Here is a 115,343-nt window from a genome sequence, read left to right on the forward strand (position 1 = left end):
GCTGCCCTTCAGATAGGCGAAGGCGTTCTGCTGGGCGTTGGCCTCCAGGAGGTTCTCGCCGTCAGCAAAATCCATCTCGCTCAGCAGCTTATGCTTCTTGAAGTCTACGGTATAAGTCTTGCTGCCGTTGCTTACCATCACGATGTTCTTGCCTGCAAAAGGGAAGAGAGCATTGTAGAGGGCTCTTACCTTGATGTCTTTGGTAGGAGCAATCCACTGGTTGATGTCATTGATGCCGAAGAGTCTGGTCTCCTTGCCTGTCGTCTTGTTGACGAGATAGCAGGCATCCACATCCTGGCGAACGAGTTCATTGCCCCACCAGGTGCACCAGCGGTTCTTAGCTACCATGTTACGATAGTTGTTGCCGCCGAAGTTCAGGTCTTCCAATGTAAAGGTTTTCTCGCCTTTCTGAGCAGGAACCACGCCCTGAGCCTGTAAGTCGGTTGCATTCATAGCCATCATGATCATAGCAGCAAAAGATAATTTATAAATTGAATTCTTCAGATTCATTATATTCTTTACTTTATCGGGTTTACCACCCATGCGTCGTGAAACACGACGTATGGGTAGTATGTCTTTTTAATCCTCGTCGTCGAAGTCAACGCTGAAGTTCTTCTTGCCTCCGCGCTTGCCTCCGAAATCACGGCTACCACGTTTGTCGCCTTTGAAGCCACCACGCTTGTCGCCTTTCTCGAAACGCTTTCCGTCGCGCTTGCCACCGAAGTCACGGCCACCCTTGCGGTCGCCCTTGAAGCTACGGCTGCCACGCTTGTCATCGTCGTCATCATTGCGTCGACCGCCACCGATACGTGAACGGCCGCCCTTATGGAACTCAGCACGCTTCTTCTCGAAGTCTTCCAGACGGTGAGTATGGAACTTGAAAGAACGGATATCGTCCTCCTCGTTTTCTGTCTCCTCGCTTACACGCTTCTTGAATTCACGCTCCTTCTTGAAACGGTGCTTCTGAGCCATCTCGCTCTTCTCGCGCTCAGTCTTCACAATACCGCCTTCAGAACGGAAGTCCTTCATCTTGCCGTCGAACATCACATACTTGCGGAATTCGCACTCCAAGCTTCCGTTGAATACAGGAATCTTGATAGATGGTTTCAGACCAATCTGCTCGAAGCACTCCTCGCGGTAGCTCAATACCCAAGCCTCGTTGCCGGCAAAAGCCTTCTTGAAGCGCTCACCTATCATCTTGTAGGTGTTCAGAAGGTTAGGGGTAGAGATGCGCTCGCCGTATGGAGGGTTCATCACGATGATGCTCTTCTCGGCAGGCTGGGTGAAGTCCTTGAAGTCCTGCTGGGCGATGGTGATATCCTTGCTCAGTCCGGCAGCACGCACGTTGAGGTTGGCTGTGTTCACCGCCTTCATATCTACATCATATCCGTAGATGTGGTGCTCGAACTCACGCTCTTGAGAGTCGTCGTTATAGATTATGTCGAAGAGATCCTGGTCGAAATCGTTCCATTTCTCGAAGGCAAACTCCTTGCGGAATACACCTGGAGAGATGTTGCGGGCGATGAGGGCAGCTTCGATGGCGATGGTACCTGAACCACACATCGGGTCGATGAAATCGCATTCGCCCTTCCAGCCAGTCATCAGAATCATACCTGCAGCGAGAACCTCGTTCAGAGGAGCCTCTACCTGCTCCTGGCGGTAGCCACGGCGGTGCAGACTCTCACCACTCGAATCGAGACTCAAGGTGGCATTGTCTTCTGCAATGTGGATGTTGAGACGGATATCCGGGTTAGATACGCTGATATTTGGACGTGTACCCTGCTTCTCGCGGAACCAGTCAACAATCGCATCCTTTACCTTGTAGGTTACGAAGCGTGAGTTGCGGAACTCCTCTGAGTAGACTACTGAGTCAACAGAGAAAGTCTTCTTCACGTCTAAGATGTCATCCCACTTGATCTTCTGGATCTGATCATATACCTCTTCAGCGCTTCTAGCCTTGAAGTGCTTGATAGGCTTTAAGATACGGATGGCTGTGTGCAACTGGAAGTTAGCACGATACATCATTTCCTTGTCGCCTGTGAAAGACACCATGCGGCGACCGATCTGTACATTATTGGCACCCAACTGGGTGAGCTCTTCAGCCAAGACAGGCTCGAGGCCCATGAAGGTCTTGGCAATGAGTTCAAATTCCTGTTCCATTATTGAATTCTATATCTAATAAACTTTGTTTTTCTTTTTTATATTTCTTTGTTTTCGGTTTCATATCCTTGGTAACCCATACGTTGGCTCCCACTACGCAGCCTTCTCCGATGGTGATGCGACCGAGGATGGTGGCATTGGCGTAGACGATGACATCATTTTCGAGGATAGGGTGGCGAGGGATTCCCTTGATAGGATTGCCGTCCTTATCGAGAGGGAAACTCTTGGCTCCGAGGGTTACACCCTGGTAGAGTTTCACATTGTCGCCGATGATGCAGGTAGCTCCAATCACCACACCCGTACCGTGGTCGATGGTGAAGTGCTTGCCGATGGTAGCCTCCGGGTTGATGTCAATACCGGTTTCCGAATGCGCCAGCTCAGTCATCATTCTCGGAATGAGCGGCACTCCCAGTTCGTGCAGCACGTGAGCGATGCGGTAGTTGGTAATCGCCTTGATGACCGGGTAGCAGGAGATGATTTCTCCGTGGCTCATGGCAGCCGGGTCGCCCTCGTAGGCAGCCTCTACATCGGTAGCCAGAATCTTGCGAAGTCTCGGGAATTCCATGATTGCCTTGGCTGCAATCACGCCTGCCTTGGCACGCTGGTGCTGCAGTTCAGCCTGGGTTTCCGTTTCGCAGTCGTTGGCGAAGCAGAGACCGGCGAGAATCTGCTCTGACAGCATCTCATAGAGTTTCTCTACTCTTACTCCAATATGATATTTGATGGTTGAGATATTTACCGAAGAATTGCCGAAATATCCCGGAAAGAGGATAGAACGGGACAAACTGATGATTTCTTCGAGCGCCTTGCCCGAAGGAAGTGGATTCCCGTCTCGATGCTGATGGAAGAGACCCTTCAAAGATTCGGCGCTCGAAAGCTCCTCGATGGTCTCTGTCAGCTGATGAGTTAATGTATCTTTACTCATTTTCTTAATGTCTCAATAAAATTTGAGTGCAAAGATACGATTATTTTCTTGAATGACAAAGAAATAGCTACGGTTTTTTGTATTTTTTAGAGTGATTTTTTGAGGGATGAAAGACGGAAAGACCCATGTACGGTGTTTTACCGTACATGGGCCTGGCTTGTCTTATTTTGCGATGCTGTCCAGGAAGAGGAGCAGTCGGTTGGTGACGTTTACCTCTGAAACACCGGAATCGAAGTCGAGCGATACAAGGTTGAGCATTGGGAAACGGTCGTGGAGACGTTTCTCGATGCCCTTGGAAATCACGTGGTTAGCAATGCAGCCGAAAGGCTGGAGCGAGATGATGTTGTTCACGCCATCACGGATGTAACCTACGATGTCGGCAGGCAGAAGCCAGCCTTCGCCAAACTGGGCTGCGAGCGAAACCAGTCCCTGTACGTCCTTCGCATCATCATAGATATTGGTGAACGGACGGAAGTAGCGGAACTTGCCGGCTGCCTTGTTTACCTGGCGCAATCTTCTGCCTATCAGCGCCTGATAAGCGCCCTTGATGATGAAATCGGGCACTTTGGTGCAACTCAGCCGCATGTGTTTCTGTATCTCCACATTCACAAATTCCTGCAGGAAGAAAGGGGCAAGCAGAGGCGGAACCACCTCTATGCCGCGCGAAATGATGTTCTGCTCCAGGAACTGGTGGGCGAAAGGATTGAACTTCAGGAAGATTTCGCCTACGATTCCTACCTTCGGCAACGTTCTGTCGAGGGTCATCTGGTTGAATTCTTCGGCTGCCTGTTCCAGGAGTCGGATGAGTCCTTTGGCTGAATTCTGGGCGATAGGTCCGTCTATCAACTGCATGTATTTATCGCGCAACTCTCTGGCAATGCCCGGTTTACGCTCTCTTACGATGCAGGCGTTGTACATTTCGTTGATTGCATCGCCATAGAAAATGGCGGTAACGATAATCTGACTGTATTTCAGCCAAGGCACATTGAAGCCATCCTGCTCGTTGTAGTCTTGCTTGTCGTCTGTTGAGCCTGATGCTTCGCCTGTTGAGGCTGTTACGCCGAGTGTGAGCAGCGGAATGTCCTGGAATCCATTGGAAATCATCGCACGCTTGATGAGACCGGCGTAGTTGGTTGCGCGACACTGGCCGCCCGTCTGACTCATCACTACTGCCGTATTATTCAGGTCGTATCTGCCTGATTTCAAGGCTTTGATGATGTCGCCGACGATAAGGGTTGCCGGATAACAGACTTCGTTGTTGGCAAACTTCAAGCCGAGTTCGGCGCTCACCTCATCGCTCATCGGAAGTACCTCTACATCATAGCCTATCAGTTTCAGGATAGGCGGAATGATAGGGGTGAGGTATTCGGTCATGAAAGGAGCGAGAATCTTGCGATGAATATCCTGCTTGGTGAATACCTTGGTCTGCTGTAAATGTTGAATGTTGAGTGTTGAATGTTGAATTTCTTCTGCTGTTGAATTTTTCACTCTTCGTTCTTCACTCTTCACTTCCTTTACTCCCTTCAGGCTTTCTATGAGCGAGCGGACACGGAGCTTCAGGGAGCCGATATTGCTCACATCATCTATCTTCAACAGCGTGAAAGGCTTGTTGTGGCGCTTCATGATGTCGCGAATCTCGTCCTGGATAAAACTGTCAGGACCGCAGCCGAAGCTGGTCATCTGGACGAAATGAACCTCATCGCCCTGTTCGGCTGCCCATTGTGCTGCCTTCAGAATGCGGTTCATATACGCCCATTGCTTCACGAGATAAGTCTCTGGCTGACAGTTGTATGCTTCGTTGTTGTCCTGGCTGGCTAATGCAGCCTCATTTCTTTCTGCCGCCAGGTTCTCCAGATTGAAGTCTTTGAAATCTGCAAAGAGATTACCCCGGGCGATGTCTTCGCTGATGACGTTGACTCCCAGATTGGCAATCATCTCGCTCAGCTTGTGCTGAATCAGCGGGTCGGTATGATAAGGACGGCCAGCCAGCAGAATCGTAAGTCCCTTGTTCGGCTTCAGAATCTTGTCTTCGTTCGTTTTCTGAGCCTCTGTTTCTTCATTTTTCAGAATCTTCCAGCCCTGTTTCTTAATCTCAGCTGCATATACTGCCTGAGCATAGAGGGCTTCTCTCAGCGCTTTACGGGCAGTCTTCTTGCTTACACCCAGTTGCTTGAGATAATCGGTAATCTGTTTTTCCAGCGCCTTAGGCTGGGCAAAGTTGATGACGGGCGTATCGATTGGTTTCTTCAGATTGATGACCGACTTGATGACATCGCTGTAGCCCGAAACGACCGGACAGTTGAAGCTGTTCAGCGTATTCTTCGGGTCGTCATTATGTTCATAAACCACGTATGGCATGAGGATGCGGTCAACCTTCGGGTTCTCGTTGAGTTCCTTCAGATGACTGTGAGCCAGTTTAGCCGGGAAGCAGATATTGTCGCTCATCACCGTATTCAAGGCTCCTTCATACTGGCTGAAAGTGGAATCGGAAGAGAGAATCACGCCCAATCCTGCTGCCCGGAGCAGCGCATTCCAGAACGGATATTCCTCGTACATGTTGAGGATGCGAGGAATGCCTACTTTGACGTTGTGTTTTACAACGTCAAGTGGGTTAACCGTCTCTCTGTCAAAGAGTAAACTATATTTGTATTCGTAAATATTTTTGCCTTTTCCTCCGTTTGCTCCCTTGTTGTTAAACACACGCTCGCACTTGTTTCCGGAGTAGAATCGGTTGCCGCCGGCAAAGGTGTAGCGGGAAACATAACAATGGTTTTCGCAGCCTTTGCATTGCAGTTGCTTGGTTTCATAATGAGCCAGATTCTGGAGATCATCGATGGATCTTGATGAGGCAGGGTGCTCGTCTTCTGCAGATGTGCGATGCTTGTAATCTGCCGCCGCATGAAGGGCACAGCCGTAGGCGCCCATCAGTTCAGGCATGTTGCTTCGTGCCACTTCGGTATGGGTGAGTAACTCGAATGCTCTTACCACCGCATCGTTTCTCATCGTACCACCCTGCACAACGATTTTGCCTCCAAGGTTCTCATTACCATGGAGTTTCAATACCTTATAAAGACAGTTCTTGATGACCGAATAAGAGATTCCGGCAGAAATATCAGCTACAGATGCGCCCTCTCTGAGCACCTGTTTCACCTTCGAGTTCATGAAGACGGTGCAGCGGGTTCCCAGGTCGCAGGGAGCCTTCGAGTGGCAGGCGAGTTGGGCAAAATCGCCTACAGAATAACCCATGTTGTTGGCAAAGGTCTGGATGAATGTTCCGCAGCCCGAACTGCAAGCCTCGTTGAGTTCCATGCGCACCACAGCCCCTTTCTCCACGAAGATAGCCTTCATGTCCTGTCCGCCGATGTCCAGGATAAAACTCACGTCAGGCATGAGTGAGGCAGCTGCTCTTTCGTGCGCCATTGTTTCGATAATGCCGCTGTCGAGGCCGAAAGCCGCCTTGATAAGTTCTTCGCCGTAACCTGTAGAGCAGGAGCCTACGATTTCCAGTTCAGCCCCTCGCAATGCAGCTTCCTGCTTCAGGGCGTTCAGTCCATCCGCTACTGCCTTGATCGGATTTCCCAGGTTCAGGCGGTAATTGGTAAAGACAATATCTTGCGTAGGCGTCTCCGCATTCACCCTTACCGCAACAATCTTCGTCGTAGTAGAGCCCGAGTCAATACCAATCACAACCTGCTGTTTCCCTTTATTCAGCGGTTGGGTTTCGGTAGCGAATTTCGCCTTTGATTTGAGCCATTCCTGGTGCTCTTTCTCGTTCTTGAACAGAGGCAGCAGACTGCTGGTCCATTCCGTTTGTATTTCTTTTTTCATCCGACTTCTGAGTACCGAAACTGAGGCTGCAGAATCTGCCGATTTAGCCCGATAAGCACAGCCCAGAGCTGGAATGAGATTGCTGTTTCCGGATACGATGAAGTCGTTTGGAGAGAGATGGAGATAGTCGCAGAAAGCCTTGCGGAGAGCCGGAAGAAAGGTCAGTGGACCGCCGCAGAGCAGGATAGGAGCCTCGAAACTGATGCCGTGAGAAAGCGTTACCACCGTCTGTACGGCGATGGAATGGAAGATGCTGGCTGCAATATCGGCTTCGGGCAGATTGCGCGCCATCAGGTTCTGGATGTCGGTCTTGGCGAATACGCCGCAGCGGGCAGCCATCGGATAAACGTGCTCTGCCTTCATCGCCAACTCGCTCATCTTCTGGTTCTCTACGCCCATCAGCACACTCATCTGGTCGATGAAAGCGCCCGTTCCGCCGGCACAGTTGCCGTTCATGCGCAGTTCCATATTTCCGTTTTTCTTGAAGAAGATAACCTTCGCGTCTTCGCCACCAATATCGATGAGCGCTTTCGCCTCAGGATGGGCAGTACGGGCATAGACCGATGCAGCCACCACCTCCTGTACAAACTCCGCCTGGAGCTGTTCGGCAGTAGCCATTCCTACGCTTCCCGTTACGCAGATTCTTGCCTCTGCATCGCCCACCAGGGCTGAAATCTCATCGAAATATTGCGACACAAGTTCGTTGACACGAGCGTTGTGGCGTTCGTATTTTGAGTAAATTACCCGGTTATCGCTGTCGATAACGGCTATTTTGGCTGTCGTAGAGCCAACGTCCAATCCTATGTAATAAGTTTTCTCCATTTCTCTTATCTCAAGTATTTTCTCTTATTCTAGTGTTTTTCCCCGAGTTCCATCTGCTCTCTTCTCATATCCCTGAAAGCGCTCCAGGCTATCGGAACCGCAACGGCAAATGAGCAGCAATCTGCCCACATCTGACACATCTCCACGCCCAGCAGTCCGAAGAAATAGGGGAGGATGAAGATGAGCGGAATGAAGAAAAGTCCGCTTCTTGCCGCCGCTACGATGTTGGCTCTCACCGGTTTACGGATGGTCTGCATCAGCATGTTGGTGAGCACGATGCTGGCTACGAGCGGAAAACTGAGCACCTGCCATCGCAAAGCTGCCGAACCTACGGCTACAACCGCTGCATCATCGCGGAAGATGCTGATGATGGAAGTTGAGAAGATGAAGCCGAGAAGGGCACAGACGCTGAGGAAAACCGTGCCGCATCTGATGCAGAAAAAGTAGGCTTCCTTTACGCGGTCGTAGAGTTTGGCTCCGTAGCAGAATCCGCAGAGCGGCTGGAATCCCTGTCCCAGACCGATGACCATCGCATAGGTGAAGAAGGAGATGCGGGTAACGATGCTCATGCCCGCAATGGCTGCATCGCCAAACGCACCTGCTGCCACATTGAGCATCAGCGTAGCGATACTTCCCAGTCCCTGTCTTGACAGCGAAGGGGTTCCGCCGAAGATAATCTCCTTGGCAAAGGCGCGGGTAGGGGTGAAATTGCTGAGACGGATGCGGATGTTCTCGCCTTTATGCGTCATCCAGAACAGCATGGCGCAGCCGAAACACTGGCTGATGAGGGTGGCTACGGCGGCTCCGGTAATGCCCAGCTGGAAGTAGAGAATGAGCAGAGGAGCCAGAATCAGATTGAGCAGCACACCCGACATGATGCCTTTCATCGCATACATCGCATTGCCCTGGAAGCGCATCAGGTTATTCAGCGTAAGCGAGGTGGTCATAAAGGGAGCACCCAGCAGAATAATGCCCAGATAACGCTCTGTATAAGGAAGAATGGTGGGCGTAGAACCCATCAGAAGGCAGAGCGGAGTGAGGAACACATGACCCAGAATGGCGATGAGGAGACCGGTAAGAAAACTCAGCACAAAGCCCGTGGCTGCCATCTTCTGTGCCTGTTCCGTATGTTTGGCGCCCAACTGTCGCGAAACATAATTGCCTGCACCATGGCCAAACAAGAAACCAATCGCCTGGATAACAGCCATTGCTGCAAAGGAAACGCCTACCGCTGCCACACTCTGCGTGTTGATGCTGCCCACGAAATAGGTGTCGGCGAGATTGTACAAACTCGTCGACAGCATACTGATAATCGTTGGTATGGCCATCGTGAAAATCACATGATGCACAGGGGCATGTGTGAGGAACGTATAGTTGTCTCTTTTCTCTTTCTTCATATTTTATGATGCTCTTTTTGGGCATTTCAACCTGCAAAGGTACATAAATATCCACAAAGTTGGACAATTATGAACCATCTTTTATAAATTTATAAGAAAAGAGTTGCATTATTCATAAAATTATCGTATTTTTGCACCGCAATTGAATATATATACAAAACAGATTACTAATGAATGATGAGATAAGAATCATACCGGTAACAACAAAAAAGGGGTTGAAAACCTTTATTCAGTTTCATTATGATCTCTACAGAGACCATAAGTTTGCCATTCCTTTTTTGCGTTTCGACGAGATGAATACGCTGGACCCAAAGAAGAATCCTGCCTTCGAATTCTGCGAGGCTCAATACTTTCTGGCGGTTGACAGCGAGGCTCGTATCGTAGGTAGAATTGCTGCCATTATCAACCATCGTGCCAATGCACAGTGGAACAAAAAGCAGGTTCGCTTCGGCTGGTTCGATTTCGTGGATAATGTTGCGGTTTCCTGTGCCTTGTTGCGCGCGGTAGAAAACTGGGGCAAGAGCAGGGGAATGAACGAATGCGTAGGGCCGCTCGGATTTACGGATATGGACCGTGAAGGCTTGCTCATCGAGGGCTTCGACCGGAAGTCTACGATGTATATCAATTACAATTATCCTTATTATAAGACGCATCTGGAGAGTTATCCGCTCTATGAGAAGGATAACGACTGGTTGGAGTACCGCATCAGAATTCCGGAAGTGACGCCGGCTAAGTTTGCCAAGACTGCCCAGATGATAGAGAGCCGATATAATCTGCATGTTCATAAGTTTACCCGCCGGGAACTGACCTCGGGAGGAATGGGCAGGAAGGTGTTCGAAATCGTGAACGAAACTTATAAGAATCTCTATGATTTCCAGCAGCTTACGGAGAAGCAGATAGATGAATATGTAAATACTTATATCAAGAAGGCTGACTTGAACCTGGTAACGGGTGTGGTGGATGGCAACGCTGGCAACAAGCTGGTAGCCTTTGGTGTTTCCTTCCCTTCGTTTACCGATGCGCTGCGCGAGATAGGCGATGGCAAGCTTTTCCCTACGGGTTGGCTGAAGGTGCTGAAGGTTCTGAAGTGGCACAAGACGGATACGGTGGATTTGCTCTTGATTGGTGTTCTTCCGGAATATCGCAAGAAGGGAGCCAATGCGCTTATTTTTGCCGATCTGATAGAGCAGTATCGCCGTTATGGTTTTAAATGGGCAGAGGCAATGCCGCAGATGGAGACCAATACCGGTGTTCAGAGTCAGTGGCAGTATCTGGAGAGCGAACAGCATCGCCGTCATCGCTGCTATAAGAAGAAGATTTAAAAGCCCCTGTTTTGAGCCGTTTAGGCGTAAAAAAGATAGAAAATGGGCTAAAAAGTTAAAAAAACTAACTCATAGTTTTGTGGTTCTCAACTCATAGCTTTCCGGTTCTCAACTCATAGCTTTCCGGTTGAGATAATTAAGAATGCATCGCGATAGGATGAAAAATGGCTGTAAAATGGCTGTTTTTTCCATCGCGATGCATTATTTTTTGCGTCGCGACGCACAATTATTTCCGTCGCGACGCACCAATTCTTCCGTCGCGACGCATTAATTGCCCCCTCGTGAGGCATCATTGAAGCCTCCTGCTGGTCATCATTTAAGTCTCTTATCGGTCTTAATATAAGGCACTCGTCAAGATAAAAAGATGCGCTCTGGAAAGAGAAAAATAAGATGGGGGTTAACAGGTTAACAGTTAACACCCCAAAAATGCATACTTCCATCCACACACTTATATAAAAATAAGTATATATATATTATTATATAATAAGGTACGCGAGGGGGACCATGCAAAAAACAGCTGTTAACTGTTAACCCTGTTAACCCCCCAATGAAAAGTTAATAGTTAAATATAATATTCTGCCGAGTCAACCAAACCGGCTCTCAGCGCATATTTCGTAGCCTCGTGAACGTTGTTTACGCCCAGCTTGCGGAAGATGTTCTTGCGGTGGGTATTGACTGTATGGAAGCTGGAAAAGCGCTTCTCGGCTATTTCTTTCGTCGTCATTCCCAGCGCAATGTCCTTCAGAATCTCAGTCTCAGTCTTGGTGAGGTTGATTTTCTCCTGCTCCTCCTGTTTCGGAGCCAGAAGAACCTCCATCATGCGCTGGCAGACAAAACGGTTGCTTGCCACACAAAAACGTATCGCCTCCTTGATTTCCATTAGCGAACACTCCTTCAGTAATACGCTGAACTGCGTACTGCTGGCGATGAGAATCTTAACAAAATCGGCACTCAGATCCTCACTGAACAGTAGCCAGCGCGTGTATGGGAAACGCTGGTTTAAAATAAGTAACTCGGCAGCATCATTGATGTCGAAAAGGGTGTAGTCGAGTATTACAACCGTATCCTCATTCTCCTTTAAGGCAAGCATCAGGTCTGCCTTGTCTTCGATGGTCCGGGTTTCCAAACCCTCTATCTTACTGATCACATAGCTCAATCCGGCTCTTGTGATGTCCTGTTTGTCTGCTAATAGAATCTTCATTGTGTTTACTCTCTTATATGTAGTTTATATATGTACGCAGATGCCTTGATGCAGTAAAAAACTGCATCAAGGCATCTTTTTTCTTATTAGAATGACATGAGGAAACCCATACGGATGCCCCATTTTGAAATGTTTGCATGGTCATAATAGTTGAGGCGGCGAACATAGTCGATTCCGAAGAACTTGAAGATGTTGTGCACGCCGGCTACAAACTCCCAGTATGGCGTCTTGCCAAAGGTATAGGAGTTGGTAGGGAACTTGAAGAGCTTCTCATCATTGAGGTTCTTGCTCGGGTCGTTCTTGCTGGTCAAATCGCCCCAAACACCCTTGATGGCTACATATTCACGCCACTTCAGCTTCTTGATGAGCGGAATGCGGTTGAGCAGCTTTCCGTTCATATCCCAGGCTACTGACCAGAACAACTGGCGGTCGCTCAGGAACTCCCAGTCCTTCATCATGCTGATGGTTGCCTCCTGCTCGAAGAGAGAGAGGTTGACCGGTGGCTGGATGAGCATGGTGAAAGGCACTTTGCTCCACTGCGCCTTGCCCACGATGTTGAAATCCATATAGCCGAAGCTTCCCAGCCACTGGCGCTTGTAAATGCCCAGCGTGGTGAGGTTGCTCTGATACTGGCCGCCCATGAATCCGTCTAAGCCCATGGTGTGGCGAAGCGAGATTTCAGGACTGTCGAGGTTGATTGGCAGGCGCTGCTGCTTGGTGTTGACATAGGTGACACCCGGGTTGTAATCTAAGCCTACACTCGCCTCTGTGGTGCGTATCTTGCGTATTTCCTCGCCGTCGCTCACCCTGTAGTAGTGGAGATTGCCCACGGTGCGGTTGCTCTGCCAGCGGAGGCTGGTGTCGAAGCGGAAGCCCCAGTCGGTTTCGTAGGTGAAGGTCACCTTCTGGCGGTGATACTGATACATCTGGTCCTGCGTAGTGGCACGGAGGGTCATGAAGAAGTTGTCCTTGTTGTGCAGCAGGTTATCATCGGATGGAGATGTAATATCATGCCCCAGCTCGAAGGTAAGCTTGCGCATAGGGAACTCGAACGGACTGTTCTTCTTCTTGTTGAACGAATAGGTGAGCACATGGCCGTAATACCACTTGTTGCTCTTCAGACCGTAGGCGCCGTAACCATCCCAGAAGAAGTGAGGGTTGAGGGCTGCCATCGTTCTGCCCGCCAGACGCAGGCGCACGCCGTCTACGTAGTTGTTGGAGAGGAACGTGTTGATAGGTCCCAGGTCGAAGAGGCTGCGGCGGTCGTTGATGATGCTGTCTCTTTCAACACCCAGACTGTCTTTCACTGTTATCTTCTTGCCCTTGGTATGAGCCACTTCCACATAGTTCTCCATCAGGGCTCTCACACCGAAGATGATGTATTTGAATCCCTTGGAGTTCTCCATGCGGTGGATAAAACTGTCCATCGACGATTCACTCTTCGTGAGGTCCACCTGTCGGTATTTGTTCCAGTAAGCCTCATCGCGGTTCATCGCATCCATATCGTGCCTGATCTTCGCCTTGCCCTTGAAGAGCTGCTTCGGCAAGGCATCGAAGGCATAATCGGTGATTCGCGTGTTTCGCACCACCAGCAGGTCCTGAAGGAGCTTGTTGACGTGCAGTTCGGCTATCATATCGTCTTTAGAGAGCACCCACTCGCCGTTGTCGAGCTTGGTGTACTCCTGTTCAATCTTCATGTCAGTAACCCAGTTTACATCGCTGTTGTGAGGCATGTAGAGGTTACATTTCTTCACGTGTAGGCTGCTGTCGGCAAGCACATAGAGTTCGCCTCGGAATCCGAAGTCCTGGCTGTTGGCTGGGATAAACTGCAGATGGTAGCACAGGTCTCTTTCCACATACACCGTATCTTCGATGTAATAATGGTAGAAGCTGATGGCAGTTCTGCCGATAGGAGATGGGAAGGGATACTGCAGCAGGCGCACGTAATCATCGTAGATGTCCACATCGGTGAACACCTCTTTCAGGGCGGTGTTGAGAATCTCTCCGGTCTGGATTACCTGTCCGATTCCATTGCTCTGCTGACCCTTGATGATGTCCTTTTCGGTCTTCGGATCTTTGCGGTAAATATGCTGTGAAACCGTCTCGTCGATGCTGACAGGCAGGGTGAGCTTTCCGTTGTATGGAGAGGTTTCTACCTGGTCGAGGAGATACTGGCGGCGCTGGAAGAACTTGCTTTCGAGCTGTTCTTTCTTCAGGTCGTTGAGCGCGAGCGTAATCTTCTGATACTTATCATATTGCACATAGTCGTGATTGCTCAGATCGCTCTTCTTCTTGGCAGCAATCACGCGCCGCATCAGTTCTACGGCAGGATTATCCTTACGTTTGTAGCGGCCTTTTTTCGATTTTACCACCACTTCGGTAAGTTTGTGAGTATCGTCTTTCAGTTTGATTTCCAGAAAGTTGGTCTTTTCGTCAACCTTCACCGATGTGCTCTTGTAGCTCAGTGCGCTTACGGTGAGCATGAGTCCCGGCTTCTTGTCAATGGTAAACTTACCTTCTCCGTTGCTTGAAACTGCGATTTTATGTCCTTTGTATTGCACGCTTGCATACGGTACGGCAAAACCGTCGTCATCGATGACACGGCCTGTTATCTTCTGCTGAGCCATCATCTGAAGTGTAGAAATCATCAGAAGGATGACTGTAAAATACAACTTTTTAATACCTTTCATTTTTTATACCTTATTATATATAGGGGCTCTCCGCCCATGATTTAATCTTTTCAGGATGCAAAGTTATAACATTATTCGTAAATAGACGCAAAAACCTATTCATTATTTCAGTTTTTTATGAGATTTTCAGAAAAAGGCTTCCATGCAGTTCCTTCTGCAGCCTGTTCTTGCTCTTCGCCGTGCGAGCCTGAGTGGTATAAATCCCCTTCATATTGCTCTATTTCACCTTTTTATCTGTCAATATCTGATGAAATTCAGAAAAATAACAGAAAACTATTTGGTTAATTTAATTTTTTAGCGTAATTTTGCACACTGAAATTTAAAGAAGAAACGCCCTTCTGCGGGCTTATTAAACATAAAGAGAATGAATAACAAGGGAAATCTTACCGACGAGCGGCCCCCTTTGCTGCCCGTCATCATAGGCACCGGTTTCGGCAGTGGCTTCTGGCCTTGGGGACCGGGAACGGCTGGCTCTGTATTGGCAACCCTCATCTGGGCAGCCCTGGCTTACGGACTCGGTATTACGGGCGAGAGTCTGCAGAGTATCACCTTCTTTCTCGTCATTGTTTCCACTATTCTGGGCACTTGGGCAACAGCGCAGTTGCAGCCTTACTGGGGTGAGGATCCCAGCCGTGTGGTCATCGACGAGATGGCTGGCGTGTGGATTCCCCTGTCGTTGCTGACCCCGCTTACTGCTCAGGGCGAAGTGAAAGATGCCTGGTGGTGGGCATTGGTGGCACTTGTTCTCTTTCGCTTCTTTGATATGGTGAAACCGCTGGGCATCAAGAAACTGGATAACAGGCAAGGCGCCTTCTACGTGATGGCTGATGATCTGCTGGGCGGCCTCTATGCAGCCGTTTCTTTAGTCATCATCAAAATCATACTGGTTTCGGCTGGAATCATCTAGTCTGACATTTCTTAAAGAAACAAATTCTTAAAGAAACAAATTCTTAAGCAGACATTTCTTAAACAGACATTTCTTAAACAGGCAATAAAAAATAGATTAAAATATGAATTATAGAGATTTCTTACAAAAAGTTATCTATGCCATCATCAATCCACTTATCAAGGCGATGATAGCAGTAGGTATTACTCCTAACATTGTCACCTTCGTAGGATTCCTGGGCAATATCGTGGCAGCCGGTTTCTTCCTCGATGCTGCATGGATGCTCGGAACTGAACAGGCTGATTATGCATCTTGCATGGTTACTGTAGGATGGGGTGGATTCATCATCCTCGCAGCCGGTCTTTTCGATATGATGGATGGCCGTCTGGCTCGTATGAGCGGCAAGAGCAGTCTCTTCGGTGCACTCTGGGATTCTACACTCGACCGCTACAGCGAACTGGTAAGTCTCTTTGGCATCTGCCTCATCTTCGTACGTATGCAGGGCGATATGATCTGGTTCTGGATGAGCGTAGTCACCTTTGCAGCGATGATCGGTTCTGTGATGGTAAGTTATGTCCGTGCCCGTGCCGAGGGTTTGGATATTGAGTGCAAGGTAGGTTTCATGCAGCGTCCTGAGCGCGTTGTCGTTACCGCTGCTACTGCGATGATTACCGGCTTTACAGGCAATATCTGGTGGCTGGCTGGCGGAATGATTCTGATTGCCGTTCTGGCAAACATCACCGCTTTCTGGCGCATCTGGCATTGTTATGTTGTGATGAACGCTCATAAATAATAAACTCAAGTTCTATCAATAAAAAGTAGAAAAAAGTGTTTAGTATCTATCTGATTATCCTCCTGGCGGTACTCGCAGCCTGGAAGAAGACACGCCGTTTTGCCTTCTATTTTCTGCCTTGGTTCCTCTTTGGAATCATCTACGATTCGATGCGCCTTTATCCTAACTATATGGTGAACGATATTGACGTGGCGAATCTCTATCATGCAGAAAAGTCGCTCTTCGGCATTGCTGCTTCATCCAGCGCAGAACTGCAGGCTGTAGCCGACCATAGCCAGCTGATGATTCCGGGCGAATACTTCAAGGTTCACCATTGCGGTTTTGCTGATTTCTGGGCAGGCATCTTCTATCTCTGCTGGGTTCCGGTGCCTATCGCCTTTGCCCTTTATCTGTATCTTACGAAACAGCTTAACTGGTTCAAGCGTTTCTCCTGGGCTTTCCTGCTGGTGAATGTCATCGGCTTCATCGGCTATTACATCTATCCGGCTGCTCCGCCCTGGTATGCGATGAACTATGGCTTCAAGGCTGTGCTCAATACACCGGGCAATGTGGCTGGTCTGGGCAGATGGGACGCAATGACCGGACTGCACGTGTTCCACGGACTCTATGGCAAGAATGCCAATGTCTTTGCTGCCGTGCCGAGTCTGCATGCTGCCTATATGTTCCTCACTACGATTTATGCTGTGATGAGCCGTAAACGCTGGTATACGGTGGTGCTCTTCGCCTGCATCTGTCTGGGAATCTGGTGGACGGCAGTCTATTCCGGTCATCATTATATCATCGATGTCATGTTGGGTATTCTTACTACGATAGTAGGCGTACTGCTTATGGAATCCAAGAGAATATGGGCAAGATTAAAGAAGAACTCGTAACCTTCGGCAAGGCAGAACTGACTGCCTCCTGCGCCTCTGTGATAGACTTCGGACTGGCATTCTTCCTCTCAGATATCATCGGCATTTATTACGGACTTGCCAATGCGCTGGGAGTGATAAGTGGCGGCATTACCAACTGCATACTGAATTACCGTTATGTGTTCGGCGATTCCAAGAGCAAGAAAAAGAGTGTCGCCTGGCGCTATTTTATCATCTGGGGCATCAGCTGGATGCTCAATTCGGGCGGCACTATCGCCCTGACCGAATTTCTGAATGCGCACGAACATATTCAGCTGCATTATATGATTCCGAAGAGTATTGTATCTCTGCTGGTAGCGATATTCGTCAACTATCCCGGACAGAAGAAATTTGTTTTTAAGCAGTAATAACCATATCAGATGGGGGCAGTATTCAGTATGTGCCCTCATCTTTTTTTGTATCCTGGCAGGTAATCTGTTGACATCGGGACATAAAAAAAGAGTTTGGATTGTCTCCCGACATTCCAAACCCACACTTGTTTCTAACTAACTTATTATCAACTATTCATTACTTTTCAGGTTGCAAAATTACGAGTTTTTTTCTTATAAAATAATTTTTTTCAGAAAAATAATAACGTAAACGTTTGCGTTTTCGAAAGAAATTGTTATCTTTGCAGAGAATTCACTAACTTTGCTGTCGGAAAGACAAAATATGCAGAATATGTGAATACAAAATGTATATCGATAATAAGCATAAACTGAATATGAAACAACGAAGAACATCTTTGAAAGACCTCGCCGACCGACTTGGCGTCAGCATAGCAACTGTATCTAGAGCCTTGCGAAACAGCCATGAAGTGGGTGAGGAGATGACTCAAAAGGTGAAAAGCCTTGCCAAGGAGCTCAATTATCGACCAAACCCCTTTGCACAGAGCCTCAGAAAAGAAGCACCTAGGGTGATTGGTGTAATTGTGCCAAACCTGGTGACTCATTATTATGCTGCCGTGCTGGATGGTATAGAAGATTATGCCGTAAGGAATGGTTATTCGGTGATCAGCGCCAATAGCCACGAGAATACAGAACACGAGAAGAGAGCGGTAGAAAACTTCCTGAATATGCATGTGGAAGGCATCATCGCCTGTCTGGCACAGGATACGGTCGACTATTCTCATTTCGAGCAGTTGCATAAGATGGGAGTTCCACTGGTGTTCTTTGCCCGTTGTTGCTTAGAAGATAAGTTCTCCCAGGTAGTAGGCAATGGTGATGTTGCAGCCCAGGAGGCTACCCAGCATATGATAGATACCGGTTCGCGCCGCATCGCCTTCATCGGCGGTCCAAACCATCTTGATATGGTGCGCCGCAGAAAACACGGTTATCTGGAGGCTCTGAGAGAGAACCGCATCCCTATCGACCGTGACCTCGTAGTCTGCGACAGAATCGATTTCGATGTGGCCCGAAACGCTACCCTCCGTCTCCTCGAAAAGGAGGACAGACCTGATGCCATCCTCGCCTTTAACGATATTATCACCTATGCCGCCTTCGATGCTATCAAGGAAAAAGGGCTTCGCATACCAGAGGATGTTGCTATTATCGGTTTTACCGATGGTGATACTGCTGCCTTCGTTACGCCGAAACTCTCGGCTATCATGGACAAGGCGCACGAACAGGGAACCACAGCCTGCGATCTTCTCATGAGAAGTATCAATGGTGATGAAAAAATCTACAAGAAAGTGGTACCGATGATACTGAAAATACGCGAAAGTTCTGAAAAAAACGACGTGAAATAATTCCTATTTTCATAGAACTGTAAATTAAACCTACGATTATGATGATTAAAAAACAAAACTACTTGAAACATGCCATCGTGCTATTTCTGCTCTTGCTGCTCATGCAGCCGGGTAGAGCATGTGCTGCCTATGAAAACGTAGAATTCAGCAGCCTCACCAATCATGATGGACTTACGAACAGTCAGGTGGGTGCTATCCTCAAGGACACCAGAGGCTACATCTGGTTCGGTACCCAGTCGGGACTGTGCCGCTTTGATGGCTTCCGTATGAAAACTTTCTATTATAGCAACACTGATGATAAGTCGCTGCCTAACAATTCGGTAGATGAACTTCAGCAAGACTATGATGGAAATATCTGGGTGCATACCTCTATGGGTTACAGCATCTATAAATATGATGAAGAGCAGTTTGACCGCAAATCGGAAGAATGGCTCAAAAACATCCACGTGCAGGGACCTCCTTATAAACTCCTGATAGATAAGGATAAGAACATGTGGATAGCTGTCTACGGACAGGGACTCTACTATCATAATGCCAAAATCAAGAATACTTATCTTTTTAAATTTACCAAAAAGGCTCAGCCGGGCTGTCTGAAAGAGGGAAATATCAGTAAAATAACCGAGGTTGACGGCGATGCACTCATTACCTATGCTGATGGTACAATCTGCCGTGTCAACGGACAGAAACAGAAGGTTCTCTGGTACAATTCCTTCCTTGCCACCCATAAAGTAGCCGGTGATAATGGTGCCTATACTTTCTATGATGGTATAGGAGGTTTCTGGGTTTCAGTAAGCAATGCCAATTATGTGTATCAGTCTAAGACCGGGAAATGGACCGATGCCCGTTCTTATCTTACAAACATGGGCATTGCTATTCCTTGCCCAACCCGTATTCTGATGCGTGATATTGCCCGCGATAAGGCAGGCAATCTCTGGGTGGCTTCCGACCATAACGGTCTCTTCTTCGTTGATTTCAAACGCAAAATCTGCCGTCAATATGTTCATTCCGAAGCAAAGGGAAGTATCGTTGACAATTCCCTGCAGAAGGTTTATGTGGATGATGAGGGAGCTATCTGGGTAGGTAGTTACAAGAACGGCGTGGCTTATTATTCGCCTGACGCTCAGAAATTCACAACTATTCCGCTTGGTGATGTGTGTACAATCACGCAGGATCTGAATGGTAATCTCTGGTGCGGAACCAATGATAGCGGTATTGTATGCTACAGTCCGCTTACAGGACAGAGTTGGCGATTCGGACAGGCTGAAACCGGTCTGGCTTCGGATATTATCGTCAGCAGCGTAACCATGAGTGATGGTACGATGTATTTCGGAACCTTCAATGGTGGACTTGCCCAATATAAAAACGGCAGATGGAAGAGTTTTCAGGCAGCTCCAGGCGGACTTGCCAATAACAGCGTCTGGTGTCTTGCTGAAGATCCGTATCATCGCCTGATTATCGGAACCTTGGGCTCAGGCTTCCAGATTTATAATCCTGAAAGTGGTAAGTTTACAACCTACAATATTCAGAACTCAGGCATATCCAGCGATTTTATCAACTCGCTCTTCCTGCCGAATAAAGATGAAATTCTGATAGGTCATTCGCAGAACTATTCTATCTTTAATTTCGGAACCCGAAAGGTAACCAATGTGAATACAACCAAGGACGGACAGCCTTTCCCTAGTCCTTCCCTGAATTACATGATGAAGGATAGCCGAGGCATCTTGTGGATGGCTTCGCCTGCGGGCGTCACCATGTATGATGAGGCTTCAGGACAGTTGGAGTCAATCAATGACCTCAATGGTACGCAGGGTACGGTAGGTTGTATGGTGCTCGAAGATAAGCAGCATAACATCTGGCTGGTTTCTGAATTTATCGTTACCCGTGTTACGCTGACCAAGAACAATCAGGGCAAATGGGACATTACGATGATTAGTTTCACTTCGCTCGATGGCTTGCAGAGCCGCCAGTTTAACCAGCGTTCTGCCTGTCTGATGAGAAATGGAGCCATCGCCATCGGCGGTCAGGATGGTATTAATATCATCAATCCTGCCAAGATCCTTCCTGCCCAGAAACATGCAAAAGTCTTGTTTAGCGGTTTAGTACTCTTCGATCATCCGCTGAAGGCAGGTGAGGAGTTTGAAGGAAGAGTGCCTCTGGCTAAATCGCTTGATACAAACCCAGAACTGGATCTCAGCTATAAGGATAAGGCGTTTACCATACAGCTGGCTTCCGACCAGGTAAGTATTCCGGCACGTTGCCGTTTCCTCTATCGCATGAAGGGACTTGATGACAAATGGATGCTGACACCTGAGGGACGTCCGGAGGCTACCTTTACCAATCTCTCTTCAGGCAGCTATGTTCTGGAGGCAAAGGTGGTGAATGCTGATGGTAGTGTGAGCGATGAGGTGAACACGCTGAAGATTCATATTCACCCGCCTTTCTATCTCTCTATATGGGCGTTCATCGTATATATTATATTAATAGGTGTAGCTTTCTATCTCTATCGTAAACGCATGCTCGAAAAGCAGCGTGTTAAATTCGAACTCCAGAGCAAGGAAGACAGTATCAAGAAGACCAAGGAGTTGAACGAACTCAAACTCAACTTCTTCACCAATGTGAGTCATGAACTCCGTACTCCGCTCACCCTGATTATCTCGCCGCTGGTTAGTATGATCAGAGAAGAAAGAGATGAAAGTAAACGCAGAAAGCTGGAGATGATTCATCGCAATGCTACCCGTTTGCTCAATCTGGTAAATCAGATTCTCGACTTCCGCAAGATAGACCAGAACAAGGAAAAACTTACCCTGTCGCATATCGACATTGTGAGCTTCGTTGACAATATCTGTACTTCGTTCCGTACTTTGGCAAACAGCAAAGTAACGCTTGCCTTCGATTCTACGGTGCCTAGTCTGCAGATGTCGTTTGATGCTGATAAGGTAGGAAAGATCGTGAACAACCTCCTGAGCAATGCCTATAAGTTTACGCCAGATGGAGGATTTATCACCGTTTCTCTGAGTGTTGCACTCCGCCAGCGTGTAGGAGATAAGGATTCGGATATGCTCCGCATCTCAGTATCAGATACTGGCAAGGGCATCAGCGATAAGGAGAAGGAACATGTATTCGAGCGTTTCTATCAGGTTAATGGCACTGAAATGCAGCCGCAGGGCGGTAGCGGAATAGGTTTGAACCTGGTAAAGAAGTTTGCCGAACTGCATGGCGGTAAGGTAGATGTTACAGATAATCCAAGCGGAGGAACCATCTTTATGGTAGACCTTCCGATAGAGAGCAGTACCACCTCCAATTCTACGGCACATCTCGGTTCCTTGCGAGCAGCACCTATCATAACCACGGTGCATCAGGCTACTGATGAGGATCCGGATGCAGGTAAGAACGTTCTCTACGGAATGAGTAAACATGCGCATCAGCCTGGAGAATCGATGATCAAGAAGCCGGTAGTGCTCCTCGTTGACGACAGTGAGGACTTCCGTGAGTTTATGAACGAAGTATTGACAGACTATACGGTTGTTGAGGCTGTCAATGGTCAGGATGCCTGGAACAAGATCATCGACCGTCGTCCTGACATCATCCTGAGCGATGTGATGATGCCTGTGATGGATGGTAACGAACTCTGCCGGATGTGTAAGGACAATGACGAAACAACAGCCATACCTTTCATCATGCTCTCAGCCCGTATGGGAGATGAGCAACGCAAGGAAAGTCTGAAGTGTGGTGCTGACGAGTATATTGCCAAACCATTCGATATTGATATGTTGAATCTCTGTATTCTGAACCTCTTGAAGAAACGCAAGAATGTGAGCACAGATTATGTAATAACAGAGGCTGACCGCAAATTTATTGATGAGGTGAATGCTTATATCCGCGACAATATGAGCAATCCTGAAACATCGGTAGAATCGCTCAGTACTCATCTTAGCATTTCACGCGTACAATTATATAAACGCATGATTTCGCTGACGGGTATTACACCTTCTGAGTATCTCAGAACCAAGCGTATCAAATTTGCAGAGCATCTGCTGCGCTCGGGCGACTTGAACATCAGTGAAATAGCCTATAAGGTGGGATTCAATAATCCGCGTTATTTCACTAAATACTTCCAAGACGCGTATGGCGTTACGCCGTCTCAATATCGTAAGAATCTGTCAGAATCAGAGTAGTTTACGCATCTGATTAACATTTTATACACATACAGATAACATTTGCGCACAAAGATACGGGAATTTTCTCGTATCTTTGCCGCAGATTTTTAAACTTTCCTTTAAACGTATAAAATGAGACTAACTAAAACATTATTGATTTCAGCAGTGCTGCTGATGAGTGCCACAGGCATGCAGGCAGCCGGTTTCAACCAGAATGGTAATTATCTCACTGTTCAGTTGAAGCAACACCAGAATTTTGGTCCTAGTCAGATTCGCCTCCAGGTGGTGAGCGATAAGATTATCCGTGTTCAGGCTACAGCCGAACAGAGTTTCCGTAATAAACAGAGTCTGATTATTGTGCCTCAAAACAGCAAGGCAAAGTATAAGGTGGAAGAGCAGGGAGACAATCTCATCATTACCACTGCAGCTATGCGTGCTGTCATGAATGAGGCTACGGGTCAGATTACCTTCTATGACCTGAAAGACAAAGTCCTTCTCAACGAGGTTGCACAGGGCGGAAAGACTTTCAAGCCGTTCACTGTGCCTGACCGTGAAATCGGTGTAGACATTGCCAAGGTTCCTGAAGCACAGAAGCACGGATGGTCATGGCGTGCGCTCTTCAACTCTCCTGATAACGAGGCGTTCTATGGTCTCGGTCAGCATCAGAGTGAGGAACTCAACATGAAGGGCAAGAACGAAGACCTCTTCCAGTATAATACTAAGGTGAGTGTGCCTTTCGTCATCTCTAATAAAAACTACGGCATTCTCTGGGATTCTTATTCTTATTGCCGTTGGGGTAATCCGGAAGATTATCTCCAGCTCAACCGTGCCTTCAAACTCTATGATAAGGATGGAAAGGAAGGTCAGCTGACAGGTACTTATGTAGACAAGAACGGTAAGAAGATTGTCCGAGGCGAAGATAGCATTTACTTTGAGTATGCAATGCCTGAGACTTCTGAGGTTTGCAACAAGACAGATAATGGCGGCATTCAGAACCTGCCAAAGGGTTTTGCGCTGAATGGTTCCAAGGTGGTGTACGAGGGTTATGTAGAGGCTCCAACCAACAGCTTCTATCAGTTTATCCTCTACTATGCCGGCTATATGAAGATTTATATCGATGGCAAACTGGTTGTGCCTGAGCGCTGGCGTACAGCATGGAATCCGAACTCTTATAAGTTTGAAACTCCTATCAAGAAGGGCGTAAAGACTCCTATCCGCATCGAGTGGCAGCCAGATGGTGATGTTTCTTACTGCGGTCTTCGCGTAGCAGCTCCTCGTTCTGAGGCAGAGAAGAACCAGTTGAGCATCTGGAGCGAAATGTCTCCTGACATGGATTACTACTTCATCGCCGGTCAGAATCTCGATGAGGTGATTTCCGGTTACCGTACGCTTACCGGCAAGGCTTCGCTTTATCCTAAGTGGACCCTCGGTTTCTGGCAGAGCCGTGAGCGCTATCAGAGCAGCAAGGACATTGAGGACAACCTGAAGAAGTTCCGCGACCTGCATATTCCTGTAGACAATATCGTTCAGGACTGGAACTATTGGAAGCTGGATTCATGGGGAAGTCATGAGTTTGAGGCTGCTCGCTATCCAAACCCACAGGCGATGCTCGACAGCGTACATGCGATGAACGGAAGATTCATGATTTCCGTATGGCCTAAGTTCTACGATACAGTCAAGAACTATAAGGAACTCGATAGCAAGGGCTGGATGTATCATCAGGCTATCAAGGATGATATTCACGACTGGCTCGGCTTCCGCGGTTCATTCTATGATGCCTATTCTGACGGTGCCCGCAAGATGTTCTGGCGCCAGATGGACGAGAATCTTTATACCAAGTATAAGTTCGGAATCGATGCATGGTGGATGGATGCATCAGAACCAAACGTTCGCGACTGTACCCCGATGTGGTACCGCAAGGCCCTTTCAGGTCCTACTGCCCTCGGTACATCAACCGAATATTTCAATGCTTACAGCATCGTGAATGCTGATGCTATCTATAACGGACAGCGCAGCGTGAACCCTAACCAGCGTGTCTTCCTCCTGACCCGTTCGGGCTTTGCAGGTGAGCAGCGCTACAGTACGGCTACCTGGTCTGGCGACATTGCTACCCGTTGGGAAGATATGCGCGCCCAGATGACAGCAGGTTTGAACTATTCTATGGCAGGTCTTCCTTTCTGGGGAATGGACCAGGGCGGTTTCTGTGTAGAAAACCGTTATGTGGCTGCCCAGCAGGAATTTGATAAGACTGGTAAGGAGAATGCTGACTTGAAGGAATGGCGCGAGTTGCAGGCGCGTTGGAACCAGTTCGGTTGCTTCGTACCTCTTTATCGTACTCATGGTCAGTGGCCTACCCGTGAGGTCTGGAACATTGCTCCGGCAGATCATCCGGCTTATAAGACCATCGTGGCTTACGATAAACTCCGTTACCGTCTGATGCCTTACCTCTACAGTATGGCGGGTATGGTTCACTTCAAGGACTATACGATGATGCGTGGATTGGTAATGGACTTCAACGGCGATGACAATGTTTACGACATCAAAGACCAGTGGATGTTCGGTCCTGCTCTCATGGCTTGTCCTGTAGGCGAGTATCAGAAGTACAGCCGCAATGTTTATCTTCCTAAGCAGAAGGGCTGGTATGATTTCTATACAGGTAAGCACTATGCCGGTGGACAGACAATCGTTGCCGATGCGCCTTTCGATAAGATTCCAGTCTTTGTTCCAGAGGGTTCTATTCTTCCTGTGGGTCCAGAGATGGAGTGGAGCGATCAGAAAAAGGCTGAGCTCATCGATCTCTATGTCTATGCAGGCAAGGACGGTTCTTATACACTCTATGAGGATGAGGGAACCAACTACAACTACGAGAAGGGTAAGTATGCTATGATAGACTTCAAGTATAATGATGCTCAGAAGACCGTTACTATCGCTGCCCGTAAGGGTGCTTTTGATGGTATGTTACAGAAGCGTCGCTTCAATATCGTACTTGTTTGTGATAAAAACCAGCAGGGTATCAGCCTCGCCAAGGCGCCTAAGGGCAAGATGGTGAAGTATGCTGGTAAGGCAGTTACTGTAAAACTGAAGTAATATGAAGAAGATATTTGCTTTAGCAATCTTTCTATTGGGCGCTCAATCGTTGAGCGCCCGTGATCGCCAGTCTTTTGATAAAGGCTGGCTTTTCACTTTAGCAGATAGTGCCGGAATGTCAAAGTCTGATTATTCAGACCGGCATTGGCGAAGTTTGAATCTTCCTCACGATTGGGCGATAGAGGGCGATTTCTCTCCTTCGAATCCTTCGGGAGCCAGTGGTGGTGCATTGCCGGGCGGCATAGGATGGTACCGTAAGCATTTCTCGGTGAATCCGAAGGAAAAGTATGACCGCTTTACCATCACCTTTGATGGAGTATATATGAATTCTACCGTGTATATCAATGGTCATAAACTCGGAACCCGTCCTTATGGATACAGTACATTCGAGTATGATCTTACATCTTATATTAATAAGAAGGGTGATAATGTCATTGCAGTGAAGGTAGACAACAGCGACCAGCCTAACAGCCGCTGGTATTCCGGTTGCGGTATTTACCGCCATGTCTGGCTCACCAAAACCATGAAATCTGCTTATATTCCCCAATGGGGACAGTATGTAGCAACTTCTCCACAGGGTGATGTCAGGGTTAAGGTGGATTTCGCTGCTTCCGGTAATAAGATGAAACTCTCTGTCCGTAACACCATCTATGATGCTGCAGGAAAGATTGTAGCCAAGAGTCAGGGTGTTCGGGAACAGAAACTCAAGGTGAAGAATCCGCATCTCTGGGACATCGGAAAGGGATATCTCTATACTGTCAAGAGTGAGCTGTTAGTAAATGGGAAGGTAGTGGATGTTGCTACGACAACTGCCGGTTTCCGTGATGTGAAGTTTGATGCAAGGAAGGGTTTCTTCCTCAATGGCAAGAATCTCAAGATAAATGGTGTCTGTGAGCATCATGATTTCGGTTGCCTGGGTGCTGCCGTTAATGAGGATGCGATGCACCGTAAGCTTACCATCCTTCGCGATATGGGCGTGAACGCTATCCGAAGCAGTCATAATCCTCCGGCACCAGAACTCCTGAACATGTGCGATTCGATGGGTTTCCTCGTTATGGACGAGAGTTTCGACATGTGGCGCCGCAAGAAATCGAATGGCGATTATGCCCGTTTCTTCGATGAATGGCATAAGAAAGATCTGTCTGATCTCATCAAGCGCGACCGTAATCATCCAAGTATCATTATGTGGAGTATCGGTAATGAGGTACTCGAACAATGGTCGGATGCGGCTGCTGATACGCTCAGTCTGGAGCAGGCTAACCTGGTTCTGAATGCCGGTCATGATGCTTCAACTTTGGCACATAGTGATGAACTGAGTGTCAATTCGCTTCTTACCCAGCATCTGGCAAAAATCGTGAAGGAGTATGATCCTTGGGGCTATCGCCCTGTTACTGCTGGCTGTAATGAGCCCGACCCGAAGAATCATCTCTTCAAGAGTGGGGCTATTGATGTTATAGGTTTCAATTATCACCATCAGTGGGTGAAGGATGTGCCAAAGAATTTCCCTGGCAAGCCTTTCATTCTGTCGGAGAGTGTTTCTGCCTTGCAGACTCGTGGCTACTATATGATGCCTAGCGACAGCATTTATACTGCGCCAAAGGAATGGTGGTTGCCTTATACCGATCCTTCGTTTATGTGTTCGGCTTATGATAATTTCCACGCATCATGGAGTAGTACCCACGAAGAAACCTGGGATGTGGTGAAGCACAACGACTTTGTGGGCGGACAGTTTATCTGGACCGGTTTCGATTATATCGGTGAACCTACTCCTTATGCTTATCCTGCCCGTAGCAGTTATTTTGGCATTATCGATTTGGCGGGTCTTCCAAAAGACAGCTATTATATGTATCAGAGTGAGTGGACTCAGAAAGATGTGCTGCATCTCTTCCCTCATTGGAACTGGCTGCCGGGACAGACCATCGACATGTGGTGTTATTATAATCATGCTGATGAGGTGGAACTTTTTATCAATGGCAAGAGTCAGGGTATCCGTAAGAAGACTGTCTATGGTGCTAAGAACGAAGGCGATGCTTTCAGAAAGAGTACTGAATATCATGTGATGTGGCGAGTAAACTTTGAACCGGGAGAAGTAAAGGTTGTAGCCAGAAAGAATGGTAAAGTTCTTAGAGAGCAGGTCATAAAGACAGCAGGAGCTCCTCATCATCTTGTGTTGAAGAAGACCTATCAGGGCTGTCAGGCTTTTGGCTCTTCTGATCCGACCACCTTTGTCGAGGTGAATGTAGTAGATAAAGATGGCAATCTCTGTCCGAACGCAGATAACCAGATCTTCTTCTCTGTTTCAGGAGAAAAGGAGGCAAATGGTCAGAATATCCCGAATACACCAAAGATTCTGGGAACAGATAATGGGTGTCAGACTTCTTTGGAGCGTTTTACCGATTCACATCGCAAGGCATTCTTCGGAAAATGTGTCGTTGTGATAAAAGGTAAGGGAATGCTCAAGGCACAGGCAGTAGACTTAAAGGATGCTTCTGTAGCTCTGTGATTATAGTAATATTCTGAAAATCAAAACATTAAAGATTTATATTGCGAAGAAGAGGATGTGTCATAAGTTTATGATTCACCCTCTTCTTGTCGTTGGTAAATATGGGTTATGTTGCTGGAAGAGATAGGATATGTTGCTGAAAGAGATAGGGTATGTTGTTGAAAGAGATAGAATAAGTTGTTGAAAGAGATAGGATATGTTGTTGAGACAGTCAGTATCTTCGGTCGCACAACAGCTGTTGTGCGCTTGCATAACAGCTGATATGCGCATGCACAACACCTGTTGTGCATGCGGTAGTCAACTGTTATACACCAACTATTATCCTGATTTATGACACACCCTCTTTTTTCGCTCTTAAAAACGAAAAAGGTTTTGAAGCATTGGGACCCAAGGGATTTGGGTATCTCTATTATGCTAGTAATAGAAATTTAGCTTCAAAACCTGCGGCAAAGATACATCTTTTTTTCGAATAAAAAAACTTTTTCGAATAAAAAATATAAAAAACTTGCTCTTATCAAAAAATATACGTAACTTTGTAAACGATAAGGCATCAAACCCAATCTGCAATCATGAAAAAAGTAATCTTTGTAGAATTTCCTCACGATGCTGGAGCATGAAAGAAATAACAATAATAAAGCAATAAAATAAAAATAGTATAATGAAAATTCAAATAGAACAGGCTACGCCTGACAAGGCTTCGCATATCGCATCGCTTATCATGGAGGCGATGAATGCGCAGTGTTGCCAAAATTTTGCTGGTCCTCAGCATACATTGGTTGATTTTCACCGTATGATGACTAAACTTGTAGAGATGGAGGACAGTCAGTATAGTTATAAGAACACATTAGTTGCTATGTCTACTGATGGCATTCTTGTTGGCATCTTGGTTGCATACGATGGTGCTGACGTCAAAAGATTACGTAAGCGCTTTATTGAGGCTGCAATCGTGGCTTTTGGAATAGACTATTCGGCTATGGAGCTTGAAACAGAGGAAGGTGAGTTCTATTTGGATAGTTTGGCTGTTTCTAACCAATACCGTGGAAAAGGTATTGCATCTAAACTGTTGGATGCTGCTATCTCTCGCGCAAGAGAATTAGGACTTCCTGCTGTAGGTTTGCTTTGTGATAAAGGCAATCCGAAAGCGGAGCGTCTCTATACGAAGGTTGGTTTCCAATATGTCAATGATACCACTTGGGGTGGTCATGCAATGAAACATCTTCAGTATAAATTGTAATCTGATAGGGCAAACTGTGCAAACGTTTGCCCAATAAAAAGTACCTTAATTCCGCAACACTATAATTTAACTTTATTTATAAGTTCCTGAGCAACAAAAAGTTGCCCAGGATTTTGCCATGTCAGAATTTTCACTTATCTTAGTGTTGCAAAAAGAAAACAAGCAAAACTCTAATATGACATGGCAAAAATACAAATTAAATCTGAGAAACTCACACCTTTTGGAGGAATTTTTTCAATCATGGAGAAATTTGACTCCATGCTTTCACCCGTTATCGACTCAACACTGGGTCAGAGATGCAGCAGTATCTTCGGATATCAGTTCAGCGAGATAGTCCGTTCGCTGATGAGCGTTTATTTCTGTGGCGGCTCATGCGTGGAAGATGTAACGTCACAACTGATGCGCCATCTCTCGTATCATCCTACCCTTCGTACATGCAGCTCTGATACCATCCTCAGAGCCATCAAGGAACTGACACAGGAAAACATCTCCTATACTTCCGACCAAGGCAAGACCTATGATTTCAATACTGCAGACAAACTCAACACATTGCTTATAAACGCTTTGGTTTCTACAGGCGAGTTGAAGGAAATTGAGGAATACGATGTTGACTTTGACCATCAGTTCCTTGAAACGGAGAAGTATGATGCAAAACCGACCTACAAAAAGTTCCTCGGCTACAGGCCTGGCGTATATGTTATCGGTGACAAGATAGTCTATATCGAGAACAGCGATGGTAACACGAATGTGCGTTTTCATCAGGCAGACACCCATAAGAGATTCTTCGCTCTTCTGGAATCCCAGAACATCCGTGTAAATCGCTTCAGGGCAGACTGCGGTTCCTGCTCGAAGGAAATCGTCAGTGAGATAGAGAAGCATTGCAAACATTTCTACATCCGTGCCAACCGATGCAGTTCGCTCTACAATGACATCTTTGCTCTGAGAGGATGGAAGACGGAGGAGATTAACGGCATCCAGTTCGAACTCAATTCCATTCTCGTTGAGAAATGGGAAGGCAAGTGCTATCGTCTTGTCATCCAGAGACAAAGACGCAACAGTGGCGACCTTGACCTGTGGGAAGGCGAATACACTTACCGTTGTATTCTGACCAACGATTACAAGTCATCGACAAGGGACATTGTTGAATTCTACAATCTGCGTGGCGGCAAGGAACGTATCTTTGACGACATGAACAACGGATTCGGTTGGAGCAGGCTCCCCAAGTCATTCATGGCGGAGAATACTGTCTTTCTTCTGCTTACTGCATTGATACACAATTTCTACAAGACCATCATGAGCAGGCTTGACACCAAGGCTTTTGGGCTCAAGAAAACGAGTCGCATAAAGGCTTTTGTCTTCAGATTCATCTCCGTACCTGCCAAGTGGATCATGACTGCAAGGCAATACGTGCTGAATATCTACACAGAGAACCGAGCTTATGCAAAACCCTTCAAAACAGAATTCGGATAAGAATCCTTTCTTTCCGGTTTGAATCTGCGTATTACCTCAAGTCGCATCGTGGGGTAAGGGGATGGTGGCTACATATTGATGTTGTGCTGTTGCTTTTTACTGAAAGCTGCTACTAACGACTCATAAATCTACCCTTAATCGTGTATTGGATGATAGTTGCGGATTTTAGGAAGTATAGAAATCAACAGAAAATGTGCTGTTTATTCCGCAAACGGTAGTATCTTTGCACCATAAGTTCATAACGAATAGGTTTTTTGGTTTTTAGAAAAGATATTTTATTAGTTTTTGTTGATTTAATAATAAAAGCTCGGTCTGCAGTGATGCAATGCCGAGCTTTTGTATTTTTACTCCCTTTCAGGGTATTTCCTTTCTGTGTCTTTTATTCTAATTCCTCTATTTCTTTTTCGTCCATGTCTTTATCTAACTGGTCTCTCCACAGATACTTTCTGGTTTCATGCACTATGATACCACTCAGGCAGAGCAAGGAGATAAGGTTTGGTATCGCCATTAAAGCATTCATGCAGTCGGCAATGTTCCAAACCAGTCCCAGGCTGATGACACTACCCAGGAAGATAGTAGCAATATAGACTATGCGGAAACAGAGCATCCACTTTTTGCCTTTCAGATATTCTACGCACCGTTCTCCATAATAACTCCATCCCAATGTCGTACTGAATGCAAATGTTGCCAGTCCGATGGTCAATATCGGAGCTCCGATATATGGAATCTTACTGAAGGCAGCCTTGGTGAGTGCTGCTCCGTTATGATAGTCGATGTCTGGGTATGCTATGATACTTGAGGTGATGACAAGACCTGTAAGGGCACAGATGATGACAGTATCCCAAAAGGTACCGGTAGATGAAACCAATGCCTGACGCACAGGGTTACGGGTTTGGGCTGCTGCAGCAACGATGGGTGCAGAACCCAGACCACTTTCGTTAGAGAACAATCCGCGGGCTATACCATAGCGGGCTGCAATCATCATGGTACTTCCTGCAAAACCGCCACCTGCTGCCTTAGTCGTGAATGCAGAGTCTAAGATTACGTGGATGGCAGGCAATAAATAAGCATGATTTACACAGAGAATGTAGATGCAGCCTAATACATAAAAGAGTGCCATGAAAGGTACCAGCATGCCGCAAACCTTGGCGATACTGTTCACGCCTCCAAGAATCACAGCTGCTCCTAAAGCCGTAACGATGGTTCCAGTAATGTATGGAGAAATGCCGTATTGGTTTTCTACCAGGGTAGAGATGGCATTTGCCTGTACCGTGCTACCGATTCCGAATGATGCCAATGCGGCAAAGAGGGCGAACAGAACTGCAAGCCATTTCCAGCCCAATCCTTTTTCCAGGGCATACATAGGACCACCCAACATCGTGCCTCGCTTGGTCTTTACGCGATATTTTACGGCGAGTAATCCTTCGGCATATTTGGTAGAAATACCAAAGACACCGGTTAACCAGCACCAGAGTACGGCTCCTGGTCCGCCAAGAGCGATAGCTGTAGCCACACCGATGATGTTACCGGTACCAATTGTAGCTGCCAGTGCTGTTGCCAGTGCTCCGAACTGTGAAACATCTCCTGTGGCATTCTTGTCTTTCTTTACAGACAGTTTGATTGCCTTGAAAATCTTGCGTTGTGGAAAGCGCAAGCGGATGGTCAGAAAGATGTGGGTTCCCAACAGCAGGATAATCATAGGCCATCCCCAGAGGAATGAACTAAATGCGGTGAAAAAATCGTTTATTGCATCCATCTCTTAAAAATTTTATGTTTATCTTATATCTATATTTTTTATACCTGATAACGCAGTTACTTATGTGTTATAACCTTGTTATTTCTCAAATTCTATCTTTACGTTTTTGAATCCCATTGCTTTCAGCATCTCTCTAAACTGAGTTTTGGCATTCGCCTGTGCAGTATAGATATTGGTGCGGTTTAAGCAACGTTTCTTCATGGCTTGATAAGCACGCTCATACATAGCCTGTCTGTCGCTGCCTGTCCATTTGCCTTCTTCAAAGAAACTCTTGGTCTTCGCTTCGTCAATGAAGTTATGGTCCAGCAGTTTGATAGGAGGTAAAGTGCAAACGATGCTGTCCTGGCTGGCTTGTAGCCATCCTTTTTTTACATCCTTCATATCGATACCCAAGCGCAACGTTCCGTAATAGATACGTACCAGTTGGTCATCGCCAAAAAAGCCACGGCGTATAGTATCTATCAGTTCTTCATCACTTACAGATAGAAATTCCCATTGACCGATATTCTCGATGCTTTCTACCTGAGTGGGTGAGAGGGTTGTCTTATCTTCCTGTACCACGCTGACCTCGTTGTCTTTGGTGAGCCAATAGAAGGCTCCACCCAGAATAAGGATCAGTGCTAATAGTACGATGATTTGTATTCTTTTCATATCATTGTTCTCCTCGCTTAGTGATTCTTTTCGATAGTTGTCTTATCCAGAAGAGTCTTCAGATCGTTGAAAGTGAATTTCTTCCTGAAACTGATTTTGATATTCTCTTCTGCGAATCCCATGTCCTGTAGCATCGGAATCAGGGTGTTTGCTGCACTTTGGCGTGCCTGCTCAAGAATATCTAGGTTCGGGATATCGCGAATAATACTTTCCCTGCCTTGTTGTTCGAATTGTGACAGTTCTGCATCACTGTAGTTCTTTCTGGTGAGTGAAACGAATTGTCTTACACCTTCATGATTGATTTTACTGCTGGTGAGCATCACTTTTGGGTCTGGCAAGATGATTTCTATCTTGTCACCTTGTCGGTTAACGTTCTTGGCAGAGAATCCTGAAAAGTCTACATAAGCTTTTAATGTCGCATCCATCGGAATGGCCACCTTGCGGTTGGAGCCGGGAACATGAATATTAAAGTCTTTCTTGAACAGTGAGCCCTTCAGATTGAGCTGGTCATCATGTGTTATAATCTTATGAACATGAGCTTCAGCTGTATATAAGCGATTGCATTTCTGTATCTGCATCACCATCACAGGTATTGTGTCGATGACTTGCTCCTTCTTTTCTGTTTGCTGATGCGAACATGAAATGAAGGCAAAAAATACAGAAATGATAAATATTAACCTATTTTTCATACTTAATGTCTTTATTATGCTGCAAAGGTACGGCAAATTGTTCGAAAAACAAAACAAAATCGTTTTTTTTGATGTTCTTTTGCTAAGAAATGAAAAAAAAAGCAGAAAAAGCACTTTTTTTTATATCTTGATTAAACCTTTTCATTTTCTTTACGTCAAAGTTACGATTAGAATTCATAAACTGAACTTTTATTATATCGTGTAAGATTCAATAGGAAATTTATTAGTTAGTATTTAGGTATGTAGGGCGCCTGCTTGTGAAAGTAGACGCCTTTTTTGCATCTGATTTTGTGTAAGAATGTAGATTTCGGTTCTTTTCTTTGGCTATTTCAAAAGAAAAATGTACTTTTGCAGTAATAAAAAATAACGGAATGAAACGAATTGATTATATATTAATAGGTCTTTTAGCTATTTCAAGCTTGACGGCTTGTACAGAAAAGAAGAAGAGTAATATCATTATTGCTCCTAAACCGGTGGCTAAGGTTGTGAATAAAGCTACTCAGAAAATGAGTGATTATGAGCAGACCAGGGAGGCTGACTGGGTTGGTTCCCATTATAAAGTGGTGGTGAAGCGTAGTTCTGACAAGGAACTTCCGGTTCTCCAGTTGGACGAAAACACCAAGTATTATGATAACAGAATTTCGGTTAAGGTATTGAGAAGCGATGGCACAGAATTCTTTAGCCGTACTTTCACAAAGAAAGATTTCACATCCTATATTGACAAACATACACAGGACATGGGTGCTTTGCTCGGTATTGTTTATGTGAAAGCAGAAGGTGATTATCTTTACTTCGCAGCAAGTGTAGGGTCGCCTGATGTTACTAGTGATGAATATGTACCTCTGGTACTTAAGATTTCCCGAATGGGTAGTATCTCTATATCAAAGGATGAGAAGTTGGATACCAACGCTTCTGCTGAAGAGGAAGAAGAGGAAGAAGATGGGGTATAAAGCGGTTCTTCCTTTGATTCATAATGAGAAATTTATGGCAATTAGAACTTTTTGGATTAAATTCCATGCTTGATAAGCAGATTTCTTAGAAAACATTTGGAGATTCCGACAAATATAGACTGAACTTTCGCATGTGGTTTAAGTACGGGCTGAAGGCCCAAAAGCTCCTAGCCCAGGGCATCGCCCTGGGTTATTACGGATGCAAACCTGTCGCCCTATAAGGGCAAAAGCTTTAAAAAACTCACAGATAATACATAAAGCTTTTGCCCTTACAGGGCGTCTTGCTGATTGCTATTATACCCAGGGCGATGCCCTGGGCTAGGAGCTTCTGCCCTTTCAGGGCGTGTGGGATGTGGCTTATGACACACCCTCTTTTTTCTTTTGTACAGAACTTTCGATAGTAGGCTACACACGCCTTGAACCAACGGACACCGGCTAAAGATTTACACAGATTCTGGGCTTGAATAGAGTCTGAAAACGTTAAAAAACACTAACAAGGTGTCGCATTGCTCACGAATGCGACACCAAAAACCAAAAATTCATACCTGAAAAAACAAATATTACCCCCCCCACTTTCATATAAAAGCCTTAACTTTGCACCAGGATTTTTACAATCTGTATCATGAATGATTTAAAATATTGTAAATTATAATTAAAACATAATAGATATGAAGAAAGTTTTAACTAAGAAAAAAGTATGTTGCTCTTTGGAAAAAGACAGTATATTTTCTATAAAAAAAAGATCAATATGAGAAATTACTTAACTGGAAAAGAACGATTGCTGGTCGCATTGCTTGCTTTTATTCTTCCATTTTCTTTCGCGAAAGCAGAAGCAAGAGAAGATGGAAAGACGGGGCAGCAAGGCTGGTATATAGGAGTAGAGGGTGGAATGCCTTTCGGCTTCTCTACCTTCTCAAGCTTCGGACATGACAAGACTCGTCTCGGTTGGGCTGCTGGCTTATATGGGGGCTATCGTTTTAACTCCATCTTCTCGGCTGAGTTATCTGCTAAATATGGAGAAATGAACTTGTCTGCACAAGACTGCTGCGTAGAACGTAACTATTGGTTGGGTAGCGACGGCATGCTTTACAAGGCAGGTGTCTTAGGCATGGACAGTTGGGAATATGCCAATCTGAAAAGCCATGTCAGAATGGGACAATATGGGGCAAGAGTGAATATCAATCTCCTTGGACTGTTCCCTCAAACAGCTAACAGCCGATGGGATTTGGCTGTTTCACCTCATATATATGCAGTAACGACCAAGGCTGATATTCAGACTATATCCGATGATGCCAAAGTGATAAAAGGTTCTACCAACTGGCATTTGGGTTATGGTGCAGACTTGCAGGTTGGCTACCAGCTGACCTCTTGCTTAAAACTTGGTATCTATTCCGGTTTGACTCGTCTTACTGGCGAACGTATGGATGGAATGCCGGAATATCTGCATAAGAACAACTTCTTGTGGGAAAGTGGCATAAGATTAGGAATCAACTTGCCTTTTACCAATCCTCATCCGTAACTCCTAAAACAAGATAGAGAATGAAAGCAAAAAGAAGATTTAATATTTGGTTATGGGTGCTGTTATGCGTCCCATGCCTGTTGGCAAGCTGCGACCATGATGTTCATGATGGTGAAGATGAGGGTGGCTTGTCTGTATCACTCACTTGGGCAGATGAAGCCGACCAAGGCACGGAAGTGAAGGATGTGAAGCTCTGGATATTCAATGCCGATGACGGTTCGCTTGTAGAGGAAAAACATTATGGCAGTGCGCAGGAGGTGGCAAGCCAACGCTTCGCTCTTCCTGAAGGGCATTATCAGATATTGGCTATTACCAATCTCATAGAGCCATTCTTCACCACTGACCAGACCAGGGCTTTGACTAATTGGAACAATATCCAGATAGGCTTGACCAATCCTAAGGATGTGAACCATAATGCTTATTTCGGAGTGACCGACGTGAGGATTGACAACAAGGAAGGCAACTATGTGGTACAGAATCCTGTTAAAAGCGTGCTTGCCGAACTGACCATCATCATAGAGAATGTACCTAAAGGTACAGAGATGAGTGGCAAGGCATTAGATGCAGCCTGGTGTCTGTTCCCTACACAGAAGAATAGTGATGGAGAATATGGATTGCCGAGCATAAAGCCAACGGAAGTGGAAATGCCTACTATCTTGGCTACTGAGTCAACTTTGCAATCAGAAGTCATCCGGCTGATGCCGACCATACAGGGAAGCCCCGCCTCTCATGTTTATCTCCGCCTCTTGCTGCCTAACGGGACCTTGCAGGAGTATGACATCACCGCCCCTGCGATGAAGGTTGGAGGAAAGTATGAGTTGCGGCTCAACTACAACCAAATGCAGCCAAAGATGTATCTGGAAGCTACCATCAACGGTTGGACGAACCTCAACAATGAAGTAGAAATCAAATAATAATAATAACATTTAAAATATTGATAAAATGAAAAAGATGACGAAGTTTTTCGCCCTTGCACTCTTGGCAGGTGCAATGGTTTCATGCAGTACAGAAGACACCGCACCTTCTACCCAGAACGATAAGGTAGCCGTGCAGTTTACTGGTGGTATCAGCGTAAACACCCGTGCTGCTGGTGTAGCTTGGGCTGATGGTGACAAGATTGGTATCTTCATGACAGAAGCTGGCAAGACACTCTCTGCGGATGCTATCCAAGAGGGTGTTGACAATGTTTGCTATCAGTCAAATGGAAGTATAGCCTTTTCACCTGTTTCTGGTGGTAAGACTGTTTTCTTCCCGATAGATGGAGATGTGGACTTCTATTCTTACTATCCACAGACCACTGTCAATGACTACAAGGTAGCACTTGATGTAACAGACCAAACGAAACAGGAAGCTATCGACTTCATGTATGCCAAGACAGAAGGCTGCAACAAAGCTACGCCACAGGTTGACTTGAAGTTCTTCCATAAGTTAAGCAATCTTATTTTGGATGTTCAACCAGGTAACGGTCTCACGCAAGAAGACCTTAAGAAAATGACTGTGACAGTGAAAGGTCAGAATACCAAAGCCACTTTCAATCTTGTGGATGGAACTATCTCTGGTGAAGAAACTCCTGCGGACATCACGATGAAAACTACCGAAGTTGGCAAGCTGTATGAGGCAATCCTGCTCCCTACAGAAGAAGCAAGCCGAGTGATAGAGTTTGACCTCAAGAATGGTTACGACGCTCCTTTCGTATGGACAATGCCTGTAAAACTTGAGGGTGGAAAAAGATACCACTATACAGTAGTAAAATTGAGTCGTTCTGCCGTTGATATTTCTGGAACCATTAAGCCTTGGACAGAGGCTGGAGACAATAATGAACATATAGCACAATAACAACACTTAAAATATAACGTTTATGAAGAAGTTTAAAATTTTATACATCGCTGCCGCAGCATTGCTGTTTGCAGCTTGCGCTAACGAAGAAGACGGTATCGGCAACAGTGGTCCTGTTGCTGCTACAGTACAGGCGGATATTGTTAAAAACATCACACGTGCCACCACTGACGATACATGGTCTAAGAATGATGCCATTGGCGTATATGCCACATCATCTGGCTATACAACAGGAGACAATAAAAAGTATGTAACAACAAATGGGGATGGTACTTTTGAAGCTGCTGACAATAACAACATCATCTATTTCAAGGACAACAAAGAGACAACATTTAGTGCATACTATCCTTATAACAAATTCTTAACTGATGGTAAAATGAATTGGAATATAGCTGAGGTAGAAGCAAACCAACCTTGTAAGGCTGATGTACTTTTTGCCTCAGGGGCTACTGCAAGTAAAGCATCTCCAACTGTGAATTTTACAGATGCAGAACATCGCTTTAAGCATTGTATGAGTTTGGTTGAATTCAAAATTAAGCCAGGGCAGGGTGTCAAATATAACAATTATAAATTCAATAGCTTGAATATGAAAGGAATATTTACAAGCGGTAAATTTGACACAAGAACAGGTTCGGTTGAAACTGCTGGTGACAGAGCTACTCTTACTCGTGTTTTTAATGATGTACCTTTTGAAAGCGAAGAAAGTTTGGCTCTTCGCAAATTTTGGTGCACATAGTGCTAAAGCTTAAGCGCAACCTTTTTCTCCAACAAGGTGATGGAGGCTCGTCCTGCCATAATTCGTTTTACTGTTTTTATCTTGCATACCGTTCCTTCAAGAATTCCATTGTTCCATTTGCTGGTAATGGAATTCTTGATGGCCTGGTAGTCGTCAAGCAAACCCATGGCAAACTTTTCTATTCCATCCACCCCACATCCAATGGCCATATTTATCCATTTGTATAGTCCCATTTTGTTCTCTCCACTCAATATCCCTTGAAATGTGGAGACAAAGTATTTCAAATCATACATGTTTTTTTGTTGCATGAAAATCTTGACAGATTCCGTCTTTGGTCTTGAATTAAAGTGTACAATTGCGTTCCAAAGATCATGCTCTTCCATTCGTATGCTTTCTTTTGATAGAAATTTCCTCATTCTTTCTTTGTACTCCCCATATTCATTTTTCCATTTCTCCCTCAGAATGGACAGCAACATTTTCATTGCATACTTTTTCCCCGAACCATGAACGCCCTTGACCACACCTGAGTATTCCAAAGTCTTTTTCTCTAAGATTCTATCTGATATGTACTTCACATTTTTATATACCCATAGTTGGCTAGGGTTGAGAAAACTCTCATAAGTTGCATCTAGCAGTTTCTTAATCTCGCAACTGCTATAGCCTGTTTTGTCATGGATATCCTTTATAGAGAGCTCTTGATTTACATGCATTTGAAGACACAACTTCCGCTTAGCCAATGTTTTAGCTTTTTCCACGTCTTTACTCATTGAGTCCAAAGATGCATAAATACCTTGTAGCACCCAGGATTGATCTAAGACTGGAGGTTTGGGACCAATTTCACTTTTGTCCAACAAACGTTTTCTTTCATGCAAGAAGCGGCTTTGGACTTGTGGGAAAAGTGCTTTCGTCAAATTTTCCATAATATGGAATTTGTCTGCGACAACAGTTGCTGCAGGAAGAGCCTTCTTTATAGCCTTGATGTAACACTTGCCCCTATCGCGAGTGATGGTGGACACATGATGATAGAGGCTCAGGACTTCAGCGACCTTTTCGGAGTCTCTAGAATCAATCAATTCCAACACTTGACCAGTGTCATGATTGACGATGGCACTACCATACGAATAGCCTTTCCTTTTAGCAAAATCGTCTATACCAATGTTGGTTGCCGTCCTATCTGAAGCTAGTTTTATATTCTTGAGATGATTGATACATGTGTTGGGGCAGCAATGTATTCCCATATCCGACAATATTCTGGAAGCTGAGACTGATGACATCTGTAAGTGCACTTGGTTCATTAGTCTTGTACAGTCAATGGAAAATCTAGCATACTTGTTGAGCCAATCGGGCTGTTGCTCTGTAAAGAAATGACCATCGGCCTTACAGTGAAATTTACGCATATACAAAATCAGTGTAAAACGTTTTCCACCGAGCGGAGGCATGGTTACTTTCCTTTTTTGCCAGCCACGGGTATGATGTGTCTCGATATGGCAACGATCACAGCAAGCGCAAGTAGACTTGCTTTTTAGCGTCAGTGCCACTTCATCCTCTGTGATGGTATAGTTGATTATAACGAAATTAGCAAAGTGGGGGATGAGGAAAGCAACGAGGTTTTCTCCCACTTCAAAAGCATTTAATTTTAAATCCGTTTGGTTGTTTCCTAAATTTTCTGTACCTTTGCAAATGTTAGCGATTGTCTCCATTGTAAGTCTTATTTTTTGAACACTAATAAACTTACATTTTTTGTCGGACAATCGCTAACATTTTATGTAAAACTTTCTTAAAGAATTCTGCAGTTGGGCATTATGTGCACCAAAATTTGCGAAGAGCCGAAAGTTTTGCTTATATCATGTTGCCGCAAAGCCTTGAAAGCAATAAAATGGATATAGAGATTTACTTGTTGTTGAATGATAGCGAAGTAAAATACACAACCCCTATAACACCATCCACCAATGGACAATTTGAAGGTGGCAAAAAATATACATACAACATAACTGTTAAAAATACGGGGATTACTATAGAAAAAGCTAATATAGTTCCTTGGGAAAATGGTGATTCAAGTGATTTAGACGCAGATATAGCTTTGTAATGATAAATAAGGTACTGAAAATAGGGAATACAGGGTTAGTGAGCTTGGCCGCTCACTAACTCACTAACAATAAAAAACTGAAGATTATGAAGACGATAAAACAAAGAATTTCCTATGCGGTAATGGGCCTTATGGCTATGGGCTTTACAGCATGTACGCAAAATGAAGATATGGCTCCAACGCTGAAAGGGCAGGAAATCAATGCCACTTTCTCTGTTGGAGGTATGCAGACTCGTGTCAATACTTTAGGACATGGTGACAATTGGGAGGATAAAGATAAACTGAAAGTAGGGACATTTACTGATTTCGTTGCTGGTAGTACGGCTGTTCTTTCTTTTAATAGTGCAACAAACGAATGGTCTCGCAGTGGAAGTTTTCGTTGGTTAGATGAAGTCGACAAACATTTTATATTAGCTGTATATCCATCATCGGATGATTATGATCCATTTCATTTGGTATATGAATTGCCAACAAATCAAAGCTCACCAAAAGATTTGAAGTCTGCCGATTTAATAAATGGTCATTGGTACGGTTCTCCTTATGGTTATGTAACGATTCCAATGAAGCATCGTATGTCTTTGGTTACAATCATGTATCATGTTGGTACTGCAGAATATCCTAATTTGGACATAAGTAGCCCAAAAATTTGCTCACCTTGCAGTGGAGCGTATTTTAAATTGCCAGACGATAAAAATGGATGGAAAATGGACACTTCCAATTATCAAGAGGCTAAGTTGGTGGATGCCTGTAAGACAGAAGATGGTGAAGTGAAAACTTTCTCTGCCATCATAGTGCCTGGAACGGTGGGAACAGACAAGGAATTCTTAAAATTCTCAATAGGTGAGAAAAACTTTGTGTCAAAGCTAAAATCACAAACGGACTTTCAAGAGGGCGAGCGCTACACCTACAAACTCGATGTAGGAAAAGACAAAGTGGAACTGACCAGAATCAGCATAGATAATATGACTGGTTGGACAAATGAAGAAGAACTCAAATAAACAATGGAGGATATAACTATGCGCAAGATATTTCAATACATCATGCTGGCAGTCGTTACCATAGTAATGGCGTCATGCACAAGTGATATAGAAGAAACAACCGCAACAACAGGCAAGAACAACGTACAGTTGGTTGTTGGTGAATTTCCTGCATTCGGAGATTCACAGACTCGTGCTATTGGTACACCTGATGAAGGCAAGACTTCATGGGCTGAAGGAGATGAGTTGCTTCTGGAGATAGACAATACCTCTTATGGAAGACATAATGCAACCTTTACATATAATGGCAAGAGTTGGGAATTGACAAGTGGTGAATTGGTTTATCGGGAAGGAGACCCTGCATACATACCTCATGTATATTATGCCCCTAATTACAAATGGGAAGCCGGCAAATTAGTTTTGAAAGAAGGTAAGGATCCTGGAACAGATGAATATATCGAGGGAAATGCTATAATCACTGGTAATGGTATAAATGTATCTTTTGCCGAGGCAACACGCAACTATTCACGACTCCGCATTGCAACTATGCCAAATAAGCAAATAACAGTTGATACCGAATATTTCACTCCTGCGGGCAGCAGCGATATGAAATGGGATCAAAATTATGCCCTTACATCTGATGAAAATGGCAATGCCTATTTATATGGTAATTTTGTAACAAATTCCAGAGTCGATGTGAAATATGGGGAAGTTCCTTTGGCAACTTATAAATTCACGCAAGAAACAAAAAATGCTAAGAGTTATGCACTGGATGCTACTGTTGTTTCGCTGACTGACGAAGGTATCACTTACGAACAAATTGTGGAAGATGTCAAGAAGGAATTGGATGCGGGCAAGACTTACATCAATCTCATGCTTGCTCCCGATGCGGATGAAGAAACATTGGATGCAATACATATCGGACTTCAAGATGCAGGGTATGGGAGTATAAACCTTACTTTGATAGGATGTAAGAAGATTCCTTCAAGAGGATTTATGTACTGTAAAATGCTGAAATCCATAGCCCTCCCAGATGTTACAGAAATCGAGGGAAATGCTTTTTTAGATTGTACAGGGCTTCAAAAAGTAGTTTTAGGCAATCTTACAAAAGTATATGGTAATGTCAGAAATAATGGTATCTTTGATGGTCTCGACACTAAATACATCGATTTGGTTTTGTCAGAAGACCAGAAAGTTATGAATGGTGGCGAAACCGAAGGTGGGTATTGTTGGACTGCTGATATTACTAAAGATTATAGTGGTAGCGACGAACATAATGGAAGAGTATTCCTCGATTATGACTTCAAGTCTATTACATGTGTCTATCCAGTTCCATAATAAATACAGATTGTTTAACTCCAAACTGGGCAGGAGTATAAGTTGCCCAGCAAACATATCCCCCCGCACTTTATGGGAAACGACAAGGGTCTATATGCCACGATGAACAGGAGGCGTATAGACCCTTCATTTGTGGTATGGGATGGCTATCCTTTATCTTATAAAATACGGGAATCCAAACTTTTCCCGAAACTTTTCTCCCGTTTTCTTTGCGTTTTCAAAATAAAGTCGTAACTTTGCAATCAAGATAGATTAAAAAAGGAGGTTGCGATGCCAAAGATATTTGAATACTTCGGATTTATCTTTCTGTTCTATTCAAATGAGCATGAACCAATACACGTTCATGTAATGAAGGATGGACATGAAGCTATTTTCGAGATAATATTAGAAAATGGTGAACTTGTTGAAATTCATAGAAGAACTTCTAGCAAGATACCACCTTTAAGTGAGAAGGATGCTGCTACAGCAGAAGCCTTTGTGAAGAAGTACTATAAGAATATAGTTGATAAATGGGTAAACTTCTTTATTTATAAGAAAAGAATACGTTCAACTAAAATAACGAAGAAATTATGAACTTAAGTATCGTTTCTGCAAAATATGTGGCGCCATTAAAAGTTGAATTACACTTTAATGATGACACCATTAAGACGATAGATGTAGGTGCTTTTATCAGAAATCACCCACATCCGCAATATAACTCTTACTTGAATGAAAACAAATTCAAAAAGTTCAAGATAGAGTTTGGTAATATCGTTTGGGGAAAGAATTGGGATTTGATATTTCCAATAGATAAGTTATATGCTGGCGTTTGCTGCTGAACAAGAAAAGAATATTGTATAAGTCCTTAATACAGTGATTTTTACAGTACCTCACGGGAAATGACAAGGGTCTATATACCACGATGAACAGGTGGCGTATAGACCCTTGATTATATGGTGATATTCGTAATCTACATCTCCGCTTTCAGCAGCTTTATCTCCTCTGCCGTCAGCCCCGTCATATCCATGATAGACGCTTCATCCATACCCTTTGCCAGCATCTTTCTGGCAATCTCAAGGCTTCGCAGGTTCATGCCTTCAGCTCTGCCTTCTTCTCTACCTTTCTCCATACCTTTTTCCATACCTTCCTTCATACCAATTTCCTTACCCTCAGCTATACCTTCACGCTTAGCAGTGTCTACGGAATTCTTGATGTCGCGATATGCCATCTTGCTGGTCTCGTACTCCCTCATTTCCTGCGGTGTAAACTTGGCTATTTCGGCTTCCTCGAAGAGGCGGTCGAAGACCTTGTCGCACAGCTCTTTAGGGCGCTGGGTAAGCTTATAGAGGTTCTTCAGTGCATAGAGCCACTTCTCGTAGAGCGTATCCAGTTCTTCCAGGGGTTTGTTGAACTTGGAAATCTCTACATAAATATATTCGAGCTTGTCGTAAAATACTTTGTGGGTAGCTGTGTCGCACAACTGCACATGATGGCGGATTTTCTCCTTGTCGAAGGCGTCCTCGTTCATGCTGAAGTTGAGCAGGGCAACGGTATATATATGATTGAGCTTGAAATCCCACTCATTCCCCTTGGGCGCCTGTTCTCGGATGGGGAAGGTGGAGTAGAAGAGGGCGCGATCCTTGAAATACGTCTGGTAGGCATTCTGCATTTCAACGATGAACTTCTCGCCGTTTTCGCCCTCACAATATACATCAAAGATGGCTCTGCGGTCGGTATATACATCTCCCACATGCTCTGGATTCAGATACGACACGTCCTTCACAACCTGTCTGCCATTAAACAAGCTGTTGAGGAAGCAAATGAGCAAATCCTTGTTCATTGCTGTTCCAAAAATTCGCTTGAAACCGAAGTCGGTCAGCAAGCTGATGTATCTTTCTTCTACCTGCTTCATAATCATCTGTATTAAATATCCATGCCGCAAAGTTACGACTTTATTTTCAAACCCGCAAGAGATTTCTGTGAAAAGTTTATGAAAAAGTTAGGAACCCACATATTTTATGTTATAAGGTAAATATCTGTGTAAATCTGTGACAAGGGTCTATATGCCACGATGAACAGGTGGCATATAGACCCTTGATTATATGGTGATATTCGTAATCTACCTGGCATCAAACCAAAGTAGTCATTTTCAGAAAATCTCGCAGATGAATGTGCTTAATGCCATCAATATTGGTTTGACTGTAAAGCCTATCCATAGAAATCACGTATTTGGGATGACTGTCTTTTATCAATTTCAAATTGCCGAATTCACGCTCTACCGTTTCCTCAGAAGCCAGCAGATAGGTAACTTGCACATACGCCACACTATCCGCTTTCTCGGCAACAAAATCAATCTCAGCCTTATACATCTGACCAACATATACTTTATACCCCATCCTGCACAAATGGATATATACAGCGTTTTCCATCACCTTTTCGATATCAAAACGCCTGTTGCCACCTATAATATGATTCCTGATTCCCAGGTCTTCGAAATAGAACTTGTCGCCTAACTCGAAAAGTCGCTTGCCATGAATGTCGTATCTGTTAACTCTATCGATAATAAAAGCATTGCTTAAATACTCCAAATACGTGAGAATCATCTTGGCAGACGTTTCGGTGTTCTGGCTTTTCAGAAATTTTACAATACTCGTTGCTGAGAATTGTTTACCGATATTATCGCTCACAAACTTCAGCAGCGTTCGCAACAATGGTATGTTTCTGATGTTTTCTCGCTCTATGATATCACGAAGTACTATCGTATTATACACATTGTCAAGATAATCTTCTACCAAATCGGTATTTTCCAATCCTAAACTGCGCAACTGAGGGAGCCCGCCATACTGCAGATACAGGTTCAAGGAAGCATCATCATCCTTCAGTTCATGGAACGTCAGGAACTCTTCATAGCAGAGTCCTCTAATGCGATAAGCAATATATCTGCCTCTCAGGCGAGTTGCCAGTTCGCCCGATAGCATCTTGGCGTTGCTGCCGGTAATCATAATCTGGCAGGTATCATCCGATTGGATACTGAGGAGTGCTTTCTCGAAATCAGAAATCTCCTGCACCTCATCAATAAACAGATAGTTTTCCTTACCCTCAACGATGTTGGCTGCTACATAAGCCTCCAGATCCTGATAGTTGGCTATCATATCAAATGAGGTTTTCTCCTTATCTATATAGATAACGTGATTTTCTTCATTCTCAGCGATGTGATTATAAATTCGCCGCATCACACAACTCTTGCCGACACGCCTCTGGCCCGTCAATGCAATCATCATTCCACGTCCAAACATGCGTTCGATACGATTGGAATACCCTAGTCTTTCTAATATTTTTTGTTTCATACGAGTAAAACTTTTCACAAAGATACTCTTTTTGTTTCACATAAGTAACAAAAACGATAGATTTTTTGTTTTTATTACTTATAATTAACAGGTTGGGTACACATTGCACCTCACGGGAAACGACAAGGGTCTATATGCTACGAAGAAAAGGTGTCGTATAGACCCTTGGTTATATGGTGATATTTGTAATCTACATCTCCGCTTTCTGTTTTTTATGAATTGCTCAGATTCTTAATGATTTCCAAAGACAGCTGGGTAGCTTTGGCAACCTGTTCGGCAGAAAGTCCCATTGCCAGCAATCGTTGTGCTGTTTCTGTGTTTGCCTCATGTTTGCCTTCTGCTCTACCTATTTCTATACCTTCACGCTTGGCAGTGTCTACGGAATTCTTGATGTCGCGATATGCCATCTTGCTGGCTTCAAAGCTGATGTATCTTTCTTCTACCTGCTTCATAATCATCTGTATTAAAAATCCATGCCGCAAAGTTACGGTTTTATTTTCATATCTGCAAGAGATTTCTGGGATTTTTAAAGGTAAAAAAGTAAAAAGGTAAAAAAGTAAAGATTTTGCTATCCCAATACTATCTGATAACTTTTTCTAAAACTTTTCCCAAAAATCTCTTGTGGGTTTGAAAATAAAGTCGTAACTTTGCGGGAAAGTTGACTTTTAAAGATAGATTAGGTGTTATGGCTGAAAAGAACAATATACCACAGTTTGTGAACAGCGACTCATTCATGGCAGACAAGAACTATGTGAAGTGGTTGTCTGACTTGAAAAAGCGCTTTCATGCGGCACAGCTTAAAGCTGCAGTCAAAGTGAATACAGAAATGCTCAAATTCTATTGGAGTTTGGGCGAGGACATTTGTGAGAAACAGAAACAGTATAAGTGGGGGGCAAAAGTTATTGGAAGACTTAGTCTTGACTTGCGTGCGGAATTTCCTCAGAGTGAGGGATTTTCCAGGACCAACTTGTATGATATCAAACGGTGGTTTGCGTTCTATTCAAGTCAAATAGAATTTGTCCACCAGGCTGGTGGACAATTACAGAAAGTGGATAATGCCAACACACCAATTCCGGAGATTCTGCTTGGTGTGCCTTGGAGACACCAAACGGTAATTGTTTCCAAATGCGATACGATAAACGAAGCCTTGTTCTATCTTAATAAGGTAGTTGAAAACAACATGAGCCGTACAGAATTGGAGTATGTTGTTAAGTCTCAATTGTATGAGCATACAGGCAAGGCGTTGAACAACTTTGATGTTACATTGTCGCAACCGCAAAACCTATTGGCTGCAGAGATTATAAAAGATCCATATAAGTTGGATTTCTTCTCTTTACCGAGCAAGTTCAGCGAAATGGATTTGGAGAATAAGTTGGCTACCAATATTACTCGTTTCCTCTTGGAACTGGGTAAGGGCTTTGCGTATGTAGGTCGGCAGATAGAACTTGATACGCCAAGCGGAAAGGCGTACTTCCCCGACATGATATTCTACCATACTCGGTTGAAATGCTATGTGGTAGTGGAGTTGAAAATCGTGGATTTTATGCCTGAGTTCATCGGCAAGCTGAATTTCTATGTTTCGGCAGCAGATGAGTTGCTTAAAGGAGAAGGAGACAATCCAAGCATTGGCATTCTCCTTTGCAAGGATAAAGACTCGTCCGTTGTTGAATGGTCTTTGCGTGGTATTACCACTCCGTTAGGTGTGGCAAGTTATCAGTTGCAGGAGGTGTATGAACGTACACTGCTTGAAATCAAGCAGGAATCGGCAGAGGAAGAAGACTAAGCAAAATTGAAATCGTAGACAGGGTTTACGATGTTTGCATGTTTGCATGCAAACATGTTTTGGTTTGACTAGCATGTGTGTTGTCTAATGGGGGTAAGTCCCTAATAAGCCCTAATAGCGGGGATTGTATAGCCAATAGCAAGGGTGTCCCTTTTGTCCGCTATGCCGATGACTCGATGATATTTTGTAAGTCCAAGCGTGCAGCCAAACTCAAGGAGTTGACTTCCCGAAGCAATGGTTGGGGATATGCCAAGAGGAAGCTAAAACTTGAAGAGTACATAAGGGGGTGGGTAGTACCTCAAAAGGTACCCAAAATAGGAACCGTATGTACGGTGGTGTGAGAGGTCGGAAAATTTATGATATGGCAGATGGCATGCAGGCGGTAACAATGCCGTTTACAACCCTTTGGGGATATGATACGGATGCTGACAGAGTCGGAATTTATGTGTTTTATGTTGTTTTCTTCACGAATAATTTGGTAGTTACAAATAAACAGTGTATCTTTGCAGCAGAAATGCTGCACTCGGTAATTTGAGAACAAATTTTCATTGTGCCTGTTTGCATTATCAATAAATCAAATAACAAAAATTCTGCTTATGGGAAAGATAGTAGATAAAACAGAGACTAAGATAGTTACGCTTGATGGAGTTGAGATTATCAAGCAGGTAACGAAGGTACTTATGCCTAATGGTAAGTACCGATATCCTACTGTGTATTTTACGGTTAACGATGATGTCAAGGCTCTGACAGCAGAACAATTAGACAAAATCCGCATCCCTGTCTACAAACAGTTAATTTGAAATTAATATGGAAGAAAGTGAAGGTTATCCCTTCGTCTTTCAAATGATAGACAGGGATAGTGCAGATCTCTCGTCATTAAAATATAATTACTGAAGTTTCGCATGTAAGCTCCACACGCCCTGAAAGGGCAGAAGCCCCTAGCCCAGGGCATCGCCCTGGGTGTTTATGGACGCAAACCTGTCGCCCTGTAAGGGCAAAAGCTTTCAAATACCTGGCAATATACTAAGCTTTTGCCCTTACAGGGCGCCTTGCAGATTGCTATTATACCCAGGGCGCTGCCCTGGGCTAGGAGCTTTTGGGCCTTCAGCCCGTACTTAAACCACATGCGAAACTTCAGTAATTAGGTTAACAGTATATATCTGATTACGGGAAACGACAAGGGTCTATATGCCACGATGAATAGATGGCGTATAGACCCTTGGTTATATTGGTGACTAAAGTTTCCGGAAATTGAGTGTTAGCGTTGTTTCATATCATTAAACCCTTTCCATTATTAATAAAGTTCTTTGTTTCAATTTCGGCACAAATATAAGAAAAAAATCCTAATCCCAAAATTTATACTGATTTTTGGGATTAGGGACCCAAAAAGCTTCAGAAGCAGCACGCCCTTTACCTTTGCTTTACTCTTCGGCCAGCGATTTTCAATTCCGCTACGCGGTCGGTGACCGAAGTAGCTTTCTTCATAATTCTTTTCTTTTGATTCTATTTCGCGAAGATACAAAAGAATCCGAATAATCGGATACCATTCCTTCTTTCTTGTTTTGTAAGCAGAACATGGTTTTACTGCTCGTTTTTATACTATTAAACATAAATATTCACTTTTGCGAGATTTTTCTTGCGGAAAATTTTGTGATTTCAATAATTATTCGTATCTTTGCAGCGTCAGTCCTCGCCAAGCCTCTTAACAATGCTCAAATCGTGCGAGGCGTTTTTTATTTATACACATTTGAATATGGCAAATCTTATACCTTTTACAAAACGATTTGAATCTTCAGAAAATCTCGTTAATTTGCTTGAATCACGAGGTTTACAGATTTATGATAGGAACAAAGCCATACAGTACCTTGACAATATTGGTTATTACAGATTGTCTGCTTATATGTATCCTTTGTTGAAGATGCCCAAGACAGCACATTTATACAAGGAAGGTTCATCCTTCAAGAAAGTGATGATGCTTTATCGTTTTGATAAGAAACTGAGACTACTCATGTTCAATGAGATAGAAAAGATTGAAATTGCTATCAGACGGGCAGTAATGCAAATAACAGCAGATATGACGGGCAATCCTTTTTGGCTTACTGACTCTTCTTATTTCTTGGATAGTTCCAGGTTTAATGAAACAATACGAGCTATATCCAAGGAATACAGCAAATCCAAGGAGGAGTTTGTTCTTCATTTCAAGCGAACCTATTCTGAGCCATATCCACCATCGTGGATTTTAGGCGAGCTGCTTACTATTGGAAATGTCAATGCTATTTATCGTAACATCAAACAAAATCGCATACGCAAACGCATAGCTAAACGTTTTGGTTTGCCTATCAATGTGTTTGAGTCATGGCTTACAGTTATTGCTGTTACTCGAAATGCCTGTGGTCATCATTCAAGAGTATGGAACAAACAGAATGCTATTCAGCCAGCGATTCCAAATAGTCCTGAAAGAGAATGGATAACGCTACCAACAGATTCCATGCGTGCTTACTTCGATCTGTGCATCATCAAGTACTTTCTTAATGTTATATCCCCCAATAATGATATGCAATCCAAAATAACATGGTTGTTCATTCGGTTTCCCGAAATTGACTTAAAAGCTCTCGGCTTTCCGCAGGGATGGCAAATGGAACCATTATGGAGGTAATTTCAAGTGAAACTGCTATTTTATACCAGTTTGTACCGGTTTATGTGGTTTGCATCATGAATTTTATGCCAAAGGAGCATGAGGTGACAAAGTTTAGGACAGACGTTGCTTTGAGGGAGAAGTCTAGTGACTCGATGTTTTCTGACAAGCTTCGTTTCATCTATCTTTCTCTTCCTTTCTTTGATAAGAGTGAGGAAGAATGCGAGACAGGTTTTGAAAAATGGATTTATGTTTTGAAGTATTGGAAAGATTGCCTTTTACGGCACAGAAAAAGATATTCGATCATCTTGCTAAATTGGCGGATGTTCGTTGCTTGAGTAGTGAGGAGCAGGAAAAATACGATGAAAGTATTAAGGCTGCCGATGATTACTACGGCGTCCTGATGAGTTATTACATGAATGGTATTGATGAAGGTGTTGCCAAAGGTGAAGCAAGGGGTAGCCATCATAAAAGTCTGGAAATTGCCAAAAAAATGATGGCAAAGCCGAAAATTCGCTTGAAACCGAAGTCGGTCAGCAAGCTGATATATCTTTCTTCTACCTGCTTCATAATCATCTGTATTAAAAATCCATGCCACAAAGTTACGACTTTATTTTCAAACCCGCAAGAGATTTCAGTGAAAAGTTTATGAAAAAGTAAGAGAGATTGCGTTTCTTATGTGATAGGACAAGGGTCTATATGCCACGATGACAAGTGGTGTATAGACCCTTGATTATATGGTGATATTTGTCATCAATATCTCCGCTTATGAATTGCTCAGATTCTTAATGATTTCCAAAGGTAGCTGGGTAGCTTTGGCAACCTGTTCGGCAGAAAGTCCCATTGCCAGCAATCGTTGTGCTGTTTCTGTGTTGGCCTCATGTTTGCCTTCTGCTCTACCTTTCTCCATACCTTTTTCCATACCTTTCTGATATCTGTCATCCAGAAGGGTTCTTTCAACACTTACCGAATCCCAAAACTTGTCATAGGCTCTGAGTTCGGCATCAGTAAAACCGGAAATCTCCAGTTCTTCTGTTGTCGGCAGATATTGTTGCTGTTGTATCAGTTCATCTTCGCTGAGTGGCAGGAGGGCGTTCAGAAGACTGATCAGTCTTTTAGGATGATTGCCGAATATCTTCTTGAACGTAAGGTCTGCCTTAGGGTCTAAGTACTTCATAACCATCTGTTTTAAAATTCACTACTGCAAAGTTACGGTTTTATTTTCAAACACGCAAGAGATTTTAGGGAAAAGTTTCGGAAAAAGTTAGAGATTGTTGAATGTTGAATGTGGAGTGTTGAATGGTCTATATGCCTCGATGAACAGGTGACGTATAATTAGTCTTTGTTGATAATTACTTCTTGAATAGAGTCTGGAAACGTTAAAAAATACCAACAAGGTGTCGCATTGCTCACGAATGAGACACCAAAAACCAAAAATTCATACCTGAAAAAACAAATATTACCCCCCCACTTTCATATAAAACCCTTAACTTTGCACCAGGATTTTTACAATCTGTATCATGAAGGATTTAAAATATTGTAAATTATAATCAAAACATAATAGATTAATATGAGAAATTACTTAACTGGAAAAGAACGGTTACTGGTCGCAGCACTTGCATTTATTCTTCCAAAAAGAAGATTTAATATTTGGTTATGGGTGCTGTTATGCGTCCCATGCCTGTTGGCAAGTTGCGACCATGATGTTCATGATGGTGAGGATGAGGGTGGTTTGTCGGTATCGCTCACTTGGGCAGATGAAGCTGATAAAGGCACGGAAGTGAAGGATGTGAAGCTCTGGATATTCAATGCCGATGACGGTTCCTTAGTTGAGGAAAAACATGATGGTAGTGCGCAGGAGGTGGCAAGCCAACGCTTCGCTCTTCCTGTAGGGCATTATCAGATTCTGGCTGCCACCAACCTTATAGAACTGTTTTTTATCGGTGAGGCTACAAGGGCAACCCTCAATATGAACCAACTCATGTTTGGATTGTCCAATCCAAGTGCCTCTCCCGACCATGCCTATTATGGTGTCACGGACATCGGTATTGACAAATCAAATGTCAACTACATAACCAAAAATGAAATGCGCCATATACTTGCAGAATTGACCATCTTCATTGAAGGAGTTCCTGACAATTTTGCAATGATAGGCAAGGTTCTAAATGTGGCAACCGGACTCCTTCCCCTGCAAAAGAATGAGGATGGAACATTTGGGACGGCAAGCTATACCAAGGAAGAGTGTGATATACCTTTGAGAATCGCAGTGCCTGGCGAAACTTTAAAAACGGAAACATTACGCTTGATGCCGACAGCCAACGGTTTACATACCACCAAGTTGTTTATCCAACTGATTTCTCCTGGGGGAGTAGTTAGTAACTACGACATAGAAGCACCCGTCATGAAGTCTGGAGGCAAGTATCAGATAAACTTGGAATTTGAGAAGATGAAACCTTACATGTATCTTACGAGCACGAAGATAGATGATTGGACTGAGGAATGGATTTATCGTGGTGAAATCCTGAATCCTGAAGATTAAGCGACCCTCTCATTTAGCAAGAATCATAACAAGAATATAAACATAAAATAGTAAAAGACAATGAAAAAGAAGACTTATCTCTTTGCCCTGATGGCAATGGTCTTGACATTGGGAAGTTGTTCTGACAACGAGAATGGTATCGGAGGCGAGACCTCCAAGTATATCACCGTTTCTACCAGTATCGGCAATATGACACGTGTTGCCACAGATGAGAAGGGTGGACAAACCTTTGAGGAGGGTGATGAAATCAGCGTGTATGCCTGGACTGGCGATGCAACTGTTGCTCCAGAGACACGCGAGCGTGTGGTGAATAACGCCATCAATAAGCTGACTAACGGTTCATGGGTATCCACTCCACAGATGCTTTGGAAGAACAACCGCGACAAGCATTATTTCATCGGTGTATACCCTATTTCAGCAATATCCGACCTTTCTGCCGGAGAATATACATTCGATGAGACAAAGCAAGTGGAAAACGACCTCTTGGTGGCAGTCAACAAAGATGGCTTATCCTATAATGTCGATGAACAGCAAACTGTTCCTCTCACCTTTACCCATGTAATGGCAAAACTTGTGGTGAACCTTACCTATAAGAATCAATGGGGAACAGAGGGACCTACCGTAGATAAGGTAGCTGTAGGCAATGCCGCAAAAAAAGCAACCATCAATTATCTGACCAAGGTTGTCACCCCGTCTGCTGTAGCAGAAGATAAAGCAGACTTCGACATGCCAGCATTAACCGCCAACAAGCAATATGCTTCCATCATCATCCCGCAGGATGGTGTTCAGAAGATAATCATCACCATTGGCGGCAAGGACTTCATCTACGACAACGGAACTCCTTTCAAGTTTGAGAGTGGCAAGATTACCACCGTCAACCTGGAGGTAGGACGTGACGTCATAAAACTTGGCGATGTTAACATCTCAGACTGGGGTTCTACAGGCGAACCTATCAAGGGTGAGGCTTACGATTAACTTTCTTAAAATTAAAACATAAAATTCGACAATATGAAAGCAATTAAAATATTAGCAATGGCAGCTTTGGCAACGGCAGTTTTTGCCAGCTGCTCCAGTGAGGATGAATTGGCACAGAGCAATTATCCAATGGATAATGTGGTCAGAATCATGACAAGCGTAGATGGCATGAATACCCGTGCCTCTTATGGAAACAGCACCGACAAGCTTAATTCGTTTGGCTTCTGCATCAAGAATGCTAATAGCGAAACATATACCTATGATAACGTCAAGGTAACAAAGGAAGGCAGCAATTGGATTCCTGCTACCCAGATGTTGTGGCAGAATTCAACTACCGCTGTTGACATTCTGGCTTATGCGCCATATCAGGAGACTACCGAAGATGCAAATGGCAAAGTTAAAGTCTATGGAAATAATGATTACGCTTTTGCTGTACAGGCAGACCAAAGCAATGCTAATGACTATACTTCAGACTTCATTGTTTATAGACAAAAGAACTTCACTCCTGGTACGGAATTGAATGCCAACCAAGCTGTTGACATTACATTCTCCCATATCCTTAGTCAGTTGAATCTGACTATCGAGCTAAGAGATGAGTTTAACCAAAACAAGGAAAAGCCTATTACGGCAGAATCAGTAACAGATGTAAAGATAAATGGAACTATCCTAAGTAGTAAGGTGGATTTTACAGCAGAATCAATAGTTGCAAAAGTTGATAACACCCAAGGTGCAACTGCTATTACTCCTGAGGTTGTTAAATTCAATGGAGCCGATGAAAAAACAGCCCATCCAACTTTCAACTATTCAGCTATTGTAATCCCACAGTCTGTCACATCTGGGAAATTTAGCATCGGTTTTAAAGTGAATGGCAATTCTTATGTTTGGACTGCTACAGAAAATGATGTTGTATTTTTGTCAGGGAAAAGCCATCAGTTGCATTTATTGGTAGGCAAGGATGTGGTACAGATAAGTTACATTGGGGTAAGTCCTTGGGGGGAAGAGCATACCGACAATTTAGAGACAGAATAAAAGTTTGTTTGACATTAATAGATACAAAATATGAAGATAACAAAATATATTGGCGCATTAGCATTTGTTGCAATGCTCGCTGCTTGCTCTAATGAGGAAGAGCAAGGTATAAATACTTTGAGCAATGTAGTTGAGGTTACAGCCAACGTTGGTAAAAATAGTATTTTTACACGTAGTAATCCAGTGGGCAAAACAGAAGAAGCTCTGTCTGTGTTTAATGATGGCGATTTAATCCGCATATTGACTAATGGTAAAACCGTAAATTACACTAAAAGTGGTGACAATTGGATACCAGAAAATGGTGACTATTTGTGTTGGACGGGTGGCTTACAGGAGTTCAAAGCAATATACCCTTATAGCGCAAGTGAAAACACTGTAAATACGATATATAGTGGATATGTGTCTGCTGACCAATCTACCCTTGACAAAATAGCCAAGTCTGATTATATGTGGACTAATCGAATTGAGGCTAAAGCTCCTCAAGATAGAATGTTGGAGTTATATTTTCAGCGTCAAACAGCTCGTGTTGTTGTCAGAGTAAGTTCTTTTGGCAATGAATTCGATGGACTGAAGCCTGTGCTTACCGATGTAAAAGTTTATTCAAAACTTCATGTTTCGGCAGAAGAGCAAGTAGGAGAAAATGAGAACATAGAAGAAATCACAGCTTATAAAGATCCAACTTCTGATGAGAATGGCAATAATGTCTTCTATGCATTGGTTGCACCTGGTGAAAAAAAAGATGGAGAGAATTTCCTCAAACTCACAGTGACATACAATGATGAAGATGGCAATCCAACATTGTCAAAAGACTTGTTTGTAAAGGGTATTCCTGCTCACGAAAAATCCCAAAGCTATACCTATAACGTAAAAATAGGTAAGGATAATGCTGCGGTAGGAAATGTAAATGTTACTAATTGGAGTACAGGCAGCGTTATCGAAGGGGGCGATGCTGTAACAACTACAGAAAAAGCCTTACTGGTGATAGAAAAGGCTTTGGCTGCGAGTAAAAAGGACATTGAAATCACTTTAGATGCAGATGCAGGTAGAGATGTGCTTAAGAAGATAAAAGATGCCCTAAGTAGTGCAGATGATGGCAGTATTGAATTAACTGTTAACGGAGTTGAGACATTATGTGCTGAAGCATTTCTGGAGTGTACTCAGCTAAAATCAATAAACTTGCCAAATGTTAAAAGCATTGGGCAATCAGCCTTTTATGATTGCTACAATATGGAAGCTGTTAATGCTCCAAATGCAACAAGCATAGGTGACATGGCTTTTGTGTCCTGCTTAAGGCTCGGAAAAGTGACATTGGGGAATATATCCAAGGCTGGTACGGAAATCTTTTATTTTATTGATACAGAGAACTCTATAGATTTGGTGTTGTCTGGCGACCAGAGAAAGATGTCTGATAAATATACAGAAACAGGATGGGAGCCTGATCCTGACGGGGAAAATTATAAAGACTCCCCGGAACATCTTAACTGTGATTTTCTTGGCTATAGATTTAAATCTATAAGTTGCGGAGACAAGAAATACAACTTATACTCCTAAGTTGGGCAGGAGTATTAGGTGCCCAGCAATTATAGTCACCCGCACCTCACGGGAAACGACAAGGGTCTATATGCCACGAAGAACAGGTGGCGTATAGACCCTTGATTATATGGTGATATTCGTAATCTACATCTCAGCTATTCTGTTTTTTATGATATGGCGGATGGCATGCAGGCGGTAACAATGCCGTTTACAACCCTTTGGGGATATGATACGGATGCTGACAGAGTCGGAATTTATGTGTTTTATGTTGTTTTCTTCACGAATAATTTGGTAGTTACAAATAAACTGTGTATCTTTGCAGCAGAAATGCTGCACTCGGCAATTTGAAAACAAGTTTTCTTTGTGCCTGTTTGCATTATCAATAAATCAAATAACAAAAATTCTGCTTATGGGAAAGATAGTAGATAAAACAGAGACTAAGATAGTTACGCTTGATGGAGTTGAGATTATCAAGCAGGTAACGAAGGTACTTATGCCTAATGGTAAGTACCGATATCCTACTGTATATTTTACGGTTAACGATGATGTCAAGGCTCTGACAGCAGAACAATTAGACAAAATCCGCATCCCTGTCTATAAACAGTTAATTTGAAATTAATATGGAAGAAAGTGAAGGTTATCCCTTCGTCTTTCAAATGATAGACAGGGATAGTGCTGATGAATGGCTGATTGAAACTTTGCAATATAGATTCAAGTCAGCTAAATCTCATCATTCTTATATTGTAAGAGTTGAGCGTTATCAGGAACATGCTTATTGCGTGAAGTTCTTTGATAAAGCCAATATGAATAGTAAATTGAAATTTAGTCTTCGGACTAACACATTTGAGCCAAGAATCATTTTCTATACATTGTTCCATATTATGCTTGATGTATTGAAAAGAGATAGCAAAGCCTCATTCTTTTTTGTTGGTGCAGAAGATGAAAATGATGAATTAGGAATGGCAACAAGACGATTTCGTGTATATAAGAAATTCACTACGTCTGTGGTATCTGAAAGATTATTCAAGCATTATGCAATAGAAAATGAGTCTTTGTATATACTAATCAATAAGAACAGTTGTTTTGACTGTGATGATTTAGCCAAAAGAATTACTGTTGCAGTAAAAAAACTATTCTCTCGTCATTAAAACAGAATTAGGTTTACAGTATATATCTGATTACGGGAAAACGACAAGGGTCTATATGTCACGATGAAAAGGTGGCGTATAGACCCTTGGTTATATGGTGACTAAAGTTTCGCAAGTTACTTGAATATACTGACAAGGAAAAGACTTTACAACCGAAGCTTTCTGAAAGACTCCGGAAAGAGAAGTGAAAGAAGCTGGAAGACTGGTGCGCCGGCGGGGGATACCATATTGAATCATGGTTATCCTGTCGCGCTCGCTGGATATTTCCAAGAACGAGTTGGCACGCTACTTCACTTCATTTCTAAACTCCACCTTCCGCCTCTGGCTTGCCGAGGTACGTTTTGTGGCTTCTCTGCCCGCACCTATCTGTACCGCATTTTCAAATTAAAAGAAGGCTGTACTCCTGCCGAATGGCGGGAGAAAATGGCTGAAAATGTAGCTTTTACCTTTTATTTATAGCACCCACTCCAACCAATTCTCTGGTGTTACGATGGCTTTTTCCTTCACATCGTATGCAGTAAGAAAGGTATTCGGAAATTGAGTGTTAGCGTTGTTTCATATCATTAAACCCTTTCCATTATTAATAAAGTTCTTTGTTCCAATTTCGGCACAAAGATAAGAAAAAAAATCCTAATCCCAAAATTTATACTGAATTTTGGGATTGTAATCCCAAAATTCTATATGATTTTTGGGATTAGGGACCCAAAAAGCTCCAGAAGCAGCACGCCCTTTACCTTTGCTTTACTCTTCGGCCAGCGATTTTCAATTCCGCTACGCGCCGGTGACCGAAGTAGCATACCACTTCTTCTTACCTGCGTTTTCACCAGTCTGAGGTGTGCGCTGTACTTTACGATATTTCAATGTTCCTTTCTGTTCCATAATCTTAAATTTTTAAAGGGTTAATAAATTGTTATTGCCTTTCTTCGAACGACAGTGCAAAGATATCCAGGGATTTCTGGGAAAAGTTACGGAAAAAGTGAGGAACCCACATATTTTATGTTATAAGGTAAATATATGTGTAAATCTGTGACAAGGGTCTATATGCCACGATGAAAAGGTGGCGTATAGACCCTTGATTATATGGTGATATTCGTAATCTACATCTCCGCTATTATATTTTTTATGAATTGCTCAGATTCTTAATGATTTCCAAAGGTAGCTGGGTTGCTTTGGCAACCTGTTCGGCAGAAAGTCCCATTGCCAGCAAACGTTGTGCTGTTTCTGTGTTGGCCTCATGTTTGCCTTCTGCTCTACCTTTTTTCATACCTTTTTCCATACCTTCCTTCATACCAATTTCCTTACCCTCAGCTATGCCTTCACGCTTGGCAGTGTCTACGGAATTCTTGATGTCGCGATATGCCATCTTGCTGGTCTCGTACTCCCTCATTTCCTGCGGAGTAAACTTGGCAATCTCGGCTTTGATGTATCTTTCTTCTACCTGCTTCATAATCATCTATATTAAAATGCTAGCGCAAAGTTACGACTTTATTTTCATATCTGCAAGAGTTTTCTGGGAAAAGTTACGGAAAAAGTTAGGAACCCACATATTTTATGTTATAAGGTAAATATCTGTGTAAATCTGTGACAAGGGTCTATATGCCACGATGAAAAGGTGGCATATAGACCCTTGATTATATGGTGATATTCGTAATCTACCTGGCATCAAACCAAAGTAGTCATTTTCAGAAAATCTCGCAGATGAATGTGCTTAATGCCATCAATATTGGTTTGACTGTAAAGCCTATCCATAGAAATCACGTATTTGGGATGACTGTCTTTTATCAGTTTCAAATTGCCGAATTCACGCTCTACCGTTTCCTCAGAAGCCAGCAGATAGGTAACTTGCACATACGCCACACTATCCGCTTTCTCGGCAACAAAATCAATCTCAGTCTTATACATCTGACCAACATATACTTTATACCCCATCCTGCACAAATGGATATATACAGCGTTTTCCATCACCTTTTCGATATCAAAACGCCTGTTGCCACCTATAATATGATTCCTGATTCCCAGGTCTTCGAAATAGAACTTGTCGCCTAACTCGAAAAGTCGCTTGCCATGAATGTCGTATCTGTTAACTCGATCGATAATAAAAGCATTGCTTAAATACTCCAAATACGTGAGAATCATCTTGGCAGACGTTTCGGTGTTCTGGCTTTTCAGAAATTTTACAATACTCGTTGCTGAGAATTGTTTACCGATATTATCGCTCACAAACTTCAGCAGCGTTCGCAACAATGGTATGTTTCTGATGTTTTCTCGCTCTATGATATCACGAAGTACTATCGTATTATACACATTGTCAAGATAATCTTCTACCAAATCCGTATTTTCCAATCCTAAACTGCGCAACTGAGGGAGCCCGCCATACTGCAGATACAGGTTCAAGGAAGCATCATCATTCCACGTCCAAACATGCGTTCGATACGATTGGAATACCCTAGTCTTTCTAATATTTTTTGTTTCATACGAGTAAAACTTTTCGCAAAGATACTCTTTTTGTTTCACATAAGTAACAAAAACGATAGATTTTTTGTTTTTATTACTTATAATTAACAGGTTGGGTACACATTGCGCCTCACGGGAAGCGACAAGGGTCTATATGCCACGATGAAAAGGTGGCGTATAGACCCTTGGTTATATGGTGATATTTGTCATCAATATCTCCGCTATTATATTTTTTATGAATTGCTCAGATTCTTAATGATTTCCAAAGGTAGCTGGGTAGCTTTGGAAACCTGTTCGGCAGAAAGTCCCATTGCCAGCAATCGTTGTGCTGTTTCTGTGTTGGCCTCATGCTTGCCTTCTGCTCTACCTTTCTCCATGCCTTCAGCAATTCCTTCTTCCTTACCTTTTTCCATACCTTTCTGATATCTGTCATCCAGAAGGGTTCTTTCAACACTTACCGAATCCCAGAATTTATCATAGGCACGGAGCTCGGCATCTGTAAAGCCGGAAACTTCAAGATCCTCTACGGCTTTTCCAATCTCTGGGTCATTGAGCAGGTCGGAAGGAATATCCTTCGTATTGGAATTTATTTCTGTGAGGAAACGGAGCCACAAGACCATCATGCGCTTGTCGGCAATGGAATGAGGAGTGAACTTAGGGAGTTCAATGAAGGTGAAATGCAAGCCTTCGATGACCTTATTGCTGTCCTTATCATGCACGATGCGGTAGTTGTGGATGAAATCTGGAGTATCATGCGCAAAGATATCATTTATCAGGTTGAGAGAATACACTGGTTGCAGTTCGCTGTATTTTCCGCCCTTTTTTGCCTGACTCACATAGAGCTTGGATGCATTGAACAGTACTCGCTGCTGGAATGCGTCAGACCATTCCATCTGCATTTCCACGCAGAACTTCCTGCCTCTGACGTCGGTGCAGAGTACATCAACTATGGTGTTCTTGCCCCCTTCGAGCTGGGGCACAAGTTCTGTAGGCAGATACTTTATCTCGTGTATCTGCTCTTCTTCGCTGAGTGGCAGGAGAGCGTTCAGAAGACTGATCAGTCTTTTAGGATGATTGCCGAATATCTTCTTGAACGTAAGGTCTGCCTTAGGATCTAAGTACTTCATAACCATCTGTTTTAAAATTCACTACTGCAAAGTTACGACTTTATTTTCAAACCCGCAAGAGATTTCAGTGAAAAGTTTATGAAAAAGTAAGAGATTGCGTTTCTTATGTGACAGGACAAGGGTCTATATGCCACGATGACAAGTGGTGTATAGACCCTTGATTATATGGTAACTAAAGTTTCGCAAGTTACTTGAATATACTGACAAGGAAAAGACTTTACACCCGATGCTTTCTGAAAGACTTCGGAAAGAGAAGTGAAAGAAGCAGAAGAAGACTGGTGCGCCGCACGTGGGGGTACCATATTGAATATGGTTACCCTGTCGCATTCGTTAGATATCCCTAAGGCGGAGCGGTCCCGAAACTTCTCGGAGACTGACATCATTTCAGCCGAGTACAGCTTCTCTGCCTGTCCCTATCTGTACCGCATTTTCAAGTTAAAGGAAGGCTGTACTCCTACCGAATGGCGGGAGAAAATGGCTGAAAATGTAGCCTCGGAGGATAAAAAGCAGGATTAACCATTTTTCGATAAATACCAGGAAAACGCATCGCGAAATGAAAAAATACGTTAAAAAGGGTGTCGCATTCATAGGAATGCGACACCTTTTTGATAGGAATGCGACACCTTTTTTTCTGAAAATTACGCTAAAATCTGCCGAATAGCTTAGAATGAGCGATTTATGAGTTTTTCACCTCAATGGAGGTAATGATTTAGCAACGGTTCTAATTTCTACAATTTGCATACGTTTGATTGTCAAACAACTCTTTGTCATCTTGGTGGCAAAAATACAATTTTAAATTTAGAATACTGCATTGTTGCATGTTTTTTAGAGTTTATTATCATCTCAAATATAATTAGGACTCTGAAAATATGCAAAAATGTGCGGTATTTTATGAAATTATCCGTAGAATCTTACCGTATTCTCGAAATTTATTGTATTTTTGCAGCTGTAATGACATTTAATAAGAGGTGAAATGAACAATATAGTTTGCAAAGTAGCAGCACTTGGTGGCACTATCTCCACTACTGATATATCTCATCTGTCAGAGTATAAACGACTGTTGAGAGCTAAGGAGCGTGGCGACTTGATAAAGTTGCGTCATGGCGTATATGCCGTTCCCGATGCTTTGCTTAATACAATGATTGATGTGGAACGGATTGTACCTAATGGTATTGTATGCCTGTACAATGCGTGGGCTTACCATCAGCTTTCGACAACTGTTCCACCTGCTTTTTGTATAGCCATCGCCAACAAGCGGAAGGTGGTGATACCAGATACGCTTCCGATAGAGCTGTATTATTGGAAGAAGGAGAACTTGGAGTTCGGCATTATGGATGCAGAAATTTCAGGGTATCATGTTCGTATTACCGATATGGAGCGAAGTGTTTGCGATGCTGTAAAATACAGGAATAAATTGGGGTTAGATATTTGTGCTGAAGTGATACGCACCTATCTGAAAAAGCCAAACCGCAATCTCACTCGTTTGCAGGATTACGCCCAACGCCTCAGAGTGTTTAATACATTGAAAAATTATCTTGAAATAGCTATAGAATAAGATGGGAAAGAAAAACTACGGTAAGTCTGTTAAGACCCGCTTGCTCAATCTGATGAATGAGACAGGCTATAAATATATGTATCTCTTGGCAAGATATTTCAACGAGAGGTTGCTTTACAGAGTATCTGTAAGCCAATATAAGGACAATTTTTTGCTGAAAGGTGGCTCTTTGCTTTATGCTATGAACGGACTTGAGGCACGTCCTACAGTAGATGTTGATTTCATGGCAGATAGAATTAGCCGTGATAGGGATTTCCTTGCGCACGTGTTCCAGGAAATTTTGGGCATTGTATGCGATGAGGATGGAGTATCGTTTGATGTTAATAGCATTAAGTTGGAGCCTATAACTGTTGAAAAGAAGTATCCTGGCACCCGATTCTATTTTACTGCCCACATGGATACCATTTCTTATAACATGTCTGTTGACATTGGCTTTGGTGATGTTGTAACTCCATATCCAACAACTATTGACTTCCCATTGCTTTTGCCTGACATTCCATCTGTGAACATACAGGCATATTCCTTGGAGACTGTTGTTGCCGAGAAATTCCATACGATGATAGACCGAGATGTGCTCAACAGTCGCATGAAAGATTTCTTCGACTGTTACCAACTCCTGACAAAGAGAGAATTGTCTGATGACACATTATATGATGCGATTAAGGCGACTTTCGATAATAGAGGGCTTACATACAATCCCGAATTGCAGTTGTTTACAGAAAGTTTTGCGACAGACGCAGCACGTATAGTTCGCTGGAAAGCATTTCTGAAAAAGATTCAATGGAAAGAAACTCTTGATTTCAAGACTGTTATGGAAGTAATAAAGGAAAGGTTACAGCCTATGGCTGAAAAATATTGGAAAAAGTAGTTTACCCTTTTATCATTCTTTCGTCTTTGAATATAAAGAACACTAAAAATAGAAGATTATGATAAAAAGTAAGATTTCTGTTGCTGTACTATTTCTGCTATGCCTTTGTTGGTTACCAACACTTTCATTGGCAAAAGGAAAGAGCCATTTTACGGTAGAAGATTCACAATATGGAACTCGCCTTGTGAAATGGGAAGGAAAAGACTCTGTTGTGGATTTTAATAACATCCAAGAGCTTAAGAATGTAAAAGTAATAGGAGAAATGGCTTTTGAAATGAATAAGTACATTAAGCAAGTCATCCTTCCCGACAATTTGCTGATTATAGAAAAACGAGCTTTCAATACTTGTGAGAATCTTCAAACCGTAAAGATGCCAAACACAGTGAGGTATATCGGCAATAGTGCATTCAATATGGACCATCAATTAGAGCTTAGCGTCTTGCCGGACAGTTTGCAAGAAATCGGTGAATGGACATTTTGGGATTGTAATAAGGTCTGCATATCCGTGATACCTGAGCATGTGAGCAAAATAGGAAGACAGGCTTTCACTTGTTGCGAAGGCATAAAGGCCCTTGTATTCAAGAATCAACTAGAAGTAATTAACGACCGTGCATTTTCTGGTTGCAAGAACTTGGAACGCATAGTCTTTCCGAACAATTTGAGAGAGATCTCCGATTTTGCCTTTGCCCGATGCATTAACCTTAAAGGCATCAATCTCCCTGCATCTTTGCAGAAAATCGGATATAGAGCATTTGGAAACTGCGAGTCACTTTTATTCGTGAAGTATAATTCTAATCCCAAAGTTGACTCTTCCGCATTTATGAATTGCCCAATAAGCCAAGAGAAATAACATTAGTATCAACAATAAAGACAAAGGATATGAAAAAGATTGTTTTATTGATAACCGCCATCTGCCTAACATCAGAGACATTCGGGCAGAAAACGAGTTCCTCTTCCGTAGATGAATACGAATGCATCTACGAGTACCAAATGAAGAATGACAAAGGCTCTTCTGATGTCACTTCTACCATTCTTCAAATTGGCAGAAACTCAGCTATGTTCTCTGATTACACTGCGTTTCAAGCAGACTCAGCCATTGCTTGCAAAGCGCCAGAATCAGAGATTCAAAAGTTCAAGACACGGGAAAAGAGAAATGATTTGCTTTTCGACCAATCAGTCTCTCAAAATGTGCCTAAGGGCAAACTGACCGTTTATAGCGTAATCACGCCAAACTACTACAGCTATACGGAAAGTGCCAATCCCATAAATTGGAATCTGAGCGAGGGCATTGACACTATCTGTGGTTACACCTGTCAGAAAGCTGTTGGAGAATATGGTGGAAGAACTTGGACTGTTTGGTATTCCACGGACATACCAGCATCCTTTGGACCATGGAAACTTTGTGGTTTGCCAGGCTTGGTATTGGCAGCAAAGGATTCAGAAGGCATACATAAGTTCAATGCTATAACTTTCCGTAAATCAAGCACCCCTATGAACTTCAAGCCTTACACCAATATCATCAAGACTTCGAGGGAACAGTTTGTCAAGGCGAAGAATAAGTTTGAGCAAAATCCTATGGGCAACATTCCTGCAGAATCCATCAGCGAGATGACTATTCAGAAATATGAGGATGGTGGGCATAGTGCCTTGGTCAATGGTGTGGTACTGAGAGTGCGCCCTAATGGATATGTTCCTCTCGAATTGAAGTAAACAAAGAGATTGATAAATATGAGAAGGTTTCTAATTTTGATGATGTTAGCTTGTCTCTGTAACTGCACTTTTGCCCAAAGTGTAGTTACAGGAATAGTGCGTGACACCATTGGCACGGCTTTGGAAGGTGTCATCGTAAGAGTAAATGCCGATAAGGCTACTCTTGGCTTTGCGAGAACATCAGAAAATGGAACTTATAAGATAACACTTAAGTCAGATGCCAAGCAGCTAATCGTCACTGCCGAAGCCATCGGATACGAGAAAACCAAAAGAGAAATCAAGAATGTCTCACAAGAGTGCAACTTCAATCTAAAGGAAAAGACCACAGACCTAAAAGAGGTTGTTGTAAAAGCTCCAGCCATCTACCAACGAGGGGATACTTTGTCATACAACTTAGCCTCGTATATCGGAAAGAATGACTATACGCTGAAAGATGCCATGAAGAAACTCCCTGGCATTGAAGTAGGCGACAAAGGTTCTATCAAATATCTGGGCAAGGAGATTTCTAACTTCTATATCAATGGCATGGATTTGTTGGGTGGACGATACAACATTGCCACTACCAATATACCCGCTTCTTTTGTCAACTCAGTCCAAGTGTTGAGTAACCACCAAGCCGTAAAAGCCAACAAAGATGTATTCTCAGACAACGTGGCTATCAATGTGAACATGAGCAACAAGGCAAAGTTTAAGCCTGTAGGCTCTTATGGAGTGTCATTAGGGGCAGGCAAACACACCTTATATGAAATCAATGGTGCCGGTATGCTCTTCAAATCCAACTTTCAAATGTTGGCTTCGCTAAAAGCAGGCAATATCAATCAGTTTGCATTGACTGATGGGACGAATCACTTTGACAACAAAGAGACATTATCTACGTTGTCTAATTTATTAGAGAACATTTCCGCTTCCACTCCTCCTATTGAAATTGACAGATATGCCTCACCAACAGATAGATTATTGTCATTCAACATATTGAGAAAGATAAGAAAGGATGTTACCCTAAAAGGTAATATCGGGTATAGCTATGCCAAAAGTCAGTACGACTATAGCTTGACGAGAAGTTATGCGGATGCGGATAACAATGTCATTATCGCCCAAGAGTATTCTCCCCTATCAACCATACATCGCCCAAGCATCCAGTTGGAATACAAAGACAACTCAGAAAAGACTTATCTTAGCAACACACTGTCGAGCACAGGTTCTTTTCTGACATCAGAATTGCCTACTAAAGAGAACGGTTCTCTCTTTAACCAGAAGCAGACCATGAGAGAGTTTTATGTGAACAACAAGTTCTCTACCTTGTGGCATCACAAGGATTTGTGTTGGGCGGTTACGTCTATCATGTCGTATCAAGGTTCTCCTATGGGAAAGATAACTCTTAACAAGGAAACTACCGATAATGTGGTACAAAATGCCAATGGAAGAAGTTTTCGTACAGAGAATACTCTCTCAATGTCTAAAAAGCATCTCTATTCTCGTATTTATTTACCAATATTGCTGAATTATTATATGGATAAGGTGCAAACAAGCCTGCACCCTACAGACGAGAGCAATGATGTGAATATGCAGAATTTCAGAATGGCTCTGGTACCACAATATGAGTACTCACATCCTCAATATAAATATGTCTTCCGATTGGAAATACCTATGCGCATAGACTATATAATCCATAAGGACAACTTGGAAAGCGCATCGTCTGGTTCTTGGTATTATTCTGTTTGTCCTAGCGTATATTGCAACTATAAGGTAACTTCTCGCTCGGTACTTCGCACCAACATATTCTATGCTCGCACCTTTGGGGACATTTTGGATTTCTTGAAAACACCCGTCAGATTCAATGACACCTCGCTGAAGGTTGGCTCTGGTATCTTGGCGGACAACAAGAGTTTGAACGCCTCATTGCATTACGACTATAAGATACCACTGAAAATGTGGTTCTTCAATGCAGACTTTCTATATAATCAGGAAAAGAGCAACTTACTGATGAGTCAAGATGCAAGTTCTACTCTCATCACGATGTCGAAGATATATGCCCCAAATACAGGTAGAAGTTTTATGGGGCAAGTTGGTGTCACTAAATTTATAGAACCCATCAAGACAAAGATTTCCTTGAATGGTGGCTACCAATGGAAGCGACAAACGACTTTGCAGAATGATTTTCAGCAGGAATACACTTGGAAGAGTTGGGCATTCTCCCCATATCTGACTTCACAACCTTGCAAGTATGTGGAGTTGGCTTATAACGGAATGTTTGCCAAAACTTATCTTTCCACGGAGTATCAGAACAACAGCTATCTGAGCCAACAACACAAAGTGTCATTGAAACTCATGCCATTCGATGGCTTTACATTCGACACTTCTGCTGACATTGTAAAGAATGAATTGACGAAAGATGTGTCAAAGACAATGAGTTTGCTCGATATGGGGTTGTCATATAGGAAGAAAGTCATGAAGATTTCTTTTGACATCAGGAACATTTTGAATCAACGCCAATATGCATACACTATCTATAATTCCGTCAATACCTTCACGTATAACTATCTACTGAGGGGAAGAGAGTGTGTCTGCACTGTAAAACTAACAATGTAAACCTAACAAAACAGGTGTTGTAAAATAAAGTTTTTATTATTTCTCAACTTTGGAGAGAAATACATCCATTTATGGCAAGGTCTTTGGGAGCAACCCAAAAGGTTTCGAGTAACTCGAAACATACCTTGCTGTGTCTTTATGGACACCATGTTTTGGCAAGAGTAAATCTAATACCATTGAAAACACTGCGGAGGTTCGCCCAGTGGCTGGAGGCGCAAAGCCTCCAAGGAACGGCTCATTTTCTTTATGCTAAAGGATGAAAACGGAAAAAATCCCGAAGAATGAGTTTTCCTTGAATGCCATTCCTCGGGATGAACAAAAATGTATTCCTGCATGTCATACGTTTTATATGTCATACGATAAAAATGTAAAACGTATGGCATCAATGCATATATGCTTACACACTTCTTTGCATGGATACTTCTTTATCAAATTGCAACTGCACTTCCATACGACAATGAATCAGTACGTCAATAAGTCAATACGACAGCGAATCATCGAAGCGTCAAAAAAGCGACCATTCTCAACTAAAGGAATTAGTCCATCCATAGAGTTGCAAGACAATGTTTGTTTTCTCTTTTGCTCCGTACAATCTCTTGATGATGGCATCACGAAGTTGTGCCGCACCATTAGAGTTTAGACGGAAGCAAATGGCAACAACCATAGGGAATCCATACAACGTTTGCCAAATACCCTTGGAAAGTTCTTCCCTTTGTTGGACCTCCAACATAGACAACATACCTTCTTTATATATAGCTCGTATCACAGCAGTGAGTTTCGGGGCAGTGATATAAAGCATATCAATCAACTCACTCTCACTCATCCACAAGTTCTCCAAGTTGGACGGAATGGAAAGCCTTCCATTGCCGCCCACGGTGATTATTGTCCTTTTCATGCCATTCCTCCCATTACAGGCAAATGCCCCTTGATTCGACTTTCAAAGACAGATATGTCATGGTCAAGCTTGGTGCTTGTCACCTTGGCATATATCTGTGTCGTGGTGATATTCGTGTGACCAAGAATCTTACTCACGCTCTCTATCGGCATTCCGTACTCCAAGGCTAAAACAGCCCAACTATGACGTGAGACATGAAACGAGACACGCTTCTTGATGCCACACATTGCAGCAACTTTCTTTATGCGCTTGTTGATGCTGTCAAGGTTGCCGATATTGAACAAGTGACTTCCTTTTCTGAAAGCCTTGTATCTCCCAATAATCTGCATGGGAATGTCCATCAACTTGATTTGGAACGGAACGCCTGTCTTCTGACGCTTGGAAACAATCCAAGGAGCACCGTTTATCATGCTGATGTTATCTTCCGTCAAGTTCTTGATGTCGATGAAAGCTATACCTGTCCAACTGCCAAAGATAAAAAGGTCTCTCGCAAATGCCATGTTGGGGTCTTCCAACTTTATCTCAGTCATGGCGGTAAGCTCGTCCAAGGTCAAGAACTCACGTTCCTTGTGGTCTGGATCAACGTGGTACATGGCAAACGGATTTCTCGGTATCTTGCCGTTGTAGTGTGCCGCCGTAACGATATGTTTCAGAGGTATGGAGTAAATCCAAATGGAGGACTGCGCAAGCCCTACCACATTTTTCAAGTAAAGGCAATAGTCACGGATAAACTCCTCGGTAAGCTCATTCATGGACATATCGCTGCGCTTGTACTGATACTTGATGAACTCGGCAACGTACTTTCTCATCACAAGATACTTGTTGTAAGTGTTCTTGGCTCTGTCCTTGCCTACACGTTTGGCAAAGGCTGCGTTCTCCTTGTCGAAAGCTCTGAGCAAGGTCTCGTATTCGGTGCCTATGCCTTGATAGGCGTTTCTCACCATTTCAGCTGTAACGAACGCCTCACGGTCGGAAAGTCGCTGGTAATGCTTGGCGATTTGAGCCTTGATGTTGTCGAGCGCAAAGTTCACCTCCTTGGCTTCCTTGCTCTTGCCAATGGCTCTGTTGCCCTTGGCATCCCAGATAGCCTTGGTAACGCTCTGCTTGCAACTGAACAGTGCGATTGTTCCGTTGATTGTCACTCGCCCCATGATTGGGACAATTCCATTTCTCTCCTTGCTTCTATTTACATAGAAGACTGTCTTGAAAGTGCATCTCATAATTCTTACTTTTTTGTTCGATGCAAAATTAAACTATGAGAGTTGCATGGCAAAACCAAAACTTACGCAGAATGGAGAAGATTGAACCGCCACCGTTAAAAATGCTTATTAGGGCGTTTTCATTGGGTAATGATTTGAAAGCATTTCTACTTCTCTAATCTGCTTTTTCCTCATTTCCTTGTCACTGCCAACTAAAGCCAACGACTGCCACAACCACTTGAAACTCAAACAAAATGCTCTATTTTGCTATTTTTTGCCTTTTTAGGCGTTCTTTTTGAAAAAAAAACACTATATTTGCACCATGGAAAATATAATTCAGACTTTCACGAAAGAGGAACAGGCTATTTTTATAGTGGCATTGTTTCTTCTGTTGTTCGCCATAGTTATGAGCTATGCCATGGTTCAAGACTACAGGATATATCTTGATGAAAACTACAAGGCTCGCTACAGCTTCTGTGATTTCATCAAGAGAGAAAGATACTATATCTATCTGTTTCTCGGACTGACTTTCGTCATCATCCTGGGATTTACAGTATATCTGATGGCAATGAGAGAAAATATGTAAGAAAGTAGAATAACAATAATAATTTACAGTTATGAACAACAAAAAACAAAGAAACAGGCTATTCACGATGCTTCTGCTCGTGATGGCTATCCTCATGCCTTATGAGGGGGCATGGGCAGCCACTAATGTAACGACCTCAAGGCCAGCCCAGGGCGATGGCTCGAGCAGTAATCCATTCCAAATTTCCAACGCCAAGGAGCTGGCATGGTTTCGTGACTGGGTGAATGGTACGTATACGGTGAGTGGCAGCGAGTCGGCTACTACCCACCTCAATGCGTGCGCCAAGCTCACTGCCGACATAGACCTAAAGGACTTCTGCTATGCGGCTGATGCGTCTCAAAACTTAGAAGAACTGAGCTGGGTGCCTATTGGAAAAAATATTGAAAGGAATTACAAAGGTACTTTCGACGGAAATAACAAGACCATCACTAACCTTTATATCAATGCAACCCAAAAATTTATGGGGCTTTTCGGTTGTACCGATCAAAGCACTATTAAGAACTTAACCTTTGAGTATGCAAATGTGACAAATACGCAAGATATCATAGGAATTTTGGTTGGTTATGCAAATACAAGCACCCTTCAAAATATCAAAATATCAGAAACGTGCCAAATAAGAGGTAATTATACTGGCGGTATTGCAGGTATACTTGATGGTAACGCCTACAACTGCGTGAACTACGCCACGGTACAAGGCAAAGAAAAAGTCGGTGGTCTTTTTGGCTCCTACCAAAAAACAGGTAATTCTATAACCGCCTGTGCCAACTATGGAAATGTAACGGCAACAAGTCAGCGTGTAGGTGGCTTGGTTGGCGATTTCAGTGGCGGAACGATCCAAGACTGCGCCAACTATGGAAATGTAAAAGGTGCAAATAGTGTTGCTGGCTTGGCAGGTTATGTACACAATGGCAAGATACAGAACGTGTTCAGCTATGGCAACATCAGTGCCACGGAAAGCACGCATGATATAGGCATGGCTTTTGGCTATTCTAAATATGGGGACACTGAAGGCATGGTGGCATACTATAGTGGCGCAAAGCTGACTGCAAACAGCCAAGAGATTACGGTTAAAGCCTTCGGAAGCGGCAATCTCTCTGAAGATAACGCAACAGGATTTACAGAGACCCAGCTGAAAAGCGGTGTTGTTGCCTATCTGCTCCAGCAAAATGCTTCGAGCGAAGCAAAATGGGGACAAAATCTGGCTAATAATGGAGACAGTTATCCCGTCATTGGTTCGGAACATCAGGTTTATGCTGACAATCTGACTTTAAATTGCAAAACCTATAAGGTGGTGAAGGGTAGTCTCACCAACAATCCTACCAGTTCCGCAATCAGGTATCAACACGGACAGACAATAAATCACCACGCTGCAACAAACGCTACTTGCACAGAGGCGGCAACCAAGGAATATTGGCAATGCCAGGACTGCCAAAGGATATATTCCGACAGCCAATTGACCAAGGAATTGACTGATGTAACGGACGCAGAGCATCCTGCTCTTGGACACACCAACAATGAGGATGGCTATTGCGACCGTTGCAAGCATTATGTGGCAGTGAAGCCTTCAGAGCAAAATGGGGTGTACCTGATAGCCAAACCTTGCCACTTGGCTTGGTTCCGCGACTATGTGAACGGAACTATTGTGGACGAAGGCGAAGTAGCTGGAACTACTCACTCGTCAGCATCTGCCATGCTGACTGCGGATATCGATCTAAAGAACTACTGCCATGCGGCTGAAGACGGCAAGGAACTCTTGAGTTGGCTTCCGATAGGCAATTCCTATGATCGCTGGAAGGGAAATATGGACGGTCAGGGACACACCATCTCACATCTCTATATCAAGACGGCACAAATCTATGTGGGGCTTTTCGGCTATACTGAGGATGCAACTATCCAAAACCTTACCTTTGACTATGCCAAGGTGGAGAATGTGAGCACATGCACCGGTATCTTGGCAGGATATGCATTTGCATACTCGAATTCTCCAGCACATATAAAGGGTATTAAAACCACAAAGAATTGTACTGTAATAGGACAAGGTCGTACTGGCGGTATCGTTGGAGATGCCCAAATAAATCTCGAAAACTGCGAGAATCACTCCAGCGTGAAGGGCACGAGCGATGTAGGCGGAATTGCTGGTTCTAGCACTTATAAAAACATCAAGTGCTGCACCAATTACGGAACCGTTGAAAACAATAATTCCTCTATTGGTGGAATCATAGGGAGTGCTGATAGACCAAGTATCGAAGATTGCGCTAACTATGGCAAGATTACAAGCACAGGTTGGCTTGTCGGTGGCATAGCAGGACAAACGTTGATTAACTGCAGTATCCAGAATGTGTTCAGTTATGGAGATGTGACGAATACAAATGACAATCCAGGAATCATTATAGGTCGTGTGCACGGTACACTAACCGCAAAGGGTATTGTAACTTACAACAAGGAGGCATTGCTAAATAATTCATCTGAGAACATCAAAATAGTTGGTAGCGGAAGTCTGACTTTCGAAGACGGAAAGGTAGAAGCTGACGTGGTCAAGGCTTTCACCAAACAGCAGATAAAGAGCGGTGAGGTGGCATGGCTGCTGAATGGCTCCACATCTACCCCTGCAGAAGGAAGCATCTTGGTATGGTATCAGAAGTTGGGCGAGAATGGCGATGAATATCCAGTGCTTACCCCAAGCAACGGGAATACCGTATACAACAATTATTATACTTGCGGTGACAAGCAAGTGAACATTTTCAGCAATACGGAGGCAAATGCACATGAGAAGTACGACAAGCACGTCAAGGATACGGAGACTCTGTTGACAAACGGACTCTACAGCTCCACTTGTCAGCGATGCGAAAACAACTTCTTGTATATCAAGGACTTCTGTGGCATTGATGGCAACGACTTGGAGTTGACTGCTAATACTGACGGTTCATACACGACATTCAAACCTGTTGATATCAATGACGATGCGCCTTACAACAGCCCTGTGGACTTCACTGCCCCAACGCTGAACTACACCCGCGACTATCTAGGCGCAGACCAGTGGCAGGCTGTGTACGTGCCTTTCGAGACTCAGGCTACGGACTGGACCGGCAACGGCATCACCGTGGCAAGCATCAATAACTTCCATGAGTATGAAAAGGAAGATGGCAGTGGCTATGAGACGGTACTTGAAGTGAAGAAAGCTACTTCTGGAGAGTTTGAGGCTAACACCCCATACTTATTGAGAACAAACGATAGCGGAAGCAAGACTATCACTATCAATAATGCCAAGTTGCATAAGGCAGAATCGAAAACACACTACTGCATGAGCATGACTCGCAAGTATGACTTCACAGGCATCTACACTCCACAAAGTGGATTAGGTCAGGATGGAGTATCGGTTGCAGTGTATGCTCTCAACAAGAAAGGATGCATAGCTCCGTTAAACCCTTCTACCGAAGTTGGTGCACAGCGTTGGTATCTTACGGTAAGTAATCGTAATGGTTCTAACATGTCACAAGCATCAAAATCCCGTTCTATCAACATAGATGAGGTTGGCGAGGGATCAACAACTGCCATAGAGGGCATCCAAGTTATAACCAACAATGAGGCTGATAAAACATCTCTAAATGGTATATATGACTTGCAAGGTCGTAAGCTCTGCAAAGAGCCTACTCATGGCATCTATATCAAAAATGGTAAAAAATATGTGAAATTCAATAAGTTAGGAATATGAAAAAGAATTATCAGAAACCATCAATCGCTATTGTTGAGTTGGAAAATTCCTGTGTTCTATTAGCTGGGTCTGACTTAGGACCAGAAAAACCGCCAAAAAGCTATGAGCAGATTCCATTCACAGATGAAGATTGTGATCCTGCATAGTATTGTGTTTTAGTTTATGCCAAATTGATCGACAAAACATTTGGCAATATTTATCAACCCATACTTCGCAGTTGTTCCAAGGGTCTATACACCTCGACAAAAGGGTGTATAGACCCTTAATTATATGGTGATATTCGTAATCTACATCTCCGCTTTCAGCAGCTTTATCTCCTCTGCCGTCAGCCCCGTCATATCCATGATAGACGCTTCATCCTAGGAAAAGTTTCGGAAAAAGTTAGAGAATGGTGAATGTTGAATGTTGAGTGTTGAATGTTGAGTGTTGAGAGGTAAATGTTGAGTGTTGAATGAAAGAAATATGACGACAAAGAAAAAGGGCGCATCCGGATTGGATGCGCCCTAACTTGTTAAATAAATTCAGAGGATTTCTGCTCATGAAAAACCCTCTTAATGGAAGAGAATCAGGAAGCATCCAGGAGGTACTGAAGCTTCGTGGCATCAAAACACGGACAGGCTTTCTGAACGCCAGGCAAATCGCGATGCCCCAGGATGGTACGGATGCCCGGAAAACGATGGTGAAGATCCTGAATCAGATGCTTCATCGACTCCTTCTGCTTAGGAGTGCGGGTGTCGCTGATGCAGCCCGAGGGCGAAAGACCACCCTCGTAACAGATGCCTATGCTGTGCGCATTGTAACCGAGGGCATGAGAGCCCATACGCTCTACCGGGCGACAGGCATGAACCACTCCATCCAGCGTGATGTAGAAATGGTAGCCGATGTCAGTCCAGCCGTTGTTATGAACATGGTCGTAGCGCAGCATCTTCATCGTATAACGGTGATTGCAGCGGCTACCGCTGCAATGCACCACTATCATATTGATGTCTCTCATAGGCTCCTTCTAAAGTCCACCTGCCGAAACGCCCAACGCCCCGAGGAGAGCTGTCAGTACGGTTACTGCAAACTTGATAATCTCATTCCATTTCTGCTTGTTCTTTTCTGTCATAATCTATTCTGTTTTAAAAGGTTAATTATTCTAATCCGTCTCCAGTGTTGCCAGTGCTGCCTGTTCCGCCAGTCTGCTCGCCTGAGGTGTTGCCAGTGCTGCCTGTTCCGCCGGTCTGCTCGCCAGAGGTATTGCCACCCGTGGTATCGCCGCCAGAAGGAGCATTGTCCTTGGCAGGCTTTTTCTTAGCCTCCTCGATGTCGAGGGTCTTGGCACCCTCCTTCTCAGCCTTGAGGGCAGCCTTCTGTACGGCACGTGATGCAACCTGCTCAAACTCCATACCTACGAAGATGTTGGCAAGATCGCTGCCAGGGATAAACTGGATGTTCACACCCTTGATGTTGATGTCGCTCTTGAATTCGGCTGCGGTTGCCGCACCCTCACTGGTAAGCTGGAGGCGGAACTTGCCCAACTCGCCGAAATCAATCTGGTTGCCTCGCTGCAACTCGATGATCATGTTCTCCTGCATACTGACCAGAACGGCTGTTACATCCGCATAGGATACAGTGGTCTGCATAGAGATCAACTTCGCAAACTTCTTGAGCGAAATAGACTCGTTCATCTGAGCACGGGCGTAGAACTTAGGAACTCCTGCTTTGTCACCAAATTTTGACGCAAGCTTTACTAAACTGTAATTAATTGCCATAATACATAAAATTTTAAAATTGTGAATAATCATGTTGTGCACCGGTCTCTTCCCGAATGCTGATACAAAGATACAACATCGGCGGAGCCCCACTTGTCCACTTTGGTACGATAAGTACCAGTTGTGCACTATTTGGCTCAATTATGTATACTTTTGCATGCAAGCGTATGCAGCAGAATACTGATATGGTTCAGTCAGCTACTCCAGATGGTTCAGTCAGCGAGTCAAGACGTCTCGATAAATCGACGGATACGACTCCGTTAGCCTACGTTGTCGAATCCTTAACCCGATGCAGTCGAATCCTTAACCTTGTCCAGCCGTCTGCGTAACCCAGTGCAGCCATATCCTTAACCCAGCTCAGCCACATCAGTTGGTAAACGGAAGAACATCATTTGTTTACCTCATTTGAGTGCTCAATAACTATCAGGGCGAATTAACCTTTTTTGATGACTACCAGGGCCAATAATAGGTACCATCAGAGCCAATCATGTGCCTTCTGATATGCCCCAATGACTACCAGGGCGAATCTTAAAAATACAAGATGTTGAATATCAGATAGTTAGGTGCTAATTTTTCTTCCCTACATTATACCAAGTATATTATATATATACGTTTACATTTTTTACATTATACGTAATACGTGAGGAAAAAGATTTTTTTTTCAACAAATCAGCCACTAAAATGCATTTTTTCTCTTCAAAAATTTGCATAAGTCTGAAATTAATATTACTTTTGCAACATGAAAGCGCGGAGAATGCGATTCTTCTCCCGATGAAGGACACCGGGAAATGCTTTCGGTTAAGGATTAGAACATAGCTCATTGAGTAGGATTCAGCCCCAAAAGGTGAGTGATCAAACTGTAATCCTTACAGGGCATTCTATGCCTGATAAATTTGATGAAAATTTATCGGCATGGATGCAGAGTAAGGACATAAGTTTGACAGCAAGAGAAAAGGCTGAAACTCCTTCCATCACGGATTGAGAATTTTTATCTTGTTATGTTATCCTTACTCCAATTCCATGCCGGTTTTCAATAAACAACAACAAAGACTTGCCCCAATCGGTAGGCCACTAACCATTTAAAGAGAAAACTAACAATGGAACAAGTAAATCAACAGCCTCCGGGCGGGCAGCAGTCCTTCCCTCAGACAAATCAACAAGAGAAACAACTGATAGCCATCCTTGGCGTACAGGGATTGTCTTACCAGAACTATTCTGTGGTAGAACTCAAAATCGTTCTACAGATTATCAAGCATGCCCAGAAAGCAATCTTGGGCTATGTAATCCCTTATCGATTAACTTCACAGACTTTTAATGGCTTCACCGCAGAACAGAGAGCAGCAGGCCACACCGATGTCATCATGAAACTGTCGGAGTTTCCTTATGGTGCTCACCATTATCCGCAATTGCGCGATGCCATCAAGCGTATAGAATCGCACCCCATCCAGCTACCGTTCAAGCAGGGCGACCAGACATACTACCGGAAATTTGCATGCCTGTTCAAGAGTGAGATATACCAAGACCGGCACAAGAACTGGTTGGTAAAATTCCGCTTCGACAACAACGTGATGCGGTTTTTCTACAATTACGACAAGGGAGTTAGCTATATCGACCTCAATGCCATCAACCAATGCCGCAGTGCATCGAGCATCAAGTTATATCTCATCATGAACTGCTGGGCTGTAAAGGGATTCACCATCAGCAAAACGGCGCATATCCAGCAACTGATGCATGGCAGGGAAGATTACTACAAGACCTGGTCGGAACTGGACAGAAAATGTCTGGCTTTCGCCTGCAAAGACCTCAAGCGCCTTTACCGGAACCACGTCATCGACCAGTATCTTACCTATAAGCCTTTCTTTCTGGAGGAGGGTGAAAAAGAGAAGCATCACCTGCCCGAACACATCACGTTTACCCTGCACGACCGTCGCACTTCAGGCGAAACTGCAGAGGGTGGAGAAGTGAGCAGCGAACTGAGAGGGCAGCGGAGCAAACTGAAACTCCGGCTGCAATGCAATTATGATGTGAGCGAGAAGAAGGCTGAGCAGTTGAGCGGCTATCTCAGGTTAGATATGATTGGCGACCTGGAGGACTTCTTCCTGCGAAAGGATTATTACATAGCCAACTGCAGGCGTTCGAACAAAAAGATGAACACGGGTGGCTATATGACCACAGCCATGGTAGGTTTCTTTAAGGATCATGGTGTAGAAGGATTGTAAAAAATATAAAGCTTATGAATTATCCCCAACGTATGTACAGCAAGACCGAACTCGGTCTGCTCTACTTTCCCGACACAACCGACGGGGCGACAGCGCGCCGTCATATCATGGAATGGATCAAGCGTTGCGAGCCTCTCTGGAACGAGCTGCAGCGCCTAGGCTACCAGAATCGTAGCCAGTATTTCCCTCCCCGCCAGGTATCCACCATCTTCGAATATCTGGGCGAGCCGGGGGCATAAAGAGAATGTTGAAAAGGTAAAAGGGTAAAAAAGTAAAAAGGTAAAAAGAGCCTAGCGGAATGTTAAGCTAGGGTGCTCTTTTTACCTTTTTTTTAGGGGACCAGCGATGGAATCGCTGGGGACGGGGGCACGAAGGGGGGTAGGCTTTTTTACCTTTTTACCTTTTTACCCTTTTACCTTTTAAAGATAGTTTATTTCAATAACTTTTTGTAGTCCTTGTCAAATCCTTGAGGATGACGTCCGATGAAAAGAACATTGAGTAAGCAGTTGGCTGCCAGTTCTACATCATTGAGATCAGCGCCTTTGCCTTTTTTGACTTCCTTTCCCAGGCATACATCCCATGTGGACTGGAAACAGCTATCATTTGCTCCAACAAACATATCATTTGAGTTGGGATCTTCCATCAGTTCAAACTTGATAACCTTTTTGGATGTGATAGGTTGGATATTGCAAAGCATATCGAATGCTTTTTCAAAAATATCGCGATGCAACTGTGCATTTGGAAACATCACATTGACTGTTGGAAAAATCTCTTCAAATTCAAACGACTGCAATAGCTGGTAGAGTTTCATATGCTTATACCTTATTATATATATAACATTCAGTTTATCAACTCTCGTTGTGAAGACTAGAACTTAGCCATCTTGATAGCATCTATAGCACACTCATCACCCTTGTTACCCAACTTGCCGCCGCTACGATCCTTAGCCTGCTGCAGATCGTTGGTAGTCAAGAGACCATAGATAACAGGAATTTCCTGAGTAGCATTCAGACGGGCAATTCCGTAGGTAACACCCTCGCAGATGTAATCGAAGTGAGGAGTTTCACCACGTATCACGCTACCTAAAATGATGACTGCATCATAGCCGCCATTCAAAACCATTTGATGGGCTCCGTAGATAAGTTCAAAGCTGCCTGGAACAGTTTTCACATGGATATTCTCAGTGAGTGCTCCATGTTTTTCGAGTGTTTTTACTGCTCCGTCGAGCAAAGCGCCCGTTATCTCAGGATTCCATTCTGCTACAACGATACCGAAGCACATGTTACTGGCGTCTGGTATTTTAGTAAAGTCGTATTCAGATAAATTATGAAGTGCTGTTGCCATATTGATTTCGAATTGTTATCAGTACAGATTAGTTAGAAGCGCGCTCGATGTACTTGTCGATTTCGCCACCCTGTACGAGCATAGCGTTAACATACTTCTTCTTAGCATCCTGATAAAGCTTCAAAGCTTCGTCTTTCTTACCCTGGCTTTCGAGAATCTCGCCTGCCTTGATAATGAATGTAGGAGAAAGACTGTTGTTTGTACCATCTTCGGCCTTGCTGTCAGCCATAGAAGCAGCCTTCTTGAAAGCATCTACAGCCTTGTCGAGCTGGTTGAGATGCGCATAAGCATCACCTAAAGCAGCTTCAGCAGCAGGACTGATCATCTGGTCGTCTTCTGAAGAGAAAGCTTCCAGACTCTTCTGAGCTTCTGCCCATTTGCCGAGGTTTGCATAGCAAAGACCTGCATAGAGGTTTGCCAGGTTACCTGCATCTGTGCTGCTGTATTCGTCAGCAATCTTAGTAAAACCTACATAGCCAGCGCCATCACCCTTCAATGCCTGCTCATACATCTGGTTAGCAAAGTAGGTCTGACCCTTAGCAAGCATAGTGCTAGCCTTGTCCTCACGAGGACCTGAGATCTGAGATACATAACCGAATACACCTGCAATGATAACAATGATAGCTACTACTGCAATGATAATTGCCTTCTTGTACTTCAAGAAGAAGGCCTCACGAATGTTTAGGCTCTCTGTTTCCTGAGCCTGTACGTTTTTGTTTGCCATTTTTATTTTGCTTTTTTTATTATTCTATACTTTTTAGTTTCTGGTTTTGGGGCAATCTGTTCAATAGAAAGTTAGCTTTCAAATTGTGGAATGCCGCTAAACTTCTGCAAATTTACTCAATTTTATTCAATTATTGAAATTTCTAGCCTATTTTTTTTGTTTTTTCCTCTTTTTCTGCTAACTTTGCACTATAAAAGCAGAAAAGAGACTATGATTTTAAAGAATATTTCCATTATTAACTTTAAAAATATAAAGAGCGCCAATCTGGAGTTGTCGCCCAAAATCAATTGTCTGATAGGACATAATGGCATGGGAAAGACTAATTTCCTTGATGCCATCTACTATCTCTCTTTCTGTAGGAGTGCCTATAATTCTATCGATTCCCAGATTATTACTCATGATGAGCCTTTCTTTATGCTGGAGGGAAATTATGATAATGATAAGGGGGAGATAGAGAATGTTTACTGTGGCATGAAACGGGGTACCAAGAAGCATTTCAAGAGAAACAAGAAGGAGTATAAGCGTCTTTCGCAACATATTGGGCTTATCCCTCTGATTCTGGTTTCTCCATCTGATGTTTCTCTGATAGAAGGTGGGAGTGAAGAGCGCAGAAAACTGATGGATGTGGTCATCTCTCAGTATGATTACTCTTATATAGAGGCTTTGTCCAACTATAATAAGGCTTTGCAACAGAGAAATGCTTTGCTGAAAATGGAGGAGGAGCCTGATATTACGCTGCTGGAACTTTGGGAACAGCAGATGGCGAGTAATGGTGAATTGCTGTACCGGAAACGGCAGGCTTTCGTTGACGAACTGGTTCCGCTGTTTCAGCAGATTTATCAGCAGATTTCGGGTGATAAGGAGCAGGTCCGTCTTCACTATGTTTCTCATTGCCAGAGAGGTCCTTTGTTGGATGTTATCCAGCGCGACCGGTTTAAGGATCGTGCTGTAGGGTATTCTCTGCATGGTGTTCACCGTGATGATCTGGAGTTTTTGCTGGGTGATTATCCGATGAAGAGAGAGGGAAGTCAGGGGCAGAACAAAACTTTCGTGATTGCCCTGAAACTGGCTCAATTTACTTTTCTGCAGCGCACGAGTTCCAATACGCTTCCTCTGCTCCTCTTAGATGATATTTTCGATAAGTTGGATGCTCAGCGGGTTGAGGCTATTGTGAAACTGGTTGCCGGTGACCATTTCGGACAGATTTTTATTACGGATACGAACCGTGATCATTTGGATAAGATTCTCCAGAACATGCAGGGAGATCATACGATATTCTATGTAGAGAATGGGGAAATAATAAAGTAAGAATATGTTTAAAAGAAAAGTTAAGTCAATAGCAGAACTCTTGCCCGAATTTCTGAGAAAGGAAGGCTTGGAGACTCCTTTACAGCAGAAACGCCTGATAATGAGTTGGGATTCTGTAGTAGGGGAAAATATTGCTGCATATTGTGGTGAGAAGTTTATCAAGAACCAGACTCTCTATGTAAAGATAGAGAATGCTGCATTGAGGGCTGACCTCACGATGAGCCGTGCTACCCTTGTTCGCCGTTTGAATGAACAGGTTGGTGCACAGGTTATTGCAGATATACGCTTTTATTAATATTCCCCGCTCTATATGCTATATGATTTCGTCCATGCATATATCTGTAGGGGTAACAGGAAGGAGTCCTTCCTCTTTGATTTTCTGGAAGTCGAAACAGATTCCTATTTTGTATGCATGTGGAATCTGGGCAAGAAATCTGTCGTAATAGCCTTTTCCTCTTCCTAACCGGTTGCCTTTCATATCGAAACTCATACCTGGGATTACGGCAAGTTCTATCTCAGGATATTTTTCTTCCGGATAAATCTTGCCTTTCGGTTCAAGTATATGATAGGCTCCTTCCTTCAGGTCTTGAACTCCGGAATATTCTCTCAGTTCCATATTCGTATCGTCCAGCACAACGGGCAGTATCACCCGTTTTCCCCTGGAAACAAGTTGGTCTATATAATGATGGGTGTCCACTTCATCAGGAAGCGAATAGTACATCAGTATGGTTTGGGCATTCTGAAGATGCGGGTTGGAGTCTAAACGGGATAATACAGAAAGCGACAGTTCCTCAAGTTGTCTTGAGGAATACTGTCGCTTTCTGTATTTTATGATTTTTCTTAATTCTTTCTTGTCCATGCCTTAAGCATTTGCTATCATACAATTATTATGGTGTAAGGAAGAATAGTTGTAGGGCGTATTCGCCATAGCTATCTTTTCTTTCTTCGCAGCGCGTTTTTTGGCTGGCTCCGGTTTCTTTGGAAATGCTGCATGGTTCTCAAATACATCCAGCGTCTTTTTGATGACTGGATCATCAAGATTGATGTACTGGGTCCATGCCTGCTCGTCCAACATATTGTAGATGATACGGCTGTCGATGACACGGTCTAACAGTTTGTGTGATTTCTTGATTAAAAGATTTCTACGTTTCAAACCACGTTTATCAGCATAGCTGGCAAACTTTTCAACCATGTCCTGACTGTCAAGATAATCGGCAAGTTCCATCATCTCCTTGAAGTTGTTCAACTTCGGACGGTTATCGTCTGTATAGGTGAAGGCAAACTGCAAGATGAGACCACTCAGACTAGCCTCCTTGAAATAGGATGTCATGCCGAGCGTATCTTCAGGAACAAAGATGTCTGGGGTGATACCACCTCCACCATAGACAATACGGCCGTTACCTGTATGATAAGCTGGTCCTGTATGCTTGATGCTATCCTGTGAGAAGAACTCTCCGTGCTGGTATCTGTCAAGCAAGTCCTGCTCATAATCCTTGTCATCGCCCAGCGTATATGGCTTCTGGATGCATCTTCCTGAAGGAGTATAGTAGCGCGCAATGGTCAGACGGATGAGGCTGTGGTCTGGGAATTCTATCTGTTGCTGAACCAGTCCCTTACCAAACGAGCGTCGTCCGATGATGGTAGCACGGTCATTATCCTGCATGGCACCCGCAAAGATTTCAGCAGATGATGCAGAACCTTCATTGATGAGAACTACCATCGGAATCTTCTGGTAGGCACCCTTACCGTCACTCATATAGTTATGTCTAGGCGATTTGCGTCCCTGTGTGTAAACGATGAGCTTCTTGTCTGGCAAGAATTCGTTTGCCATGTTTACTGCAGCCGTCAGGTAACCTCCTGAGTTATCACGAAGGTCAATACAGAGGTTGGTGAATCCCTGCTGTGAGAGTTTGGCCAGAGCAATCAGCATTTCCGGATAGGTGTTCTCGCCAAAGTTCTTGATACGGATATAGCCGGTTTTGTCGTTAAGCATGTAGGCAGCTGTAACACTCTTTGTCGGTATTTCACCTCGGGTTACGGTAAAGGTCTGAACCTTCTTGCTTCCATATCGTATAACTCCGATTTTCACCTTGGTATCCTTTGGACCCTTCAGGCGATGCATTGCCTCCTGATTGGTTACAATCTTTCCTACAAAAGGTTTGCCGTCTACGGCTACAATCTTATCTCCTGCCAAAAGTCCGGCTTTCTCGGCAGGTCCATTCTGTATCACATTCTGTATATGTATTGTATCTTGGCGGATGACAAACTCTACGCCTACACCCGAGAACGAGCCTTTCAGATCGTCGGTGGCCTGAGCTGCGTCTTTAGCACTGATATATACGGAATGTGGATCCAGTTCTGCTAAAATCTGTGGAATTGCCTTATCTACCAGCGAGTCGATGTTCACGGCATCTACATATTGGTCATCAATAAGATGGAGCAGGTTGTTCAGACGGTTGCTTCCACTATTGATAACGTTGAGGCGATTTCCAGAGAAATGGTTGGAAAAGAATGTTCCGATGATAATACCTATCACAACACAGAATGCCATGATGAATGGCATAAAGCGGTTGGTCTTATTCTTACTCATGTTCATAACAATTCTCTTTTTACTAACGTTTTATCTATCTTATCTCTAATCTTCTGAAGAAGATGTCTTTTCATCAGGATTGAGGTATTCTACCTTGATTCCTGCTCGTTGCATCAGTTTGATACCATCGTCCAGACGGTATTTCTCTGCATATACAACACGCTTGATGCCCGACTGTATAATCAGTTTGGCACATTCTATACATGGAGAGGCGGTGACGTAAAGCGTACTTCCCTCACTGTTATTGCTGCTGCGGGCCAGTTTCGTAATAGCATTAGCCTCCGCATGGAGAACGTATGGCTTGGTCACGTTGTTATCCTCACAGACATTTTCAAATCCGCTCGGTGTACCATTGTAGCCATCACTGATAATCATTTTATCTTTTACAACCAGTGCACCTACCTGTCGGCGTTTGCAATAGCTGTTCTCAGCCCATATACGTGCCATTCGCAAATAGCGAAGGTCGAGCTTGGTTTGTTTGGAAAGTTCGTTTGCCATCCTCTTATCCTTTATTTTGTACCTTGATTTCGTTACGTTCCAGCAGTGCATCGATGGTTGGCTCTTGTCCACGGAACCGTTTGTAGAGAACCATAGGATGCTCTGTTCCACCCTTAGAGAGTACGTTGTCACGGAAACTTTGAGCAGTCTTCTGGTCGAAGATTCCATTCTTCTTGAATACACTGAAAGCATCAGCATCCAATACTTCTGCCCATTTGTAGCTATAATATCCTGCGGCATAACCTCCTGCCATGATGTGGGAGAACTGTACGGTCATACAGGTTTCCTGCAACTGTGGCAATATCATCGCCTTTTTCCAGGCTTCCCTTTCATAAGGCATGATGTTGGCAGTAAATTCTTTCTTCTGGGTGTAGTATGCCATGTCAAGCAATCCGAAACTTACCTGGCGCAAGCAACCGTAGGCTGTCATGAAGTTGCGACTCTTTATGATGCGCTCTATGAGTTCATCTGGCAATGGTTCACCTGTCTGATAGTGGAAGGCAAATGTACGGAGAAAATCTTTCTCTATTGCATAATTCTCCATAAACTGTGATGGCAATTCTACGAAGTCCCACCAAACGTTGGTTCCCGAAAGACTCTCGAAGCGGGTATTGGCAAACATGCCGTGAAGACTGTGACCAAACTCATGGAGGAAGGTTTCTACTTCTCCTAATGTCAAGAGAGCAGGCTTTTCCTCTGTTGGCTTGGTAAAGTTCATTACCACACTTACGTGAGGACGTATGTTGTTGCCCTTATGGTCTATCCACTGTCCCTGGAACTCTGTCATCCAGGCACCTCCTTGCTTGCCCTTGCGAGGGAAGAAGTCGGCATAGAATACTGCCAGATAGCTGCCGTCTTTATCAAATACCTCGTATGCCTTGACGTCTGGATGGTATACCGGTATCTCTTTGTTCTCCTTAAAGGTGATGCCATACAGTTTGTTGGCGAGGCCGAACACACCGCCTATCACTTTGTCCAGCTGGAAATAAGGGCGAAGCATTTCTGCATCGAGATTATATTTCTCCATCTGGAGTTTATGAGAATAGAAGCCGAAATCCCATGGTTTCATTTCGAAATCTTTACCCTCCAGCTTCTTGGCAAGGGCTTCCACTTCTTTCACTTCCTTTTCTGCCGTTGGCTTATAAGCCTCTATCAGGTCGTTGAGAAGTTTATATACATGTTCTGTATTGCTTGCCATACGGTGGCGAAGAACATAGTCGGCATAGGTTTCGAAACCGAGCAACTGGGCGAGCTCTCTGCGCAGGTTTACCAGTCGTTTGCAGATTTCCAGGTTGTTCTGCTCATTATCATGGGTACATACCGTATTGCGTGCCATATACATCTGTTTGCGGAGCTCACGCTGGGTAGAGTAGGTCATGAAAGGAGAATAACTTGGATAATCGAGTGTGAAGATCCAGCCTTCTTTTTCCTGCTCTTTGGCGGTATGCGCAGCGGCTGCTTTTGCTGTTTCTGGAAGTCCGTCGAGCTGAGCTTCGTCTGTGATATGGAGTGTAAAAGCCTTGTTTTCTTTTAAGAGATTCTGTGAGAACTGCAGAGTGAGCATACTGGCTTCTTCTGTAAGTTCGCGAAGTTTCTCTTTGCCTTCTTCATCTAAGAGTGCACCGCTGCGTACGAATCCGTCATAGCTGGTGTCCAGAAGCATCTTCTCTTCTGGAGTCAGCTCTCTGTTTGGATGATCGTGAACGAACTTGATGCGCTCGAAGAGTTTCTTGTTCAGCGTGATGTCATTTGCGTGCTTGGTGAGAATCGGACTCATCTTCTGCGCAATCTCTTCCATCTCATCGCAGGTTTCTGCACTCATCATGCATGAGAAAACGTTAGATACACGGCTTAAGAGGTCGTAATAGTGTTCGCCCTTTTCTGTATCAACTCTTGCAATGGTATTCTCAAAGGTTGGTTCTGCCGGATCGTTTACAACCTTGTCTGTAGCCTCGTCATCACGGCGGATTCCCTCCATGAATGCTGGCTCATAATCTTCGAGACGGATTCGTTCGAATGGTACTGTATCGTGCGGTGTATTGTAAGGCACGAAGAATGGGTTGGTTCTATTTTGTATTGTATTGTCTTGCATATTGTTACTTTTTAGCTGCAAAGTTAGCAAAAAAATGCTTTATTGCCTTGATAATAAACGTTTTTAACTTATATTTATCGGTCGTTATACTTTCTTTAGCGTTTGATGAGATTTTCCAGTGCAGGGATATAGATTCTGCCTCGTTCTAGCTGGATAAGTCCTTCTGACTGTAGTTCGTTGAGGGCTTTGGATACATAGATGCGCTTTACATTCATCTCTTCTGCTAAACGGGTCATCTTGATATGAAAGATTTTCTCGCCTGCCGGGCGGACGCTGTGACTCTCGAAGAAACGGATCAGACGCTCGCTCAGTGTCTTGGCAGGAACTCTGAACAGTCTGCGGTTGTTCTTCTGGGATTGGGTGCAGACCAAGTTCAGAAGATTGATGCGGAATATTTCATATTCATCGGATAACTTCATGATCTCTTGCTTGCTGACTGACATGATGCTGCAGCTGTTCTTTGCCACATAAGTGTGGGTGAAACGCTGGGTAAGACCGAAAAGTCGTTCCAGCTGGAATGATTCCGGTGCCGAAATGTCTTCTTCTACCTGATAGCCGTAGTCGTCTGCCTGGGTTATCACCTTAATATCTCCACGGATTAAATAATATAGACGTGTACAACTTGTGCCTTCTTCAACTATAGTTTCACCCGCTTCCAGTTTTTGAAAGTCAAAACGGGTTTTACCTGCTACATTTTGGAAGTCATAGCGAGTCATTCCCAAGAATAATGGGAGTGATAATAAACTGTCGTATAGTCTATTGGTTGACATTTAAGTTTATTTATTTAATATCTTGTTTTTGAGAGATGGTGAATACCATATCTTGTTTTGTCCATTCTCGTCAGCATAGATGAGATATGCACAGAGATCCGGATGCTTTTTCAGAATCTGTTTTGCACCCTCCATTCCCATCACCATAAACGAGGTAGCATAGGCATCGGCTGTTGCACAGTTCTTGGCTAAAACCGTTGCTGATAAGATGTTATGCTGCACAGGATAGCCTGTCTTTGGGTCTATGGTATGTGCATACTTCTTGCCGTTTTTATAATAGAAGTTTCTGTAGTTACCACTCGTAGCCATGGCTATGTCTGTAATATCAAGTACATCCTGAATTTCCTGACTCGTATTGGTAGAATCGTCAGTTGGCTTGTTGATACCAATATGCCAAGGCACTTGTTTCTCGCTAACACCGTTTACTACGATTTCTCCACCAATCTCAACCATAAAGTTGCTGATACCTTTCTTTTTCAGGAATCTGGCAACAATGTCGCTGCCATATCCTTTGGCGATAGCAGAACAGTCAAGCATGATCTTAGGATTTTGCTTGATGATGCGTCCCTTTTCCAGGGCTACTTTCTCATAACCAACCAGCGTTTTGATACTGTCTATCTTGGCTTTCGTAGGAGGTACCCCCTGCTTGAATCCAAAGCCCCAGAGGTTTACCATTGGGGCAACCGTGATATCAAAGGCTCCATTGGTTTCTTTTGAGATGCTTTCTGCCATGCGGAATACTTCGGTAAACATTTCGTCTACCTCAATATCTTTACCTTGGTTTACCTGTGTGATGACAGAGGTCTTATTGAAAGGAGACAAGGATTGGTCTACCTTCTTGAGTTCTGTTTCTATCTCTTGCTGGTAGTTGGTATCACTCTGATAGGTAATGTGATAGATGGTGCCAAAGATAAAGCCGGTATCTTTCTGATAGGGCGTATTATGCTGCTGACGTATGATAACGATGGTACCAACGATAAGTATCAACAGAAATGGAATTTGCCAGATAAGTTTCTTTTTTTTCATTCTTTACACATTATGAAGTCTTTAAATCTCTAGGGTTACATTGAATGTTCCGCCAAGGCGTGAACCTCCCTGTTTACCGTAGCCTGGCACATACCAGGTGTTGCCTAATTCTCCATCGTTCTTGAAGAGGCGGCGTTTGTATCTGAAACTCCAACCCATACGGACGGGACCCCAGATTTTGGCATCAATACCTATTACGCCTTCCAGCCAATGATAGTTGCAGGAAATGCCATTTCCGCCATAGGGCGTTTCGCCGCCCCATACTGGATCTGTAACGGGTGGGGCGCTCAGGTCATATTCATAATAGGTGCAGGCATAGCGGAAACCGCCAAACAGACGGTAGTCGTCGTGTTTGTTCTTCAGAAGATTCCAGTCTACACCTAATCTGAAATAGGGAGCGCTGGTCTTGTAGGTGATTTGGGTTGCCTCATCGCTGGCATCTGCCTTTCCATAACCCAATTCGAAAACAGGATAATACTTGTCTTTCAGATTGATACGGAGAGATGCTTCGTACTGCCCATAGTCGCTAACCATCAACTGTACGGGGCCTATCAGGTCAACTCCCACAGCCATACCTCTAAAAAAAGGTATGGTATCAGGCTGCTGCTCTATGATCTTCTTCTTGCTTTGGGCATGACAGGGGAGAACAGCAAATAGGGATAGCATATTAGTTGCGACTGCCAAAATATATGTAGAAATGTGCTTTGGATGCATCATAATTTACCTCTTTTTGATTGATGACTATTGAGTCAATATAATTGTGAGTAGTCTTAACATCGGTTATCGTATGGAAGAACGATGGACTGCAGTCTACCGACTCAAAATGAGAACGGTTTTCCTTTGATACAGTCACGGTGTCCTTGAATACTTGCTTCGATAGGGTATGTATCTCGAAAAACAATACGTCTTCATCCAGGCTGTAACTCATAGGCAGACTGAAACTGTCTACGTTTACATCCTTATTGATCAGCACACTATCTGTTCCTGCTATCTTTTTCGTAGAAATCGTTAGCGTGTCTTTTAGCGTCTTGTTGTCGCCCATCAACTTGTATTTGGTATATACCGTATTGTTGAGTGGGCAGTCGAGAGATGTACATCCCATCATGGCCAGAACCATGAAAACGACGAAAGGTATTATTTTCCGCATCTTATTTCTTTTTCTATTTGATAATCGTTACGGTTTGGGTTCTGGCGGCTGATAAGGTCGCCCAGGAATCCGGCAAGGAACAGCTGGCTACCCAAAACCATCGCTACAAGAGCAATGAAGAAGTAAGGTGAATCGGTAATGAGATGTCCGTAGATGCCGTTGTGCAGGTCGATGGCCTTGTCTATGCCTAAGCCGATGAGCGATAGGAAGGCTATGAAGAATACGACGCTACCCAGGAAGCCGAATACGTGCATTGGCTTTTTGCCAAAATTGCTCAGGAACCAGAGAGTCATCAGGTCAAGATAACCATTTACAAAGCGGTTCCATCCCATAAACTTTGATTTGCCGAACTTTCTTGCCTGATGATGAACAGGCTTTTCGCCTATCTTGGCAAAACCTGCATTCTTGGCTAGATATGGGATATAACGGTGCATCTCACCATATACCTCGATATTCTTAACTACGTCGAGGCGATAAGCTTTCAGACCGCAGTTGAAGTCGTGCAGATTGTGTATGCCGCTTACTTTGCGTGCAGTAGCATTGAAGAGTTTGGTAGGGATGGTCTTGCTCAGAGGATCTCCTTCTTTACGGTTCTGCTTGTAACCTGACACGAGGTCGTATCCCTCTTTCTTAATCATCTGGTAGAGTCCCGGAATCTCGTCTGGAGAATCCTGAAGATCGGCATCCATGGTGATGACAACATCGCCCTGTGCTTCTTTGAAACCACAGAAGAGTGCTGGGCTCTTTCCATAGTTTCTGCGGAATTTGATACCCTTTACTTGCTCATTCTTCTCAGCAAGTTCTTCTATGACGTTCCATGAACGGTCGGTAGAACCGTCGTTCACAAAGATGACTTCATAAGTAAAATCGTTTGAGTCCATTACTCGCTTTATCCAGGCGAAGAGCTCTGGTAACGACTCTTCCTCATTGAAAAGAGGAATTATTACTGAAATATCCATTATCTTGTATTTATCTGTTTGTTTCTTATTTATTGTTATTTTGTATGCTGTTGTTTATCCTTCTTTGCCATTACAGCAGCAATAATCGGACTGAGTACAGCACCTGCTACCAGGTCGGTAATCATAAACATGGAAGCCCAGGCTATCGGTTTCATCATACTGACAGCATCAAGAAGGGCTTTAGATTCCCCTGCAGTTAACTGATACGCTTGTGCTACAATCTGATAGTTGGTTTGCAGTTGGTTCATGAATAGACCCGTATCCATAAAACGGAACCAAAGATATTGCACAAGGGTAATCAGAAGGGTTGCATTGAAGAATGTCTGGATGCAATAGTAGAATGCATGACGGAAAGAGATATGTCCGTCTCTTGCATAGTCACGGAATGCCTTCAGTCGCTTGGCCACAACAAATGGGGTTGCTATGATGAGAATGTTGGAAATGAATCCCAGCATCTGGTATTGCGGGTCTACTGCCAGCATGGTACATACGAAACTGACAATCCAGACAGCTCCGAGGATGGCACCATCTTGCCGGGCGAATGCTTTGGTTTGTCTTATCTTGCCTGTGTCGATGATAATCGTTTTAACCTTATGCATTTGCTGGCTTGTCTTCTTTTCTTCCTGATTCTCGTTATTTTCTGTATTCATTGTTTTTATTGTATTTCTACGGATGTAACATATCAATTTGCAAAAATACAACTTTTTTATTATATAAGGTGTAAAGGGTGGAAATATTTATATATAATTAAAGATAAATCCTCGTGAAATAGAGGTTTCAACTGTAACGTTATGAAATATAGAAGTAAAATGTATGTAAATAAAAAAAAGGAACCTTCTAAAAGAAGATTCCTTTTTGAGCCTCTTGTCGGATTCGAACCAACGACCCCGAGATTACAAATCACGTGCTCTGGCCAACTGAGCTAAAGAGGCGGGTGGACAAGCGATTCATATCGCACCGCTACAACCAAGTACCCTTGCTATGTTCCCATCCTGGGGGATTCCGAGGGAGCTGGTCGTATGAGACTTGTCCGTCTCAATTTTTAAGCGGGTGCAAAGGTACGGTTTTTCTTTGAACCCGCCAAATGTTTTGCCGAAAAACTTCAGTTGTTTAACGTTTGTTTGCTAAAAATCAACTACCGTAATGCCTGATCCGCCAAATTGTACGTGTTCATCTGCATAATGGGTCACATTAGGCACACTACTCAGATATTGGCGAATGAGCTGTCTTAGGATGCCATTTCCCTTTCCGTGAAGGATTCTGACTCTTGGCATTCCTACCAGGATAGCGTCATCGATGAAGTATTGTACTGCATTAAGTGCTTCATCGCCTCGCATTCCGCGAACGTCCAGATCCTGGTGGAAGTTGGATTTATGTGAGTCAATGGTCTTTCTGGTTTCCTTACTGATACCGTATGAAGCCAGATTTTCCTTGCGCTCTTCTGTCTTGTCTGCATTTTCAACAGGAGTTGTGGCATGCTCCAGACGGTTCAGGCGCATCTTGGTTCTCATTCCTCCAAATACGGCAGTTGCTGTATCTCCAGTAATGTTTTCTATCTTTCCGACAGTAGTCAGTCCCTTGATGCGCACCGTATCGCCAATCTGAATATCACGTTTACTATCTGCTTGAGTCTTGTTCTGTGCATTCCTTAGTGCTGCTGCAGCCTTTTCCTGATTCTCTTTCTTTTCAGCCTGGCGCTTGGCATGGCGCTCTTTGCGTTGTTGAATCTGGGCTATCTTGCGGGCAATTTTGTCATCGGTCTCCTTGGTATCAATTTCCTGAACCTCTTGCTTGAAGGTATCAAGTTCCTGACGGATACGGCGGGTTTCTTCTTTTTCAGCCTGGCTTTCTTTGATTTCCCGGATGGCGTTTTCGATTCTCTTGTTACTTTCTTTCAGAAGTTCTGCGGCTTCTTCTTTTGCCTTTTTGAGAATTGCCTTTCTGCTTCGCTCAATATCCTCTATGTCGTTTTCGTACTTGGAGATTGTTTTCTCCATGTCTTTTTCACGCTGATGGATATTCTGGCGTTTGTTTTCCCAATATCGCTTGTCACGAACTATATCCTGAAGATACTTGTCGCTTTGAATGTATTCTGAACCAACGATATCTGATGCTTCCTTGATGACTTCTTCGGGTAATCCTATCTTTCTTGCAATTTCGATAGCGAAAGAAGAACCTGGTCTGCCGATAGCTAATTGGAAGAGGGCTTTCATCTCATGGCGGTCGTAGAGCATGGCACCGTTAACCACTCCTTCATGGCTGTCGGCAAAATGCTTCAGATTCTGATAGTGGGTGGTAATCACACCATAAGCTTGCTGCTTGCAGAACTTGTCGAGTACAGCTTCGGCGATAGCACCACCTATTCCTGGCTCTGTACCTGTACCAAACTCATCTATCAGAATGATGGTCTCGCCATTGGCTGCCTTCATCATATTCTTCATGTTCAGAAGATGAGATGAGTAGGTACTCAAGTCGTTCTCCAGACTCTGTTCGTCACCGATATCAATCATGATGTTTTGGAAAACACCTGTCTTTGAACGCTCACTTACAGGGATGCTCAAACCGCATTGCAGCATATACTGTAATAATCCGACGGTTTTCAGACAGACAGATTTGCCGCCTGCATTTGGACCGGAGATGATAAGAATGCGTTTGTCCTGTGTCAGCATGATGTCCAACGGAACTACTTTCTCGTTTTTCTTCTGTAGAGATAGCTGCAATAATGGGTGTATTGCACGGGTCCAGTCTATGTGTGGGTGGTCTTCTACCTCGGGTTCTATGGCTTTGAAGATTTCTGCCAGTTTTTGCTTGGCTTGTATCAGGTCAATGATGGCAAGGAAACGGTAACTGTCCAGAATTTCCTTGGAGTATGGGCGTACCTTGTTGGTGAAGTCGGTGAGGATGCGAATGATTTCTTTTCTCTCTTCACCCTCCAGTTCACGTACACGGTTGTTCGCCTCTACCACCTCGGTAGGTTCTATAAAGACTGTTTTACCTGTGGCACTCTCATCGTGTACGATACCTTTGATTTTACGCTTAAGAGTAGGGATGACGGGAATAACCAGTCTGCCATCACGCAGGGTAGGGGTAACATCTTTTTCTACGATGCCTTCACTTTGTGCCGAGCGCAATATACTATATAAGGTACGTGAGATGCTGCCCTCTGTCTTTGCCAGTTCTCTGCGAATCTGAAGAAGTTCAGGGGTTGCATTATCTCTTATCTTGCCGAATTTGTCAAGTATCTGGTCGATGCGCTGAATCAGTTGTGGAAAAGTAACTACATCCTGTGAAAGGCGATGTAGGGCTGGGTAGGGATACTTTTTCTCTCTTTTCCATCCGTCTTCCGGCTCGTTATCGTCATCGCTGTGATTCAATATTTTTACCATATCTGCTATGGTAGATAGTGAGCGTCGCAAGTCAAACAGCTCGTCCTCCTCCAGGTGACTGTTTTCTACACGGATACGGAGGATGCTCTCCCTTACATCATAGAAATATTGTAGGGGAAAGTCCTCTACTTCCTCCATCAGTCTGCGGAACTCACGCACCTGCATGAGCCATTCGTTAACTTGTTCTGCATCGCTGCTGAATGCCATCTTGTCTACCTGTTCCTTTCCGAGTGGAGAGAGGCATCTTTCGCGCAGCATCTTGCGGATTTCATTGAATCCTATCTTATTTTCAAAATTATCTGGATATATCATGGGTGCAAAGGTAGTGCAAATCGAAGACAATACAAAATAAAAAAGCATTTTTTTATTTTTATTGTTGAGATTCGGCCTGTCTTATTAGAAAGTAGTGTATTTCCCTCTACCAAATATTTGAACTGTTAAGCGTATTCTGGGCATTTCCGGGGGCAAGTTTCTGCTTAATTACGGCAAGATATTCCGTCCATTTTGCATCAGTTCTTCTGTTCCAGATGTCGCCTAAAAAAGCAGCTCCGCCAAAGTTCCATGCTCTCAATTGTGGAATATATTCAGGGGTGACACCTCCTAATGCAACTACTCGCTCATTGATGATTCCATTGATGCCTGCTTCCTCTAAGTCTTTGTTAGAGAAGGAATGCTTGTAGCCTTTCTTTGAAATGCTGTCAAAGATTGGACTGAGGAAAACATAATGGCAGGCAGGTTTGAAAATCGCGCTCTTTTCGTCTTTGTTCTTGGGTGATATAGTCTGGAGAGCTTGTTCTACTTCCTTAAAACTATGGCAGGATTGTGAGATGCTTCCTTGAAAGCCTTCTGGAATCTCGTGGTTTCTTCTGTTAAGGTGAATACCATGAAGATGAAATTCCTGGCAAAGTTCGAAGTGATCGTGTACTACGATCTTTTTATGCCATTTCTTGTCGATTTCCTGTATCAGTCGCTTACATTCCTCTATATTTGATTCTGGTTTGCGCAGATGTAGCAGGTCTATACCTGCTTTAAAGAGTTGGTTGATATAGGTTGATTCATTCTCTATAAAATCGGGCAGAGTGATTACTATCCATTTCATATTCGTTGTGATTTTATTTCTTTATATAAAGGTGTTGGCTGTTATTTGATAAACAGTGCGTTGGGTTCATAGAAATGATTCACCGGACCGTGACCTTTTCCTATCTGCACATCTTTTCCTGCCAGAATTGCGCCTGAAAGATAGGTCTTTGCCATGGTGATAGCTGTATTCATATCCATTTCTCTTGCCAGATAAGAAGTGATGGCTGAGGATAGGGTACAACCTGTACCATGGGTATTGCGGGTGTTTACGCTAATGCCTCGATAACTGGTAATAGGCTTTCCGTCTTCGAAGAGGTAATCAATCTTTTCTGCTCCCTGGAAATGGCCGCCTTTGATGAGTACATATTTACAGCCTAACTTACTGATGGCTAAAGCTGCGTTCTGGATGTCTTCCTTATTCTGTATCTTCATTCCTGCCAGTATCTCTGCTTCCGGGATGTTAGGTGTTAGCAGGGTAGCTAGTGGTAATAACTCCTGTATGAAAATGCTGAGAGCGTCCTCCTGCATGAGTCTGCAACCACTGGTGGAAACCATCACGGGGTCAATGATGAGATGCTGGTATTCCCCTTGGTATCTTTTCAGGGCTTCAGCAATAGCCTGGATCGTGGAACGGTTGTTAACCATACCTACTTTGATGGCATCTGGGTGGATGTCGTTCATCACAGCTTCTATCTGGCCCTTTACTATTTCGGGGTTGATGTCTTGGATGGCATAAACTCCCAGGGTGTTCTGTACGGTAATGGCTGTAATGGCCGATGCGGCATATACGCCTAGTGCTGACATTGTCTTGATGTCAGCTTGTACGCCGGCTCCTCCGCAACTGTCAGAGCCGGCTATTGTCATTGCTGTATAATATTTCATAATTCCTATTAACTTCTTGCTTTTCCTCTAAAACTGTTTCTTACCAGGGCTGATTCACAGGTCTCACAGAGATGTTCTGTGGCTTGATGGTGCTTGAAACCTTCTATCATGGCTTGGGCACGGGGTGAAGCCAGAATTTCTTCCAACGATTGTTCAAGCAGGTTCCCAAGTGCAACATCTCCGTTGTGGTCCAAACAGCAGGGTACCAATGTTCCGTCTGCCAATACGCCTATCTGTTTGAGTAGGGCTTTACAGAAAACTTCTCTTTTTTCTTCTCTGATACCTGATTTCTGATTTCCTTTTATCATTTCCTTTTCTTCGATATGGTTATCAAAGTTGGGCCATTCGAATTTCCTGTCAAACTCCAGATAGAGATTATTGGCAAGTCTGTAACCGTCAGGTCGTTCTTTCCAGGGTTTGGGAACAAATTTTTCGATGTGCTCCATTACTTCTTCATTTTCCCGGTCTTTTCCTCCTTGGTTCCAAAGTCTGAGAACTATGCAGGTTCCTTTCTCTGCTGCTTGGGTTGAAAAAGTCATCACCTCGTTCATGTAACTGGCAAGCTCTCCCTTGGCATTACTCTCGTGTGAGTGGAGCGAGAGCTGTATTTTGTGGGGAAGTGTGTCAAGGAGATCCATAGCTTTGGGTAGCAGAGTGCCGTTGGATGTAAGTACGGTTTTGAAACCTTTCTCTCTTGCCATATTGATAAACTCGGGTAGAAGAGGGTGTAGTAGGGGTTCGCCCATAATGTGGAAATATAGGAAACAGACCTTCCCGCGTATCTTGTCGGTGAGCAGGTCGAATTCCTCAGCACTCAACTGTCTTTTCTTCCTTGTATGTTTTGGACAGAAGTGGCAGTTGAGATTACATGTATTAGTGATTTCTATGTAACAGCGATCTATCATTGTCATGTTTTTTCTTGCATATAGCTTACTTTTTAGCAAAGTTACATGTTTTCTTTGATATGACCAAATAATATAGCATAATTTTGCATTTGAAGTCTTCTTGTCATGGATAGTGAATGAATATGAAGAAAATATACAAATACGGAAATAAAAAAAGCCTTCTGAAATTTCTTTCAGAAGGCTCTTGCGGAGAGAGAGGGATTCGAACCCCCGGTACCTCTCGGTACGACGGTTTTCAAGACCGTTGTAATCGACCACTCTACCATCTCTCCATTGTTTTAGTCTGGATGACTATAGCTTGGTTTTCTTAAGCGGTTGCAAAGGTACTACTAATTTCTGGTTCCACCAAATTTTTTGCCAACTTTTTTTTGTTTTTCTTCAAAAAAATGCGTTTTGGGGGCTAATAAGTGGCAAAATCGGCAAAAAATAGAGAGGTAAGGCTGAAAAAGACAATAAAAAAGGGCTACCGCCGTAGCCCCAATCTTGATAACCTTAAATCTAATACTATGAAAAACACACTGCAAAAATACAAAATATATCTATTCGTTATGTCAAAAGAATAGAAAATCTGTATTTTGAAAGGGTGCTTTAATATTTTTTAAACCTTATAGGTAACCTTTCTGCTTAAACTCTTCCATCAGTGGCAAGGCTAAAATCTTGGCATCAGGATGTGGTGCACCGGTAGTACCTAATGCGCGAAGGTCGAAGAAATGTTTCCAGTCACTCACGAAAGCGGTATGAACCAGTTCTGTGTTGCAGTCCAATGGTAGGATGGCTCGTGCTTCCTGTGGTTTGCAACCTGCCTCTATCAGTTTCATGTAGGCATATTCGGCAGCCTGATTGGCGAATATCCAAGTAGTGAGTTTACTCCATTCAGCTGTTCTTCCTTCTGCAATGTCAGCACACATATCTTCTATTCGGTAGTCGCTGGGATCTTGTGAACCATCGAAGCCTTCTGCTTCTACCCATGTAGGCAGGTTGATGGTAATCTCGTTATCAAACTTATTCTTCGAATAGTTGCAGTATCGGGTACTCTGCTCTGCCATAGAGTTGGCACGATGACGGTTATATTCTCGGGTTATGGAAATCTGAGTAGTAAAATGAACGGTAATACGGAGTTCGTGCTTACCTTCTTCATAGTTGCTGAGGTATTTCAAATCATCCATCGCCTTGTTTTCTGCCAATACTCGGAGATTGGTTGTAATATAGTCTTTGCCGTCTAAAGTTTTCAGACGTGAGAACTTGTTGTGGGTATAAAGCGGCAACTCTCCATGTTTGCATACCAGATACACGGTTCCATGTTCCAGCATGGCAAAGTGTTCACTCTGCACCATCCGATCCACGAAAGGTTTGGCAGAATTCACAGTGGTATTATTCTCACTTTTATAGCATACTCTTCCTGCTCGTTCTATCTGCTGGTAGATACCGAGCTCACCTGGTTTCTGTAACCAGATTTCATACGATGGTCTTTGTATTTTCATTTCTTTTTGTTTTTTGTTCTGTCTGCAAAGGTACATTATTTTGTGCATACGGCAAAATAATTCATGCCTTTTTTCGTCTTATATATAATTAAGGTGTAATAATTAGTAAATATGGAGATAAAACCAATAGCATATTTTCGTTCTCCCTTCAGTAGCAAGTTTGGTATCCCCAAACAGGCTGGATTGGTAGCAGAACTGGAAGGACAGATTGTTTTTGAACCCGAATTTCGTAACCCTGATGCGCTGCGTGGCATGGAGGGCTTTGATTATCTTTGGCTGATTTGGGAATTTTCTGCCAATAGGCACAAAGCGCACAGTCCGGTTGTTCGTCCTCCTGTGTTGGGAGGCAATGAGAAAGTGGGTGTCTTTGCCACTCGAAGTCCTTTCCGCCCCAATAATATAGGTCTTTCATCGGTAAAAATTTCTCATATCGAATGGGAGACTCCTCATGGTCCTGTCATTCATGTTAAGGGAGCTGATCTTATGGACAAAACACCGATATTTGACATCAAGCCTTATGTTGTTTATGCCGATTCTCATCCTGGGGCAAGGAGCGGTTTTGTTGATGACCGCAAATGGCAGAAACTTGATGTAGAGATTTCTGAAGATGTAGACAGACATCTGCGTCTGCAGGGATTGAATGCAGAAAAGATTGAAATATTGAAAGAAGTACTTGCCCAAGATCCCCGTCCGCATTACCAGAAAGACCCTCATAAGGTCTATGGAATGCCTTATGAGGGTCTTGATATTCATTTCACGGTTTGCGATCATACGCTTACTGTTGTCAAGTAGAGTTCTTGAATGTTGAGTAGAAAATTTACTTTGCGAAACTTTCAAAACGTACGTTTTCCAACAGAATTTTGCAGGCAGCATCGATATTCTTGGCTTCCTTGGTGTAGAAGATATTGGAGTTCTTGATGGTGATATCGTGTACCATACCTTCTGCACCATGTGCTTCAATACCTGTTTCGCAACCTCGTACGTAGATGTTGCTCATGTGGATGTCCTGAAAGTTTGGCAGAAATTCCTGTTTTACGGGAGTTGTCTGCTTCTGGGCACCTACATGGTTGTCAAAATAAGTGGTCTCAAAGGTGATGGCTGCATCCTTGATATCGGTCATGTAGATATGGTCGATATAGATGTTCTCTGATGTTCCACCTCTCTTCACTGCACTTTTAAAGCGTAAACCGGTATCTGTTCCCTGGAAAGTATTGTTGCGAACAACAATATTCTTCATGCCGCCAGAGAACTCGCTGCCGATAACAAAACCTCCATGGGCATGGTATACGGTGTTGTCCTGGATATTAATGTTTTCACAAGGACCTGCTGCCACACCTGCTGCGCCTGCGCCACCCTTCATGCAGATACCATCATCACCGGCATCAATCACATTGTTTACGATGAGTACATCCTTACAGCTTGAGATGTCAATCGCATCACCGTTCTGGGCATTCCAAGGACATTTTACGGTGATTCCGTCGATAATCACATTCTTGCATCGGGTAGGGATGATGTGAAACTTAGGGCTGTTCAGAAGTGTAACACCCTGTACGAGTACATTCTCGCAACTGGTGAATCTTATCATGTGTGTTCGGGTTTTCTCCTGTGTATCCATATTCTCTGCCACGTTAGGTTGATGTTTCAGATTGAATGGATACCAGATGTCACCCTTCTCATTCAGTGTTCCGCCCATAGCCTGGAATTCTTTCCATTCTACGTCACTAACCTTGCTCCGCTTTACCGGTCTCCACCATTCTCCGTTTCCGTCAATGGTGCCCTCGCCTGTGATAGAGATGTTCTTTCTCTTGCTGGCATTGATGGCAGGAGTTGCACGGTTTTCTTTCTTTCCCGTAGTCTCGTCTATCTTGAAGTGATCATTCTTGTCTTCTGAAAGAACGATGATGGCATTCTTTTCCAGATGCAGGTCAATATTGTCCTTCAGTGAGATGAGACCGGTGAGGTAGATACCTGCAGGCACATTAAGATGACCGCCGCCCATCTTGTTCAGTTTGCTGATGGCTTTGGCAAATGCCTGGGTATTCATGGTGAGTCCGTCACCATTACCGCCACATTCTAAGATACTGACATGATTGTCTGGGATGCTAGGCAATGTTGGTTGCTGCATCTGAACTGGTAAGTTCTGATAATACTTACTGTAATCTTTTGCATTGGCTGTAACAAATGAGAAACAGACCAATAAAGCTATTAAAATCTTCTTCATAAGCTTTTTAAGTTTAGTTTGTTTAATAAATTCTATACTTTGTCTTGTTTGTAATATCTGTTACCTTAAGGTGTGGATATAAAAAAAAGACGGCCCTAACCACAGTTAGTAACCGCCTTTTATGAAAGGAGGAGTGGTACCACCAGGAATCGAACCGGGGACACAAGGATTTTCAGTCCTTTGCTCTACCAACTGAGCTATGGCACCATCTTGCTTTTTGCGGTTGCAAAGGTACAATAAATATTTTAATTGAGCAAGAGAAAACGAAATATTTTCTCTTGCTTAATGTTTATTAACTAAATATCCCCTTGCTTGAAATTAATCTTTCAGCGGATTCCAACCTTGTGCTTTCAGTTCAAATTCCTGTCCGTCTCTGGTAATGAGGAACTTGCCCAGATTTTCTTTGGTGATGTAGCCAATCTGCCTTACACCCTCCATAGTCTCAATCTTCTCGTGGTCACCGATAGGTACGGTAAAGAGAAGTTCATAATCTTCGCCACCATTCATAGCACAGGTGGTAAGGTTCATATTGAATTCTTCTGCCTGCACGGCTGTCTGGTAGTCGATAGGTATGTTCTTCTCATATACTCTGCATCCGCAATGACTCTGTTCGCAGATATGCATCAATTCACTGCTCAGACCATCGCTCACATCCATCATGGCGGTAGGACGGATACCTGCCTCACGCAGTTGTGCTATCACATCTCCGCGTGCCTCAGGCTGCAGTTGTCTTTCCAAGAGATATTCCTTGCCGGCGAAATCTGGCTGGAAGTTGCGCATATTCTCTAAGTCTCTGTTCAGAAGAGCCAGTTTCTCGTTATCACCATTTGCTTTAGCCTCAGCCATCTTCTTTCGGATATCTTCTATCTGTCCGTAGTATACAGCCTTTTCGCGTTCTAGCAGTTGAAGTCCCATATAGGCACCGCCCAAGTCGCCCGACACACAGATCAGGTCTGTTTCCTTGGCTCCGTTGCGGTATACGATTTCTTCTTTTGCTGCTTCTCCGATACAAGTAATACTGATGGCTAAACCGGTGAGAGAAGAGGTAGTATCACCTCCCACGATATCTACTCCCCATTTGTCGCATGCCATTCGAAGACCCTTATAGAATTCATCAATGTCTTCTACTTTGAATCGTTTACTCAATGCTATGCTTACTACCATCTGACGTGGGGTTCCGTTCATAGCAAAGATATCACTGATGTTTACCATTGCACTCTTGTAACCCAAGTGAACCATGTCAATATAGGTAAGGTCGAAATGTACGCCCTCCATCAGCATATCTGTGGTCATGAGCACCTCCTTGTCTGGATAATGCATCACGGCACAATCGTCGCCTACACCATAAACTGTAGACTCGTTTTTCTTTTCATAACCTTTGGTGAGATGGTTTATAAGACCGAATTCACCCAACTTTGAGATATCCAAAATAAATAATAGTTTATAATTTATACTTAAGATCTGCGGATGATTTCTCGCATAATCTCTGTCATCTTAGGCTGTGCGGCATTGGCTGCAATCTGCACTTCCTCATGACTGACTTCTACAGGTACATCGAAACCGCCAAGATCGGTGATGATGCTGATGCCGAAAACCTTGATTCCGCAATGGCGGGCAACAATCACTTCAGGTACAGTACTCATACCTACAGCGTCACCACCCAATACACGATACATGCGATACTCTGCCGGTGTCTCGAAGGTAGGTCCCTGAACGCCAACATATACACCATGCTTTGCATCAATTCCCTTCTCCTTAGCGATATCGTCGGCAAGGTCGCGGAGTTTCTTGTCGTATGCTTCGTGCATATCCGGGAAACGTGGACCGGTAGGGAAGTTCTTTCCGCGCAATGGATGTTCTGGGAAGAAGTTGATGTGATCATCGATAATCATCAGGTCTCCAATCTGGAATTCCGGATTCATACCGCCCGAAGCGTTGCTTACAAAGAGGGTTTCAATGCCCAACTCGTACATCACACGTTCTGGGAAGGTTACAGCCTTCATGTCATATCCTTCATAGTAATGGAATCTTCCTTCCATAGCCATGATATCTTTACCTCCTAACTTACCGAAAATCAGTTTGCCTGCATGACCTTGAACGGTAGATACTGGGAAGTTTGGTATTTCACTATATGGAAATTCATAACTGTCAGTTATTTCTGAAGCTAATTGTCCGAGACCGGTTCCCAGTATGATAGCTGTCTTCGGACTTGTTGTCATCCTTTCTTTTAGCCAGGATGCTGTTTCTTGAATTTTTTCGTACATAGCTAATGATTTTGTCGTTAAAATTATCTTCTTGTTCCAGCATGAAACTAACCTTGATAGGCAGTTCGTATATGCTTTTCTTAACTATTTCATAGAGTCCCTCAGTCTCTTTTAGTCTCACGGCATCTTTCTCTGTCGTGATAATCAGACGGGGTTCTGGCATCTGTTCAAACGCCTCGTTGATGCGTGTGATGTCTTTATTCTTGAAGCGATGGTGATCACCGAAACTCAGCGACTGCATACTCTTGACCATTGGCTTCAGGTCGTGTTCCATCTGCTTAGGCGATGCGATACCAGTAACCAGCAGAGCATGGTAGTTTTTCAACTCCTCCTTGGCTATCTGCTGGTCTTCGAAAACTCCCTTTGGCGTATCATAGTTGATGCAGGTGAAGTAGAGCTTCTGGAAAGGGTAAAGGTCCATAGCCTTGGTGAGTACTCGAAATTCCATTGGTTTCAGGTCCTTTGGACATTTAGTGATAATCACAATGTCTGCACGGTTCTTACCGCTTAGAGGTTCTCTCAGTCTTCCTGCTGGCAACATCTTGTCATAGATGATCAGACGGTGGTAATCTACCAGCAGAATGTTGATACCTGGCTTCACATAGCGATGCTGAAAGGCATCATCCAGTAATACTACATCTACATCCTTGGTCGGTTCTTCATTCTGCAACTTTTCGATTCCTCTCACACGCTTAGCGTCTACGGCTACATAGATATCGTCAAACTTGCTGTGCATCTGGAAGGGTTCATCGCCAATCTCTGACATTGTCGTATCTTTATCTGCCAGCACATAGCCACTGGTCTTTCTTTTGTAACCACGTGATAGCACAGCTATCTTTACCTTGTCGTGCAACAAGCGTATCAGATACTCCACATGGGGAGTCTTGCCCGATCCGCCCACCGTGATGTTACCCACAGAAATGATCGGGATTGAGAATGACTGACTCTTTTTCAGTCCGATATCGAAGAGCCAATTGCGAAATCTGACCATGCCGCCATAAATCCAACTCAGTGGTAGCAGCCAGTCGTTGATCTTGATAAGATCGCCTTCTGTTCTCATGTCTGTTTCCTTTCTCTTAATTCGGTATGTTTATATATTAATGTACGCATACCTTATTATAAATGTTATTGTATGTTCAGTACGTAAGGAAGTGCAGCCTGTATAGGCTCTTTCTCCTTCATATTGCGTATCATGATGAATGGCTGGTAGAGATCACCCAATGCCAGACGCAACTGTTCGTCGAGATATGTTCCCTTGTTTCCGCCCGCCATATCCAGCAACTGTTCCATCCATCCAGCCAATGCCGGATATTCTACCGCCTGATAACTGCTGAGATGAGCCAATTCTGCAGCCTTGTCGATGGCGTCGCTCAAGCCGCCGAATCCATCAATTAACTTGATCTTCTTGGCGTCTGTACCCAGCCATACTCTTCCTTGAGCAATCTTCTCAACCTGTTCGGTGCTCATTTTTCTGCCCTCAGCCACACGATTGCGGAAGAGGCTATATCCACGGTTTACATAGTTTTGCATGGTGGCAATCTCTTCTGCACTCCATGGGCGTGACATGCCTGCAGAGGCATAGGTGCTGTTGCGGTTGGTCTTCACTTCATCATACTTGAAGCCTAACTTCTTTGTCATCAGGTCACTGAAATCTGGCAGGGCTCCAAAGATACCGATGCTGCCGGTCAATGTTGTAGGTTGTGCCATGATATATTGGGCACCCATACTCATATAATAAGCACCCGATGCTGCCATACCACCCATCGAAACCACTACCGGCTTCTTTTTATTTAATTCTTTAACTGCTCTCCAGATCTGTTCCGAAGCATAGGCATCGCCACCGCCCGAATTGATACGCAGAACTACGGCCTTTACCTGACTGTTATCTGCAAGTTCCTGAAGGTCCTTGATGACCTTTGTACTTACTATCTGTTGCTCAGAATCATAGATGCTAGGAGTCTCCATCCTGACAATGGACCCCTGACAGTAGTATACGGCAATCTCTTCGCCCATCAGATTCGAGTCGTCTATAGTCATATCTACGTCGTTATAGTCAACCTGATTGATGGTCTCGTCTGCCTTCAGTCCTAACTGTTTCTTTACCACGTCTCTGATTTCATCATAATAGCAGAATCCATCTACCATCTTTCGAGATTTCAGCAGTTTGGTATCATCAAACACCATCAGCCCGTCAGCATAGCGGTTCAGTGAATCCTTGCTGATGTTTCTGCTTTTGCTCACATCTCCCAACATCTGTAGCCAGAGTCCACTGATATAGCGTGAAACCTGCTCTCTGTTGGCATCCGACATTTTGTCTTCGGTGTATGTTTCAGTATAGCTTTTGTATTTGCCTACCTTCACTACCGTAAAGTGAATGCCAAACTTGGCTGCTACATCTTTGATATATTGTGGCTGCGATGCAATACCATGCCAGTCCACATTGCCTTCTGGGTTTACATATACCTTGTTGGCAACCGAAGCCAGATAATATCCACCCTGTGAGAGAGCATCACCATATGCGATAATCCATTTGCCGCTCTTCTTGAAATCGGCAAGTGCATTTCTGATTTCCTGCAAAGTGGCATAATCTGTCTCCAAGATACCTGTTTCCAGATAGATGCCCTTCACTTTATCCTCATTCTTTGCCTTGCGGATAGAAGAGAGAATCCTGTTCATGCCTAGGTTGTTAAACTGCTCGCCTGTCAGTTCGCCGAGCCAGTTGTCTTCAGTACGGTCTTCAATCTGTCCTTGTAGTTTCATTACCATCACCGCATTGTCTTTCAGTGCCGGTTTACTGTTGCTCGATGCCACCATTCCGATGATACAGATGAATCCCAGAATGGTCATGATCAGCCCGAAGGCAAACAGTCCTACGATAGTGGCTGCCACGTTCTTGAAAAAATCCTTCATTATTCTATGTCAATATTTTATAAGTGAGACTCCTAAATAAATGCCGGCGGCAGAAGAGAGATGTTTTCTCTGATTGCCGTTTACAGCAATTTTTCTGCAAATATAGCAAAAAAGAACCAATAATCAAAGCGATTGGAACAAAAACACCAAAAAAAGAAGAAAAAATAACATAGGGTTAACGAAAAAATGCCTATCTTTGCATTATCTTAGCAAAACAGAATAAAGATATAAACAACATAACAAAAAAGAAAAATGAAAAAGACAATGATTTTTTTTCTTCTGATGCTGACAGCAATTACAGCATCAGCTCAATCCACAGCTCGCAAGTTCGTATTGAAGAACAGTAGCGACGGACAGAGTGAACTTACCTGTTATCTTCCTAAGAATCCTTCAGGAAGAGCTGTAGTAGATTGTCCTGGAGGTGGGTATTCTCATCTTGCAATGGACCATGAGGGACATCAGTGGGCAGAATATTTCAACAAACAGGGTATCGCTTTCTTTGTCTTGAAATACCGTATGCCTAAGGGAAATCGTAATATTCCGTTGAGTGATGCTTATCAGGCGATGCGTACCGTCCGTGACAGTTCTGCAGTATGGAGAATAAATAAGGAAGATGTTGGTATCATGGGCTTTTCTGCCGGTGGACATTTAGCTTCTTCCGTCAGTACTCATGCTGAGGCGGCTGTGCGACCTGATTTCTCGATTCTTTTCTATCCGGTGATTTCAATGGATGAGCGTATCTCTCATAAGGGATCATGTGTGAATTTCTTGGGTGAAGAGCGTAATACCAATAAGAAACTGGTAGAAGAGTGGTCTAATGATAAGGCTGTGCGTCCGGGTATTACCCCTCGTGCCATCATACTGATGTCTTTTGATGATAAGGTTGTTCCTCCTGTAACCAATGGCGTAGCCTATTATTCTGCCATGAGCAAGGCTGGCAACGAGTGTACCATGCACATCTATCCGACTGCCGGACATGGATGGGGGTTCCGCGATGCCGCTCATGGCTTCCCGTATCACGACCAAATGTTGAATGACCTTACCTGTTGGCTCAACAGGCTTCCGTCTAAGTAATCTAAGTAATAAGTAAAGAGAATACCTAAAAAGAGGGTGTGTCATAAGTTAATGATACACCCTCTTCTTGTTGCTGGAAGAGCTAGGTTATGTTGTTGGAAGAGCTAGGTTATGTTGTTGGAAAAGCTAGGATATGTTGTTGGAAGAGCTAGTATATGTTGTTGAAAGAGCTAGTATATCTAGTATATGTTGTTGGAAGAGATAGAATATGTTGTTGAGACAGTTAGTATCTCCGGTCGCACAACAGCTGTTGTGCGCTTGCATAACAGCTGATATGCGCATGCACAACAGCTGATGTGCATGCGGTGTCCAACTGTTGTGCGCCAACTATTTTCCAATCTTATGGCACATCCTCTTTTTATAGACTCCTAATAAGCATTCTTGTCAGGGCAGATAATGCTCTTGGCTGTCATGAAGATAATCTTGATATCAAGCCAGAACGACCAGTTCTCTATATACCAGATATCGCGGCGGATACGTTCCTCCATCTGCCAGAGCTCCTTGGTCTCACCACGGAACCCGGTAACCTGAGCCCAACCTGTGATACCCGGCTTGGAGAAGTGGCGAACCATATACTTATCTATCAGGCTTCCATACACCTCTGTATGATGCAGCATGTGAGGGCGCGGACCCACAATACTCATGTCTCCCTTAAGAACATTGAAGAATTGAGGAAACTCATCTATATTCGTCTTTCTCATAAAGTTGCCGAAAGCAAATTTACGTGGGTCGTTCTTTGTTGCCTGTGCCTTGTCTGCATCCTTGTTCACATGCATGGAACGGAATTTAAGACAGTAGAAGGTATCACCATTCAGACCCGTTCTTGCCTGCTTGAAGAAAATTGGACCAGGACTCTGAATCTTGATGATGAGAGCTATGAATGGAATGAATGGTAGAACGCACAAACATGCAAGCCCGCTCACCACGATGTCGAAGCTACGCTTGATAATGCGGTTTGACATGCTTGTTAGGGGTTCTATGCGGTTTGAATATACCGTCCTTCCCATAAAATTCTGGGCATCAAGATGCAATTTGTACTCACCAAACACACGTGGCAGGTAGTAGAAGTGTATCACATTCTTATCACAGAAGTGCATGATATTGATGATTTCAGGATCTTTATGCGACAGGCAGCAGAAAACCTCGTCAATACTGGAAGGTTCACCATTGATGGTATCATTCATGGTAGAAGAGATAATCTCTTTGAGCTGTTTCATGTTTCCTATTCTTTTCAACCCTTCCGGATTATCAGTGATGTCTTCATCTGCATAATATCCTTTTACGATATAACCTGCCGAGGAATCTTCTGTCATCGTCTTGTACATCTCGCTCACGGCAGGATCGTTACCTACAAAGACGACGGTGCGTGAGTTGCGGCCCTTAGAGCGGAAATACTTTAGTAATTTGAGCTCGCAGAGTCGGCTTATGATGAGAGACAGATAGAATGTTATGCCGAAGATAATGCTGAAGGAGAACATCTTTCCCCCGTGACCGAGTAGTCTTGAGAAGGTAAAGAAACAGAATGTTGTTGCTGCAGCCAGATATAAAGTACGCTTTGTAACCTGCAGGAACCCGATCTTTCTGACATGAATGATGGTGGAATAGAAGTATTCGCCTAGGAACAAGGCAGCATTGGCAACAAAAAAGGTAATCTTTGTTGCTTTGTCGAAATACGCAGGTATGAGTTCTTGACCATATTGGGTATAGAACAACAGTACGATGTTGAGAATAACGAAATCGGCACCTATCACCAGTCTCCTTATTATTTCATTTCCTTTATAATGCTTGTTCGTCATTTGCTTATGTTTTTTATACTCCTAGTTATTAATATATCTTTTTAAGTTATTTGAGGTATGCTTAAATGATATTTGGTCGCAAAGATAATAATAATAGTTGAAAATCGGAAATAAATCAGCAAAAAAATATCGAAATAGACCAACTTGAACCAACTTGAACCAGCTTTTCTTGTTTTTAATCTGTTTAAATGATGGTTTTTCTTCCTTTTTACTTTCTTGCGCATATCTAGGTATTTTTATATGAATAGGTAGTTTTTTTAGAAATTGCTTGGTGGTCTCAAAAGAAAAACGTACTTTTGCAGCCGGATTATCACGGATGATTCTTCTTTGAGACCTGTTGGTACTGGGAGTAAACTCCTGATGTGATGCAGTCTCTCACTGTTAATTTGTGAAATCTTAAGTATGAACAATAAACGATTTAGATAGTAATAATATGCAATTAATTTTATTATCGGGTGGCTCGGGTAAAAGGCTCTGGCCACTTAGCAATAATGCTAGAAGCAAACAGTTCTTGCCATTGCTCGAAAAGGAGAATGGGGAGATGGAAAGTATGGTTCAGCGCGTGGTACGTCAGGCTCAGGAAGCAAATCTGACCAACGATATTACGCTTGCTACAAATGCCAGTCAGCTGGATATCATCCAGAACCAGCTGGGAGAGCGGGTTTCTGTGGTTACCGAACCGGAGAGGCGTGATACTTTCCCTGCTATCGCTTTAGCTGCAAGTTATCTGAAACTGAAGAAGAAATGTGAGGATGATGAGGTTGTGGTTATTATGCCTTGTGATCCTTATACCGAGTTGGAATATTTCCATACCATAGCCCGTATGGTGGAGTGTGTGGAGAAAAACGTCGCCGACCTCGTGCTGATGGGTATCAAACCTACTTATCCAAGTGCAAAATATGGTTATGTGGTTCCTTTTGCTGAAGGAGAGAAGTATCAGATAGTGAAGAGATTTACCGAGAAACCGGATGTGCCTACAGCAGAGAAACTCCTGGAGGAGGGTGCTTACTGGAATGGTGGTGTCTTCGCTTTCCGTTTGGGCTATATGATGCAGATTGTACGTAAGTATATGCAGAGTGAGAACTTTGAAGATACTCGTGCAAGATATAGCGAATTTCCAAAAATCTCTTTCGACTACGAGGTGGCGGAGAAGGCTGAATCGGTAGCGGTAGTACCGTTTAATGGTGAATGGAAGGACCTGGGTACCTGGAATACACTCACTGATGAGCTGCATCATGCCAGCATCGGTAATGCGGTGATGGGAAGTCATTGCGAGAATACGCATGTCATCAACGAACTCCAGTTGCCTCTGTATGTGGATGGCTTGAAGGATGCTGTTGTTGCAGCGAGTCCTGATGGCATCTTCGTCTGTGCAAAGAAATATTCCGAGGACATCAAGAAGGCGGTAGAACATCTTACTCCGCGTCCGATGTATGAGGAAAGAAGGTGGGGTACTTATCGGGTGATTGACGATTCTGAGTATGCTGACGGCAATCATTCGCTAACCAAGAGTATTACCTTGAAGCCAGGTAAGAATATCAGTTATCAGCTTCATCACCATCGTTCAGAGGTGTGGACATTCGTAGAAGGTGAGGGCATCTTTGTACTTGATGGTGAGGAGAAACATGTGAAGGCTGGTGATACCGTGGTGATTCCTCTGGAGCATTATCATGCCATCAAGGCGATTACACAGCTGACTTTCATCGAAGTTCAGAATGGTAATCCACTGGTTGAGGAGGATATTGAAAGATTCGATTATCAATGGAAAATGAAATAAAACACAAGTTTTTGTGATATAATGTCAGTATTTAAACGTGTCAAAGTGTCAGTATGGATGCTTTGGCACGTTTTTCGTATACTGGCGGGGTGACGGGTAGCAATACCTGTTGGCAAAATAAATGTATAACAATTAAAATATTATAGAATCATGAACATTAAACCATTAGCAGACAGAGTGCTGGTACTTCCTGCACCAGCTGAAGAAAAAGTAGGTGGAATTATTATCCCTGATACAGCAAAAGAGAAACCACAGCGTGGTAAGGTCGTTGCTACAGGTAAGGGTACGAAAGACGAAGAGATGATTCTCAAAGAAGGTGATACCGTACTCTATGGTAAGTACGCTGGCACAGAACTCGAATTCGATGGTACTAAATATATCATGATGCGTCAGAGCGATGTACTCGCTGTAGTAGAAGAGTAATTCTTAAAGGTAAAAAAAGTAAAAAGATAAAAAACTTTTTGCAGATATTTATTTAAACATTATTAGAAAGAATAGATTATGGCTAAAGATATTAAATATAATATGGATGCCCGCGACCTCTTGAAGAAGGGTGTTGATCAGTTGGCAAATGCAGTAAAGGTAACTCTCGGTCCTAAGGGCCGCAACGTGGTAATCGAAAAGAAGTTTGGTGCTCCTCAGATTACTAAAGATGGTGTTACCGTAGCTAAGGAAGTAGAGTTAGAGAATAAATTCGAAAATACTGGTGCTCAGCTTGTTAAGAGCGTTGCCAGCAAGACTGGTGATGATGCCGGTGATGGTACAACAACTGCTACTATCCTGACTCAGGCTATCGTAACAGAGGGCTTGAAGAACGTTACTGCAGGTGCAAACCCAATGGACTTGAAGCGTGGTATCGACAAGGCTGTAGCTGCTGTTGTTGCCTTCATCAAGGAACATGCTGAACAGGTAGACGACAACTATGATAAGATTGAGCAGGTGGCTACTGTTTCTGCCAACAATGATGCTGAGATTGGTAAGCTCTTGGCTGACGCAATGCGCAAGGTTTCTAAGGATGGTGTCATCACTATCGAGGAGAGCAAGAGCCGTGATACCAACATCGGTGTTGTTGAGGGTATGCAGTTTGACCGTGGTTATTTGAGCGGTTACTTCATGACAGATGCAGACAAGATGGAGTGTGTAATGGATAACCCATACATCCTTCTTTATGATAAGAAGATTTCTAACTTGAAGGAGTTCTTGCCAATTCTCCAGCCTGCTGCTGAGAGTGGTCGTCCTTTGTTGGTTATCGCTGAGGATGTTGATTCTGAGGCTTTGACTACATTGGTAGTTAACCGTTTGCGTGGCGGTTTGAAGATTTGTGCTGTGAAGGCTCCAGGCTTCGGTGACCGTCGCAAGGCCATGTTGGAGGATATCGCAGTATTGACAGGCGGTGTTGTTATCTCTGAGGAGAAGGGCTTGAAGTTGGAGCAGGCAACTTTGGATATGCTGGGTTCAGCAGACAAGGTTACCGTCAACAAGGACAATACAACTATCGTTAATGGTCATGGCGAGAAGGCTAATATCCAGGATCGCGTAGCTCAGATCAAGAACGAAATTGAGAATACCAAGTCTTCATATGATAAGGAGAAACTTCAGGAGCGTCTGGCTAAGCTCGCCGGTGGTGTAGCTGTCCTCTATGTAGGTGCCAACTCTGAGGTTGAGATGAAGGAGAAGAAGGATCGTGTTGACGATGCACTCTGCGCTACCCGTGCCGCTATCGAGGAAGGTATCGTTGCTGGTGGTGGAACTACTTATATCCGTGCTCTCGAGGCATTGAAGGATATGAAGGGTGATAACGCTGACGAGACAACAGGTATCCGTATCGTAGAGCGTGCTATTGAGGAGCCTCTCCGTCAGATTGTTGCCAATGCCGGTGGCGAGGGTTCTGTAGTAGTAAATAAGGTACGCGAGGGCGAGGGTGACTTCGGTTACAATGCCCGCAAGGACGTTTACGAAGATATGCGTCAGGCTGGTATCGTAGATCCTGCCAAGGTAGAGCGTGTAGCTTTGGAGAATGCTGCTTCTATCGCAGGCTTGTTCCTGACAACAGAGTGTGTGTTGGTTGACAAACCAGAGCCTGCACCAGTTGCACCAGCTGCAGCACCTGGTATGGGTGGCATGATGTAATTAGATGAATAATTTGAGCAAACAAAGCACATCGTAAGACCGCGAGTTTGCAAAGCGAAAATATCAAATAGGGGTGATTCTCAGCGAATTATCCCTATTTTTTTGTTTTTTTAGTCATAAAGATGCAAAAAATAGCAAAATTATTTGGTTCGAATAATCTTTTTTTGTAACTTTGCATCGTAAATAAAAGAAAGTATCATCCGAAGGGATGGCAAAGATATTTTTTTGATTTGTTTTAGTAGATTAGTTTTTAAGTAGTTTGTTTTTGGAAATCGGTTGTCGTGAGACATCCGATTTTTTTTTGTTTTTATTTTGTTTTCTCAATTTAATTGTGTAATTTTGCAGCATAATAGAAAATTCATAGCATGAACAATATTGATTGGAAAAAAGCAGTGGTCTTTCTGATTGTTATCGGAGGACTCATTTATATTACAAAGGCAGAGTTGGGAATGACTACTACAAACTCGTTCCTTACTACGCTGGGTATCTTATTGCTTCTCTTTATCGGAGATAACTTCGCACAGAAGATTGATGATGATCGGAAACGACGTAAACTGAATAATGATGGAAAAGCTGATTGATCTATATAAGAAATGGGCGGGTGAAGAACCGGCTGATGTCATAAAATTGGCAGGGCAGGGGAGTAACCGGCAGTATTTCCGTATCATTGGGCATGATGGTGATACGGTAATTGGTGTGATAGGAACCAGTCGTGATGAGGATCATGCCTTTGTATATCTGGCTCAGCATTTCCAGCTCAGACAGTTGCCTGTTCCCCAGATTCTGGCGGTGAGCGATGATGAACTCTGCTATCTTCAGACAGACCTTGGCGGTACTTCGCTTTTCGATGCCATCAAGGGCGGACGAGATGCGGGCGGACGTTACAATCAGAAAGAGAAGGAACTCCTTAAGAAAACCATTCGTGAACTTCCGAATATCCAGATTCGCGGTGCTAGAGGATTGGATTGGCAGAACTGCTATCCGCAGCCAGAATTCGATGTAGACAGTGTACTCTTCGACCTCAACTACTTCAAGTATTGTTTCCTGAAGCCTACCGATTTGGATTTTCACGAACTGAAACTCGAAGCCAACTTCCGGCTTTTTGCCAAGGATCTGACATCAGAACCGATGGATTGTTTTCTGTATCGTGATTTCCAGGCGCGCAACATCATGCTGGATGATAAGGGAAATCCATACTTTATTGATTTTCAGGGTGGTAGAAAAGGACCGTTCTATTATGATCTCGCCTCATTCCTCTGGCAGGCATCTGCTAAGTATCCGTTCAAACTGCGCAGAGAACTGGTTTGGGAATACTACCAGTCATTGAAGCATTATACCGAGGTACCATCGGTGCGCCATTTTGTAAACCGGTTGAGTCTTTTTGTGCTCTTCCGTACCTTACAGGTTTTGGGCGCCTACGGATTCCGCGGCTATTTCGAACGCAAGAAGCATTTCATCGACAGTATTCCGCCAGCTATCCAGAATCTGCGAGATCTTCTGAAGATGGGTGACAAGGTATTCCCTTATCCTTATATGATGGATATGTTGAGAAGACTGACCGAATTGCCACAGTTCAAGGTGATAGAGAGTGTGGCGCTGAGTCGTGCAGACGGCTATAAGACTACCGACAACAATATCTATCGTGCGCATCCGCAGGACGGACCTGCCACCTATTCTAAATATGATGGTAAGG

Annotated in this window: 97 protein-coding genes, 3 tRNA genes and 4 pseudogenes (2 of these 104 cut by a window edge); 54 read left to right on the plus strand and 50 right to left on the minus strand. The window is 43.6% G+C overall.

Going from position 1 to position 115,343, the window contains the following annotated elements; genetic code table 11:
- The 5 genes from FO447_RS00455 to FO447_RS00475 form a co-directional block, all read right to left on the minus strand.
- Positions 1-510: the beginning of a DPP IV N-terminal domain-containing protein gene (locus tag FO447_RS00455; protein WP_437181816.1), read on the minus strand. 1,785 nt of this gene lie to the left of the window's left edge; 510 of the gene's 2,295 nt are visible here — the first part of the coding sequence; the start codon lies at positions 508-510; its stop codon lies off the left edge, out of view.
- A 69-nt stretch (positions 511-579) separates the two neighbouring features.
- On the minus strand, positions 580-2,160 hold the full coding sequence (locus FO447_RS00460) for a THUMP domain-containing class I SAM-dependent RNA methyltransferase (protein ID WP_118080967.1): 1,581 nt from the start codon (positions 2,158-2,160) through the stop codon (positions 580-582).
- Complete coding sequence (locus FO447_RS00465) at positions 2,144-3,085, minus strand: serine O-acetyltransferase (RefSeq protein ID WP_117694464.1); 942 nt, start codon at positions 3,083-3,085, stop codon at positions 2,144-2,146. The genes FO447_RS00460 and FO447_RS00465 overlap by 17 nt, the downstream gene beginning before the upstream one ends.
- A 162-nt stretch (positions 3,086-3,247) precedes the next feature.
- Entirely contained in the window at positions 3,248-7,735 is a 4,488-nt protein-coding gene (locus tag FO447_RS00470) for an acyl-CoA dehydratase activase-related protein (protein WP_200757199.1), read from the minus strand.
- A 29-nt stretch (positions 7,736-7,764) separates the two neighbouring features.
- Positions 7,765-9,132: an MATE family efflux transporter gene (locus tag FO447_RS00475; protein WP_118080971.1), complete on the minus strand. Its 1,368-nt coding sequence runs from the start codon at positions 9,130-9,132 to the stop codon at positions 7,765-7,767.
- Between the two features lie 170 nt (positions 9,133-9,302).
- On the opposite strand from FO447_RS00475, the gene FO447_RS00480 reads away from it, so the two are divergent.
- A complete protein-coding gene (locus FO447_RS00480) occupies positions 9,303-10,454 on the plus strand; it encodes an N-acetyltransferase (RefSeq protein WP_118080973.1) in 1,152 nt (383 codons plus the stop codon).
- Between the two features lie 562 nt (positions 10,455-11,016).
- On the opposite strand, the gene FO447_RS00485 is transcribed toward FO447_RS00480, so the two are convergent.
- Both FO447_RS00485 and FO447_RS00490 read right to left on the minus strand, forming a co-directional pair.
- The gene (locus FO447_RS00485) at positions 11,017-11,655 is read right to left on the minus strand and encodes a helix-turn-helix transcriptional regulator (RefSeq protein ID WP_006847727.1); all 639 of its coding nucleotides are present in this window, start codon (positions 11,653-11,655) and stop codon (positions 11,017-11,019) included.
- A gap of 86 nt (positions 11,656-11,741) precedes the next feature.
- A complete protein-coding gene (locus tag FO447_RS00490) occupies positions 11,742-14,345 on the minus strand; it encodes a DUF5686 and carboxypeptidase-like regulatory domain-containing protein (RefSeq protein ID WP_234699029.1) in 2,604 nt (867 codons plus the stop codon).
- 364 nt (positions 14,346-14,709) lie between these two features.
- Between FO447_RS00490 and FO447_RS00495 the strand changes: the two genes are divergently transcribed.
- The 10 genes from FO447_RS00495 (at position 14,710) to FO447_RS00540 (ending at position 31,112) form a co-directional block, all read left to right on the plus strand.
- Complete coding sequence (locus tag FO447_RS00495; protein WP_200757200.1) at positions 14,710-15,252, plus strand: phosphatidylglycerophosphatase A family protein; 543 nt, start codon at positions 14,710-14,712, stop codon at positions 15,250-15,252.
- A gap of 103 nt (positions 15,253-15,355) precedes the next feature.
- Positions 15,356-16,024 (plus strand): CDP-alcohol phosphatidyltransferase family protein, encoded by a 669-nt coding sequence (locus FO447_RS00500; RefSeq protein ID WP_200757202.1) that lies wholly within the window; start codon positions 15,356-15,358, stop codon positions 16,022-16,024.
- Between the two features lie 35 nt (positions 16,025-16,059).
- On the plus strand, positions 16,060-16,896 hold the full coding sequence (locus FO447_RS00505; protein WP_200757204.1) for a phosphatase PAP2 family protein: 837 nt from the start codon (positions 16,060-16,062) through the stop codon (positions 16,894-16,896).
- Positions 16,869-17,282, plus strand: coding sequence for a GtrA family protein (locus tag FO447_RS00510; protein WP_117587282.1), 414 nt, complete (start codon positions 16,869-16,871; stop codon positions 17,280-17,282). Before FO447_RS00505 ends, FO447_RS00510 begins: the two co-directional genes overlap by 28 nt.
- A 356-nt stretch (positions 17,283-17,638) precedes the next feature.
- Complete coding sequence (locus tag FO447_RS00515) at positions 17,639-18,661, plus strand: LacI family DNA-binding transcriptional regulator (protein ID WP_118416365.1); 1,023 nt, start codon at positions 17,639-17,641, stop codon at positions 18,659-18,661.
- A gap of 38 nt (positions 18,662-18,699) precedes the next feature.
- Positions 18,700-22,836, plus strand: a complete 4,137-nt coding sequence (locus FO447_RS00520) for a hybrid sensor histidine kinase/response regulator transcription factor (protein ID WP_200757205.1) — start codon at positions 18,700-18,702, stop codon at positions 22,834-22,836.
- A gap of 114 nt (positions 22,837-22,950) precedes the next feature.
- On the plus strand, positions 22,951-25,905 hold the full coding sequence (locus FO447_RS00525) for a TIM-barrel domain-containing protein (protein ID WP_200757206.1): 2,955 nt from the start codon (positions 22,951-22,953) through the stop codon (positions 25,903-25,905).
- A gap of 1 nt (position 25,906) precedes the next feature.
- Entirely contained in the window at positions 25,907-28,408 is a 2,502-nt protein-coding gene (locus tag FO447_RS00530) for a glycoside hydrolase family 2 TIM barrel-domain containing protein (RefSeq protein WP_200757207.1), read from the plus strand.
- Positions 28,409-29,066: 658 nt separating this feature from the next.
- A complete protein-coding gene (locus FO447_RS00535) occupies positions 29,067-29,642 on the plus strand; it encodes a GNAT family N-acetyltransferase (protein ID WP_022120562.1) in 576 nt (191 codons plus the stop codon).
- A gap of 180 nt (positions 29,643-29,822) precedes the next feature.
- A complete protein-coding gene (locus FO447_RS00540) occupies positions 29,823-31,112 on the plus strand; it encodes an IS1380-like element IS612 family transposase (protein WP_005814044.1) in 1,290 nt (429 codons plus the stop codon).
- 379 nt (positions 31,113-31,491) lie between these two features.
- Here the strand turns inward: FO447_RS00540 and FO447_RS00545 are convergent, their stop codons facing one another.
- The 3 genes from FO447_RS00545 to FO447_RS00555 all read right to left on the minus strand — a co-directional run bounded on the left by FO447_RS00545 (position 31,492) and on the right by FO447_RS00555 (position 34,208).
- Positions 31,492-32,868, minus strand: coding sequence for an alanine/glycine:cation symporter family protein (locus FO447_RS00545; RefSeq protein ID WP_117728298.1), 1,377 nt, complete (start codon positions 32,866-32,868; stop codon positions 31,492-31,494).
- Between the two features lie 78 nt (positions 32,869-32,946).
- Positions 32,947-33,519, minus strand: coding sequence for a DUF4230 domain-containing protein (locus FO447_RS00550; protein WP_117587276.1), 573 nt, complete (start codon positions 33,517-33,519; stop codon positions 32,947-32,949).
- Positions 33,520-33,536: 17 nt separating this feature from the next.
- Positions 33,537-34,208, minus strand: a complete 672-nt coding sequence (locus FO447_RS00555) for a DUF4230 domain-containing protein (protein ID WP_153092644.1) — start codon at positions 34,206-34,208, stop codon at positions 33,537-33,539.
- Between the two features lie 371 nt (positions 34,209-34,579).
- On the opposite strand from FO447_RS00555, the gene FO447_RS00560 reads away from it, so the two are divergent.
- The 5 genes from FO447_RS00560 to FO447_RS00580 all read left to right on the plus strand — a co-directional run bounded on the left by FO447_RS00560 (position 34,580) and on the right by FO447_RS00580 (position 39,249).
- On the plus strand, positions 34,580-35,158 hold the full coding sequence (locus FO447_RS00560) for a DUF4738 domain-containing protein (protein ID WP_118416362.1): 579 nt from the start codon (positions 34,580-34,582) through the stop codon (positions 35,156-35,158).
- A 748-nt stretch (positions 35,159-35,906) separates the two neighbouring features.
- The gene (locus FO447_RS00565) at positions 35,907-36,677 is read left to right on the plus strand and encodes an outer membrane beta-barrel protein (protein ID WP_200757208.1); all 771 of its coding nucleotides are present in this window, start codon (positions 35,907-35,909) and stop codon (positions 36,675-36,677) included.
- Positions 36,678-36,697: 20 nt separating this feature from the next.
- On the plus strand, positions 36,698-37,591 hold the full coding sequence (locus tag FO447_RS00570) for a FimB/Mfa2 family fimbrial subunit (protein WP_200757209.1): 894 nt from the start codon (positions 36,698-36,700) through the stop codon (positions 37,589-37,591).
- Between the two features lie 28 nt (positions 37,592-37,619).
- Positions 37,620-38,513, plus strand: coding sequence for a fimbrillin family protein (locus FO447_RS00575; protein WP_200757210.1), 894 nt, complete (start codon positions 37,620-37,622; stop codon positions 38,511-38,513).
- A gap of 22 nt (positions 38,514-38,535) precedes the next feature.
- Positions 38,536-39,249 (plus strand): fimbrillin family protein, encoded by a 714-nt coding sequence (locus tag FO447_RS00580; protein ID WP_200757212.1) that lies wholly within the window; start codon positions 38,536-38,538, stop codon positions 39,247-39,249.
- A gap of 2 nt (positions 39,250-39,251) precedes the next feature.
- Here FO447_RS00580 and FO447_RS00585 read toward each other — a convergent pair whose 3' ends face one another.
- Entirely contained in the window at positions 39,252-40,949 is a 1,698-nt protein-coding gene (locus FO447_RS00585; protein ID WP_118082171.1) for an ISL3 family transposase, read from the minus strand.
- 104 nt (positions 40,950-41,053) lie between these two features.
- Between FO447_RS00585 and FO447_RS00590 the strand changes: the two genes are divergently transcribed.
- The 5 genes from FO447_RS00590 to FO447_RS00610 all read left to right on the plus strand — a co-directional run bounded on the left by FO447_RS00590 (position 41,054) and on the right by FO447_RS00610 (position 44,468).
- Entirely contained in the window at positions 41,054-41,335 is a 282-nt protein-coding gene (locus tag FO447_RS00590) for a BF2992 family fimbrillin-A clan protein (RefSeq protein WP_262893220.1), read from the plus strand.
- Positions 41,336-41,421: 86 nt separating this feature from the next.
- Positions 41,422-42,333, plus strand: coding sequence for a fimbrillin family protein (locus FO447_RS00595; RefSeq protein ID WP_200757216.1), 912 nt, complete (start codon positions 41,422-41,424; stop codon positions 42,331-42,333).
- A 3-nt stretch (positions 42,334-42,336) separates the two neighbouring features.
- Entirely contained in the window at positions 42,337-43,650 is a 1,314-nt protein-coding gene (locus tag FO447_RS00600) for a hypothetical protein (protein WP_200757218.1), read from the plus strand.
- Between the two features lie 270 nt (positions 43,651-43,920).
- On the plus strand, positions 43,921-44,223 hold the full coding sequence (locus FO447_RS00605) for a DUF4160 domain-containing protein (protein ID WP_119238464.1): 303 nt from the start codon (positions 43,921-43,923) through the stop codon (positions 44,221-44,223).
- Positions 44,220-44,468 carry a DUF2442 domain-containing protein gene (locus FO447_RS00610; protein ID WP_022251301.1) on the plus strand — a complete coding sequence of 83 codons (249 nt, stop codon included), beginning with the start codon at positions 44,220-44,222 and terminating at the stop codon, positions 44,466-44,468. The genes FO447_RS00605 and FO447_RS00610 overlap by 4 nt, the downstream gene beginning before the upstream one ends.
- Before the next feature lie 131 nt (positions 44,469-44,599).
- Here the strand turns inward: FO447_RS00610 and FO447_RS00615 are convergent, their stop codons facing one another.
- The 3 genes and pseudogenes from FO447_RS00615 to FO447_RS16305 all read right to left on the minus strand — a co-directional run.
- Positions 44,600-45,547, minus strand: a complete 948-nt coding sequence (locus tag FO447_RS00615) for an Rpn family recombination-promoting nuclease/putative transposase (RefSeq protein WP_200757220.1) — start codon at positions 45,545-45,547, stop codon at positions 44,600-44,602.
- Between the two features lie 211 nt (positions 45,548-45,758).
- Entirely contained in the window at positions 45,759-46,976 is a 1,218-nt protein-coding gene (locus tag FO447_RS00620) for an ATP-binding protein (RefSeq protein ID WP_022109872.1), read from the minus strand.
- Positions 46,977-47,188: 212 nt separating this feature from the next.
- Positions 47,189-47,338, minus strand: a pseudogene (locus tag FO447_RS16305) (Rpn family recombination-promoting nuclease/putative transposase); the annotation flags it as partial.
- A 323-nt stretch (positions 47,339-47,661) separates the two neighbouring features.
- On the opposite strand from FO447_RS16305, the gene FO447_RS00630 reads away from it, so the two are divergent.
- The 6 genes and pseudogenes from FO447_RS00630 to FO447_RS00655 all read left to right on the plus strand — a co-directional run bounded on the left by FO447_RS00630 (position 47,662) and on the right by FO447_RS00655 (position 52,046).
- Positions 47,662-48,759 carry a PDDEXK nuclease domain-containing protein gene (locus FO447_RS00630; protein ID WP_200757223.1) on the plus strand — a complete coding sequence of 366 codons (1,098 nt, stop codon included), beginning with the start codon at positions 47,662-47,664 and terminating at the stop codon, positions 48,757-48,759.
- 98 nt (positions 48,760-48,857) lie between these two features.
- Positions 48,858-49,052: pseudogene (locus FO447_RS00635) on the plus strand (hypothetical protein); the annotation flags it as partial.
- 303 nt (positions 49,053-49,355) lie between these two features.
- Complete coding sequence (locus FO447_RS00640) at positions 49,356-49,559, plus strand: hypothetical protein (protein WP_006846247.1); 204 nt, start codon at positions 49,356-49,358, stop codon at positions 49,557-49,559.
- 953 nt (positions 49,560-50,512) lie between these two features.
- Positions 50,513-51,415: an Abi family protein gene (locus tag FO447_RS00645; protein WP_117695798.1), complete on the plus strand. Its 903-nt coding sequence runs from the start codon at positions 50,513-50,515 to the stop codon at positions 51,413-51,415.
- Between the two features lie 65 nt (positions 51,416-51,480).
- Complete coding sequence (locus FO447_RS00650; RefSeq protein WP_234699101.1) at positions 51,481-51,732, plus strand: Rpn family recombination-promoting nuclease/putative transposase; 252 nt, start codon at positions 51,481-51,483, stop codon at positions 51,730-51,732.
- A complete protein-coding gene (locus FO447_RS00655; RefSeq protein WP_200757227.1) occupies positions 51,636-52,046 on the plus strand; it encodes a hypothetical protein in 411 nt (136 codons plus the stop codon). The genes FO447_RS00650 and FO447_RS00655 overlap by 97 nt, the downstream gene beginning before the upstream one ends.
- A 387-nt stretch (positions 52,047-52,433) precedes the next feature.
- Here the strand turns inward: FO447_RS00655 and FO447_RS16310 are convergent.
- A pseudogene (locus FO447_RS16310) lies at positions 52,434-52,571 on the minus strand (Rpn family recombination-promoting nuclease/putative transposase); the annotation flags it as partial.
- A 507-nt stretch (positions 52,572-53,078) separates the two neighbouring features.
- Here FO447_RS16310 and FO447_RS00665 point away from each other — a divergent pair.
- The 7 genes from FO447_RS00665 (at position 53,079) to FO447_RS00695 (ending at position 59,006) form a co-directional block, all read left to right on the plus strand.
- A complete protein-coding gene (locus FO447_RS00665) occupies positions 53,079-53,933 on the plus strand; it encodes a FimB/Mfa2 family fimbrial subunit (RefSeq protein WP_234699031.1) in 855 nt (284 codons plus the stop codon).
- Between the two features lie 60 nt (positions 53,934-53,993).
- A complete protein-coding gene (locus FO447_RS00670) occupies positions 53,994-54,908 on the plus strand; it encodes a fimbrillin family protein (RefSeq protein ID WP_200757229.1) in 915 nt (304 codons plus the stop codon).
- A 57-nt stretch (positions 54,909-54,965) separates the two neighbouring features.
- Positions 54,966-55,937: a fimbrillin family protein gene (locus FO447_RS00675; protein WP_200757230.1), complete on the plus strand. Its 972-nt coding sequence runs from the start codon at positions 54,966-54,968 to the stop codon at positions 55,935-55,937.
- 30 nt (positions 55,938-55,967) lie between these two features.
- Positions 55,968-57,488: a fimbrillin family protein gene (locus tag FO447_RS00680; RefSeq protein ID WP_200757231.1), complete on the plus strand. Its 1,521-nt coding sequence runs from the start codon at positions 55,968-55,970 to the stop codon at positions 57,486-57,488.
- Between the two features lie 391 nt (positions 57,489-57,879).
- Complete coding sequence (locus tag FO447_RS00685; protein WP_006846247.1) at positions 57,880-58,083, plus strand: hypothetical protein; 204 nt, start codon at positions 57,880-57,882, stop codon at positions 58,081-58,083.
- A gap of 7 nt (positions 58,084-58,090) precedes the next feature.
- Complete coding sequence (locus FO447_RS00690) at positions 58,091-58,618, plus strand: hypothetical protein (RefSeq protein WP_200757232.1); 528 nt, start codon at positions 58,091-58,093, stop codon at positions 58,616-58,618.
- Between the two features lie 235 nt (positions 58,619-58,853).
- Positions 58,854-59,006, plus strand: a complete 153-nt coding sequence (locus FO447_RS00695; RefSeq protein WP_181976535.1) for a hypothetical protein — start codon at positions 58,854-58,856, stop codon at positions 59,004-59,006.
- 732 nt (positions 59,007-59,738) lie between these two features.
- Here FO447_RS00695 and FO447_RS16315 read toward each other — a convergent pair.
- The 3 genes and pseudogenes from FO447_RS16315 to FO447_RS00715 form a co-directional block, all read right to left on the minus strand.
- Positions 59,739-59,909: pseudogene (locus FO447_RS16315) on the minus strand (Rpn family recombination-promoting nuclease/putative transposase); the annotation flags it as partial.
- Between the two features lie 371 nt (positions 59,910-60,280).
- On the minus strand, positions 60,281-60,946 hold the full coding sequence (locus FO447_RS00710) for an ATP-binding protein (protein ID WP_200757233.1): 666 nt from the start codon (positions 60,944-60,946) through the stop codon (positions 60,281-60,283).
- 359 nt (positions 60,947-61,305) lie between these two features.
- On the minus strand, positions 61,306-62,205 hold the full coding sequence (locus tag FO447_RS00715) for an Rpn family recombination-promoting nuclease/putative transposase (protein WP_200757235.1): 900 nt from the start codon (positions 62,203-62,205) through the stop codon (positions 61,306-61,308).
- Positions 62,206-62,454: 249 nt separating this feature from the next.
- Between FO447_RS00715 and FO447_RS00720 the strand changes: the two genes are divergently transcribed.
- The 6 genes from FO447_RS00720 (at position 62,455) to FO447_RS00745 (ending at position 68,921) form a co-directional block, all read left to right on the plus strand.
- The gene (locus tag FO447_RS00720) at positions 62,455-62,715 is read left to right on the plus strand and encodes a helix-turn-helix transcriptional regulator (protein WP_234699033.1); all 261 of its coding nucleotides are present in this window, start codon (positions 62,455-62,457) and stop codon (positions 62,713-62,715) included.
- Positions 62,716-63,172: 457 nt separating this feature from the next.
- Positions 63,173-63,754: a type IV toxin-antitoxin system AbiEi family antitoxin domain-containing protein gene (locus tag FO447_RS00725; RefSeq protein ID WP_200757239.1), complete on the plus strand. Its 582-nt coding sequence runs from the start codon at positions 63,173-63,175 to the stop codon at positions 63,752-63,754.
- A gap of 1 nt (position 63,755) precedes the next feature.
- Complete coding sequence (locus tag FO447_RS00730; RefSeq protein WP_200757241.1) at positions 63,756-64,622, plus strand: nucleotidyl transferase AbiEii/AbiGii toxin family protein; 867 nt, start codon at positions 63,756-63,758, stop codon at positions 64,620-64,622.
- A 58-nt stretch (positions 64,623-64,680) separates the two neighbouring features.
- Complete coding sequence (locus tag FO447_RS00735; protein WP_200757243.1) at positions 64,681-65,472, plus strand: leucine-rich repeat domain-containing protein; 792 nt, start codon at positions 64,681-64,683, stop codon at positions 65,470-65,472.
- 29 nt (positions 65,473-65,501) lie between these two features.
- Positions 65,502-66,332 carry a GLPGLI family protein gene (locus FO447_RS00740; protein ID WP_200757245.1) on the plus strand — a complete coding sequence of 277 codons (831 nt, stop codon included), beginning with the start codon at positions 65,502-65,504 and terminating at the stop codon, positions 66,330-66,332.
- Between the two features lie 39 nt (positions 66,333-66,371).
- The gene (locus tag FO447_RS00745; protein ID WP_234699102.1) at positions 66,372-68,921 is read left to right on the plus strand and encodes a carboxypeptidase-like regulatory domain-containing protein; all 2,550 of its coding nucleotides are present in this window, start codon (positions 66,372-66,374) and stop codon (positions 68,919-68,921) included.
- Positions 68,922-69,444: 523 nt separating this feature from the next.
- On the opposite strand, the gene FO447_RS00750 is transcribed toward FO447_RS00745, so the two are convergent.
- Positions 69,445-69,816, minus strand: a complete 372-nt coding sequence (locus FO447_RS00750) for a hypothetical protein (RefSeq protein WP_200757247.1) — start codon at positions 69,814-69,816, stop codon at positions 69,445-69,447.
- The gene (locus tag FO447_RS00755; RefSeq protein WP_200757249.1) at positions 69,813-71,036 is read right to left on the minus strand and encodes a site-specific integrase; all 1,224 of its coding nucleotides are present in this window, start codon (positions 71,034-71,036) and stop codon (positions 69,813-69,815) included. Before FO447_RS00755 ends, FO447_RS00750 begins: the two co-directional genes overlap by 4 nt.
- A gap of 301 nt (positions 71,037-71,337) precedes the next feature.
- Between FO447_RS00755 and FO447_RS00760 the strand changes: the two genes are divergently transcribed.
- The 3 genes from FO447_RS00760 to FO447_RS00770 are packed head-to-tail and all read left to right on the plus strand — an operon-like array spanning position 71,338 to position 75,459.
- On the plus strand, positions 71,338-71,601 hold the full coding sequence (locus FO447_RS00760; RefSeq protein WP_200757251.1) for a hypothetical protein: 264 nt from the start codon (positions 71,338-71,340) through the stop codon (positions 71,599-71,601).
- Between the two features lie 31 nt (positions 71,602-71,632).
- On the plus strand, positions 71,633-75,313 hold the full coding sequence (locus FO447_RS00765; protein ID WP_200757253.1) for a hypothetical protein: 3,681 nt from the start codon (positions 71,633-71,635) through the stop codon (positions 75,311-75,313).
- Positions 75,310-75,459: a hypothetical protein gene (locus FO447_RS00770; RefSeq protein WP_181976539.1), complete on the plus strand. Its 150-nt coding sequence runs from the start codon at positions 75,310-75,312 to the stop codon at positions 75,457-75,459. Before FO447_RS00765 ends, FO447_RS00770 begins: the two co-directional genes overlap by 4 nt.
- A 419-nt stretch (positions 75,460-75,878) precedes the next feature.
- Here the strand turns inward: FO447_RS00770 and FO447_RS00775 are convergent, their stop codons facing one another.
- Genes FO447_RS00775 through FO447_RS00785 form a run of 3 tightly spaced genes read right to left on the minus strand, consistent with a single transcriptional unit; the run spans position 75,879 to position 77,067 of the window.
- Complete coding sequence (locus tag FO447_RS00775; RefSeq protein WP_200757255.1) at positions 75,879-76,307, minus strand: N-acetylmuramoyl-L-alanine amidase; 429 nt, start codon at positions 76,305-76,307, stop codon at positions 75,879-75,881.
- 9 nt (positions 76,308-76,316) lie between these two features.
- Positions 76,317-76,421, minus strand: coding sequence for a smalltalk protein (locus FO447_RS00780; protein ID WP_181977238.1), 105 nt, complete (start codon positions 76,419-76,421; stop codon positions 76,317-76,319).
- A gap of 25 nt (positions 76,422-76,446) precedes the next feature.
- Entirely contained in the window at positions 76,447-77,067 is a 621-nt protein-coding gene (locus FO447_RS00785) for an HU family DNA-binding protein (protein WP_203031478.1), read from the minus strand.
- Positions 77,068-78,164: 1,097 nt separating this feature from the next.
- On the opposite strand from FO447_RS00785, the gene FO447_RS00790 reads away from it, so the two are divergent.
- On the plus strand, positions 78,165-79,286 hold the full coding sequence (locus tag FO447_RS00790) for a replication initiation protein (protein ID WP_200757257.1): 1,122 nt from the start codon (positions 78,165-78,167) through the stop codon (positions 79,284-79,286).
- A gap of 14 nt (positions 79,287-79,300) precedes the next feature.
- Positions 79,301-79,525 (plus strand): DUF4248 domain-containing protein, encoded by a 225-nt coding sequence (locus FO447_RS00795; RefSeq protein ID WP_200757259.1) that lies wholly within the window; start codon positions 79,301-79,303, stop codon positions 79,523-79,525.
- A 191-nt stretch (positions 79,526-79,716) separates the two neighbouring features.
- Here FO447_RS00795 and FO447_RS00800 read toward each other — a convergent pair whose 3' ends face one another.
- The 3 genes from FO447_RS00800 to FO447_RS00810 are packed head-to-tail and all read right to left on the minus strand — an operon-like array spanning position 79,717 to position 81,354.
- Positions 79,717-80,097, minus strand: a complete 381-nt coding sequence (locus tag FO447_RS00800; protein WP_118064247.1) for a hypothetical protein — start codon at positions 80,095-80,097, stop codon at positions 79,717-79,719.
- 56 nt (positions 80,098-80,153) lie between these two features.
- Entirely contained in the window at positions 80,154-80,630 is a 477-nt protein-coding gene (gene ribH, locus FO447_RS00805; RefSeq protein WP_006846254.1) for a 6,7-dimethyl-8-ribityllumazine synthase, read from the minus strand.
- Between the two features lie 28 nt (positions 80,631-80,658).
- Positions 80,659-81,354, minus strand: a complete 696-nt coding sequence (locus tag FO447_RS00810; protein WP_200757261.1) for a tetratricopeptide repeat protein — start codon at positions 81,352-81,354, stop codon at positions 80,659-80,661.
- A 210-nt stretch (positions 81,355-81,564) separates the two neighbouring features.
- Between FO447_RS00810 and recF the strand changes: the two genes are divergently transcribed.
- The gene (gene recF / locus FO447_RS00815; RefSeq protein ID WP_117691976.1) at positions 81,565-82,662 is read left to right on the plus strand and encodes a DNA replication/repair protein RecF; all 1,098 of its coding nucleotides are present in this window, start codon (positions 81,565-81,567) and stop codon (positions 82,660-82,662) included.
- Positions 82,663-82,666: 4 nt separating this feature from the next.
- Entirely contained in the window at positions 82,667-82,957 is a 291-nt protein-coding gene (locus FO447_RS00820; RefSeq protein ID WP_006846258.1) for a DUF721 domain-containing protein, read from the plus strand.
- An 18-nt stretch (positions 82,958-82,975) separates the two neighbouring features.
- Here FO447_RS00820 and FO447_RS00825 read toward each other — a convergent pair whose 3' ends face one another.
- From FO447_RS00825 to FO447_RS00905, 17 genes are all read right to left on the minus strand, one after another.
- Positions 82,976-83,521: a 5-formyltetrahydrofolate cyclo-ligase gene (locus tag FO447_RS00825; protein WP_200757263.1), complete on the minus strand. Its 546-nt coding sequence runs from the start codon at positions 83,519-83,521 to the stop codon at positions 82,976-82,978.
- Positions 83,522-83,524: 3 nt separating this feature from the next.
- A complete protein-coding gene (locus FO447_RS00830) occupies positions 83,525-85,252 on the minus strand; it encodes a S41 family peptidase (protein ID WP_118152956.1) in 1,728 nt (575 codons plus the stop codon).
- Positions 85,253-85,297: 45 nt separating this feature from the next.
- A complete protein-coding gene (locus FO447_RS00835; protein WP_200757265.1) occupies positions 85,298-85,750 on the minus strand; it encodes a deoxycytidylate deaminase in 453 nt (150 codons plus the stop codon).
- A 4-nt stretch (positions 85,751-85,754) separates the two neighbouring features.
- Positions 85,755-87,842 (minus strand): M3 family metallopeptidase, encoded by a 2,088-nt coding sequence (locus FO447_RS00840; RefSeq protein ID WP_200757267.1) that lies wholly within the window; start codon positions 87,840-87,842, stop codon positions 85,755-85,757.
- A 95-nt stretch (positions 87,843-87,937) separates the two neighbouring features.
- On the minus strand, positions 87,938-88,612 hold the full coding sequence (locus tag FO447_RS00845; protein WP_200757269.1) for a Crp/Fnr family transcriptional regulator: 675 nt from the start codon (positions 88,610-88,612) through the stop codon (positions 87,938-87,940).
- A 6-nt stretch (positions 88,613-88,618) separates the two neighbouring features.
- Positions 88,619-89,638, minus strand: a complete 1,020-nt coding sequence (locus FO447_RS00850; RefSeq protein WP_200757271.1) for an FAD:protein FMN transferase — start codon at positions 89,636-89,638, stop codon at positions 88,619-88,621.
- A 21-nt stretch (positions 89,639-89,659) separates the two neighbouring features.
- Positions 89,660-90,304 (minus strand): DUF6048 family protein, encoded by a 645-nt coding sequence (locus FO447_RS00855; RefSeq protein ID WP_117727735.1) that lies wholly within the window; start codon positions 90,302-90,304, stop codon positions 89,660-89,662.
- A gap of 1 nt (position 90,305) precedes the next feature.
- Positions 90,306-90,785 carry a DUF6452 family protein gene (locus tag FO447_RS00860; protein WP_118152946.1) on the minus strand — a complete coding sequence of 160 codons (480 nt, stop codon included), beginning with the start codon at positions 90,783-90,785 and terminating at the stop codon, positions 90,306-90,308.
- Entirely contained in the window at positions 90,773-91,744 is a 972-nt protein-coding gene (locus FO447_RS00865) for a glycosyltransferase family 2 protein (RefSeq protein ID WP_117691989.1), read from the minus strand. Before FO447_RS00865 ends, FO447_RS00860 begins: the two co-directional genes overlap by 13 nt.
- 35 nt (positions 91,745-91,779) lie before the next feature.
- Positions 91,780-92,394 carry a DUF4199 domain-containing protein gene (locus FO447_RS00870; protein WP_200757273.1) on the minus strand — a complete coding sequence of 205 codons (615 nt, stop codon included), beginning with the start codon at positions 92,392-92,394 and terminating at the stop codon, positions 91,780-91,782.
- Positions 92,395-92,602: 208 nt separating this feature from the next.
- A tRNA-Thr gene (locus FO447_RS00875) sits at positions 92,603-92,676 on the minus strand.
- Positions 92,677-92,868: 192 nt separating this feature from the next.
- Complete coding sequence (locus FO447_RS00880) at positions 92,869-95,442, minus strand: endonuclease MutS2 (protein ID WP_200757275.1); 2,574 nt, start codon at positions 95,440-95,442, stop codon at positions 92,869-92,871.
- Between the two features lie 106 nt (positions 95,443-95,548).
- A complete protein-coding gene (locus tag FO447_RS00885; protein WP_200757277.1) occupies positions 95,549-96,229 on the minus strand; it encodes a thiamine phosphate synthase in 681 nt (226 codons plus the stop codon).
- Between the two features lie 41 nt (positions 96,230-96,270).
- Entirely contained in the window at positions 96,271-97,092 is an 822-nt protein-coding gene (gene thiD / locus FO447_RS00890) for a bifunctional hydroxymethylpyrimidine kinase/phosphomethylpyrimidine kinase (protein WP_200757279.1), read from the minus strand.
- Positions 97,093-97,100: 8 nt separating this feature from the next.
- On the minus strand, positions 97,101-98,003 hold the full coding sequence (locus tag FO447_RS00895) for a radical SAM/SPASM domain-containing protein (protein WP_228113804.1): 903 nt from the start codon (positions 98,001-98,003) through the stop codon (positions 97,101-97,103).
- A 181-nt stretch (positions 98,004-98,184) separates the two neighbouring features.
- Positions 98,185-98,269 (minus strand) — tRNA-Ser (locus tag FO447_RS00900).
- Between the two features lie 333 nt (positions 98,270-98,602).
- Entirely contained in the window at positions 98,603-99,478 is an 876-nt protein-coding gene (locus FO447_RS00905; protein ID WP_022121629.1) for an FAD-dependent thymidylate synthase, read from the minus strand.
- Positions 99,479-99,589: 111 nt separating this feature from the next.
- Here FO447_RS00905 and tsaA point away from each other — a divergent pair, with 111 nt between their 5' ends.
- Positions 99,590-100,270: a tRNA (N6-threonylcarbamoyladenosine(37)-N6)-methyltransferase TrmO gene (gene tsaA, locus FO447_RS00910; RefSeq protein ID WP_006846275.1), complete on the plus strand. Its 681-nt coding sequence runs from the start codon at positions 99,590-99,592 to the stop codon at positions 100,268-100,270.
- Positions 100,271-100,295: 25 nt separating this feature from the next.
- Here tsaA and FO447_RS00915 read toward each other — a convergent pair whose 3' ends face one another.
- The 6 genes from FO447_RS00915 to sppA form a co-directional block, all read right to left on the minus strand.
- Positions 100,296-101,699: a glycoside hydrolase family 28 protein gene (locus FO447_RS00915; RefSeq protein ID WP_200757283.1), complete on the minus strand. Its 1,404-nt coding sequence runs from the start codon at positions 101,697-101,699 to the stop codon at positions 100,296-100,298.
- Positions 101,700-101,833: 134 nt separating this feature from the next.
- Positions 101,834-101,906, minus strand: a tRNA-Phe gene (locus tag FO447_RS00920).
- Between the two features lie 111 nt (positions 101,907-102,017).
- A complete protein-coding gene (gene thiL, locus FO447_RS00925) occupies positions 102,018-103,130 on the minus strand; it encodes a thiamine-phosphate kinase (protein ID WP_040552461.1) in 1,113 nt (370 codons plus the stop codon).
- A gap of 23 nt (positions 103,131-103,153) precedes the next feature.
- Complete coding sequence (locus FO447_RS00930) at positions 103,154-103,963, minus strand: purine-nucleoside phosphorylase (RefSeq protein ID WP_082231209.1); 810 nt, start codon at positions 103,961-103,963, stop codon at positions 103,154-103,156.
- A complete protein-coding gene (gene lpxK / locus FO447_RS00935; RefSeq protein ID WP_118064278.1) occupies positions 103,848-105,023 on the minus strand; it encodes a tetraacyldisaccharide 4'-kinase in 1,176 nt (391 codons plus the stop codon). The genes FO447_RS00930 and lpxK overlap by 116 nt, the downstream gene beginning before the upstream one ends.
- Before the next feature lie 65 nt (positions 105,024-105,088).
- Positions 105,089-106,873, minus strand: a complete 1,785-nt coding sequence (gene sppA / locus FO447_RS00940) for a signal peptide peptidase SppA (protein WP_118140446.1) — start codon at positions 106,871-106,873, stop codon at positions 105,089-105,091.
- 264 nt (positions 106,874-107,137) lie between these two features.
- Between sppA and FO447_RS00945 the strand changes: the two genes are divergently transcribed.
- Entirely contained in the window at positions 107,138-107,947 is an 810-nt protein-coding gene (locus FO447_RS00945; protein ID WP_234699034.1) for an alpha/beta hydrolase, read from the plus strand.
- A gap of 368 nt (positions 107,948-108,315) precedes the next feature.
- On the opposite strand, the gene FO447_RS00950 is transcribed toward FO447_RS00945, so the two are convergent.
- Complete coding sequence (locus tag FO447_RS00950; RefSeq protein WP_200757285.1) at positions 108,316-109,743, minus strand: undecaprenyl-phosphate glucose phosphotransferase; 1,428 nt, start codon at positions 109,741-109,743, stop codon at positions 108,316-108,318.
- 433 nt (positions 109,744-110,176) lie between these two features.
- On the opposite strand from FO447_RS00950, the gene FO447_RS00955 reads away from it, so the two are divergent.
- The 5 genes from FO447_RS00955 to FO447_RS00975 all read left to right on the plus strand — a co-directional run.
- Positions 110,177-111,520, plus strand: coding sequence for a sugar phosphate nucleotidyltransferase (locus FO447_RS00955; RefSeq protein WP_022121638.1), 1,344 nt, complete (start codon positions 110,177-110,179; stop codon positions 111,518-111,520).
- Positions 111,521-111,670: 150 nt separating this feature from the next.
- Positions 111,671-111,943, plus strand: a complete 273-nt coding sequence (locus FO447_RS00960; RefSeq protein WP_006846288.1) for a co-chaperone GroES — start codon at positions 111,671-111,673, stop codon at positions 111,941-111,943.
- Positions 111,944-112,021: 78 nt separating this feature from the next.
- Positions 112,022-113,650 carry a chaperonin GroEL gene (groL, locus tag FO447_RS00965; RefSeq protein WP_117692011.1) on the plus strand — a complete coding sequence of 543 codons (1,629 nt, stop codon included), beginning with the start codon at positions 112,022-112,024 and terminating at the stop codon, positions 113,648-113,650.
- A 365-nt stretch (positions 113,651-114,015) separates the two neighbouring features.
- On the plus strand, positions 114,016-114,231 hold the full coding sequence (locus FO447_RS00970; protein ID WP_006846290.1) for a hypothetical protein: 216 nt from the start codon (positions 114,016-114,018) through the stop codon (positions 114,229-114,231).
- Positions 114,215-115,343 carry the 5' portion of a RapZ C-terminal domain-containing protein gene (locus FO447_RS00975; RefSeq protein ID WP_117692142.1) on the plus strand. It continues 416 nt past the right edge of the window, so 1,129 of the gene's 1,545 nt are visible here — the first part of the coding sequence; it begins with the start codon at positions 114,215-114,217; the stop codon falls past the right edge of the window. The genes FO447_RS00970 and FO447_RS00975 overlap by 17 nt, the downstream gene beginning before the upstream one ends.

It is taken from the genome of Segatella copri (genome assembly GCF_015074785.1).
Lineage (GTDB): Bacteria > Bacteroidota > Bacteroidia > Bacteroidales > Bacteroidaceae > Prevotella.

Coding starts and splice junctions, on each gene's coding strand:
- FO447_RS00745 (WP_234699102.1), top strand. CDS start 66,372: ATGATGTTAGCTTGTCTCTGTAACTGCACTTTTGCCCAAAGTGTAGTT.
- FO447_RS00715 (WP_200757235.1), bottom strand. CDS start 62,205: ATGGTTATGAAGTACTTAGATCCTAAGGCAGACCTTACGTTCAAGAAG.
- FO447_RS00835 (WP_200757265.1), bottom strand. CDS start 85,750: ATGGCAAACGAACTTTCCAAACAAACCAAGCTCGACCTTCGCTATTTG.
- FO447_RS00470 (WP_200757199.1), bottom strand. CDS start 7,735: ATGGAGAAAACTTATTACATAGGATTGGACGTTGGCTCTACGACAGCC.
- FO447_RS00790 (WP_200757257.1), top strand. CDS start 78,165: ATGGAACAAGTAAATCAACAGCCTCCGGGCGGGCAGCAGTCCTTCCCT.
- FO447_RS00905 (WP_022121629.1), bottom strand. CDS start 99,478: ATGAAAATACAAAGACCATCGTATGAAATCTGGTTACAGAAACCAGGT.
- FO447_RS00860 (WP_118152946.1), bottom strand. CDS start 90,785: ATGCGGAAAATAATACCTTTCGTCGTTTTCATGGTTCTGGCCATGATG.
- FO447_RS00770 (WP_181976539.1), top strand. CDS start 75,310: ATGAAAAAGAATTATCAGAAACCATCAATCGCTATTGTTGAGTTGGAA.
- FO447_RS00500 (WP_200757202.1), top strand. CDS start 15,356: ATGAATTATAGAGATTTCTTACAAAAAGTTATCTATGCCATCATCAAT.
- FO447_RS00825 (WP_200757263.1), bottom strand. CDS start 83,521: ATGGACAAGAAAGAATTAAGAAAAATCATAAAATACAGAAAGCGACAG.
- FO447_RS00560 (WP_118416362.1), top strand. CDS start 34,580: ATGAAACGAATTGATTATATATTAATAGGTCTTTTAGCTATTTCAAGC.
- FO447_RS00540 (WP_005814044.1), top strand. CDS start 29,823: ATGGCAAAAATACAAATTAAATCTGAGAAACTCACACCTTTTGGAGGA.
- FO447_RS00730 (WP_200757241.1), top strand. CDS start 63,756: ATGGGAAAGAAAAACTACGGTAAGTCTGTTAAGACCCGCTTGCTCAAT.
- FO447_RS00750 (WP_200757247.1), bottom strand. CDS start 69,816: ATGAAAAGGACAATAATCACCGTGGGCGGCAATGGAAGGCTTTCCATT.
- FO447_RS00645 (WP_117695798.1), top strand. CDS start 50,513: ATGGCAAATCTTATACCTTTTACAAAACGATTTGAATCTTCAGAAAAT.
- FO447_RS00650 (WP_234699101.1), top strand. CDS start 51,481: ATGCCAAAGGAGCATGAGGTGACAAAGTTTAGGACAGACGTTGCTTTG.
- FO447_RS00670 (WP_200757229.1), top strand. CDS start 53,994: ATGAAAAAGAAGACTTATCTCTTTGCCCTGATGGCAATGGTCTTGACA.
- FO447_RS00840 (WP_200757267.1), bottom strand. CDS start 87,842: ATGCAAGACAATACAATACAAAATAGAACCAACCCATTCTTCGTGCCT.
- FO447_RS00970 (WP_006846290.1), top strand. CDS start 114,016: ATGAACAATATTGATTGGAAAAAAGCAGTGGTCTTTCTGATTGTTATC.
- FO447_RS00895 (WP_228113804.1), bottom strand. CDS start 98,003: ATGACAATGATAGATCGCTGTTACATAGAAATCACTAATACATGTAAT.
- FO447_RS00640 (WP_006846247.1), top strand. CDS start 49,356: ATGGGAAAGATAGTAGATAAAACAGAGACTAAGATAGTTACGCTTGAT.
- FO447_RS00885 (WP_200757277.1), bottom strand. CDS start 96,229: ATGAAATGGATAGTAATCACTCTGCCCGATTTTATAGAGAATGAATCA.
- sppA (WP_118140446.1), bottom strand. CDS start 106,873: ATGAAGGATTTTTTCAAGAACGTGGCAGCCACTATCGTAGGACTGTTT.
- FO447_RS00575 (WP_200757210.1), top strand. CDS start 37,620: ATGAAAAAGATGACGAAGTTTTTCGCCCTTGCACTCTTGGCAGGTGCA.
- FO447_RS00585 (WP_118082171.1), bottom strand. CDS start 40,949: ATGGAGACAATCGCTAACATTTGCAAAGGTACAGAAAATTTAGGAAAC.
- FO447_RS00545 (WP_117728298.1), bottom strand. CDS start 32,868: ATGGATGCAATAAACGATTTTTTCACCGCATTTAGTTCATTCCTCTGG.
- groL (WP_117692011.1), top strand. CDS start 112,022: ATGGCTAAAGATATTAAATATAATATGGATGCCCGCGACCTCTTGAAG.
- FO447_RS00800 (WP_118064247.1), bottom strand. CDS start 80,097: ATGAAACTCTACCAGCTATTGCAGTCGTTTGAATTTGAAGAGATTTTT.
- FO447_RS00780 (WP_181977238.1), bottom strand. CDS start 76,421: ATGACAGAAAAGAACAAGCAGAAATGGAATGAGATTATCAAGTTTGCA.
- FO447_RS00595 (WP_200757216.1), top strand. CDS start 41,422: ATGAAGACGATAAAACAAAGAATTTCCTATGCGGTAATGGGCCTTATG.
- FO447_RS00630 (WP_200757223.1), top strand. CDS start 47,662: ATGGCTGAAAAGAACAATATACCACAGTTTGTGAACAGCGACTCATTC.
- FO447_RS00675 (WP_200757230.1), top strand. CDS start 54,966: ATGGCAGCTTTGGCAACGGCAGTTTTTGCCAGCTGCTCCAGTGAGGAT.
- FO447_RS00620 (WP_022109872.1), bottom strand. CDS start 46,976: ATGAAACAAAAAATATTAGAAAGACTAGGGTATTCCAATCGTATCGAA.
- FO447_RS00570 (WP_200757209.1), top strand. CDS start 36,698: ATGAAAGCAAAAAGAAGATTTAATATTTGGTTATGGGTGCTGTTATGC.
- recF (WP_117691976.1), top strand. CDS start 81,565: ATGATTTTAAAGAATATTTCCATTATTAACTTTAAAAATATAAAGAGC.
- FO447_RS00960 (WP_006846288.1), top strand. CDS start 111,671: ATGAACATTAAACCATTAGCAGACAGAGTGCTGGTACTTCCTGCACCA.
- FO447_RS00520 (WP_200757205.1), top strand. CDS start 18,700: ATGATGATTAAAAAACAAAACTACTTGAAACATGCCATCGTGCTATTT.
- FO447_RS00820 (WP_006846258.1), top strand. CDS start 82,667: ATGTTTAAAAGAAAAGTTAAGTCAATAGCAGAACTCTTGCCCGAATTT.
- FO447_RS00515 (WP_118416365.1), top strand. CDS start 17,639: ATGAAACAACGAAGAACATCTTTGAAAGACCTCGCCGACCGACTTGGC.
- FO447_RS00950 (WP_200757285.1), bottom strand. CDS start 109,743: ATGACGAACAAGCATTATAAAGGAAATGAAATAATAAGGAGACTGGTG.
- FO447_RS00865 (WP_117691989.1), bottom strand. CDS start 91,744: ATGGATATTTCAGTAATAATTCCTCTTTTCAATGAGGAAGAGTCGTTA.
- FO447_RS00870 (WP_200757273.1), bottom strand. CDS start 92,394: ATGAATACAGAAAATAACGAGAATCAGGAAGAAAAGAAGACAAGCCAG.
- FO447_RS00460 (WP_118080967.1), bottom strand. CDS start 2,160: ATGGAACAGGAATTTGAACTCATTGCCAAGACCTTCATGGGCCTCGAG.
- FO447_RS00685 (WP_006846247.1), top strand. CDS start 57,880: ATGGGAAAGATAGTAGATAAAACAGAGACTAAGATAGTTACGCTTGAT.
- FO447_RS00475 (WP_118080971.1), bottom strand. CDS start 9,132: ATGAAGAAAGAGAAAAGAGACAACTATACGTTCCTCACACATGCCCCT.
- FO447_RS00795 (WP_200757259.1), top strand. CDS start 79,301: ATGAATTATCCCCAACGTATGTACAGCAAGACCGAACTCGGTCTGCTC.
- FO447_RS00830 (WP_118152956.1), bottom strand. CDS start 85,252: ATGAGTAAGAATAAGACCAACCGCTTTATGCCATTCATCATGGCATTC.
- FO447_RS00615 (WP_200757220.1), bottom strand. CDS start 45,547: ATGATTATGAAGCAGGTAGAAGAAAGATACATCAGCTTGCTGACCGAC.
- FO447_RS00510 (WP_117587282.1), top strand. CDS start 16,869: ATGGGCAAGATTAAAGAAGAACTCGTAACCTTCGGCAAGGCAGAACTG.
- FO447_RS00525 (WP_200757206.1), top strand. CDS start 22,951: ATGAGACTAACTAAAACATTATTGATTTCAGCAGTGCTGCTGATGAGT.
- FO447_RS00760 (WP_200757251.1), top strand. CDS start 71,338: ATGGAAAATATAATTCAGACTTTCACGAAAGAGGAACAGGCTATTTTT.
- FO447_RS00855 (WP_117727735.1), bottom strand. CDS start 90,304: ATGCTATCCCTATTTGCTGTTCTCCCCTGTCATGCCCAAAGCAAGAAG.
- FO447_RS00810 (WP_200757261.1), bottom strand. CDS start 81,354: ATGGCAAACAAAAACGTACAGGCTCAGGAAACAGAGAGCCTAAACATT.
- FO447_RS00530 (WP_200757207.1), top strand. CDS start 25,907: ATGAAGAAGATATTTGCTTTAGCAATCTTTCTATTGGGCGCTCAATCG.
- FO447_RS00535 (WP_022120562.1), top strand. CDS start 29,067: ATGAAAATTCAAATAGAACAGGCTACGCCTGACAAGGCTTCGCATATC.
- FO447_RS00610 (WP_022251301.1), top strand. CDS start 44,220: ATGAACTTAAGTATCGTTTCTGCAAAATATGTGGCGCCATTAAAAGTT.
- lpxK (WP_118064278.1), bottom strand. CDS start 105,023: ATGAGAACAGAAGGCGATCTTATCAAGATCAACGACTGGCTGCTACCA.
- FO447_RS00565 (WP_200757208.1), top strand. CDS start 35,907: ATGAGAAATTACTTAACTGGAAAAGAACGATTGCTGGTCGCATTGCTT.
- FO447_RS00690 (WP_200757232.1), top strand. CDS start 58,091: ATGGAAGAAAGTGAAGGTTATCCCTTCGTCTTTCAAATGATAGACAGG.
- FO447_RS00755 (WP_200757249.1), bottom strand. CDS start 71,036: ATGAGATGCACTTTCAAGACAGTCTTCTATGTAAATAGAAGCAAGGAG.
- FO447_RS00680 (WP_200757231.1), top strand. CDS start 55,968: ATGAAGATAACAAAATATATTGGCGCATTAGCATTTGTTGCAATGCTC.
- FO447_RS00495 (WP_200757200.1), top strand. CDS start 14,710: ATGAATAACAAGGGAAATCTTACCGACGAGCGGCCCCCTTTGCTGCCC.
- tsaA (WP_006846275.1), top strand. CDS start 99,590: ATGGAGATAAAACCAATAGCATATTTTCGTTCTCCCTTCAGTAGCAAG.
- FO447_RS00915 (WP_200757283.1), bottom strand. CDS start 101,699: ATGAAGAAGATTTTAATAGCTTTATTGGTCTGTTTCTCATTTGTTACA.
- FO447_RS00600 (WP_200757218.1), top strand. CDS start 42,337: ATGGAGGATATAACTATGCGCAAGATATTTCAATACATCATGCTGGCA.
- FO447_RS00465 (WP_117694464.1), bottom strand. CDS start 3,085: ATGAGTAAAGATACATTAACTCATCAGCTGACAGAGACCATCGAGGAG.
- FO447_RS00605 (WP_119238464.1), top strand. CDS start 43,921: ATGCCAAAGATATTTGAATACTTCGGATTTATCTTTCTGTTCTATTCA.
- FO447_RS00955 (WP_022121638.1), top strand. CDS start 110,177: ATGCAATTAATTTTATTATCGGGTGGCTCGGGTAAAAGGCTCTGGCCA.
- ribH (WP_006846254.1), bottom strand. CDS start 80,630: ATGGCAACAGCACTTCATAATTTATCTGAATACGACTTTACTAAAATA.
- FO447_RS00480 (WP_118080973.1), top strand. CDS start 9,303: ATGAATGATGAGATAAGAATCATACCGGTAACAACAAAAAAGGGGTTG.
- FO447_RS00765 (WP_200757253.1), top strand. CDS start 71,633: ATGAACAACAAAAAACAAAGAAACAGGCTATTCACGATGCTTCTGCTC.
- FO447_RS00945 (WP_234699034.1), top strand. CDS start 107,138: ATGATTTTTTTTCTTCTGATGCTGACAGCAATTACAGCATCAGCTCAA.
- FO447_RS00930 (WP_082231209.1), bottom strand. CDS start 103,963: ATGTACGAAAAAATTCAAGAAACAGCATCCTGGCTAAAAGAAAGGATG.
- FO447_RS00550 (WP_117587276.1), bottom strand. CDS start 33,519: ATGAAAAGAATACAAATCATCGTACTATTAGCACTGATCCTTATTCTG.
- FO447_RS00735 (WP_200757243.1), top strand. CDS start 64,681: ATGATAAAAAGTAAGATTTCTGTTGCTGTACTATTTCTGCTATGCCTT.
- FO447_RS00740 (WP_200757245.1), top strand. CDS start 65,502: ATGAAAAAGATTGTTTTATTGATAACCGCCATCTGCCTAACATCAGAG.
- FO447_RS00580 (WP_200757212.1), top strand. CDS start 38,536: ATGAAGAAGTTTAAAATTTTATACATCGCTGCCGCAGCATTGCTGTTT.
- FO447_RS00850 (WP_200757271.1), bottom strand. CDS start 89,638: ATGAAAAAAAAGAAACTTATCTGGCAAATTCCATTTCTGTTGATACTT.
- FO447_RS00880 (WP_200757275.1), bottom strand. CDS start 95,442: ATGATATATCCAGATAATTTTGAAAATAAGATAGGATTCAATGAAATC.
- thiD (WP_200757279.1), bottom strand. CDS start 97,092: ATGAAATATTATACAGCAATGACAATAGCCGGCTCTGACAGTTGCGGA.
- FO447_RS00695 (WP_181976535.1), top strand. CDS start 58,854: ATGGTTATCCTGTCGCGCTCGCTGGATATTTCCAAGAACGAGTTGGCA.
- FO447_RS00725 (WP_200757239.1), top strand. CDS start 63,173: ATGAACAATATAGTTTGCAAAGTAGCAGCACTTGGTGGCACTATCTCC.
- FO447_RS00485 (WP_006847727.1), bottom strand. CDS start 11,655: ATGAAGATTCTATTAGCAGACAAACAGGACATCACAAGAGCCGGATTG.
- FO447_RS00775 (WP_200757255.1), bottom strand. CDS start 76,307: ATGAGAGACATCAATATGATAGTGGTGCATTGCAGCGGTAGCCGCTGC.
- FO447_RS00555 (WP_153092644.1), bottom strand. CDS start 34,208: ATGAAAAATAGGTTAATATTTATCATTTCTGTATTTTTTGCCTTCATT.
- FO447_RS00845 (WP_200757269.1), bottom strand. CDS start 88,612: ATGTCAACCAATAGACTATACGACAGTTTATTATCACTCCCATTATTC.
- FO447_RS00490 (WP_234699029.1), bottom strand. CDS start 14,345: ATGAAAGGTATTAAAAAGTTGTATTTTACAGTCATCCTTCTGATGATT.
- FO447_RS00655 (WP_200757227.1), top strand. CDS start 51,636: ATGGATTTATGTTTTGAAGTATTGGAAAGATTGCCTTTTACGGCACAG.
- FO447_RS00785 (WP_203031478.1), bottom strand. CDS start 77,067: ATGGCAATTAATTACAGTTTAGTAAAGCTTGCGTCAAAATTTGGTGAC.